Genomic DNA, 115343 nt, shown 5'->3' on the forward strand with positions numbered 1-115343 from the left:
TCAGATTCAATGAGTAATTCAGAATCAGGTAGCGAATCAACGTCGGATTCGAACAATGGCTCGAATAACTTGCCACATAATAATTCATTGCCAGATACCGGCATGGCAGATGGCGAATTACTACAGATCTTTGGCGAATTAATTATGTTGTTAGCAATATTAGGAATTAAGCGGAGAAAGTGATTTTTTAGTTTGTGACACTATTTGATTTTTCTTACATTAGTAACTAATACGTAAAATATAGTATAAAAAGGCTGCTTAACTTTGAACCATACTATGGTCTAAGGTTGAGCAGCCCTTTAGTTAGTAATTGTCAGACAGTTATTTACCTAATAGATTTATGTCATTGAGAGGTAAAGAGGGTAAAACATCAAAAGCGTATTTTACGATAAATAGAAAATATCTATAAGGGTAGTAAGTAGTTATGGAAATTAGTGTTAAGAATTTAAGAGATTTAATTAAGCGTGGTGAATATCTTGAAGACTATGGAATTAGTGGGAGAAATAGGAATAAAAGTCAGAAGCAAACTTACAATTTTTGGAAAACAGATGTTGTAAGCTTTTCACAATCATTAGACGACAGTAGGCAATATTATGACTTCAAAAACAAGGTAAGTATCTTGAATTTCTATAATACATTTAAAGATATTCTAAGTGTAACTGCTGCAATGAAGAGCCTTTACAGAAAATTGGTATTTGCTAAATTCGTTAAAGTTGGGAAGTTTGATCAATATTCACGAAATGTTTTTATTATTCATGGTCATGATGCTGAGTTTGTAAGTAAAGTAGAAAAAGTTATAACAGGGCTTAATTTTAAGCCGTTTGATTTAGCTGAGCCGCAAGACAATGAATCAAGACTTATCGAGGAATTAGACCGACATTTAGAAACTTGTAAAGGGTGCAGTTGTTTTATATATCTTTGATAGTTTAGAGAGTGGTAAAGAAGGAGAGTTGGAAGATGCGTAAGAGAAAATTTCGTTTTTGAACACAGTTAAACCAAGATAATGGGTTATAAAAGGTGTTGAATCTAAATTCAACACCTTTTATTTATTGAGTAAAAATAATTATGAAAGAATATGTAAGTTCAACTCAATGTGAATAATTTTTATAGCTTTAGTGATTCGCCTTATGGAAATAATTAATCAGGATAAAAAGGAGAATGATCTTGAACTCGAGACCAGTGATGAGCTATTAGGACGCAATTTATAATCTTTGGAGATACAAGATGGAACATATTAAAGCATTTGGAGCTTTTTTGATTAATCATATTGTAGCTATCATTCTTACGGTCAGTGTACTAATAACGGTGGCGTTTCTGGGTAAAAAGATAGCAACTTATTTTGAAACTACAGGCTTAGCCAGTACAGCCATAGGTAATTTATTTAGCATAAATATACTATTAATTATAATAATAATCATACTTATTGTTATAATTACCCTTCTTAAGAAGAGTAGATAAGTAAAATTGCTAGGGGCAGTACAAAAAGCAACTGATTAGGTGGTAAACCTAATTAGTTGCTTTTTTGTTTTGCAAATTTAGATGTACTCTTAACATGATTATTATTGTAAACGGCTGATTTTTAATATTAAAAATACCAAGAAATCAATGAGCTAGCATATTGTTTCAAAAATCAAAGTATGTTAAACTTATCACAATTTTTAAAAATATGTTCGTTCATAATTGTTAGAAAACTATGCAGTCATTTAGAATGAAAAAATTGGAAACTGAAGGGGATTACCCACTTAACAAAAGAGAGGAAAATTGGTTATGGGTTTAAGGTACCTTAGTTCAGATTCAGCAGGTATGAAGCACAACTTGAAAAGAAGCTTACAACAAGGGCGTGAGGTTATTCAAGAATTAAATAATGGTAGTGATCGCCTAGTCAATGCAGTTGATGGGCATACATTATCAGGTGCGGCTTATACAGCTGGTCAAGAGTTATTTAGGGATTTGATAATACCAACAATTACTAGGGTTTCAAATGCACTTGATAATGTTGAAAGCGACCTACGACAATATGAATCACAGGAACATATTGTTAGCAGTGAGGCTATACTAGATGAAGATACTTTGATGCAGGAACGGCAAATTAAACGTTCATTAGCCGACTCAGCTCACTCAATGTCTAATATGTATGCTGATTTTGCTAAATCAATCGAGCATCTACCTGTCTTGGATATGGGGGCAGGTATGTTTAAAAGCCATGCTAAACAGATGCAAAATGTTGCAGAAAGCTACCAAGATGAAGTTAAGAAGATTGAGAAAAAGCTTAAAAAGTTGCACCAATTTTCAGACGCAACACGTGGATTATTTGAACACAGCCTCAAGGAATTAGCATCAGCTATGCATGCTGTAACAACTTTGAATAGCGTAGTTGTAAATAGTGGGACAGGAACGTATAGTATCCCAAAAAAGAGGGAAAGCTATTCTTTTGATTTTAAAAATGGCGCTCTAGATACTAGTGGTAAAAGAGGCAAGTATAACGCTAATGCACAATTATTTATAGCTGATTTTAGTAATAAATTTGGCTTTGGCAAAAAATTTGTAGGAATTAAAAGCGAGAATAGTACTACTTTAGGCTCTGTCAGTGCAGGATATGCTTCTAGTAAAAATAGAATTTACGCAAAGTTTCTTGCAGATGTTCAGAGCGTCGTAATAAATTTAGATGCTTATTCAAATGACGAAGAAATCAAATATGGACTAAATGCCAAGGTTATTGGATATGCTGGTAAACTTCGATTTGGTGGAGATATAAATAAATATTGGGGAATAGGGTTTGAATTTTTAGCTGGTGAACAGGCATCAATAGGAGAAACCTATACATTAATAAAGGGTGACTCAATAAATAAATATTTTAACTTATACACTGCTGAAAAATCGTATGAAATAAGTGACATTCTTGGTATAAAAACTAAAGTAAAATATCCCGTAATAGTTTGGAAATAACAATGAAAAAAATAAGTATATTAGTATTTTTAGCAATATTAGCTCAAACAGTGACAATAATTATTTCAGGAATTTTAAATAAAATCTCTTCTAGCGGGATAATCGATTTATTAATGTATCCAGGATTTCTATTAATTAGTTTTAGTATGATGTATTTTTTATATCTAAGTGGTGCAAAGTATGGATTTGATTTGGAAAAAATTGCTAAGTATAAAAAATCAGGAATCGCTGCACCAGAATTTTTGGAAAGTGATGAAGCTAATAATTTAGTGACTGCTTTTTTCAAAATTGGTTATAATGGTGGGCTTTTGGCGATTAATATTCTTCCTATTGGCATGTTCTCAGATATTAAAGAGAGTATAAATAATTTTGTAATTATTATTGCCATGGGCTATATTTTATCGCTAGCTCTACTTCTCTGGGCGTCATATTTAGTATATTTATACGGTAAAAAATTAGAACTAAATATTATAAAAAAGGCGGATAAGAAACATGAATAACTTACCCAATGGAGCCATTGTAAAATTAAAAGGAGTTGAAAATAATCTTTTAATTGTTGCTAGACTACCTTTAGTTGAGCAAAATGGTGAAACTGTATACTTCGATTACCAAGCAGCAGTGTTACCGCAAGGTATATCAACAGAAAAAGGGATTTTTTTCAACAGTGACGATATTAATTATGTTATTTTTCCCGGTTTAGCTGGTAATGATACAGTCGAATACAATCAAGGTGTACAAGACTGGTTGAAAAATAACACTGAGTTCAAGAGAGGGATTATTGGTGAGGATACCAATTCTGATGATCTAGACGATGATAAGGCAGAAACTAATAACGAAGTTGAAACGGGACCATTTGGTTTTTAATAAATTTTGAAAATTAATAAGTTAAAAATTGTTGATTAATTATTTAATATTGTGATAGCAACGCTAACAAATTTGTTAGCGTTTTTTATTCTATCAGTATCTCCTAAGTGGTAAAGGATTTATTCCAAGATCTAACATGCTTAACATATTTTTTTCAAAATGTAAGCCTTGAATTAATGTTTTAATTTGATTTATAATTGATTTATTAATTTAAAACTAATTAAGGCGGTGACATTATGCACGTTTCGGATGTAGTACAAAATGAAAAAAGACGTAAAATAATGCTAATTGATTCGAAAAGCTTTTACGCTAGCGTTGAAAGTGTGTCATTGGGGCTTAATCCTTTAAAGTCATTCCTAGTTGTTATGAGTCGGCAAGAAAATACGAACGGCGGCCTTGTCCTCGCAGCTTCACCTAGGGCTAAAAAGGAACTAGGCGTTAAGAACGTAATGCGGCAACGCGACGTACCAAAGGATCCACGTTTGATTATTGTGAATCCACGTATGAATTTATACATTGCGATGAATAAGAAAGTTAACGATATTTTCCGGCAATATGTGGCAGAAGATGATTTGCAACTGTATTCAATCGACGAGTCAATCTTAGATTTAACGCCAAGTTGGACCTACCTAAAATCTAAATTTGGTAATGACTTAACCATGCACAAATTGGCTCGGATTATTCAACTTCATGTTAAAGGAGAGCTGGGTCTCTATCTTACGGTTGGGATTGGTGACAGCGTTGCGATGGCTAAGATGGCCCTGGATATTGAGTCTAAACACAATCATTCTTTAATTGGTGAATGGTCGTTTGAAGATTTACCAACAAAGCTGTGGCCAATTAAAGAATTAGATGAAGTATGGAGTATTGGTGGGCGTACAGCTAAGACGTTGAATAAACTCGGTGTCTTCAGTATGGGAGATTTAGCTCGAATGAATCCATACTACTTAAAAAAAGAACTTGGGGTTCGTGGTGAAGAGTTATTTGCGCTTGCTTGGGGTGTCGATCGTAGTATTGTAGCAAAAAAGTACCATGTTAAAGACGGTAATATTTCTAACAGTCAAGTGTTACCTCGTGATTACGTTAAGCGTTCAGAAATCGAAAACGTTATCCGCGAGATTGGTGAACAAGTGGCCTCAAGATTACGAGCCAAACACAAAAATACTAGTGTCGTGTCACTCTATGTGGGCTTTTCTTATGCAGCAAGCCAGGATAGTAACCGTTCAGGTTTCAGTGCGCAAATGAAAATAGAAAGCACTAATCGTTCTCAACCAATCGTGCAGGCTCTTTGGCAAATATTTGATGCACATTACGATAATGAAGTGGTTAGAAACCTGGGGGGGGGTCGGCTGGAAAATTATCACCTGATGGGCACGAGCAGATGGATTTATTTGTCGCACCGAAAAAACAGGTTGAAGCTAGTTTATTAGAGAAGACTATTGATGAAATCAGAGCTAAGTATGGGGTTACCTCTTTAGTCAAACTATCTTCTTTAGGCCAGGGTGGTACAATGATTAACCGCACTGGATTAGTTGGTGGTCATAATGGCGGTAATGCTTATGGATGATGAGGAACAGTTTACCTTTGAACGTGCTAAGTACTATTTTGAACATGACTACCAGGATCGCGGCATGGTCAAATGGCAGGGCTATTATTTGTCTGATCATACTGAAGACGTTAGTAAGTATTCAGCTAAACGAGCTGCACAGATGCAACAAAAAGCCATGCCTGAAATGTCACTTGAGGAGATTAGCAAAATTTTGTTTGAAGCTTACGCGAAACATAGACAGGTTCGAATTCAAGAACGAGCGCAAACGATTGCTGGACTAAAGCCACCAATTATTGAAGGCCTGGTGTTAGGTTTCGATGAAGAAAGTGTGTATATTGGAGATAATGCAGTTAACTTTGAAAGGTTAATGTGGGCTAGTTTTAAATAATGGTCTAGATTGTGAAAGTGATCAAAAAAACAATGGTATACGAAGATTGTGAAAAGGCGGAGATCAGTTTGTGAATCGACTGAATTTTAGCCCAAGCTACAAACGCCGGTAAATCAACTAGTATTTATAACATGCATTATGTTAACTTCAATTGGTATAGGTTAAAAAATTCTGACTAATCAAGGTTACTATCAAATTAAATGATTATTATTATTTTATTCTTTGATATAATATTCATTGAATAAGACGAAAAAAGCCAGTAAGGGGGGCTACCCTTACCGACCGGTATATTTTTCGGAATACTGGATATTAACGCTGACTACTTGTCAGCGTTTTTCTTTATCCGTTTAGCAGATGCAAAGTGAATAAATAATTTACCCAAAACGTTAAGAATGATGCTTACTATAATTCCAAAGATAATTAAAATTGCTGGCAGATAAGCCATTGATATTCCTCCTTTTGAATCAGTACTACCATAGGCACCACCTTCTTTATTTTATTTAAAGTAAGACGATAAGAAGGAGGTAATATGTGTTTTTTAAATAACATACTAAACGTTTATAGGTAGCGAACCTAGGCGTGTGTACAGACTTCAGTATACTATATATAAATTGCTGATATATAAGTAAATTAGCGAATTTTGAGTGGCAAGGGACATATTATTTAAACTGTGTGTTATAATACACTATGTAATAACATGAAAAAAGCCAGTAAGGGGTGCCACCCTTACCGGCCGGTATATTTTTCGGAATACGGGTTGTTAACGCTGACTAATCGTCAGCGTTTTTCTTTATCAATTTAGCAGTTGCTAAACGGATAAAGAACTTACCCAAAGCATTAAGAATAACGCTTACCATGGTTCCGAAGGCAATTAGAATTGCCGGCAGATCAGCCATGGGTATCCCTCCTTTTGAGGTAGTACTACCATAGGCACCACCTCCCTTATTTTTCTCAATAACATGAAGAGAAGGGTGACTATGTGTATTCCTCAAAATATACCAGACGTTTGTAGGTAGCGAACCTACGCGCGTCCAAACATAAGTATACTATAAATCATTAACATAACTAACTATCATTTAGATTGAGTTGTTACTTAATGAAGCTGAACACAATGGCAAAGATGCCAATCACTGTGATGGGGAACATAATTAGCGCAGCTTCGGAAAAACCGTGGATCAGAATACCAAATATTAGTCCAAGCAAATAGAAGATTCCCTTTAGGATGAATGCGAAAAGTTGAAATCCTAGTCCGAGGATAAAAAAGAGTATGAATAACATAGGCTTGATCCTTTCAAAGTTTGAGTAGGGCTAAGTATGTATCCTGCCAAAAAGGCAGGCCCTACAAGATTATTTTAGTTAGGAGGGCTTCAATATTTAGAGTGGGGAAAGAAATATTGAAGCTAATTTAAAATCACAGGCACGATTGTAAGTTTATCTTGTAGGGGTGATCTTTAAGGCAGCCACATTCCTGAAACAAGCTTAATGAACTAATTCTTTAGTTCGTTCATTTTCAGCTTGAGCTAAAATAGCGTGACGCCGTAAAAAGTGTTTAATGGGTACAATGCTTATTAACTTAGTCTCTTCAAGGTTTGTTGCGGTAATGTTGGTAACTTCCACAATGATTCCACTGGCCAACAATACCTTATCCTTACTGCCAGGGTGAAATGTGTGATCAGTTGCATCGTAGTTCATATAACAATCTAAAACTGAATCAAAGGGATTCAATATTAGTACGTCGCCAACAGAAAAATGCTGATTGTCCAAAACTAAAGCGCGTTGCCTAGCCTCTAAAATGCCATTGTAACTTGAGAAGGGGATTGTAAGTGTATGAATGGTTTCCATGATTTGCCTCTTATCTAATAATGAATTTTCTACCATGCTTACGTAAATGTCGTATGTATAAATCGCGACCAATTAGAATAAACAGATATTTAAAGAGCTTGAAGAGTACATAAAAGCTCAATATTGCTATTGAAAGTAACAATAGAAATAAAAACGCACCATCTTGACCAGATTGGGTTAAAGCTTGAAAAAACGTATTAATCATGGTTTTCCTCCTTAGAAAAGAGCTCCCAATTCTTTAAAATCGTGTGAATCAGGTTGGACAAATTTGTAAGTGTATCTACTTCAGACATTCTTGAGAAAAATTGTGAACCAATGATCCGCAGTAGATAATAATATTGTTCCTCAGCAGTCGCGGCATCAAGTGTTTTTAAAACAAACTCAGCACCAAGATATTTGGAACTAGTGACACTAAAAACGACTTGTGTAGCGTTTAATTCAACTGTTAAGTGATAAGCATTATGATTAGGTGTTTCAATTTTTAGCGTCACCATTATGTAATAAAGCCTCCTTTTTTAAATGCCAGGTAAAAACCTTTCGGACGGTCCTTTTTTAACTCCTTTAAGATTTATTTCATTTTGACAGGAATGCAGTAACCAAATCAGAGATAAATAACAAGGGCGGCTTGCCGTGCATTTACCCTTGTTATTTATCTTAGTTGTACTTGGGGCGTATGCGCCCTTAGTACAACTGATTGGGTTATTGTGTGGATGGCAAAAGGAAATTTTAAAGCAGTAAAAAGGTACCGGAACTTAGATTATTTGAGCCCCGCTGGCGGGGTCTGGGGTGGGTAGGGCAAAGCCCTATTATTTTAGAGTTGGTCTGATGGCTTTGTTCAGTTCAGATAGGCGAGCTGGTGTATCTAGCGCAATTTCATAATGCTTCATAAATGACTTATACCCGACGTACCAATCATTATCAATAAAATTACTAAAGCTGTTGTGCCATTCTTGTAATGAGATGGCTAAACCAGCTTTTTTATTTCCCGTTGCTTGGCAAATTCCACGGAAAAAGTGTGTTTCACCATTGATTAAACGAAAGTCGCCACACTCACACTCAAATACAACGTTTAAAATGGCGGTTTGGTAGCCTTGTTCATTGTTGCTGAATTTATCAGGGTTAAATATTAACCTTTGCCTTTCATTCATTGCGATATTGTTTTTTTGGAACAGCTCGCCAAAATTGGCGTCATCTTGATAGCCTATAAATTGAACGGCGGGTGTGAGCAGTTGAGTAGCTTGGGCTATTGTATTATTGCTATATCCAGAGTTAGTAGTGACAACGCCTTTTGCAAAACTCATTACTATGTCTAAGAAGTGCATAGGCATTACACGACCCCAGCCCCAGCTATAATGAAAGGCTTGGTAAATGGTGTCGTAAGGCTTGTCACCTTTGTTGAATGAATCCATATTTTCAAATATATTGATTGCGATAAGTAATTGTGTGCGTTCTCCCATGATGAAGCCTCCTAATGACTAAGTGTTCTAGTGACCCAAATACATATTCTCTTGACTTTGCTTTGCAATTTCCTGATTGGTGTAAGGGCTTAACCAACTTGTCGACCGTAAACGTTGATTGTCTAAATAGGTATGAGGCTCGCGATTACGATATTTATTTTTAGAAATTGCGTAAACGGTATGCTGATTAAATGCGATAACCGTGTTTTTATATGACCCAACTACTTTGATATTTTCATAATTAGTCTGTTCGTAACCCCATGGGTTAAGCCTATAAAATTCTGGATTATCAAAAAAAGTAATGGAATTAAAAAGTGTTTCCGCAATTTTATAAGCTGCTTCACGACTTTTAACAAATGCTGTCGAGTCCCGTTTAGACGCTGCTAAACGATAGTCACTAAGTAAAGCTGCAACTCCAATAATTTGCTGCTTAGTTTTACCAGCACAGAGTTCGATAAAATATTTTGCTTCATCGTTTGTTAATTTAGTTACCATGATTAAGCCCTCCTAAAGGTCAAAAATAAACTATTGAGTAGTAGATTTCACTGCCTGGTGGAATTTACAAGGATTGATGGCACATGGTTGTAGTAACACAAGGGGCGGTACGCCCGAAGGCTTGCCCTTGTGTTACGTTCCGCTCTTGTGTGCTTTGCACACTTAGTGCGGCACCATGTGCCATAATGACGCAGGAAATGGAACAGGGCAGTGAGAGGTACTAAATTATGTATTTTTGATGCCTTTGGGAGTGAATTTATTTGAACCCCGCTTGGCGGGGACTGGGGTGGGTAGGGCAAAGCCCTAATCCTAGTTAGTTAGGATAAAGTGTTTGCCAATCATACACTTCTAAAGTGTTCTGCTCGCTTTCTGCCATTACTGAAGCAACTTGTAAATCGTCACTGTCTAACACGATTTTTTCAGCGTTATAATACTTTTTCGCAAACTCATAAAAATCAGTGTTTTCAGGTAACTCAACGGTTACAGCTTTGGTGAGTATTTCTTCAAAAGTAAAGGTAACTGGTATCTTTTTAACCATAATTACTTATTCCTATTCCTATTCCTTTTCCTATTCGTATACTTATCCTTACGATTACGCTAAGCCATGCTTCATAGTATCGTTAAACCAACTCAAAATATCACGGTCTAAAACTTTAGGAAGCTTATTGGCTTCATACATATCAGAAGTAACTGTTAGTGCTTGGTACTGTTCAGCCGTCAGACTGTTAGGTTTAATACCTAAATCAAGTAGAAGTAAGGCCTGAAAGAAAAGGCGGGGGCTCTCTTTCTTTAAACTAGTTAATGTGTTGTATATAACTTCAACTAATTTAACACTTGTGGCGGTTTCCATTACTTCTTCAATCTGTTTACCCAACATTGCTTTATAATGCTTAGCTGGGACTTTAGTTTCGTTATAAGCAAAGGTCATATCTGAAATTGATTTAGACATTTTCTCTTGTGTTAAATTTTTAAAGTCATCATAAAAAATTCTAGGCATTTTTTTACCACCATTCTGTATAAGTTAGTTTGTCATCTTCTGCCATATTGGTTACTATAGGTTTCAAATTTTTCAACGTGTCCGCAAGCTCTGCAAAGTAATAGTTATCGTAATCAGTTGACCCAAAGAAGAAACCATTTTGTGTTGGTAATAATCTTGAAGCCATTGAGTTATCATCTAAAACGCTCTTAATATCAATTAAAAGGGCGTTTAGTTCTACCTTTGAAAGTTCACAGGTAACATTGGTATCTTTATCAGCGTTTGCCTGTGTTACTATCCAGTTACGAATTTGGTTAGCCTTACGCCAGTACATTAGCTCTTTAGCCTTTTTATCATTTCCTGACATTAACCACATATCTAAGCCCATGTTTTAATTCTCCTATTCTTTGTTATTCAATTTCGAACGTAAATGAGTCAGTATCATTAAAAAGACGGAAAGAATCTTCTTGGCAATAAAACCAATACTCAACTTCATGAATTTTTTTCGTCAACTCGGCTTTATCGTTAGTACGCCAAAGAGAAATTTTTACTTTATAAGGGTTATTACGGTCTAATTTGGCTTTTAAAGCTAACCCAAACGGTAAATAGAATGGCTCTTCGTCCAAACCTCCAATCATTCCTAAAATGTACATAAAAAACGGCTCGTTATTTTTCATAAGAAGCTCCTAACTAAAATATTTTTTGCCACAAAAACCTTTCGGACGGCTGTCGCCTGTTACAGCTGTTTTTTTGTCGTCGTGACATAAAATTAATTGCAGTTGGCAGCTGAAACACAAGGGCGGCTTTGCCGTTCATTTACCCTTGTGTTTTAGCTAGAGTGGTTTACAAGCTTGCTTGTTAGCCACTCTGCTTACTGCTATAAATTGGTTGGCACAGAGACAAAATAGCTGTGACTGGTGGCAGAACGTACGCTAGTAGTTTGACCCCCCGCTTGCGGGGACTGGGGCTGGTTAGGCTATGAAAAAACAAAATAATAGGTTCACTCTTTTTTTTTGACGCAAAATTTTTTTTGGGTCTTTTTTATTGTGTATTATGACTGCGTAATAAGAAAAAAGGAGAATTTACTATGGCAGCGATGAACGCAAAGAGCAGGTTTCAGAAGAAATTAGAACAGTTTGATATGGCTAAAAATAGAGTTGATGAATTAGCAGAGGCAATGAAAGAGGCTAAAGAAGAATACTTACTTGAGTTAATGGCTCGTTTACAAAAGAAGCTTAATACTGATGATTTGAACGAACTAGAGCGCTTTATCAATAACGTTAAACCGCTAGAGCAAACGCCAAACGCTTCTTTCTTGGCAAAGCAGGAGGTTGAACATGGCAATTAATCGAGCTGCAATGAAGGCACTTCCGATTGAGGCTTACTTAGGCTACAAAGGCATTCCCTTCGAAAAGCATGGTCGAAACTCAATTCATCTGGTGGAGAAAAAAGGCTTAGTTATTGATCTAAGAAAAAATACTTTTGAGTGGTATTCAAGTCCGGCGGGTAACGTCTATGGCGACTTAGGTGATTTTATTGAAAATTGGCTTGGCATGGATAAGAAGGCAGCCTGGAAAGAATGGACCGCCTTTGGACGTGCTTATAACAATTATGATGACGCCAAAAAAGCTGAATATACCGCACCGCGACTAGAAGAAAAACAGAATTTTAATTTTGATCGGTGGCGTACGTCGCAATCGACTGAAAACACTAAAAATTATCTGACTAACGTGCGTGGCTTTCATCCAAAGTTTGTTGAGCCGTTGTTACAAAGTGGGATTATCAAGCAAGGAACTGCCAGAAAGGATAAGAAAACTGGTGAATGGATGAAACCAGCAGTCTTGTTCCCTTGGGTAGATGAAAATTCTAAAGTTGTGGGCTTAGACGTTCAAGGAACAGATATTGATTTTGAAAAGTTTGGTAAACGTGGAACTGAAAAAAGGATTGGTTTTGCTTCAGATACAAATTATGGATTTAATTTGAAGTTTGGTAACGGTGCCGATAATCTAATTGTCTTTGAAGCTCCAATTGATGCTTTGTCATATACCCAGCAAAATCTTGGTTCATTAAGAAACCAAAATACGACAATCCTATCTCTTTCAGGCCTGAATACAAATAAAGTGCTCGCCCAAATGATGCGTAGCAATGAAACCACCGGTAAATGGTATGACAAGATAATCATTGCCACTGACAACGATTTAGCAGGCTTTAACTTTGCAAACCAGATCCATGAAGGCTTTCAGTGGGACGAGAATATGCAAGTTGTACGGCAAATTCCTGTTCAAGGTAAAGATTGGAACGATCAGTTAAAAGCTGGTGTTAAGGGGATTGAAGAGTTTTCACTTGAAGAAAACCAAAAGCGCTATAAAGCTTTATATGAAATGCGGGACATGAAGTCTGCCTTTATTCCAAGCAAGGGTAACAACGTGAACGATAGTTCAGCGCAATCAAAAGCCGTTAAAGATGTTAATCATGTTGGGTCAAATATTAGTTCAACCAGTAAGTCGATAAATCGCGATGATCGTACACAAAATAACCGTCAGAAAAATGAAGCTATTATCAATAAGGCGTTAAATAGCGTTAAGCGAGCACAAAATAATCCAGCTGAATTACGTAATTATTTTGATTTTATAGCTAAGAGCCAAAAATTCTCAGTTCGTAACCAAATGCTGATATATGGTCAAAGGCCCGATGCCAGTATTGTGATGGGATATGATCAATTTCAACAACAAGGCCTACAAGTTTATGACGCTAAGGGTCAAGGCATGAAAGTGTTTGGTACACCCAAGGAGATTAAAACAATTATTTCACCAGACGGTGAGATTATTAAATGGCCTTCAGCGACCAATCAACAAAAGCAAGATGCTGAAGCAGGTAATTTAAAAACCCAAATTAAGAAGTTTTATCCAATCGAAACGGTTTTTGATATTCGCCAAACTAATGCGACGGTTGAGGATTACGCGCGCTTGTTGCCTAAGCCACCAATTCATTTGGGGAAAGATAATTCACCCGAACATTTGGAGAATGCTTATAAAGTGCTCAAAGAGTATGCACAAAAGCAAAACTATCGGGTTGTAGATCAGGATGAACAAGCTTTTAAGTTCTTAGAAAATGTGCAAAAAGGCAAAGCTGTTAACTATGATGGTGATTTTGCCAAGCAAGGCTTTGTTTACACGGATCCAAAGCAACCGGCCAATAACACAATTGTGCTAAGACCTGACATGAATAGAGCACAAAAGGTTCAAGCACTAGCTTATGAAGTTGGCCACGCTTCCCTTTATAACAGCTCGGCTACTCCACAATCTAATCAACAGTTAAAAGCCTTAGAGGCAAGCCTGACTAGCTATGTTGTGATGAAAAATCTAGGGATCAATCCGGATGAATTGGCTCAAAATGACAGTCAAAACGTCAATCATTGGGACAAAGTCTTTGAAGATTTTGCCAAGCTAAATGGTGATAAGGAAAAACAAATTGGTGAGATCACCAGGGCTAGTGATAATGTAAACCGTTTTTTATCCGATCGCCTTTCTAACGGTGAGGCACTTGAATATAAAACAGTAAGTAATAAGTCAGTCAAGAACAATTCCACACAAAAGTTGCAGGAGCAACAGTTAGTGCAGGATCAGTCACAAGAACAGGTAAGGTCTCGTTAAATATGAATAAAAAAATTATTGGCATGTTGTTAGAGGTTGCTTACGGTAAGGGGTATTACGTTTTGTCCGTTCAGGTAAGTAAGGACGATGCAATTATGTTAGTGGTTGATGGGCAAAATTATGTAAATATTTTTCCAACTGGTCAGCCAGCGCTACGAGAGATATATGAGTTTGAAATTCAAATGGTTAAGACCAAACCAGTGGTGGTTTCCGCCTTCAGAGTTAATGCCGAACTGGTTGTTGCAGACGAAATTCCAAGTTATGAAGCACTTCAAGATTTAGATACCACAGGGAGAGAAGCCATGGAACTAAGTAAATTACGTGAAGAACATGAAAAGCAGTTAGCCGCAATTGAAGCCGACCCTGAGCTACTTGCCGAGTTAGATAAGGCCCAAAAAGAGGAAACTGAATGGCGACAAATTAGTATTAATCGTCGGTTACAGGCCGCAGGGATTGAACAAATATTCTCAGATGATGATGTAGCTGCCATCGAGAATGAATCTAAGAAGCCAACCTTAACAGAACTTGCGCGCGCAAGCCGTGAGGAACGCACTGATGGATAAAAGTTACATTGAAAGGTTTACGGTTAATTTTTCTGAATTAGTGGCAAGGGATCCCGACAAACACGGGGCTTATGAACGGGGGAGTGAGCTGCGCCAAATAGTGCGGACCTTAAACCAAGAACGCAAAAACAGTGTGGCAATTGTTGGTGAAGCGGGGGTCGGTAAAACAGCCCTTGTCGAGGAGTTGGCCAAACGAATCAAATTTCACCCTGAAGACGTTCCAACCAATCTGCGCAATAAGCAAATTCTAGGCTTAGAGTTATCTGCATTAATGGAGTATCAGGATGGCGCAACTTTTGCGTCTAATTTGTATAACTTAATTGATGAAATCAAAGCTAATAAAGATTTAATTCTGTTTATTGATGAAATGCACGAATTAATTGGGACGGGAGCTGATGGAAAATCAAGTATGGACGCGGCTAATATTTTAAAGCCAGCAATCGGACGTGGTGAAATTCAGGTGATTGGAGCGACAACCCTTGAAGAGTATCACGAATATATTGAATCAGATAAAGCAATTAGACGTCGCTTTAGCCGCGTCCACTTAAGTGAACTGACTACACAACAGACACTCGATGTTCTGAAAAAGATTAAGCCGGATTTTGAGCGGCGAATAGGTATTGAAATAGCTGATGGTGAAGACTTATTAGAAGCCGTTGTGTCATTTGCGGATCGGTTTATTACCACTGAATATTTTCCCGATAAAGCCGTTACATTACTTGATAGCGCTCTATCTGAAGCTAAACTAAATAAACGTTCATTTTTAAAATTTGATGATATTGCGGAGATTATTCATGAACAATATTTCGTTCCGATGTCTGTATTAACTGAAAGCGACAATGCGAGGTTATATAAACTTTTTAACCGTATGCAAGCTGATGTGATTGGCCAAGATGCAGCTTTATTAAAGATCACAAATAGTATTCGAGTCCGTGCTGCGGGTCTGGGTGATATGTCTAAACCAATCTCATTCTTATTAGCTGGGACTCCTGGTGTAGGTAAAACTGAAACCGCTAAATCATTGGCGAGACATTACTTTGGTGGTGAAGACCAAATCATTCGGTTTGATATGTCAGAATTTAAGTTTGCGAAAGTCTCGATGGAACTATTCATTGAGCGGGCAGCTGAAGCGGTGAAGTATCACCCGTATTCAGTTTTTCTACTTGATGAAATTGAGAAGGCAGATCCTATGGTCTGGGACTTGTTACTACAAATCCTAGACGATGGTCGGTTAACTGATCGCTATGGTCAATTAATCAATTTCAAAGACCTAATTGTCGTTATGACAACTAACATTGGGCATTCATTAATTCTTGACCGGTCTGAACGTAGTGAAGCTTATAAACAGAATGAAACAAATGTCAAAACCTTCCGTCAGGACTTCGAGAGCGCACTGCGAGGCGCTGGTATGCGGCAGGAACTAATTTCTCGAATTGGTTCTGTAATTATCTATAATCCACTAGAAAATGATGACGTCTTGCGAATTATTGATCTAAAAATGGATAAGTTGGCCCAACAAGCGGCTAAACAACATTATCAGATTGTGTATAAGCCTGATGCAGTTACCAAATTAATTCCAACATTTGCGGAACACTATGAAGAGCTTGGTGAACAGCGGCAAGGTTCTTATCCGCTAACAGATTATTTATTGGAACGGGGCTATAAACGGAGTCTTGGGGTTCGACCGCTTGATGATGTGATCCTTGAAAATGTGGAGGCCTTGGTCGCTGAAGGGATTTTGAAGGAACGGCGAACTGGTCAATCTGACGGTCATACCTTTGTCTTTAGAACTTGGGGAAATCCACCCGATGCCAAACACCCCCGTGGTCGTTGGGAGACTGTGGTAACCCAGTTTGAACTTACTGAGGAGGCTGTGGATGTTTAATAAACGTAAGTATGAACAGGAACGAGATTTCGAGCGACAAAGTCAAATTAGATTACGTGGTCGTTTGTGGTTTCGGTTACTAATCTTTGCTCTCTATGTTGTTATGGGCGCTTTTATAGCTTTGGTGGTTGGAACTTTTGCCCGTGTCCTCTGGTATTGTATTGCCAATGGACTCGGTAATTTACTGCTGAATCGATTAGGCTACTATATTGATCCAGCTTTCAGTATCGACTACTTACAACAATACCTGGTCTTTTCATTATCTGGTGGAACCCTTCTTGATCATTCTTGGATTACTTGGACCCTTATGGTCATTGTTTTCTTATTAATATTGCGTCTTGGGTTTAAAAACAATTATGATTGGGGGCAAAAGTTTGCGGACAGGACAACTAATCAAAACCGCTGGGCAACTTTGAAAGAAATTGACGCAGTGTATAAACTCATTCCTGATCGTAATAAGTTTTACAAGGGCTTAGCTGGTGAACCAATTACCCATATTTCTGGTTATTCGGTGGCTTTTCTAAAGCTACACCCTGTGCTTTGGTTAATCCAAATTATCAAAGCGCCATTTGGGCTTAATCGACAAGAATTTCCCAAATCCTATCAAACTTTACGGACTAAACTTTTAAAAACACCAGGTATCAAGTCATTCTTTAAAGGCCAAGCCAGTGTAACCGGTGGTTTTGAAGGCTTCTTTTGGATTGATACAACTCCCACGCACACGAGTATTACGGCACCAACCCGAATTGGTAAGGATCAACGGATTGGTTATCCGACTATTGACGTGTTCCGAAGGGCTGAAATTCAACCCAATATTATTGATACTGATGCTAAAAATGAAGATGGCAAGATGTCGTTTGTACCTTTGTTAAAGGCAGGCTATGACGTTAGTTTTGTTAACATAATTGATCCTAACTGGTCAGAGCTTTGGAACCCATTACAAGCCGCTTTGGACTATGCAAAAGATGGTGAACTTGATGCGGCGCGTGATGAAGCGAGTGTAATTGTTCAAATTATCGGGAGCACAGGTGCTGAAAATACTGAAAATGATACCTGGGATAAGTCGGCTGAAGATACGCAATTGGCGATTATTCTAGTGCTTTTATGGCTAGCCATTGAACACGATGATGATTCTTTAGCAACGCCTGCCAGCGTTCCGCAACTGATAAATTCACTTGGCCAATTTAGTGATCCAAAGGATAAAAACAAAGATGGACTTGCACAGTATTTCAATATGTTAAGGCAACTTGATCCGCTGCCACCGATACTGAATGAAGCCATTTTAAAAGCTGGCTCATATCTGCAAGCAACTGGAGATACAAGGACCTCGGTTATGTTTACTTTGCAGCGACATTCAAGTTTATTTGCCAGTGAAACGGTCGCCAAATTAACCTCACGGTCAACAATTCATATCTCTGATTATGGTTTTCCTCGCATGTTGAAAGTTATGTTGCCTGAAGAATATGCCGGTTTAACGGCTTACGTTGAGCTGTATGATGCCAAACATGTGGAAACTAAAATCAAAGACTATTTTGTCAATGCAATGCGTATTTTGCGCCATCCAATTAAAGGCTGGCGACGTGGTGCCAAACCTTTCTTAGAACAAGACTCAATGAAGGTCAGCAGTTCAGGGGTAATTCATTATCCGTTTAAGAATTACTTTCCTGAGGATTGGTTAATTCGGGTTCATTTTGAAAATAAAGACAATCCGCACCATTTAAGAAAAGATTGGGTCGAGCTGCCAGGGGAGCGCCGTTTGAAATACTCCTTGGGTGGTAAACAAATGTTTGATCCATATACGGGTAAACCTGAGTTCAAAATTGTGCCTAAAGCTTTGAAATACAAGTTATTTGAGGGGCGGAAAGCCAAGTATGATTTACGGTATTCAGAAAAGCCCAAAGCAACCTTTATTGTTGCATCGCAAAACAATGACAATTATTCGGCGCTGGCGTCACTCTTTATCGGACAAGTCTTCTCTGTTAATACGCAAATTGCTTCCGAAATTACACGGCGAAAAATGGATCGCTGGATTGTTTATAAGTTAAATGAGTTTGGCATGTGGCCTCAGATTCCAGGCTTTGAAAATTTCTTAACTCGTGGGCTTACTTACGGTCATATTGTTAATATTTATCTTCAAGATGATATTCAAATCGGCAAGAATTACAGCGACAAAGATGCTAGAGAAATTAAAAGTAATATGGCTACGCAATATTATTTGCAGACTAAGGATAAAGACACTAAAAAAGAATTATCTGAACGGCTTGGTGAAATAGAAGTTCAAAAGGAAATGGTTAATTCACAAATGGGTGAGCAGCAACAGGATCGTAGTAATCGGGTCGTATCGATTGAAACCAAACCTTTAATGCCTGAAAAAGACATTGAAGAATTGCTCGACGGTGAAGTTATCGTAATGCGAACAGCTAAACGTAACGATAAACGGTGGCGCAGAGTTCGAGCATTACCAATCTTTGATACTAAAGCTACGATTATGCCAAATTCACGTGATCTACTGGGTGCTACATATTCGCTCGACTATTACACCACAGACTTACCAATTGAAAATCACGTTAAGCATTTGGCTTATAACGATTTGTTTCAAGACTTCAGTCCGTATTTCTACGAGCTGCAAGATCGACTTTCTATGACAGCCACCAGCCAGGTGAATGTTGGACCGTTAATGAAAGACGTCAATGAAAAAGACTTACAGGACGCGCTCAACATTGCATACGAGCGCGACAATCCACAACTATCACCTAAACAAGTTTCAGAACAGGATCTTTATACGCAGTGGCAAGAAAACTTTAGTAGCGACTTAGATGCGCCCTTTATGTCTGACAAGCAACTAGCCAATATCCCGCTAGTCATGGAGGTAGAGGAGCTAATTAAGGGCCTTCTAAAGAGAAAACATAATACAAAACGAACTGATACGCAGATAAATGCTTTACAGCTTGCGGAACGCGGCGTGTTGTTTGAAACCTTGCCTGAAATAAATACCAATCGTAACTTATTAAACCTGATGGATCGTGATTTAAAGGCGGTGTTTGAAATACAGAAGCGTTTGGATGGTCGCTCACCTGCAAGTGATTTAGTAGCCGCTGAAGGTGAGCCGCTTGAAGAAAAAACAGAAACTGCGGGTCTAAATGATGATGAGCTCGCAGCTCTAGACGCAGCACAAGCTACTTATGAAGAAGAGTGAAAGGAAAGATAATGCAAAATTTATTTTATTTAGCATTAATGAAATTACCTGACACTGGGCCAACAACCCAGTTTTACGATGCTTGGTCGAGCTATCTAAAGGCTATGCCAAGACTTTTATTTATCATAATCGAATTTTTATCTCAAGGACTAGCTGACTTAATATTTGATTTAGGGAACGCAGTCTTAACTGCTTGGGCTAAAGTATGGGATTTAGCCGATTTTAGCGGTATCTTTGCGGTCAAACACGCGGGTGATATGACCGGCTATAATCTAGAACAATATGTAACGCTTTTTGCCAGCATTGGTATGATTGTTTTTGCGATTGTAATGTACGTTCAACTCTTTATGTTCACACTGACCAGTGGACAGAAAGGAAAAGATTGGCCCCGTGGCTTAGCGATTATCTTCACCATTATTGGTATGTTGCCTTTGATTATCAGTGGTGGAACTGCAATAGCTAAGAGTGCTAACAGTACTTTTTTACCAAAAGACAATAACGTGCTGGTACAAGTTTGGCGTAACAACAGTGTTGATATGGAAAAGGTCGCCGATGATAACTTTGATGTGTCATTGGATAAGTTAAAAGATTATAGTCCTATTAAGGAGAAAGATGATCCAGCTGTTGTTAAAGCTAGTTTCTTTTCTAATGTGATGGATGACAATGAGATAAATAAAATTACTGGTTCAAATAAAGATGCAGCAAAGAAAGTATTTAAACAGAAGCGAGGGTTAGATGCTGAAAGCAAACCAGAGGAACTTGATAAAGGCTCGTGGTTTACAGGCGGGATCTTTAACGAGGTTTACCCAAGAATTAAAGTGAATTGGCTGGGTATTATTGGTGCGGAGATAACCTTCGCTATTGTTGGCTTCCTAGCGATAATTGAAGTCACTGTTCGGATCTACCGGATTGCCTATTATTCGATTACCTTATTAATTTTTGCGTTTAGAGACCTTAAAGGTGAAAAAGCAATGCAAATTTTGCATTTAATTGAAGGCTCATTTATAGGTATGGCGTTGATGCCATTGAATGTGCTGATGTTCTTTGCCTTTATTCAATGGGCCATGACCAAAACTGAATCAATGGGCCTCAGTGCAATGCCCTACACCATCTTATCAATTGGATTAATGATTGGTGGTGCTAAAGGCTTACTTGGCGGTTTCTCATTAATTGATGATTGGACCGGTGTTCCAACAGGTCATGGTAATACCGCGCAGTCATTGATTGCGGCAGGTATGGCCGCCAAGACAGTTGATGATGTCGCAAAAGGGCTTGGAAAAACAGCTAAGGCTGGATTTGGTGGCACTAAAGCTTTGGTCGAAAATGCCGGTAACGCAGCCGCCAAGATTTCTGATAAAGTACATTCTAAGATGAATGATTTTGCTTTGCAGCGAGCCGCAAATGGTATGAAAGTACCGTTAAATCCGCAAGGTAAGAATGATTCAGATGGTAATGGGACAGATAGTGCTCCTAATCCTTCAGCAGGTGACAGCGACAGCAAGTTGGACAAGAACAAAGATAGTAATTCAGGTCAAGACACAGGTTCAGCCAATAAACCTGAAAGTGACCATAAAGATGACAGTGATAGTGGTATGCCAACTCCACCACCTAATCCAGCTGGACCAAATGCTCAACCGGCTAGGGGTGATGAAAATAGTACCGCTAACAAAGCTGGCAGTGCTCAAAATCGAACTAGTTCTAAAAATACACCTACTCAAGGTGGAACAGGTGGGCCAATGCGTGTACCTATGAACGGCGGTAATACGACGGGTCAACGGGCAGTAACCTCACCAAGTAGTAGCACTGGCAAAGTAAGTACACCCAACCAGGCACCAACTGTACCGACAAGCAGCAGTCTTGATCAGATGCCAGCAGACGCTCCAAATGTAAATTTGGATAATTCGGCTCCAATGCCAGATATGAGTAGCTTTGATAGCGTTAGTCAACCGTCAGATTATTCGGAGGACGAGATGCCACCACTACCAACTCAGGCGGAACTTGATGAAATGATGCCACCAATTGAAATACCTAAATAATCACTAAAAGGGTAAAACATATCGCTTAAATATGGGTTTACCCTTTTTTTATGTGATTAATTAAGGTAACATTAAGGTATTGAATAAAACAAATGGAGTTAGATAGATGACTAAAAAATTATGGTGGGTAATTGGGATTCTTTGTGCAGTCGTGGTGATTGGCGCTGGAACTTTTACTTATATTAAAAACAATCCAACCAAAGCAATGGCCGCAAAAATGTCAGATAAAGAGTGGAAAGATTTAGGCATTGAGAAACAATTTAAAGTGGCTCCAGCTGGGCATTATGTGCATTTAACTAAGTCTAGCCCATATCTTTATAAGACTAGTTGGTCAGAAAAACAGTTTCATGAATGGTATAATGCTGGTGGCCATAGTGGAAAAGAAAAAATAACTTTTGGAACAAGTAAAACTTTTGACGATAAGAAAATCGTAGACTCGGAAAACGATAACGGCGAAGTTGCTGATGTATGGAGTAAGCTTTTTGATAATACAAAATTTACAGGTCAAAAAGGTGGTGAGCCTGAAGACATGTATCAGGTGTACTTCAATTCAGCAGCCGATGCTAAGAAGGATCCTGACGTAGGCCGAACCGTTTCGCAAATTGTACGATAAAATAAAAAGCTTGAGGAAATTGCTCCTCAAGCTTTTTTATTTGTTGTAATCTAAGATTTTTTGGAAAACGTCAACTGCAAATTCAGATAAGCTCTTGTAACCATTTTGCTTTGCCAGGTCAGTAAGTTCATTCTTCATGGTCGGCGTCATTGTCAAAGACACTGATTGTTTACGCTCTTTGTTAGTTTTTTGCTCAAATGCTAGGTTAGATGCGAACTCATCAGCGTCAAAGTTACGGTTATTTTTTAACGGATTTTCTTGCAAGGCTTGAGCCATAGCATTCTTACTATTATCGTCAGTAAATGACTGACCTTGTTTTGAATTAAGTGACATAATTTATTCTCCAATTATATGTTATCAATCGTTTGAGTGAGTTTTGTAAATTCTTCAACCAAGTGGTCTTTATAGCCTTTATATGAGCGTAGTTTGTCTGCGGTCATATTAGTTACAGCAACCTTTGTAAACGTTGAGGTTGGCATAATTTCACTAAATTTAATGACACCAATGTTGTTAGGGATACTTTCTAATTCTTCTTTAAAAAGGCGGCTAGAAGTAGTCGTTGAACGCGCCTTACTACCGATAAAGTAAACCTTGGCATCAATGTCACTCGCATTGGTCCGTGGGTCAATACTTGCTTCTCGGAACTCAGCCATGCGTAACTCGAATTGATTCTTAAGTTGCGTAAAGCCGTATTCACTTGGTTCAAGAGGTACGATGACCGCGTCACTAACTGCGATTGTATTCTTAGTTAACATGCTAAATTCTGGGTGAGTATCAATAAGTACGTAATCATATGAATAAATAACATCTTTGTTTTTGTTCATCCAGTTAAGCAAAACATACTCGCGAAACATTTTACCTTGAATTAAAGTCTCAACTTGATCAAGGTTTGGTGACGCAGGTATTAAATCAATGTTCTCTGCTACTTGACGGACTTCAGGTTGGCTGCCTATAAAAACGTCAAGCAATGTATTTTGATTGGTAATAACATTAAAGGTCGAACTTAAACTAGCTTGAAAATCAGCATCAATTAAAAGAACTTTTTTGTTTTGTGATGCTAACCATGATGCAAAGTTGAATAGAATGGTGGTCTTACCAACACCACCTTTTGAACCAGTAAATGTAACAATCTTTGTTGTAGTCATAATAGAATCCTCATTGTTTAAATTAGTTGTCAAAATGAAATAAACGTGAGTTAATCAAGGATCGTAACTATTACAACATTAATTATACTACTAGTATAACAATAAGTATACGGTTAAGTATGTTAATGGGTATACGTAAGAGTATACGGTTAAGTATGTTAATGGGTATACGTAAGAGTATACGGTTAAGTATGTTAATGGGTATACGTAAGAGTATACGGTTAAGTATGTTAATGGGTATACGTAAGAGTATACGGTTAAGTATGTTAATGGGTATACGTAAGAGTATACGGTTAAGTATGTTATTAGGTATATGTATGAGTATACGATTAAGTATGTTTAAGCGTATAACGCAAGTTATACTTAAAAGTATAACTAGAAGGATATGATACAATTGTGCTAATAAAAACTTTTGAGGTGTTAAATATGAAATTTGGATTTATTGGCTTTGGGAACATGGCAACCGCAATCATTAAAGGTGCGATTAAATCTAATAAATTGGCTGCAAATGATATTTTTGTGTACAGTAAAGATAAAGAGAAAACTAAAACAGATGCCACGAACTTATCAATTCGAGCATGCGATACTTTAACTGAACTAGTTGATAATGTGGACTATATTGTTTTAAGTGTTAAACCACAAGTGATGCCTTCAATTTTGAAAGAGATTCGTGAGCTGATTAAAAATAAAAACAAGGTTCTAGTGTCAATTGCAGCAGGTTTAACTTTAGATGCGCTGAAACAAGGGCTTGAATTTAACGATATTGACCAAGCAATTGTACGTGTAATGCCTAATCTTAATGTTTCGATTGGTGAAGGTTCTTCAGCTGTTGCGGGTAATGACTATGCAACAGACGAGCAGGTTGAGTATGTAAGAAATATTTTTGGTGCGATTGGTAAAGCTTGGATCCTTGATGAGAAGCATTTTTCAATCTTTACGGCTATGGCCGGTAGTATGCCGGCCTATGTATTTTTGTTCATTGATGCAATTGCACGAGCAGGAGTTAAATATGGTTTACCAAAGTCGTTGGCAGATGAGATTGCAATCCAATCAGTTCTAGGTAGTTCAAGTCTATTACAACAATCAGGTGACTCAGCATGGACAATGGTTGATAAAGTATCTTCGCCAGGTGGAACAACTGTTGCAGGAGTTTTGAAATTACTTGATAATGGCTTACAGTCTAAAATTATTGAAGGTATTGAGGCCACAGTTTTGAAGGATCAGGAGCTTAATTCAAAGTGAAATATTAATATCGAGGACAAACAAAAAGGACTTGCCAAAGTAGCAAGTCCTTTTTGTATACCTAAAGAAAATGATTTAGTAAAAGGTTTAATAATCACGTAAATTATAGTAGCACAACTAGTTAATTAATCAATTAAATTGATTACAAAATGAAAAGGACCTGCTTTATCGGCAAGTCTTTCTCGACACAATAATTAATAAAAAGGTAGTGTAAATTACATTTACATAACTTATGTTAGCAGATTTGATTGATTAATCAAGCTTCAAATTAACTATTGGCTTGAGCTAACAAACAAGTATACGCATGAGTATGTTGATAGTTATACGTAACAATATCCGCATAAGTATGTTAATGGTTATACGTAACGGTATACGCATAGGTATGTTAATGGTTATACGTAATAGTATACGTATGAGTATGTTGATACTTATACGTAACAGTATACGTATGAGTATGTTGATACTTATACGTAACAGTATACGTATAAGTATGTTGATAGTTATACGTAATAGTATACGCATAAGTATGTTGATAGTTATACGTAATAGTATACTCATAAGTATATTAATAATTATATGTACACTTGGGAGAGCACTTTAAAACTCAATTATGTACAGCCAAATTATTTACGAGAAAGTCCAACTAAAAAAGTTGGTCTTTTTTTTTGACGCAAAAATGATTTTGCCTCTGAACTATTTATTATCATGGTGGCGTAGTTAATCAAGGACAAAAAAGGAGATTATAAATTGGCAGATTATACAACGTTTTCACCAGGTAATAATATTTGGAAAAAAGCCGCCAGGTTCTTAGGCTTAAGTTTTGCAAGAATTGGTATTTTAGGCGGTCACTTTGGCTTTACTTATTTAGTAATGAACGTCGCGTTCTCTTATGAATTTTCATTCTTACAGTTGGGGTTTGTCATTTCAATGATTTGTGCGGGCGTTTATGCAATTTTCCCCGCCCCAAGTAATCCACATGCGACCGTACTTTCTGAAATTAGTGTACGGGTGGCTAAAGCAATGTTTAACCCTGAGTTAAGAGACTCAGTCAAAGTTATGCCATTAGAAAGAGAGGATTAAAGATGGCCTTTAAGAAAAAAGAAAGTCGAACTTTGAATGTGAAGGACGTTGTGGCTTTTCGGCAGTCATTGCCACTAGTTTCCTTGTTACCATGGCAAAGCTTTGAAGGTACAGATAACTTACTGCGTTTAGCTAATAGTGAAGGTGAGTCTGAAGGTTATATGGAGATGCTTTCGATTGAAGGTAAGGACTTAGACTTTGTTTATGGCAAGGGTACTGATGGTGCTAGCAGAATTATTCAAGACTATCACACTTTATTGAACACCTATGTCAATGACTTTGACATTGTGATTACGCGTATGGCGGCTTCTACCACGAAACAGCAACGGAGTTGGATTAACACACGCGATCGAATTTTACAGGATTTGCAAACGGTACATAACGATAAAGCCCGTGAACGACTACAAAAGCGTTATCTGGGAGTGCAAAAAATTCTTAGGCAACTTGAAATAGTAGAAGATGTCGTTGTGCATCAAGCATACACAGTGTTCATTTACGGTGAAACTATGGCAGAGACACGGGAACGTCGCGAATTATTTACTCGCCTCGGTAATCAAGCCGTTAAGACCGGCAAAATGTCTTTAAAACAAAAGAAAGATATTTTAGCAATGCTACAAGATCCAACACAACAGTTAAATAAGTAGAGGTTATAAATATGAAACATGGAGAAGCTTCTAAATTACGTGCTAAAGGTTATGACTTGGATTTAATCCACGAGGTTAAAAACCCAAGCCCAACCATCTATCACAGCGACTATATTCAATATGGTGAAGGGGTCGCAACGATTATTAACGTTTGGGATTACCCCAAGGACGCACAATCACAAATGTGGTTCAATACCTTGCTAGGTACTCCAAATACCATTACGCAGCTTAAAATTGGTACCGAAAATCGGGCCAAAGTGCAAAAGGCTTTGCAAGATGCGCTAAATGCAAATGAAAGTATTGTTTCAGATAAGCTTCAAACAAAAGAACGCCAAATTGTGGCCCTAGATGAATACGGCGAAGACCGCGAGGCCTTACGTAAGATTGCTAATAATTTAGACGTGTATAAGCGTTTGTACACCAGAATTATGTTGATTGCGCGAACTCCTGAAGAGTTGCATAAGAAAGAAGAAGAGTTTCGACAAAATATCAGTAACTTTAAAACGCAGATTTATCTGGGTGAAATGTTAAATCATAGTCGGCAATTCTTTATACCAGCATCAAAAGTTGAAAATTTAGCATTACGTGACCGTGGTTTTCCAATGAATGCCAAAGCTTTAGCAGGTACGTATGCTTTTAACCAAACGTTTATTTCAGACCCACGGGGGACCTGGTTAGGAGTGACCTTTCAGAATGGTGAAGTAGCCTTTGACCCAAGTCATTCGGACGGTCAACACCGTAATACAGCCTATAACCTAGTAATTGGTGGTGCTGGTACTGGTAAAACAACTTGGATGCACCAAAATTTAGACCCACTTGTTGCACGTGGTGATACAGTCTGGGTATTTGATCGTACAAGGCGCTATGTTGATCACATTAAGAATTTAGGTGGGCTTATTTTAACCATGGATGGTAGTCAAAATATGGTCAATATCTTCCATGTGTTCGCAACCGTGTTAGATGACAACGGTAATATCGATGTTATTGGCTCATTTTTAAACCATTTGGAAAAGGTTGAAAATTATTATCGCTCAATCAACCCTGAAGCGAGTGAGGCAGAAGTTGGACTACTTTCTACTGAGCTACAAAATTTCTATGAAGAACTTGGCATGTGGTCAAGTTCACCTGAAGACCACCCAGAAAAGTTAAAAGTGATTGGTTTGGCAAATGATGCTTACCCAACATTAGAAGAATTTGTCAGTTACTTAAGGTCTAAGAGTATGGAGCCTCAAAGTATGAGTCCCAATGACTATACACGCCTAGATTCAATTCTGACGACTTTTAATGCGCTAAAACGAAAGTATAGTTCAAAAGTAAACGGGCATACGAACGTGCCAGACTTATCAAAAGAAGACTTGATTTTATTTGATACTGCTGGCATGTCTGAATGGGGTGCTAATGTGTATAGTGCTCAATATTACAGCATATTATCTTTGATGAATGCTTATGTCGTAATGAATGGATTTACCCAGTTGCAACGTGAAAAGCGGGGTGAGATTTCACGACAAAGCGTTCAAGACGGCGCTGCAGCACCTAAGTATTTTTGGTGGGTTCAAGATGAAGCTGACGATATTATTAATGAAAAAATCCCACAAGGCGTGATTTTTGCGGATAAGATGATGCGCCAAATGCGTAAAAATTACTTTGGTTTATTTATGATTTTTCCAGGGTTAAAAGAAATCGTGGCAGATAATAACCAACAAGAAAATGAGGTAACTAAAGCTATTCGAGATTTCTTTAATCGTTTTCAAAATCACCAAGTTGGTCAACTTTCATCAGAGGAAATACAACGTTACGCCAGTATCACAAGTCGAATTGATGTTACACAGGGTCAATTAAACGCATTGTCAAACTTACGCCAGGGACAATTCTTGATGGTTATTCGTGGGGTACAAGCTACATTCTTTACGGCTATTGCCCCAACAGACGATGAAATTGTGATGTATGGAGGAGGTATGTAATGACAAAGCAAGAAAAGCAAAGTTTGAAAACAAAAATATTAGAAAGCCAACGGATTAAGCCTTATCGGCCGAGTCAAATTAGGCAAGACGCGCAACGGGACTATTTACGCCTTAAACAACGTATAGACCAGGGAGAAAATCCGTCAACTTTGACTAAGGATTTTGGCAAAAAGATTGGGATTACCCTTTTATGGATCTTCGTGGCCATTTTAGCTATGGTATTGATTTCATTTGTCTTGTAAGGAGTTAATGTTATGGCAGAAGAAAATAACAAGGCTAAAGGTACGGGCGGTAGCAATGTCATTGGGGCAGTCAAAGCTGGAAAGAAATTCAAAATTGCAATTAGCTTAATTAGTACCTTAGCCCCAATTGCTTTGGGCGTATTCTTTGTGATTGTAGTGATTGTGGCCGTTACTGGGGCGACACCTTCGAGTTGTTTTGATACGAATACGGCATCTGGTGGTGGCGGGGCTGCCATTGGTGGTGATTGGAAAAATGCCAACTCTGATAAGCATAAAGCTATGCAATACGCGGCTGACGAGTTCAAAAATAAATTACACATGAGTGGAACAAACATTGCAGCTGCATTGGCAATTGGTTTACGAGAAAGTAATTTTGACCCAGCGGCCGTAAATCCTGCTGGACATGTAATTGGGCTTTGGCAATGGGGTAATGGTGGGGCTAATGGTAACCGTTATGGAAATACACAAACCACCGTTGAAGGACAGGTTGCGCTAGCCATTAAAGAATTAACCTCAACGCATGTAAAGGCGCTAAGTAGTATGAAAGATGCTAATTTAGCTGATTCATTAGATGCCTGGGATATGTATTTTGAGGGCCTTCAAAAAAGTGACCCCCAACGAAAAGTTGAAAAAATCACGGCAACTGCGCAAGAAGTTCAAAAAGTTTTTAATTTGAACTTTGACGGACATATTGATGCGGGTGATAGCCAAATTGATAATGGCGGCAATACCGCAAATTCTGGTTCAAATAGTGATATGGCAATTTGTGATACGGGAGTCAGTGGTACAACTAGTGGCTTACCAGTTAAGGGTAAGTACCGGATTACTGGTGGTTATCCAAATTATAACGGTGAAACGGGCGCCGCACATTATGGGGTTGATTTTCAAACCATCAAGCACACTGAAGATGGTGAGGAAAGTGACGTTTATTCTGTTTCTGACGGAACGGTGGTCGTTAAAACGCCTTCCGTTGTTGGTGGTAATTATGTAGTAATTAAAAATACGGACGGCACCTATGCCTATTATGGACACGCTCCGTCGCTGGACTCGATTGTCGTAAAGGTTGGTGACCAGGTTAAAAAGGGTCAACATATCAGTCATGAAGGTCAAACTGGTGAAGCCACCGGTATCCACGTACACTTTGGCCTAAATATCAAAGACCAAAATGGCTGGGGTATTGCTTCAAAGGGCTTAGTGAGTCCCGCAACCTATCTAAAGAACTTCCCCAAGCAATTAGTACCGAAAGACGGGGTTGTTAATTCAGATATGTCAACGGTCTTTGATGCATCAGAACAGAAAGATGATAAGTAATATGACGGCAAAAAATAAGATATTTGTGGCAATTGCCGGCATTATTTTGGGCTTAGCTTGTGCCGCTTTCTTCTTTAAGGTGACTAGTTATCCAGACACTAACAATGGCCGACAGGTTGTCAAGGCGGCAATCAAACAAAAAGATGATGTGGTAATCGTGTTTCATAAAACGGGGTGTTCAGACTGCGAACTGATCAAGCGGACCGTTAAGGAAACCATGCAGGCTAACCGCAACCATGTGAAATACGTTGTGATTGATTTAAAGCAAGTTCAAAACCGCTATCTGATAAAAAAATTCCGATTGGTATCAACACCAACCATTTTGGAACTGAAAGATGGCCGTGAAGTTAGCCGGTATGCAGGTACAAATGAGCACTTAGTAAGAGCAATTTTGGCGGAAAGATAGGAAAAAATTATGGGTAAAAAAAGTATGTCAATTTTACTGATTGCCATTAGTGTTCTGTCTTTGGCAATTAGTTTTATGGCAATGTCGAGAGTTGATAAAGCGCAAAAAGATAGCGCTCATGCAGAACAAACGCAGCGGCAAACTGAGGTGAGTTTAAAGCAGATCGAAGCAAAACCTGTTGATGAAACGCCAAATATGAACAAGCAGTACCAAGTTTTAGAAAGTTTTGTTGGGGCAGTGGTCAGCGATATACAAAGTAAGTCAGATCAAGATGGCACTTCCTATAAAAGCTATGGTAACGAGGCGTCGTTTGAAGCTTTAAAGGGAGTCTTAGACGCTGAAGGTGACGTGAAAGCTAATGTTAAGCTGGCTAATATCCTAATTACGAGTAACCCCGAAAATAATGAATTAAGTAACTGTTTTGGCGATTTAATTGTGACACAAAACGGGCAGCTTGAAATCAAGTATAAGGTGCTCGTTGGGCTTACAAATAACAAGGTAACCAGTTTACAGCTATTTAGCAGTCAAGGAGCGAACAATGAAAAAACAAACTAAGACCCCTTGGGTCAATATTGTTCTAGCCATGATAGCATTCTTATCGATTGGATTCATGATTGGCAGTATGTTGTATTTTACTATTCAGAAGACCACGTATGAAGCACAAATACGTACAAGCAAACAACAAACCAAGGCTTTAGAAAATCAAATACTGGACGCAAAAAAAGACACCCAGCCTGGTGTCAGTAGTGCTACTGAGGTGTTAAACACATTCTTTAATGGTTATTACACTTACAACACGCAAAGTGAATATGACTCACGCACTAAGCGGCTCAAGACAGTCGCAACTGATGATGTTTTAAAGGATGAAAAGGTATTTCAAGCTGATCCATACAAAAAAGTGAAGCAATTAGACCTACAAAGTACATTCAAAGAATTAAATTTTTTTCCAACTAATGTTAGTGCTAGTGAGGTGACGGGGTATGTCTACGTGGCATACTCGGCTAACTACGCTAATAAGAATGCGGGCAATAGCCAGGCGTTATTTTTAATCACTTATGATCGCACAACTAAACAATTATCTAAGGTACAAGGACAGGGGGAACTGTCGTTAAATTCAGACAGTAAATTATATGAATAATGTAAAACAAGTTTTCGCAAGTAACCGAATTAAAGTAATGGTAGATATTTTTGTAATCATTCTTCGCGCCTGGTTTTATGCCACTGGGTTAGCAGCGTCCATCTTATTATTTAGCGGACTTAGTATGGCTAAAGAACTTGATGCTAATCTTCAGAAACATGGTGGGATTACGAATATTTCGAACAAGATACCACCCCATTTTTATACCAGCATGCTTCAGGGTATTTTACTTAGTATGTTGGCCCTGACAAGTGTGATTGCCTTGTTTATGATTTTTGATAAGTACAAGAATACGAAATTAAATAACTGTAATAATTGATGGTAGTAACCTAAATCTATAAAAATAAAAGTAGAGATTTCTTATTTTTTAGGGTAACATAATAACGAATTATATTTTAGTAAGGGGGAAAGAATGTGGCTGAAAATAGACGTTCAACATTAGAATTATTGAGTTATTTTTTTTCAAGACAACGAGCTGATGATCGATATATCCTTGCTAAGCAAACGTATGAAAAGTTAAAGATTGATAGTCTGGAAAATGAGTTTAATAGGGTTAAAATCCAATATGGATGGCATCAAGATATTTATAAGATACTTTCAAAAGTTTTAGTATGGATAGGTGCAGCTGCTACATTTGGATTGGTAGCCAAAGTTGGCATGTTTTTCTTACATACCAACAAAAAGATGGCTGGATATAGTCCGGATCAAATACAATTTGCAATGTTAGTTACTAGTTTATTTCTCTTAACTCTTGTAATAATTTTAATTATTGGATTAATTAGTTATAGAAAATATATTAATATACTGAAAAATAGAGTTGATATGATAAAAAAAATCCTGAAGGATAGAGGAGATATTTTTGACTAATGACTGATGAACAGCGAATTAATATTTGGATGAAAAGCCTCGTAGAAACCGGGTTTGCCATTTTTACGGTGATATTTCTTATTAAGTTAAATATGATGAACACAACGTTGAATAATATAGTTGATACATCGGATGCTTTTAAAGTAATTATGTTCAATAATGGACAACCCGCTTTATTTGCATTAGGAGCATTTTTACTTGTATTGTTGGCAGTGGTTATTTCTTTTTGGTGTTGGCACAGACCCAATTATGAAAGGTATGCTGACAGTGAAATACTCTTAGCCATTATTTCAACAATATTAAACATCATTTTCGTAATTTTAATTTTAATTTTTATCAACAATCCAATTTTAAGATCAATAATTGTAGTTGGTGGGATTGGTTTAATTGCATTATATGTTGTTGGATCTCAATGAGAACAAGACCATCTATCTGGATTTTCAGTAAATTTAAATTAAGTTAGTAATTAAAATACAAAAATAAATAAACAATCTTTAGAGCTTAGATTTATCTTTGCTCTTTTTTTTTGACGCAAAATTTTTTTTGGCATAAATAAACCTGTTAGATTATGGGTGCACGTTGGTGCAAATAAAAAATTTTAGGAGGAACAACATTATGAATGTTGATTCAAAAGACGTTAGTCTACGCCAAAAAGGTGCTCTGTTAATGTCTAGTTTAGTTGCTGGCCTAGCAATCAACTCGCCAGCTTTTGCAGCTGATTTAGCAACCAGTACCAAGGACTTCGGTTCGACGGTCATAACTTATTTGATTATCGCCACGATTGTGGTCGGTTCGTCGTTTGGTCTAGTTGCTATTTTATCAATGACCACAGGTATTTCTTGGTTGTCACAACAGGGACAAAAAAAGTTATTAGTTGCGTTAGGTGGGATTGCTGGAGTGCTTCTCTTTAGTACGCTTGTTTCTTTCATTATCAAGACAGCCACTAGTACTGGTGGCGGCTTTGCTTGGTCATGGGGCTTCTAAAATAGCCCAATACGCAGAAGGAGTGTGAGTAGTTAGTTATGAAGTGGAAAACATTTAAAAGACACCCTACAAATGAGTTGGGGTATTATTTTGCGGAAATTCAAGATGGCGTCCTTGATTTTGATAATCCAATAATTACTGAAATTGTTGAGAGCACAGGTTTGATTGCGGATACTTGGCCCAAAGTATCACTTGCAGATTTGAAGAATCTGACTGAAAAGCTGAGACAGAAGATTGCTATCTCAAGTGGCGTGACAGTACCTTTAGGTACTGTCACCTATCTTCACCAAGGAGCCAATGAAAAGCGTCCGAGTGAGACAGGATTAACTTGGGATAATGCCGAAATCTCACCGCAATCAAACAATTTTGTGATTGAAACGGTTGCAGCCACAATCAATGATGAGGAAACACGTCTTGCGGATAAGAATAATTATGTGATTTTAAAAGCTGCGTTCCAAGAATTGATGGACGCAGCTGAAGATTTAGCGGGTTTTGATGCTGGTGATCTTCCAGCTTTACCAAGTGAAGATGAATATGTTGATGCACTTGAGAATAATAAAACTTTAGCTATCTTACCCGCAAGGGCAGTAGTACCTTTTACTAAAGCAAAGTCTGAAAATAAAGCTACTGAAACGTCTGTTACTTTACAGAACTTTCCGTTGCCAAGCCAAGGTGGCAATTCAGCACCAGTTAATCAGCCTGAAGCAACAAATAACGTCGAGCCAAGCACAGGTGGAGAGACTTCTAATTCAACAACTCCGCCAGTGGTTACTAAAACAGCTCCAAAGGCGGCTAAACCAATTGAAAACCAGCCTGGTGAATCATTTAAGAGTAATGCGCAAGATACGATGACTCGGTTGGTTAAAAGCTTTACGGTCAGTGCACCACAATTTCCAGTTAGCAGTACGTCCGATGAGAAGGACTTGGCACCGGAAAACCAGGATTATCCCAAGGCAATGCTCGATTTAGAGGCCAAAGAAGCTAATGAGTTCTTAAAGTTGTCAGCTGATCAACTTACAAATGCGATTCAAGCCAAGTTAATTGGCATTGTTTCAACCGTAAAGTTACAACGGACGGCCACAGAGCTTATCAGTGGTGATTGGCAAGGCAAGCTGAAGCAAGGGGTCACCCAAAGATTAACGGCTGATTTTTCTGAGCAGGAGCTCAAAGAGTTACACGCTTTTGAGCAGACCTATCAAGAAGACGTAACAGCTGAAAATGAACGGCACGAACGGCAATTAAAAGAGCTTGAAGGTAATCTGAATACTAAAAAAGCTGCCACAATTAAGCAGAATAAAATTGCCTTACATGACAGTATCGCGACGGAAACAGCTTCATTAATTGCTGAACAGGAACTTTATATTGAGACTGAGATTAAACAGTTAAATGAGGACTTGGTTCGCAAGACTGAACAACAAGTAGCAATCCAAGCAACTTCTTACCTGAAGCATGCCAACGAGCAACTAAGTTCAGCCTTCAAGCAATTAAAAGCGCAGCTTGAAGCTAAAAGTAAAGAGTTTACTGAAGCTCATCAAAAAGCCAAACTCGATGCGGCTGAAGCTGAAGCAAAACATCGTGAAACTATAAAGATGGAGCTTGAGCATGATGGTTTAGTCGACTTACGCGAGCAGAATAATCAATTAACGCAGAAAAATATTGTTTTGAGTAAAGCGGCTGATGAAAAAGAAACTCAATTGAGTGAACTTCGCAGCCAAGTTGAAGATTTGAACAACCGTTATTCAGTTTCACGGAGTGAGGCTGAACGCCTGGCCCGTGAGTTAAGTAGTCAAACTACTCAGCAGACACAAGCAGCCTTAATGACGCGTTTGTTGGGGCCAGAAAATAAACAGCCAGAAGAAGTTACAACAAAAGCTAACAAGCCTAAAGGTAGTTTTGCTAAAGGCATGTTAACCAGTGCCGGTATTATCTTAGCGCTTGGTGGGATTGGTTTCGGGGCATATCAAGTACAGACTGTTGAAGCTAAAGCAGACACAGCCGCCTCTGAAGCTAAAGCCGCTAAGGAAAGCTATGCCAAGAAGGAACAACAATTGGTCTTACAGAGTTCTAAAAAGGACAGCGCAAAGGCTCAAAATCAGAGTTCAACGGCTACTACTGCAACTTCGAATGCAACCGATGCTACTAGTTATACAGCTTTAGACCAAGACGTGGCTAATAATTCCTTAAAGGTCTATTACCAAAGCTTTGATAACAAAGACCTTGGTACAAACGCCCGCGTACTAGCAGTTGGTAAGTTATTAATTGCTTCAGGTAATGTGACTGGTGCCAAACAGTTAGCCACAGCTAACCCAAACCATAGTTCTGACTTATGGATGGCAATTGGCCAAGCTCAAGTAGGAAAGTAGGCAAGGTATGGCATTTCATGTAGTAGATAATAACACGCCTAAACCAAAGAACAAGAAACCCCAAAAGCACCGCAATCCACTCAAAAAACGTAAAAATTGGTTCAAGAGATTAGCGATTGCTGCGGGCGTTTTGTTTGTTGGCTTTCTTGTAGTGCTTGGTGCCTATAAAGGGTATGAAACCTGGAACGTCCATCAAATTGAGGCACAGGTGTCCGCAAACCAAAAAAAAGATGCCAAACAAAGGCCAAAAGTTGCGACCGCAGCTACAAAGTTTGCGAATAAAGACATTTCTTTTGACCAAAATGCGGATATTCCAGACGCCCAGACCTTGCAAAAGTATCGCAGTTTACCAGAAAAGCTAAGCTTTGATGGCTATATTAGCGTACCTAGGCAAGCCGGTGTCTCGACACCAATTCAGACCCTGCAAATTAATGAAGGGGTAAGTAATAAGGTTCTAGCTTATGGGGCTGGCACACTGAAACCAAACCAAGTTATGGGTGCCAAAGACCATAACTACGCAATTGCAGCTCACAACGTCGGCTACGGTGGCGGTAAGTTAATGTTTTCCCCAATGCAAAATGGCATTAACGTCAACGCCCAACCGAAAGCTTATCTAACCGATGGTCGTAATATCTATGTTTACCAATTCAATAAGGAATCAGATAGCTTATCTGGTCGTAAGGTGATTTCTTATCGTAATGGTGGTGGCGTAGCGAGTGATGACGTTGCTAAAAACCAATCAGTAGTAACGTTGGTGACATGTAATGAAGATGGGACTTGGACTAATAATCCAGAAAAGCGGATTGTAATGACGGCCCATTTAATTGAGCAAGTGAACAAGTACGATGCAAGTGATTTTGAAAAGTCACTGTTCCCACAAATATTTTAAGAGGGTAAGGATTGAGTAATGAATAAAGATAGTAAAGCGATGCAAGTTATTAATGCCTTGCAAGTTGGGTCACAAAAAACGGTAGTTTTATTTTCAACCGCGCTAATCTTAGCTGGAACTGGTTTAAGCGCTAGCCGTATCTTCGCTGAGGACACTACTAATAAAGATACTGATACAACCGCCAAAAAGGGTGATAACGGTATCAGTATCAACGTTGGTAACGATGACTTAAAGGCCGCTGCGAAAGAGGCCCAAGACGCTGGTTTGAAAGTTACAGAAAAGGCAACTAAGTATCAAACCGTCACGGAAAAAGACGCTGACGAAACGCAGAAAAAGGTTGCAGCTGATAATGCAGCCCAGGCTAAAAGTATTCGTGAAAAAGTAGCTAAGTATAAGGCTGATAAAGCCCAATATGACAAAGATAAGGCTGCCTATGACAAAGGTAATAGCGCAATTCCTAATCAGGATAACGCCAATGATTCAGGTTTAAATACAGAGGGCGGCGTATCTAAGAATGGTGACTGGCGTTACATGCTAACTGGTAGTCGTGATGACGTACGTAATTCTAAGCTAACGATTGTCGCTAGTAAGAATTTGTCCGCAGCGGTTGCTGAACACCAGTACCTCAAGAAGGGTACAATTTTACGCTGGAACGACAACACACAGATGACCCAAGAACAAGGTAAAACGAGTTCAATGTTTGACGGGTCAGTTTATGATAAGGGCGGTTCAGTCGTACTGACCAACGTAGGGACATTACAAGACGGAACTAACGTTAATATGAAGTTGAGCAGTGATCAGTCCTTCTTGGTAGCACCACATGAGCCTAACCAGGATAATAATGGACGTTCGGGTAAGATTATCGCGGATTCACTTGATGACGCATATATCACTTATCAGTTTATTGATGACAAAGGCAACCCACTTAAGATTTGGCACGGCCTATTTTTGAGCGATATTGATGAGCCGGTGAGTGGCTACATTCAAAACGTTGACCTTTCAAAGGCTCAACAAAACGGTATCGCTGTTGTTGACAATGGTTTGAACGTTGACAAGTATGATTTAGTTCGTAAGCAAAGTGGTGATAACACCGATTCAAATAAGGATTCGGTTATGGCGGTTGAGTACGGATCGCATAATACCATTCACGTTTATAATTCAGGCTCAACTAAGTCAAATGGTTACGGTGACAAACAACGTCACATGATTACGCCATTGTTTGGGCAAGAATTAGATGTGACGGTGTTAAATCCGCCAGCAGAAATTACTAAGCCAGATATTGAGTATCAAACAACCGAGTTAGTTGAAGTGCCAGAGGTTACTAAAGACGTTGAAGCCGGCGAAGTTAATGGTGATACAGACGCAAGTATTAACGGTAAGCAAGTGAAGAAGGGTGACGAGCTTAGTTACCCCTTAGCGGTTAAAACTGCCCTACCAGCAAACCGTGAAGATATTACGAGCTTGATTTGGAAAGACAAACTACCAGACGGCTTTGAGTACAAGTCTGCTAAAGCCTTTGATGAGAACAGTAAGGACGTATCAAACTACCTTAAGATTGAATACAAGGACGGCGAATTTACTGCAACGGCAACTGATGAATATCTAAAGCTAATTAATGCTGACAAAACTAAGGCATTTAAGGTCTTAACGGTTGATATCTATGGTACCGCGAATAAGGACGGGGTCACGTTCAATAATACGTATGGACTTTCCGTCAATGATAAAACCTTTGATTCCAATGAGGTTTCTAATTCAACACCAGCAGCCGAACAACCGGCACCAGCAAAGGATTTGCCTACAACAGGAACCACAAACCCAATTGCTAAGTTCTTTCAGAAGCTTTTCGCTAGCTTCTAAGCCAGCCAAATAAAAAAGGTGACCAAAGAGGTCACCATACATAACATGCCCCAAGCAAGGCTTAAAAAGGCGAAGATCACAAATTAAAGCTAATGAGGTATTGGGAAATGAATATCAAGAAAGAAGCCACGATTAAGAAGTTTAAAAGCCAGGCAACTCTAGCATGTGTCATATTTACGCCGGCTACTATCTTAGGAGCATACGCAATATATAATAACTGGTCATTGACTGTTGTTTTTGCGCTTGCGTATTTAATTACATTTATGTTTGCAGGTCTTTTGATAGAATATAGACAATATTTGAATTAAAGGAGTATGAGAACAAAAATTATCTTTGTCTCTCTGGTGAAACGTGTTAGCTGTTTAAAATGAAACTAATTTATTATATAATTAAACCGTTTGAATGAGATAACTCACGTGTTCCTAGCTCGTCAAAGTAAGGGACAGCACGTGGGTTTTTCTTTTTATTTTAACTTATTATGTGCACCTTGTCACATTCGTTCTAATTTGTAACAGATTCAAAATATTAATTACCTGAAGGTCAGTATATAATGAATTTATCTTATGAGTTTAGGTGGGTGGACATGGAAAAGAACATGGTCAAAGTTAAAGATTTACAACTTCAGGATGGTACTCATTTCTCGAATACAGTTGAACAGAACAAAGAAACAGTAAGGAGTGTTGTGATTACAACGACTGATCAACGCGCTAAAAAACTAATGATAGAATGGCCTAATGATAAAAATCGAGAAGTTATAATACTACCGTTTGATAAAGAAGTCGAGCTGTCAACGAATGTTGCGACTGAAGAAAAAGTCGGCTTTGTTTTCGATCATGGTGATAAAAGAATAATCATTTATTTTATGGGATAAATCCTATGCCAGTTGCTTTTAAGTAACTGGCTTTTTAATACCCAAACCAATTAGAATTTTGATAAAATAGTCTAGTTTTGTGAAAAAATTACTTTTAGGAGGGATTAAAACCATGAGAAGCTACCGCCGGCTATCCACAAGGGAACGTTATTTGATTTGGACCTGGCGATATGATCGAAAACCGGCTTTATCGTATGCTGAAATTGCCAAGAGACTGGGACGAGCAAAATCGACGATTTTTAATGAAGTTCATTATAACCGGATGCGTCCCGATATATCGTTGCAGAAGTTCCCGTATGATCCTGAATTTGCAGATTATAACGCAGAACAGAAACGGGTTCTACGTAAACGTGGTAGCGTGAAGGTCAAAAGTAGGCAATTAAAGCGGATTAAAAAACTTTGGTATGAGGAGAACTATACGATACCTATGATTGCGCATGACGTGAAAATAAATTTATCAACGGGAACCTTATATAAATATCTTCACCAAGGTTTCAATGCCTTAGTGGGTTATAAATTACGTAAACATAGAAAGAAGACAAAGCGTTTTAAGCCAGTGGCTAAACAACAAAAGGCGGACGAAAAAAGAAGTATTAATACACGTCCAAAACATGTTGCAAGTCGGCGACAATTTGGCCATTGGGAAATGGATTGTGTGGATTCAAGAAATGGTGTTAAAGCTGCTTTATTAGTTTTAACGGAAAGAAAGACTAGGTTTACGGTTGTTTATAAAGTCCATAATAAAAGTGTGGAACAGATTGTTGGAGCCCTTAAACAGTTTAAGAAGCAATATACAGGATCAATTAGAAGTATTACTACTGACCGAGGTAGTGAGTTTACTAATTTGAGTGTAATGTACTATTTAGAGTCAAACCATATCAGCGTGTATTATGCTCACCCTTATAGCCCAGAGGAAAAGGGGACAATTGAGCGTATTAATCGTGACATAAGGCGCTTTTTCCCGAAAGGTACATCTTTTGCCAGCATTTTACCAAGTGAGATAAAAGAGGTGGTTAAGACGCTAAATAACTTCCCACGAGAAGTGCTTAAATGGGAACGACCTAGAGTACTATTCCGAGAAGCAAAACATCAAGCAGATGTGCGCCTGAAGATGAAAAAAGCAAAAAGGCTTACACAGACTTACAAGTTAGCCTAAAACATATTGAAAGTATACATAGAATATTGAGCACCTAAAAAAAGCAAATTTAGAGGTGCTTTTTTGTGTCACGGTGAAAATTAGGTCGCGATAAAAAAGCTTGGGAAATTTCGTTTAGAAAAAGCAGTTTTGTAATCAAATTGTAAAATATGCCGTAAAGACTATTAAATCAACCTTTAAGTGAACTAATTAACAGAGAATTTGAATTAACGTACTCGTTAGGTATTGACATTTACCCTGATTATTTTAGTTTACATAATACCAATTTAAAAAATATAAACCCCTATTAAATCAAGCTTTAAGAAGAACACAAAGGGTTGACAAAGATTGAAAATCAGCTTATTATAATATAGCTAATTAAATTGGGGGTGGTGACCATGGCTAGTCGAATACCAGCAGAATTAGTTGATGAAATTCGACAAAAGGTAAATATTGTTGATGTAATTACCCCATACGTTCAATTACGAAAGCGGGGAGGTAATTTGTTTGGCTTTTGTCCCTGGCATGAAGAGCGAACAGGTTCTTTTACAGTCAATGAAGAAAAACAAATCTTCCATTGCTTTTCTTGTGGCCGTGGTGGAAATGTCTTTAATTTTGTTATGGAGATGGAGAATTTATCCTTTCCACAAGCTGTTGCAAAGGTGGCTCCAATTGCCGGTCTAAACGTCGATGATAGCATGGTCAACAATGATAGTGCCGAACAAGTTTCTAATGAAGTTCGTGAACTTCGTGAGCTTTATGCTGAGGCTACAAAGTTGTATCATCACTTGCTTGTAAATACTACGGCAGGTGAAGCTGCTTTAGATTATTTGCATGGTCGTGGTTTGGATGATGGAACGATTGATGCATTTATGTTAGGTTTCGCACCTGAAGGTAATGTATTACTAGATTTTTTTACCGAACAAGGCAAGGATTATCAGTTATTACGACGATCAGAGCTTTTTGTTGAAAGAGACGACGGTAGTTTAGTTGATCGCTTTAGTAATCGCGTATTATTTACAATTCGTGATCGCAATGGACATCCAATTGCCTATTCTGGCCGTAAATTGACACAAAATGACGATCAGCCAAAATATATTAATAGTCCAGAAAGCCCTTTGTTTAATAAATCACGTGAGCTTTTCAACTTTGATTTGGCGCGTAATGCAATCCGACAAAATAAAGAAGTTATCCTCTTAGAAGGGTATATGGATGTTATTGCAGCATTTCAAGCCGGAATAACTAATGCAGTGGCTTCCATGGGAACGAGTTTAACTCTTGATCAGGTTCAAATTATCGCCCGGCAAAGTGAAAAGATTTTTATTAGTTACGATGCTGACCATGCTGGTCAAGCCGCAACTAAACGAGCATTAGATATGATACAAAATGATGGTCGAATGCAGCCATTAATTGTACATATTCCAGGTACACAAGATCCAGATGAATTTTTTCGAAGCGAAGGCGCTGAGGCTTTTAAGCAGCTATTACAAAAGAATATTGAAACACCAATTGCTTTTGGTTTGCGCTATTTACGAGATGGTCGAGATTTATCTAACTCTCAAGAACAACTTAATTATGTTAATGATGCAGTTAAATTAATTGCTAAAGAACGTGAACCAGTAGTTCGTGATCGTTTTTTACGTCAATTGGCTGATGAATTTAGTATTAGTTTAACCGCATTGAATGAGCAAGTTCGTCCCTTATTAATGCAAGTAGCAGCTAGCCGACCAATTGGGAGGACAAAAAAACAAAGCCTAAGTACTGAATACTCAGAAAATAATTCAAAAAGTTTTACGTCATCTGAAATGAGTTTTAGTGCAACTCCTAAAGAGCGAATTTCCGGTATCGAAATGGCTCAGTCAATTTTATTGGCTTGGATGCTAAAAGAACATGAAGTATGGTTACAAGTAACTGCAAATCCAAACTTCCATTTTTCAGATGCAAATTATGAAACTTTGGTGATGTTAGCAAGTGCTTATAAAGCTGAACATCCTAGTTCAGTTATTGATTTAGCAAGTTTTATGGACTTTGTTAAGCGACCAGAGTTGACTAGAATCCTAGCTAGTTTCGAAGGTATTGAGGACGCCCTTTTTGAGGATCGAAGTAAAGTGGCAGATTATATTGAAGTAATAATGAATAAAATGCCGTTATCTGATAAAATAAGAACATTGCGGCGCGAATATTTAGAAGCAAAGCAAACTGGCGATTCGGCTCGTATTAGACAAAAAGGGGCTGAATTGATGAGTGCTTTGAAAGAAAAAGAAGCAAGCCGCTACGAATAAATAGGGAGACTGAAATGGCAAATACAAAAGTAAGTGCAAAAGCAATTGCCTTTGATCAAAAGACTTTTGATAGTACAATTAAAAAAATCATTAAAGAATTTAAAGCTGATAAGCAAGTTAAGGAAGACGCACTACAAGATGTTCTTGTAAAGCCAATGAATTTAAATGCTGATCAGATTGATGAATTATATGAAAAAATCGAAGCTGCCGGAATCTCAATTGTAGACCAAGCCGGCGAACCAACTGCACGAGCTTTGGAAAATAAGAAGACCAAGCTTTCAGACAAAGAGCTCAAGCAAGCCGCTGATGCACCAACTGGTCTAAAAATTAATGATCCCGTGCGGATGTACTTAAAAGAAATTGGGCGTGTTTCTTTGTTGACTGGGGAAGAAGAAGTTTCCCTTGCTGAACGAATCGAACAAGGTGATGAATTAGCTAAACAAGAACTAGCAGAAGCTAATTTGCGGCTAGTTGTTTCAATTGCCAAGCGTTACGTTGGTCGTGGTATGCAATTCTTGGATTTGATTCAAGAGGGTAACATGGGCTTGATGAAGGCTGTTGAAAAGTTTGATTACCGAAAGGGATTCAAGTTCTCAACGTATGCAACTTGGTGGATTCGACAAGCGATTACACGTGCCATTGCTGATCAAGCGCGAACAATCCGGATTCCAGTTCACATGGTTGAAACAATCAATAAGTTGATTCGTATTCAACGGCAATTGTTGCAAGACCTTGGTCGCGAACCAACGCCTGAAGAAATTGGCGCTGAGATGGATATCGTAACTGATAAGGTTCGCGATATTTTGAAGATTGCACAAGAGCCAGTTTCTTTGGAAACACCAATTGGTGAAGAGGATGATTCTCACCTAGGTGATTTTATTGAAGATAATGAAGCCGTATCACCAGCTGATTCAGCCGCATATCAAATGTTGAAGGAACAACTAGAAGGCGTGCTTGATACTTTGACTGATCGTGAAGAAAATGTTTTGCGACTACGTTTTGGACTTGAAGATGGTCGTACTCGTACTTTGGAAGAAGTTGGTAAGGTCTTTGGCGTTACCCGTGAGCGGATTCGTCAGATTGAGGCTAAGGCGTTACGTAAGTTGCGCCACCCATCACGTTCAAAGCAATTGCGTGATTTCTTAGACTAAGCGAAATAGCAAAAGAACCAGTAGGTGTAAACTTACTGGTTCTTTTATTATGACCATAGATATCTTGGCGGGTAACTTTTAATTTTAAAAGTTAACATGGTAAAATGTTAAGAGAAATCCACTGCGAGGAAATGAAATGACAAAGGTTTTAATTGTTGACGACGAACCAGCTCTAGTAACATTAATGTCTTATAATTTGCAGAAAAATGAATTTGATGTGCTTACTGCTATTAATGGAATTGATGCGGAACAATTAATTGAAAATGTGTCAGATATTGATATTGTTCTTTTGGATGTAATGTTACCAGGTAAATCAGGTATTGAACTGACCAAGGAATTGCGTGGTCGGGGAAACCATATTCCGATTATTTTGGTTACCGCTTTAGATGAAGAAATTGATAAAATTTTAGGTTTAGAAATTGGGGCCGATGACTATATCACAAAACCTTTCAGCCCACGGGAAGTGATTGCCCGAATTCGGGCGGTGCTACGCCGCTTTGAACTTGAGCCGGTCAAGAATAGCAATCAAAGTAATCCACAAATGAAGCACATAAAACAGATTGGTCATATTACGATTGATTATGATAAGTTGGCTGTTCAACGGGATGGTGCTTTAGTTAAATTAACGCCTAAAGAGTATGAGCTATTAGTTTATTTGATTGAACGTGCTGATCGAGTTTTGGCTCGTGAAAACATTTTAGATGGCGTTTGGGACTTCAAGGAAACAGGTCCTGATACCCGAATGGTTGATATGCACATTTCGCATTTACGTGAAAAATTAGAACTAGATCCTAAACATCCGATGATGCTCCAGACAGTTCGCGGTTTTGGCTATCGCTTCAATACTAAGGTGGATGAATAAGATGCGGACCTTTATTAAACGCTTTAGTCAAATTTTTGTATCTTTTTTGCTAGCAACTTTTTTACTACTAGAATTATTAGCCAACAGTAGTCCAGCTGTAAAAAGTATTAATTGGTCAGAAATAACCTTAATTGTTTTACTTTTTGCGACTGTAGGAGCAGCTGTAATGACTTATCGTGAAAAACGACGGATTAGTCAGCTTGCGTTAATTATGGATAAACTAGCGCTCTTACAGGATGCTAAACTAAATGATGGTTTAATTTTGTTAAAGCCAGGTGATGATTATTATGCTTTAGCTCAATCAATTAATGCAGTCCAGGCAGTCAATACGCAACACTTAAAACAGCTACAACAACAAGATGCAATTTTGCAGACTTTGATGACTAATCTACCAATCGGGGTTCTACAAATCGAATCAGATCGACGTTTGAGTTTGATGAATCAACAAGCTAGTAATATTTTAGCTTTAGATTTGAATAAGGTTGATCAGGCTTACGATGATGTTTTACAACAACATCAATTGTTAAGCATGATTGAGCATGGTTTGGCTAATCACGGCTCTGAACGCGAACAAATTAACCTGCAATTTAATGGACAAACAAAAGTTTTGGATGTAACTGCAGTGTACTATCGAACACGCGCTAGTCATTTTGCTTTGCTGGTATTGTTGTATGACATAACTGATTTAACGCGGTTACAAAATGGTCAAAATGATTTCGTGGCAAATGCCTCGCACGAGTTACGGACGCCATTAACTGCAATTTCAGGTTTTGTTGAAACCTTATTGGCAGGTGCTGCAAATGATTCTGAGGTTCGCCAAGAATTTTTAATGATTATTCAGGATGAAACCAAACGTTTGTTGGCTCTAACCGAGGATATTTTGACTTTGGCTAAAAATAATTTACAGCAGTATCAATATGAAACGATTAATCTAGCTGAAATCAGTCAAGAAATTTTACGTAGTCAAACTAAACAAATTACTGAAGCAAATCTACAGATTGAAAATCACATTAATCAATATGTGAATATTAAATATGCACTTGAGCCAATTTATCAAATTTTAAATAATTTAATCACAAATGCCATTAAATACAACCGAATCAATGGTAAAATTGATATATTTGCTCGAGTATCAAATATGACTTTGACGATTCAAGTTAAGGACACTGGCCTTGGCATTTCAAGTGAAGAACAAGAACGGATATTTGAGCGCTTTTATCGAGTTGATAAATCACGCCAAAAGAAGATTGCCGGTACCGGTTTAGGACTATCAATTGTACAAAATATTGTTGATCAGGCGGACGGCACGGTAGCTGTTGATTCTCAAGTCGGCGTTGGTACAACCATGACGGTTGTGTTACCTTTAAATAAATAGTTTTAATACGGATAGGAAAAAAGAAAATGACAGATGCACGTCCTGTAGTAATTGGTGTTACTGGTGGTTCTGGTTCAGGTAAAACGACGGTAAGTCGTGATATTGTTGAACGGTTGCAAGGCGAATCAGTAGTTATGATTCCCCAAGATGCTTATTACAAAGATCAAAGTGAAAAGGCAATGGCTGACCGCGTTAAGACAAATTATGATCATCCAGATGCTTTTGATCATGAGCTTTTAATTCAGCAAGTTAAACAACTGTTAGCGGGACAAACAATTGAACAACCAATTTATGATTACAGTCAACATACCCGGGCTAGCAATACAGTGACAATTGAGCCGGCAGACGTAATTATTTTGGAAGGAGTTCTATTATTTGTTGATTCAGCAGTAAGAGACCTGCTTGATATTAAAATTTTCGTTGATACTGATGATGATTTGCGTTTTATTCGCCGCTTACAACGTGATATTACCGAGCGTGGCCGAACAGCAGATAGTGTTATTGAACAGTATTTGGAAACAGTTAAGCCTATGTACCACCAGTTTGTTGAGCCTTCAAAGCGTTATGCAGATATTATTTTACCTGAGGGTGGCGAAAACACGGTTGGTATCAATATGCTAGAAGCACAGATTCGAGATATTCTAACCCGAGTTGCAGCTAGCCGTTAGAAAGGGTCGATGAAATGGAAGAGCGAATTTGGCAACGAATTGTTAAATATACTGAGTTACAAGGAACTTCTGGACAAGAACAACTTGTTCGAAAGGCTTTTAGGGCTGACCTTACTCCTTTAGTTGATGAAATTAAACAAAACGGTTTGGGCGGTATTTATGGTGTACGTAAGCACGCCGACCAAGCAGCCCCCAAGATTATGTTTGGTGCACACTTGGATGAAGTTGGTTTTCTTGTTGCGCAAATTACTCCACAAGGTTTGATGGCCGTTAGAGCTGTTGGCGGTTGGAATCCCTATACAATTTCATCGCAACGCTTTACCTTATTTACCCGGGAACATACTTACCCGGTAGTATCATCAGCGGTATCACCACACTTTATGCGAACTGGGAATCAAACGGGTATGCCAGCAGTCGAAGATACTTTATTTGATGCAGGCTTTACTAGTTATGATGAGGCTTATGCTTTTGGTGTGCGACCAGGTGATTTCATTGTGCCGGATGTTAAAACTCAACTATTGGCCAACAAAAAGCGGGTTGTTTCAAAAAGCTGGGATAATCGGTTTGGCTTGGTCACAATTTTGGGAGCCTTAGAGCACCTAAAAGATATTGATTTGCCAAACCAGTTAATTATGGGGGCAAACGTACAAGAAGAAGTCGGTACGCGAGGCGTTGGACCAGCGGTTCATCAGTTAAATCCAGACATCTTTTTTGCCTTGGATTCATCAGCGGCTGATGATATTCATGGTAAAAGCGGACAAGGACAACTTGATCAAGGCACGATTTTACGCGTTTTTGATCCAGGTGTAATTATGCCTTTGCGTTTGAAAGAATTTATCCTAGATATTGCTAGTGATGCGGGGATTCCCTTACAGTATTTCTTAGCGCAAGGTGGCACCGATGCTCGGTCAGCACAATCCGAAAATATGGGTATTCCATCGGTTGCCCTAGGGGTTGTTTCACGCTACATTCATACACATCAAACTGTATGGTCAATTAGTGATTTTGAGGCAGCACAGGCCTTAGTTGAAAAGTTAGCGGTAAGTTTAGATCAAACTACGGTTAATACAATTATTTATGGTGATTAAGAAGATGGAGAAATTTATATGTTAATTGCAAGTTATAACCTTAAAGCTTTAGGGGATGTTTTGCTTATTTTGACGGCACCAGCTAGCCAAGAGCAGATTGTTAAAAAGCAAGGTAATGTCATTCGAATTGAAAATGCTAATGGTGAGCTACTAGGTGTTAACTTCCTAGCAGCTTCAGAAATCATCGACTTAACTGGTCTAAATGGCTCAATTCAACTATCAGCTGAACAAGTTACTAAGCTGAATGCAACCATGGAAGCAGCAGGTTTCCCCGGTGATTTAGTTGCTGATTTAGAGCCTAAGTTTGTCGTTGGTTATGTTGAAAAAACTGAACCCCATCCAGATTCTGACCACTTAAAAATAACTACAACGTTAATTGATAATGATCAACGTTTACAAATTGTTTCTGGTTCACCTAACATGCAAGCTGATATTAAAGTTGTAGTTGCTAAAGTAGGTGCCATGATGCCATCAGGTTTAATCATTTGGCCAGGTGAATTAAGGGGAGTAGCCTCAAACGGGATGATTGTGTCAGGCCGTGAGTTGATGTTACCAAATGCACCACAAGTACCTGGTGCATTAATTTTGCCCAATGATTTTGCTCCAGTAGGTAGTGTTTTTGATCGAACAACAAGTGCAGCTCAAGCAATTTTTGAATAAGAAAGGTCGGTAACTTATGGTGGAACCACGACCAATTGTTTACTATGAAAATCTAGCCAATTCACATATGCACTATGTAGACCAATTGATGGCACAAAAAGTCTCTTATATTTTATTAGTCAACTCAAATACTTTAGAACCTGTTATTAACTTAGACCAAGCAGCGGTTCAGGTGGTTACCTTAACGCCACAAAAAGTAGTTGCACCAGCTAAGACGACTAAAGAAGCGATTAATACAAAAGTTAATCATAAAAGACTACCTAAGGTTTCAACAGGATTGGGGCTTAAATTAGATGACATTATTGCTGAGGAAGCCCAGGTTGCTGCTAAAAAAACGGATGACAATTACTTTACTCATTAATAAATGAATAAAGTAATTGCTGTGCGATTAAAAGACAAGGATAAAAAAATGGATAAAGATGTATCTTATTACTTTATTGGAATCAAGGGCTCAGGTATGAGCGCACTAGCCTTAATCTTGCATGATCAAGGCTATCAGGTTTCAGGCTCAGATATTGATGAATATACATTTACTCAAAAGCCACTTAAGGCAGCGGGAATTACAATGTATTCATTTTCAGCGGATAACATCAAGCCAGGAATGACAATTATTCGTGGAAATGCGTTTACCGATGACCAAGTTGAAGTTGCAGCTGCTTTGGACTTAGGCAACCAAGTAACTTTGTTGACCTATCCAGAAATGGTTGAAAAGCTAATTCAGCAATATACAGCAATTGGAGTTGCGGGGGCGCATGGTAAGACTTCCACAACAGGTTTGTTGGCCCACGTACTCTCTGGTATTGCACCAACATCTTATTTAATTGGTGATGGTACTGGTAAAGGAATCCCAGATGCCCGCTTCTTTATTTTTGAAGCAGATGAATACCGACGCCATTTCGCCGACTATACGCCTGATTACGCTATTATGACGAATATTGACTTTGACCACCCGGATTATTTCAGTGGTCTAGATGATGTGCGACTGGCCTTTGAAGAATTTGGTAGTAAAGTTAAAAAGGGTATTTTAGCTTGGGGAGATGATGCTGAATTACGCTTGTTAGCTAAGGATATTGATGTACCAGTTTACTTTTACGGCGTAAATCCGGATACGGATGATTTCTATGTTAAAGATGTTAAACGGACAACTGCTGGGTCGAGTTTTACAGTTTACTATCATGATGAAGAATTAGGACGCTTTACCGTACCTTTGTTTGGCCGCCATGGAATTTTAAACTCTTTGGCAACGATTGCAATTGCTTATATGGAAGAAGTCGATATGGACTTAGTTCGTAAAGAATTACTTTCATTTAAAGGCGTAAAACGCCGCTTTACTGAGAAGCAAATTGGACCGGTTACAATTATTGATGATTATGCACATCATCCATCAGAAATTACTGCAACGATTGATGCTGCTAGACAAAAGTACCCAGATCGTGAGCTAGTTGCTGTTTTCCAACCACATACCTTTTCACGTACGATTGCTTACTTAGAGGATTTTGCTAAGGCATTAAACTTAGCAGACCGGGTTTATCTAACTGACATTTTTGCGTCAGCCCGTGAAAAAGCTGGTAATATTTCATCAGCTGACTTAGGGTCTAAAATCGCCAAGTTCGATGGGATTGTTTCACCAACTGACGTAGCACCATTACTTGATCATGAAGACGGTGTCTTTATTTTCATGGGGGCTGGTGATTTACAAAATACAGAATTTGCTTACGAAAAATTATTAGCAAATACACAAAGTAATTTGCAGTAAAGATATCAGCCTGCTACAATATCTTGCATAGGGATAACGGCACCTAAGTTACAAGCGCTCAAGCTTTATGTATAAATAGGTAGAAAAGAGGGAATGATGATGGATAATTTCAAACCTAAAATGCGCGTTGTTAATCCTGATAGTGCGGGGTTGAACAGCTTTTTCAAAAGAGTATATAGTTATATGACGATGGCCTTGTTAGTTACAGCAGGGACGGCATACCTTGGAGCAACAATTTTCCGAGCACAGATTATTGCGATTTTTAGTTCAGGCATTTCTCAATTAGCTTTAATTGCAGTTATGTTTGGAATCGTGTGGATGTTTTCACGTCGGGTCTTACAAAATCCGGCACAAGCCTTTGGAATGTTGATGGGTTACGCTGTTATTAACGGTGTTTTCTTCTCAACCATTGGTTTGATGTTTAATTTGTCAACAATTGCAGCAGCTTTGCTTACAACTGCATTGCTTTTCGCTGGAATGGCAGTTTATGGCTTTACAACAAAGCGTTCAATGGCTTCAATGGGGGCAATCCTCTTTGGTGGGGTAATTGCCTTGATTATTGGCGGTATTATTAATATCTTTTTCTTTAATAGTATTGTCTTCTTATTCTTATCAGTTGTTGGAGTGATTGTCTTTGCGCTATTGACAGCTTATGATATGAATCGTCTCAAGACCATGTACAATGAATATGGTGGTCAGGGTCAGGCAACTGTTGAACAAGGCTTAGCTGTTTCTGGAGCACTTAGTTTATATATGGATTTCATTAATTTGTTTATCTATATTTTACGTTTGTTCTCAGTCTTTGGCGGAAGCCGCAACTAAAAAATAAAAAAGGTTCATGGGTCGACATGAACCTTTGAGGTGTACCTCGAAAGTTAAACTAACTTTTTGGGGTACACCTTATTTTTATATTTTTAACTTACGATATTTTAGCCGCGACCACCTTGAAATTCGTTATATAAGGTAATCCCACCATCAATGTACAGGGTAGTACCCGTAATATAGCTTGCTTCAGATGAAATTAACCAAACTGCAGCATTAGCAACATCCAAGGGGTCGCCGATGCGCTTCATTGGAATCATATCAGTTGTATCTTTACGTACTGCTGGATCCGCAAAACGCTCAGCGTTGATGGGAGTTTCAAGGGCGCCGGGAGAAATTGCATTGATGCGGATACCTTTGTCGGCATACTCAAGGGCTGAAGTTTTGGTAAACATTAACACACCAGCTTTAGCAGTTGCGTAGGAAGCATAAGTTGGCCAAGGAATTTTATCATGAATTGAAGATGTATTTAAAATTTGTCCAACCTTGTTATGGGTTAAAAAGTGGTTAATCGCAATTTTTGTGCCCAAGAACACACCATCTAAATCAACATGAATTACTCGTTGCCAATCACGATAATCAGTCAAATGCGTAGCGGATTGAATCTCAAAACCAGCATTATTTACCCATACGTCAAGATCACCAAAAGCTTCGATTGCCTTATCGTAAATTGCTTGAACACCGGCTTCTGTACCAACATCGGCCTTAATTGCTACTGCATGTCCACCAGATTGCTCAATCAAATAAATAATACCGTCAATTGCTTTATCATCTGGTGAAAAGTAATTAATCACCACATTCATACCTTCAGCACCCATGTGACGTGCAATTGCTTCACCAATTCCTGAAGAAGAACCTGTTACAACAGCAGTTTTACCAGCTAAATCAGGATAACGAGTATTGTAGTTTTGCCCTTTCATCTTCCTATCTCCATATTACATTTTTAATACCATTTTAATTATAAACCAAGATTTAATTTATAAAAAGCTTCTAGACGAATTAAAATGGTCTTTGATTTTTAGTCTGTGAGGACTTAAGTAAATGTAATTATGCGAAAATTGGTAGGAATGATTGTTCTTTGGTAGAATTAAATTAGTGATTAAAAGATAAAGACGAGGTCAAAAAATGGCAAAACCAACATTACTGCTAATTGATGGAAATTCGTTAGCCTTTCGGTCCTTTTACGCGTTAATAAATCAAGTTGACCGATTTTTGAGTCATGAAGGTTTACATACTAATGCTTTAGTTGGCTTTAATAACTTACTTGATGGGATTGTCGATCCTTTCCAGCCTGATTTAGCTTTAGTAGCTTGGGATGCCGGTAAAACTACTTTTAGAACTGAAAAGTTTGATAACTATAAAGGTCAGCGGGATAAAACGCCGCAAGAATTAGTCGAACAATTTGAGCCACTTCGTGAAATGGTGGCCTTACATGGAATTAAAAATTATGAGCTGCCTGGGTATGAAGCAGATGATATTATTGGGACCTTAGCAACCAAAGGGGCAACGGCTGGCTATGCAGTTACGATTGTGACTGGTGACCGTGATATGACACAATTAGTTTCGGATGATATTACCGTTTGGGTTACTAAAAAAGGTATATCAGAAGTTGATCATTATACACCAGCTATGGTGGCTGATGTATATGATGGGCTCAATCCTAAACAAATTATTGAGCTCAAAGGTTTACAAGGTGATACAGCGGATAATTATCCGGGAGTCGCCGGAATTGGACCGAAGACTGCTATTAAATTAATGAAAGAATATCATTCGATTCCTGAACTATATGCGCGAATTGATGAAATGAAGCCATCAAAGCAAAAGGAAAAGTTGATTGCTGGTGAAGCTGATGCACGACTATCACGTGAGCTAGCAACAATTGATGTAGACGCTCCCTTAGCAATTAATTTAGATGATTTAAAGTATCAAGGCATCAAGTATGAAGAATTGGTCCCTTTTTATCAACACCTCGATTTTAAAGCGCAATTGGTAAAATTAGCGAATATGGGTTATGTCATTAGTACGTCCGATGAAGATACGACCAATAGTAATATGACAACCGTGGAATTAGACGTTCGTGAATTATCAGCAACAAATTTAACGGCAATTGAGAATCTAGGTTCAGAGGTTGATTTTTATTTGGAGCTAGATGGTGAAAACTACCACACTGCAGCACCAGTAGCGTTTGTAATCGGTAATCAAACTAATGGATATTTTGCTTCTCGTGATGTTGAATTGTTGATAGAAGATACACCATTGAAGCGTATTCTAACTGATGAGCAAGTCAAAAAAAATGTCTTTAATACTAAAGCATTAGTTGTTGCTCTATCACGTTTGGAAATTAACTTAGTTAATGTTAATTTTGATTTGCTCTTAGCCTCTTACCTTTTGGATACGAATGATAATCAAAATGACTTAGGCGCTTTGGCTCATGAAAACAACTTTTTTGCTGTACAAACTGATGAAGAAGTTTATGGTAAGGGCGCAAAGTTCCAAATTCCGGCAATGGATGCTGATTTATTTGAACATCTTGGTCGCAAGGCTTTAGCAATTGGTTCTTTAGCAAAGCCACTCTTTGCTAAACTAGCCGAACATGCTCAATTAGATCTTTATCAAACGATTGAATTACCCTTATCATTTGTACTGGCAAGCATGGAAATCGCTGGAATTAAGGTTGATGCTGAACGATTACTACAAATGCGCAGTAAGATGACTGAGCGACTGGCAGAATTAGAGCAACGAATTTATCAACAGGCGGGACATGAATTTAATATTCAATCACCTAAACAATTAGGTGTGATTTTATTTGAAGAAATGGGCTTAACTCCACTTAAAAAGACAAAAACCGGGTACTCAACCAGTGTTGAAGTTTTGGAACAAATGGCGGATGTGCCAATTGTAGAGTCAATTTTAATGTATCGCCAACTTGCTAAAATTCAGTCGACTTATATTGAAGGGCTACTCAGGGTTATTCACGGTAGTGATTCAAAAGTGCATACTCGTTATTTGCAGACATTAACGCAAACCGGACGGTTATCGTCAGTTGATCCTAATCTACAAAATATTCCAGTGCGGGTTGAAGAAGGCCGGCGAATCCGACAAGCCTTTGTACCTAGCAAGCCAGACTGGGTTTTAATTAGTGCTGATTACTCTCAAATTGAATTGCGTGTCTTAGCTCATATCACTGGTGATGCGGCAATGCAGGCTGCCTTTCGCCAAGATGAAGATATTCACGCGGCAACTGCCCGACGTATTTTTGGTCTAGCTGAGGATGCTCCGGTAGATGCTGAGATGCGACGCCAAGCCAAGGCAGTCAACTTCGGAATTGTGTATGGTATTTCTGATTTTGGGTTGGCTAAAAATATTGGTGTAACTCGTAAGGAAGCTAAAGCAATTATCGAAACTTACTTAAATGAGTATTCTGGTGTAAGAGCCTGGACTGAAGAAATTATTGAATTTGCTCGTGAACATGGGTATGTTGAAACGATTGCTCATCGGCGCCGCTATTTGCCCGATATTAAGGCCAAGAATTTCAATCAGCGTTCATTTGCTGAACGGACTGCGATGAATTCACCAATTCAAGGCTCAGCTGCTGATATTATTAAGATTGCAATGATAAACATGCAGGCTGCTCTTGAAGAACAAGGTCTTGAAGCTAAAATGCTATTACAAGTCCATGATGAATTGATTTTTGAAGCGCCAGCTAAGGAATTGACCCAATTGGAAGAATTGATTCCGCGGGTAATGGACTCAGCTGTTAAACTAGCAGTACCACTAAAAGTGGCGACGCATGCCGGTAAAACATGGTATGAAGCTAAATAAGATTAATAATTAACTTAGACACCTCCAATAAGCGAATGCTTTTGGGAGGTGTTTTTACTTTAAATAAGCTAATTACTTTTTTAAGCGCTTTAAAACTGATAGAATTAAATATAATAATTACTGTATATTACAAGCTTAGATTAATTATGCTAATCATTAGTTGAATGTATGAGGTGAACAATGAACGAACAATTTAAACTGATCGGTCAAAATTGGCAAGGAAATTACGCTCTAATGGTTTATGACTTTACTGATAGTAACCAAGCTAAACCGTTGACTTACGGTAGCTTAGAAAAATTACTACCTTTGGAATTATTAGCACAAGTTAATGCAAATGGAACGGTAAAAAATGAACTAGTAGGGGGAAAAATTACAGACTACCTTAATCATAATTTTCGTGGAATATTATTAAATAATACGGGTACAACTTAGAAAGTTGGTGTAGATGACAAGTGTGGTGTGGTTTCGAAAGGATCTAAGATTGGCTGATAATAAAGCCTTAATTAATGCAAGTCAAACAACTGAACGGCTCCTGTTTGTCTTTCATATTAATCCAAAACAACTGCTTGATAAAAACAGTTTAAATCAGGCAGCCTTTTTTAAAGCTGTCAGCAATTTTAGAGAAGAACTGATTAAACAAGGTATTACGCTAAATATTCTTTATGGCGATTTAGAAACGAGCTTTAAAAAGTTAAAAGCTAAAGTGGCGTTTACAGATATATACTTTAATGTTGCAGAACAAGGATTTGGTAAAGAGCGTGATGATACAATGCGTCAATTCTTTATCAAAGAGCTGGATGTTCGGGTACACCTGACCCAGGACGGTTATTTACATGGTGCTCAAGATATTTTAAAAAAAGATGGACATCCTTATCAAAAGTTCACACCATATTTTTCGCGCTGGCAAGGTAAGGTGCCACAACCAGTCATAACCTATAAATTATCACAGCAACAACTTATTAAAACCGATTACTTTCCAATGAATTTACCTTATTTAGAAGCATTAACTAAGACAAAGAATTCGGCGATTGAGCAGCTAGCCTTTGGTCATACCCAGGCCCTGGTAAGGCTGACTGATTTTATTCAAAATCAATTAGCAGATTATGTAAAAAACCGAGAGATACCATATTTAGATGCTAGCAGCCATCTATCAAGGTTTTTGCGCACTGGTGAAATATCAATTCGTGAAGTATATCAAAAAATTGCAGAACTACCTGCTAGCGAGTCAAAAGATGCCTTTATTCGGCAATTGGCTTGGCGAGATTTTTATAATATGGTAGCAGCAAATCATCCGCAGGCTAAAACGGTTAGTATCAAAGCACGTTTTGATCAACTTGCTTGGGAAAACGATGCGGACGCTTTTTCAAGGTGGAAAAATGGAACAACTGGTTTCCCACTAATTGATGCGGCAATGCGTGAACTAAAAACAACTGGTTTTATGCACAATCGATTACGTATGGTGGTGGCTTCATTTTTAACTAAGGATTTACTAATTGATTGGCGCTTTGGGGAACAATATTTTCAAGAACAATTGATCGACTATGATTCGGCTAATAATATTGGTAATTGGCAATGGGTAGCGTCTACAGGCGTAGACAGTATGCCTTATTTTAGAATATTTAATCCACTTAGTCAGAGTAAAAAATATGATGCTCAAGGAATTTATATAAAGCGCTATGTGAGAGAATTAAATGAGCTACCGGTTGAATTTATTCACTGGCCGGCTGGGATGACTACAGCTGAGCAGAAAAAATATAATTTTGATCTAAAAAATGATTATTTTTTGCCAATTATTGACCATAACTTTGCACGAAAAAGGGCGCTAGATGTCTATAAAAAAGTTTAAGTGGGGGGAATACCATGAAAAAATATTTAGTAGTTTTTAATGATAAGGCTGGTAAAAGCGCTGGTAAGAAAATTGCCCAGCATTTTAAAGAGGTAGCTGATAACGCCACAGTAACACTTTTGGGCACTGAGAGTCGAAAAGCAGCGCTTGAGGAAATCGCCAAACAGGCTCCAACAAGTGATTGTCTTGTTGTGATTGGGGGCGACGGGTCAATTAATACTGTTTTCTCGGCCTTAGCAGCGGCAAAAATAAACATCCCGGTTGGAATTATTCCTGCTGGAACGGTAAATAACTTCGCTAAAGCTTTAAATTTGCCATTAGAGGTTGATGCAGCGATTCAAGTTATTTTAGGTGGGTATAAACGGTCAGTTGATTTGGCAACTGATGGTCAGCGAGCAATTGTAAGTAGCGCCTTAATTGGTGACTTTGCTGATATTGCCAATAATGTCAAGCAGTCAGAAAAGAAACGGTTGGGCCTACTTGCTTTTCTTTGGCATGGTTTAAAGCACAGTTTTCATCGACCCGATAAGTACCGTTTGATACTCGATGATGGTAAGGAATTAATATTAGCAACAACGTTAATTAATATTACCCTAACTAATTCTGTGGGTGGTTATACAAATTTTAATCCCCAAGCTAATTCTGATGATGGCTATTTGCATATTCTGGTTTTGAAGCGTTTTAGCCTGTTACGCTTACCAAGTTATATTGCTTATTTATTGCGGGGTCAAATTATTCAAGGGCGGGATTTATTATATTTTAAAAGTCAGCAAGTTGAAATTTCTAAAATTTCTGGACAGGCGGCTAAGGTTCGAATTGACGGTGATGAAGCTGAAAAACTACCACTTAAAATTATGCTTCACCCAAGGCAAATGAGCATTTTAGTACCTATTAAGGAAAGCGGTCATGTTGCAAATAGCAAGTAAGAGGGGGATGACATGTATCTAGCATTTAAAGAGTTGGTCTTTTCAAAGTGGAAATATGCATTAATTGTTAGTTTTATTAGTTTAATTGCATTTTTAATTTATTTTTTAAGTGGTTTGGCTTTTGGATTGGCAAATAATAACCGGAGTGCGGTTGATCATTGGCAGGCTCAAAGTGTTTATGTAACAAAATATGCAAATAAGAATTTAGCCTTGTCACAAATTTTTCCACAAGGGACGTCTGCACCAAAAGATAGCACTGCATTACGGCTCAGCAATGTAGTGGCTGAAAGTGATTATGGTAAAGATGATGGCGTTGTTTTCTCTATTGATTCAGATAATTTCTTAAAACCAAAATTAGATAAGGGAACTTGGTTAAGTAAAGCGGGTGAAGTTGTAGTAGACCAAGGATTAGCAGACGGTAAGGTTCAGCTAGGTCAAAAAATCGCTCTAAATGGCTATTCAGATAAATTTACTGTTGTTGGGCTAACCAATGATAATCGCTATAATACTTTACCGGTAATCTATTTAAATCAAGCGGATTATCAACAAGTCTTTAAAACTCAGGCAATTAATGGCTATATCAGTAAAACGACTGATAAAAATATTGACGCAAATTTGGAGCGATTATCCATTCCTGATTTGATTAAAAGTATTCCAGGTTATCAACCACAAGTACAAACATTTACTTTGATGATTGCGGCTTTGTTTATTATTGTTGCCTTTATCATTACGATTTTTATGTACATCTTAACGATTGAAAAGCAGGCTGTATACGGTATCATGCGAGCACAAGGAATTTCAACTAAACAAATCATTATTAGTTTAATTGATCAGGCTTTACTACTTGGCGTAGTTGGCGTTGGTCTAGCGTTGGTTGCAAATTTGTTAGTTGCAGCGGTGATACCAGCAGCAGTTCCTTATAATAATAATCCTTGGCTAATAACTGGCTTTTCATTTGGAATGATATTCGCCATTGTCTTGGGAACAATTTTTTCAATTATTAAAGTAATTAAAATTGACCCCTTAGATGCTTTGGGAGGTAGATAAGATGGCTTTAATTAAATTAGCAGCTTTAACAAAATCGTTTACTAATGGACATGAAAAGAATGAAGTTATCCATAAAACTGACTTAGAATTGAAAGCTGGCAAATTTTTAGCGCTGACTGGACCATCAGGTTCTGGGAAAACGACGCTACTCACAATTATTGGTGCACTCCAAACTCCTAGTACGGGTAAGATTTGGTTTAATGGGCAAGACATTAGTACCTTGTCAGAGGCTCAACGATCAAAATTACGCTTAAAAGACTTTGGTTTTATTTTACAAGCGTCTAACTTAATTCCGTTTTTGACGGTCCAAGAACAACTTATATTAGTCGATAAATTAAATAAACAATCACCACAAACAAAGTGGCAAAAAGAGCTCTTAGAACGTTTGGGGATTTGGGAGCGCCGTGATAGTGCTGTGAACGATTTATCTGGTGGTGAAAAGCAGCGAGCTGCGATTGCTCGAGCACTATATGGTCGCCCCAAAATTATTTTTGCTGATGAACCAACTGCCAGTTTAGATTCAAAACGTGCAGTTGAAGTTGTTAAAATGTTTGCTGACTTAGCGCACCAAGAAGGTGTGCTAATAATTATGATTACCCATGATGAGCGACTACTACAGTATTGTGATGAAACTCTATATATGATTGATGGAAATTTACAGCGTGCGACTAATGAAAGTAAAAACAATAATAATTGATGATTTTCAATTATTATTGTTTTGCGGTAAAATGGCTAAAAGAGTGTGTAACCTATTAGTAAAATTGCACCTAACTAGGTGCTTTTTTGTTGGTTTTGATTAGTTTTGCAAAGGAGTAGTGAATATTATATGGCAACAGCCTTTCATGAACAGCAATCTGTGGGCCTTGTGCTGAGTTTAGTTGGAGGTGGCCTCGATGGGTACACTTATATCCATTATGGAACTTTCGCCTCGGCACAAACAGGTAATTTAGTGTTGGCAATTATTCAAGGTGCTGATGGTGATTGGTTGAACGTAGGTAAGAAATTATTATCAACTTTAGCTTTTCTTGTGGGTATTATGGTTGCGAAATACTTAATCAATTATTTTGCAGATAGTAAACTTTATTTTTGGCGTTTATATATTTTATATTTTGAAGCCCTGGTATTTTTCCTACTGAGTCTATCAGTATTTAACCATTTTCAAGTCTTAGTTACCACCGCAATTGCTTTTACGGCGGCAATCCAGTGGGTCAGTTTTGATAAGATTGAAGGGATTCCTTATACGAATCTATTTACAACGGGTAATTTGAAAAATTTAACCATTAATTTCTATGATGCAATTAGTACCAAAAGTCCTGATGCGTATTCGCGCTTTATTCACTATGTACTAGTAGTGTTGACTTTTATCAGTGGAGTAATTATCGCTGTTGGCGCTTTTCATCTCGTTGGTGTGAGAGCCATTAGATTAATTGCAGTAATAACGCTACTATTGGCCTTAACCCAGACATATAAACTATGGCGTTTCCAACGATTAAATGGTCATATGTTAAAATAGGATAAATAAAAAGACGTGTAATCAGTAAAAACTGATTACACGTCTTTTTTATTGATTATTATTCGTGTCATTAGTTGACGCGCTGCTACTAGAAGAGCTACTCGTATTACTTGAACTTATTGCACTACTACTTGACGTGCTACTTGATGAACTAATTGATGTTGTTGAGACCGCAGGAGTACTGAAACTTGAACTGCTTGATGAGCTTGAAGAACTCGAGCTTGAGCTGGTAATAGTTTTAGCTGTAATTCCCGGATCGGTAAACTTAGCACCTTTGACCTCATACTCGGTATTACCATACTTTTGTACCTTCGTAACCGTTGATGGCATCTTCCAATTAGAACCATCACGCTTTGAATCAGACATAATATAGTGCATCAGATTCTTGTAGAACAATAGTGATAAGTATTGAGGAGAGTTTGCTGAGTAGCCATCAGCTGGTAGGTAGCTATTTGGTGAATTTGGACTATCGTAACCCGTCCAAACCGAGATTGCCATTGCCTTAGTGAAGCCGGTAAACCATGAATCAGAAACCGCATCGTTTGGCACGTTGACATTTGAGTCATAATTAACTGTTCCAGTCTTACCACCTTGATAATAAGCAGAAGTGTTGACCATTTTGGCATAGGAATTTGTTACATATGATTGGAGCATACTAGTCATCATAAAGGCCGTTGAGGACTTCATTGCGACAGTGCCTGCATCACTGAATTTTTTAGTTTCACCACTACGTTCTTCAATTGAAGTAATATACTGTGGTTGATAATAAGTACCACCATTGTCAAAAGCAGAGTAGGCGGCAGCTTCTTGCTCAGTTGACACATTGATTCCAATCGCATCAGCTGGCTTAAGTGCACCATCGAGTTTGATGCCCATCTTTGCTAAGAACTTACTTGCATTAGTGTTACCAACGGCTTGCAGTGTCCGAATGGCTGGAATATTTCGTGATTCAACCAAGGCTTCACGCATTGTAATGAAGCCCTTATTCAAATGGTCGGCATCATATACTTGAATATTTGTACCTGCATAGGTGTAAGGGGAATCATCAAGCCCACGATAAGTTGGCCAATTTAAGTGTTCGATGGCTGGACCATAATCAACAATTGGCTTAGCAGTTGAACCCGATGAACGATTCTTTTGTGTTGCTCGGTTTAAGCCAAGCGCTGTGTCTTGTTTACGGCCACCAATTTGTGCAACGACTTGACCATTGTTAGGATCAATGACGGTTGCCCCAATTTGGACCTTATCATTTGGCCAAACTAAAGGTGAATCATCTGAATTGGCAAGTTCATAAGCTTTCTTTTGAATATTAATATCCAAATTAGTATGAACAATAAGGCCATCAGTATCAATATTAAAACCTTTTTTCGTTAGGGCAGCGAAAGTTGATGTTAGATAAGAGTCAGATACCTTGGCGAGTTCTGCCGTCTTAGCTGCTGCTGGGTGTTCTGTCAATAGACCATCTGAGACCGAAGTAGCAGCATATTTTTTTGCATCTGCCTTGGAGATAACGCCGTTTTCGGCCATTGCGTCAAGCACGGTGTTACGTCGTTCAGTTGCACCAGTTGGATTAACATAAGGGTCATATCCACTAGGTGATTGAGGCAAACCGGCTAAGAGTGCAGTTTGTGGGACAGTCAACTCATTCATTGGCTTACCATAGTAATATTGGGCAGCTGTTTTCATTCCATAAACGCCATTACCCATATAAACCTTGTTAATATACATAGTTAGAATCTGGTTTTTAGAGTATTTCTTTTCCAAATTGATTGCTAACCAAGCTTCTTGGGCCTTACGACGAATCGTTTGGTCACTTGCTGCAGTTGAGAAAACTGTTAATTTGATCAGTTGTTGGGTTAAGGTTGAACCACCACGCATACCCAGACTAGAACCAGTTAAATCACCAAGGGCCGCTCCCACAATTCCTTGTAAGTCGATACCACCATGATCATAGAAACGCCGATCTTCAACTGAAACAACTGATTTTTTAAGTAAATCAGGGATTTCAGCCTGTTGGGCAATTTTTCGATCTTGCGTTCCGGAAGTCCAAATAACATCGCCTTCGCGGTCCAAGATTTCAGATTGTTGGGTGCCAACAAGGGCGGCATTTGTGACGGTGGGGGCTGAAGATGCGTAATAGGCAAAGAGGGCAGCGCCCGCAATGGCGATTACAGCACCAATTGAAAGTAATGAAAGAATAGTTAGCTTGGCATAATGACCAAAGCCCTTCTTTTTATTCCCGCGGGGAACCTTGCGCTTATTTTGCTTGCGCTGGGGTGCGTTGCGACTAGAACGCGACATTTCCTCACTCATAAGTTAGGACTCCTTTTTTGTTTGCATTAACAAGTCAACCGCCTCAAGGTAGGGGGTCGTAGGTTGTAGTTTATCAGGAACTAAAGCCCCAAATTTGACAATTGTACTGTAAGGAATTGATTTACGCCCAGTAAGTTGATTTTGCCAAAATTCTAATAATAAGTCAGCCCAGATTACATAGGTTTCATGTCGTCGAGTAAAGCGAATTATCATAAAAGCAAGGCCAGCTTGCTCGGTAATTGCTTTTAAATGCTTAACCTGGTGGTCATGCACATTTTTCAATGGAAAGGATTCAAGATTATTAGTTTCCTTTGCATCAAAGTCGATGTAATGCCCTTGATAAACGCCATTGTAATCAGTAGTTGATGGTTGTCGGAAAAATGCTTTTGTAATCCGTGCGGCTGCGCGTACTGGATAATCAACATCGACAATTTGAACTGGGGTTGGCTTTTTGTAAATAACAGCAATTTTTTGTGTCCGGTAATATTCATTGGCAGCATTAATATCCGCTTCAAGTGACATACCACGCCTACTCTGTGAAGACACATGTAGCTTTCTTTGCGCCAACATTTGTGGTCGATACTCTTGACCATTTGGATAATTAAACGTCATGAATGACCTCCACTCCATACTATCTAAGGTATTATCCCACTGCTTAGCGCTAATAAGCAAGTAATTGTGCCTAATTTGCGCTAAAAAAATTCATAAAATCGGCCGATTTTTCACGAATTTATCCAATCTTTAAGCCTTTCAGTTATAATGAAATTATAACGAAAGGGGAAGGGTATGAATCGAGTTTGGATTACCGGCTTTCGTAGCTTTGAGTTAGGGATTATGGGCAGTCATGATCCAAAAAAACAGGTGATTGATTTTGCCTTAAAGAAGGTTTTGGAGGATTCGCTGGGTGATTCTGATGATTGGCTAATTACTGGCGGCCAGTTAGGAATCGAACAGTGGGCCATTGAAGCCGCCTTACAGTTAGAGGATCAAGATGAAAAAATCAAGGTTGCCTTGATGACTCCCTTTACGACTTTTGGTGAACAGTGGAATGAAGCCAATCAGGCTAAGTTAGCAGAACTCAAGGGTTTAGTTGATTTCACAGCAGCAGTTAACCAAGGTGGCTATCGTGATGCAAGTCAATTAAAAAAATATCAACGCTTTATGCTAGAACATACAGATGAAGCAATTATCTTTTTTGATGAGAGTGCTACTGAATCAAAGGTACGTTTTGACTATCAGGCCGCGAAGCAATTTGCACAAGATCATGATTATTCAGTTCGTTTAATCGATTTTGATCGCTTGCAGGACTGGGCGAATGAATTAGAATTTAAGTGATTTTTATTTGCTAGCTCAGTAAAGAATGTTACAATTACATGTATAATCAGAGAACGAAGGAGTTCCGTCATGGAAAATGTTTTACATACTCGCGAAGAGATTTTAAGTAAGGAATTCAAGAAAACCCGCATTGGGACTGGCTATGACATGGCTGATGTCGATGCTTTTCTTGATGAAATCATTGCCGATTATCAAGCATATCAAAATAACCTTACTGAACTACAAACTAAAGCTGACCAACTAGAAGCACAAGTTGCTGATTTGACGAAGCAAGTTTCTGCAGCAAACCTCACACAAGCTAAGCCAGCGGCGACATCAAGTATCAATACTAATATGGATATTTTGAAGCGCCTTTCAAATTTGGAGCGGCGAGTATTTGGTAGTCAGACTGACGCATTTTCGACTAATGGCCAAGAAAGTTCTACACAAAACGTATAATTAGTGTATAATAAATCTAGTTTGATGTATTAGTGGGTAATTGCGTATCGTTTTTTCGATATGAGGAAAGTCCATGCTCGCACTGGCTGCGATGCCAGTAGTGTTCGTGCTAGGTGAAAAAATAAGCCTAGGCAGCTACGATGTAGTTGACGGCCAACGAAAGGCCTAAGGGAAACTATGGCTGATTAGTTGTTAAGGTGCCACAGTGACGAACCACCAAAGAAATGCGGTGGGTGGAACGCGGTAAACCCCTCGAGCGGGCAACCCAAACTTTGGTAGGGGCGCTTGACCTAGTAAACTGAAATGATGGTCGGGGAGGCAGTAATGCCTGAGATAGATGATTGCCACCAAAGTTGAATCGCCAATTCAGCTTTGGAACAAAACATGGCTTATAGCTAATACATCTGGCAGAGCCGGCGTCCTCGTGGCGTCGGCTTTCTTTTTGCAATTTTACGTATGAATCAAAAGGTGAGAATCTAATGAAAACATTTAATTTAATGGCAACAATGGGCTCTGGTATGGAGGCATTGGTAGCTAAAGAACTCAAAGAAATGGGTTATGCAACCCAGACGGAAAATGGTCGTGTACGATTTTCTGGCGATATGACGGACATTTATCGGACAAATCTATGGTTACGGGTTGCTGATCGAATCAAGATTGTGATTGCAGAGTTTGATGCGAAAACTTTTGATCAACTATTTGAACAAACTAAGGCCTTACCTTGGGATGAGTACCTACCTTATGATGCAGAATTTCCGGTTAATGGTCGTTCAAAAAATTCAATTTTGCACTCAGTTCCAACTGTCCAAGCGATTACTAAGAAAGCGGTCGCAACTAAATTAGCTGATGTCTACCATGTACGTGGTGCCTTACCTGAGACTGGTAACTTATTTACCTTAGAAACAGCAATTGACAAGGACCACGTAATGATTACGCTGGATACAACCGGTGCGTCTTTGTTTAAGCGTGGGTACCGAACTGAAAAGGGTGGTGCACCCTTGAAAGAAACTATGGCCGCAGCCTTAGTAAAGCTTGCACACTGGTTTACTGATAATCCGTTTGTAGACCCAACAGCTGGTTCTGGAACTATTCCGATTGAAGCCGCAATGATTGGTCGCAATATGGCGCCAGGCTTAAATCGTGAGTTTGATATTTCTAATTGGGATTGGTTTGATCCAGAAATTGGTCGTCAGTTGAAGCGTGAAGCACGGGCAATGATTGATTTTGATGTTGAATTAGACATTGCTGGTTATGATATTGATCCAGAAATGGTTGAAATCGCTAAAGCCAACGCCGAAGCAGCCGGGGTGGCTGAGGATATTCATTTCGAATGCCTACCTGCTAAGGACTGGCGTACTGACAAAATTAATGGTGTCTTGGTCGCTAACCCACCTTATGGTGAACGATTAGACGATGAGGCAACCGTTCGTAAACTTTATGCTGAGATGGGCTATGTCTACCGGCAAATGCCAACCTGGTCAAAGTATATTTTGACTTCTGATGAGGGCTTTGAAGATGCTTATGGTCAGCGTGCAACTAAGAAACGTAAGTTATATAATGGAGCTTTAAAAGTTGATTTGTACCAATATTGGGGTAAAAAGATTCGTTAAAACGGAGGTGTGAATGTGGCAACGTTAATTGATGGAATGAATGAACGCCAAGCTGAGGCGGTAATGACAACCGAAGGGCCGTTGTTAATCATGGCCGGAGCAGGTTCAGGTAAGACCCGGGTATTGACGCATCGTGTTGCCCATTTAATTGATGATTTAGATGTACGCCCTTGGCGGATTCTAGCAATTACTTTTACAAACAAAGCGGCACGTGAGATGAAAGAACGAATCGCCCAACTTGTTGGCGATGAAACAGCCGATGCTGTTTGGGTTTCGACCTTTCATGCCTTAGCTGTGCGCATTTTGCGCCGTGATATTGATCGCTTAGGTTATAAAAAGGACTTCACGATTTTAGATGGTGGAACCCAACGGACCTTGGTTAAGCGAATCATGCGTGACCAAAATATTGATATTGAAAAATTTCAACCACGGTCAGTGCAGGCTGCAATCTCTAACGCCAAAAATGCGATGGAAAAGCCTGCCGAGTATGCGCAACATGCTGATAGTGTTTTTGATAAATTAGTTGCACAAGTTTACACCGAATATCAAAATCAACTAGCCCTTAGTCAGAGTGTTGATTTTGATGATTTGATTATGCTGACGATTGAGCTTTTAGAGGCTGCACCAGATGTTTTAGCCTACTATCAAGAGAAGTTTAGCTATATTCACGTTGATGAATATCAAGATACCAATGATGCACAGTATCGTTTAGTATCATTGTTAGCTGAAAAACATCAAAATTTAGCTGTCGTTGGTGATTCCGACCAATCAATCTATGGTTGGCGTGGTGCGAATATCCAGATTATCTTGAACTTTGAAAAAGATTATCCCAAGGCCAAAACAGTTATGTTGGAGCAAAATTATCGATCAACGCAGACGATTCTTGATGCGGCCAATGCGGTAATTGCTAATAATAGTGAACGAATTGCTAAAAACCTTTGGACGGCTAATGGCGATGGTGAAAAAATCACCTATTATCGGGGCCAATCTGAACGCGATGAAGCCCTCTTTGTAGTTGGACAGATTAGTCAAGCCTATGCTGAAAACCGCCGTAAATATGCTGACTTCGCAATTCTTTACCGCACAAATGCGCAATCTCGTGGAATTGAAGAAGCCTTAGTTAAGGCTAATATTCCTTATACAATGGTTGGTGGTTCTAAGTTCTATGAGCGTAAGGAAATCCGTGACGTGCTAGCTTACTTGTCATTAGCAACGAATCCAGCTGATAATGAGAGCTTTTTGCGAGTGGTCAATGAGCCTAAACGTGGCTTGGGAACGACTTCATTGGAAAAGCTCCGGGCTTTTGCAGGTCAAAATAATTGGACGCTATTAGAAGCCGCCCAAAATGCTAACTTAATCAATGGTCTACAGAGTCGAGCCGTCAATAAGTTAGCTGAATTTGCTGATTTAATTAATAATTTCCAGCAACAAGAGACTTTTGAGTTGAGTGTGACTGAGTTGACAAATCAAATTTTGGACCGTTCTGGTTATCGTCAGATTCTTTTGGACCAACCGACACCAGAAAATCAAAATCGACTTGAAAATTTGGATGAATTCCTAACGGTTACGCAGCAGTTTGATGACCATTATCAACCAAATGACGAATCGGTATCTAAGTACGTTGATTTCATGGGTGAGTTAGCCTTGGTTTCTGATTTAGACAACTTAGATGAAGAAACAACTGATACCGTTACTTTGATGACCTTACACGCTGCGAAGGGCCTTGAGTTCCCAGTGGTGTTCTTGGTCGGCTTGGAAGAGGGGATTTTCCCCTTAGCGCGTGCAAACGAAGATGAAAGTCAAATGCAGGAAGAACGGCGCTTAGCCTATGTGGGAATTACGCGTGCCAAGGAAAATCTTTATGTGACGAATGCTTATTCACGTCAGCTATATGGTCGGACGTCGTCTAATCCACCATCACGCTTTATTCAAGAAATTGATCAGAGCCTAATTACACAGCCTTATGGTCAAACGCTGTCAAGCCGGGATAATCTTGATGAAGCATTACCCTTTGCACGGCGCACACAGCAAGCAATGTCAACAACTTTCAAGGGACGTACAGTTCAACATAGTACTTCTTCAGCCAGCCCTAATGTACAGTCAACGGGCGCTGAAAAAGCAAGTTGGCAAATTGGCGATGCTGTATCCCATAAGAAATGGGGCGTGGGGCGGATTGTTAAAACAAGTGGGGCCGGTGAGGATCAAGAATTAGATATTGCCTTTCCAAATCAAGGTATTAAGCGCCTTTTGGCCGCCTTTGCCCCAATTCAGCGGGTTGAATCAGAATAAGTGAGGGAGTTATGGCAGATTCTAACATGGAAAAAGTGCAGGCTAAAATAGCCCAATTAGAGCAGCAATTAAAGACTTGGGCTCGTGAGTATTACGAAAATGATGCGCCAAGTGTTGAAGATGCAGTTTATGATCAAACTTATGCCGAGTTAACTCAACTTGCAGCGACATATCCTGAACTAATTGGCGCTGATTCAGTGACCAAACAAGTTGGGGGTAAGCTACTAAAGCCAGATTTACCCGAAGTAGAACATCCAGTGCCCATGCTTTCATTGGGCGACGTCTTCTCAATTGAGGCTTTGGCAGATTGGCTAAAACAAACGCAGGCTAATTTTGACGAGCAACTAGCTTACAATGCGGAGCTAAAGATTGATGGTTTAGCGATTAGTCTAGAATATGAAGCTGGTCAACTAAAACGGGCTTCAACGAGAGGTGACGGCCGAACGGGTGAAGATGTCACGGCCAACGTTCGTGAAATCAAAGCAATTCCCCGGCAATTGAATGAAGCGATTGATGTGGAAGTTCGGGGTGAAATTTATATGCCTAAAGCATCCTTCGTTAAATTAAATGAACAGCGTGAGAAAGAAGGTTTAACAACTTTTGCTAACCCACGGAATGCTGCAGCTGGATCACTTCGTCAATTAGACGTTAAGATTACCAAGGAACGTCAATTAGCGGCCTTTCTGTACCACGCGGTTGATGCAGAGCGGACCTTAGGTGTTGAAACCCAAGCTGACTTATTGCAACGATTAACTGCGTTAGGTTTGCCGACTAATCCGTCAAATGCTGTTTTACAGACAATTGATGAAATTCAAGCCTACATTAGTGAACAAGTTGTGCAACGGGAACAGTTAACCTATGGAATTGACGGTATTGTGATTAAGGTCAATGACTTAGCGGCACATGACGAATTAGGTAATACGGTCAAAGTCCCTCGTTGGGCCATTGCCTATAAATTTCCACCTGAAGAAGCTGAAACGGTTGTTAAAGCAATTGAGTGGACGGTTGGCCGGACTGGTGCAGTTACGCCAACTGCCGTTATGGAGCCAGTTTTGCTAGCAGGTACAATAGTTGGTCGGGCGTCTTTGCATAATCCGGACTACTTAATCGGTAAAGATATTCGACTCGGTGATACGGTTACCTTACATAAGGCCGGAGATATAATTCCGGAAGTTGGGATGGTCCTTTTAAATAAGCGGCCTGAAACAAGTGAACCTTACCCAATACCAACCCTTTGCCCAGTCTGTCAGTCCGAATTAGTCCATGTTGACGGTGAGGTTGCGCTACGTTGCATCAATCCTTTCTGCCCGACACAAATTCAAGAGTCAATTACGCATTTCGCCTCACGCAATGCAATGGATATTGATGGCTTAGGGCCCAAAATTGTACAACAGCTTTTAGATAAGCATTTGATTGAAAAAGTTTCCGATCTATATCGCTTAACAGCTGAAGAGCTTATTACCCTAGACAAGTTTAAAGAAACTGCCGTCAATAATCTTTTGAATGCAATCACTGCCTCAAAGGACAATTCGGTTGAGCGTCTACTATTTGGTCTGGGGATTAGGAATGTTGGTGCACGGGCTGCAACCTTATTGGCGAAAAATTTTCATGATTTGCCGACTTTAGCCAAAGCCAATGCTGAGGAGATTGCCAATATTAATGGTATCGGTTTAACGATTGGTGATAGTGTTGAACAGTACTTCAAATCAGATCATGTGCAATCGCTTTTAGCTGATTTTATGGTCTTAGGGGTAAATATTAGTTATACGGCTGAAGATGGGCTTATCAAATCTGAAACCATCCTGACTGATAAAAAGGTTGTTTTGACGGGAAAATTGGAAGCAATGTCCCGGACCGAGGCAACTAAATGGTTAGAACAACAAGGTGCAACTGTCAGCAGCTCGGTTTCTAAAAAAACCGACTTACTGATTGCGGGGGCTGATGCGGGTTCTAAACTAACCAAGGCGCAAGAACTTGGGATTGAAATTTGGTCAGAAAGTCAATTGCGTGATAATATGGATACAATGAAATAAGCGATTTCCCAGCGACCGCCATTTGGGAATAAAGGAGAAGCACATGCGGGCATTAAAGTGGATTGGCTCAATCCTTGCGATTATCGCATTGGGTACAGCATTGGTTTTTTTTGGAAACTTTTTTTCAAAACATTCATCAACTAGTACCCAGGTGACTGAAAGCAATAAAAAGAGCAGCAAAGGTGTTGCAGTGACAGCAAACAGTGATAATTCGTCATATAAGACGGTTATCAAAGATGGTAGTTACTTGGTTTCAAAAGCACGTGGGATTACAGTTACCAATAATACTAATACTTTTAGTACCCAGAGTTTTGAAAGTGGTTTGCTAAACTTCTCGAAAGAACACTTTTCAACGAGTAAGTATGTTTTTCAAGAGGGCCAGTATTTAACAACTTCAGATGCAACTAGTTGGTTAGCACGTAAGTCAAATGACAATCCAAATGGTTTAAATCCAGAAGACAATGGTAAAACCGATAGTAGCCGGCGACCAATGTATCTACAATCGATTGAAGAACAAGACTTTATGACCCAGTCAGGTAATGATCTAAAATTGAGTGGGATTGTGCTTGGCTTGGCAATGAATACCCAAGATTCGTACCAAAAAGAGCAGTATGGTGCAACCTTTACCCAAGATATTTCTAACGCTGATCGAATTGCACAAGGCAAGCAGATTGCTGCCGAAGTGGTGGCACGTTATCGGAAGATGAATGGGATTAGTGCTGATACGCCAATTTATGTGGCGTTGTTTGCACAATCACCAGCAGATAGCCTAGTTGGTGGAAACTTCTATCAATGGACCCGTTCAACTAATGGCAATAGTTTGGGTGCCTTTACCAATTTGAGCCAAGCTACGGTTGTACTACCAATGCAAGAAGGTACGCCAAACAGTAATAGCGTTGCCAATTCGCTAAACACCAGTTTTAATAATTTCCAAACGAAGGTTGAAAATTTCTTCCCGAATGTGGCATCAATGACTGGTCAGGCTCGGTTTAATAATTCAACTGCAACTGGCTTAAATGTGACGATTACAACGCAATTCTATTCAGAGAGCGAAATACAAAGCTTCGCTGACTACATTGCAACACAAGCACCGTCATATCTACCAAATGATGCGGCAATTCAAATTCGAATTCAAACGACTGATGGATTACAAGCGCTCTTGGTTAAACAAGCTAACAGTTCAAAATATGAAGTAAATATAATTACATCATACTAATTAAAAGTCGGAAAGTTACAGTAGCTTTCCGACTTTTTTGTCCACAAAAAATCTGACGTTCTGCTGGTTAATTTCAAGGATAATAAACAAAATGCGCACAAAATTCCTCGATAATTAAAGCTGTCAAATACTCGAGAGAAAATAGGTGTAATTATGAAAATAAAAAGGAGTACTGTCAATGATGTAATGTTACTTTTGCTGGGCACAGCATTAATCACCTTATCAATTCAAGTCTTCGTAATTCCTAATAATTTAGCTAGTAATGGGGTGTCGGGACTTTCTGTGGTTTTATATCATGCGTTTCAATTAGACCCAGCTCTAACCTTCTTATTATTTAATATCCCTTTGTTGTTCTTTGGTTTTCGCTTAGTTGGGAAAAAACTGTTTTTTATGACCATTTTAGGGTCACTATCGTTAAGCGGTTGGCTCTTTATTTGGGAGCAAATCCCGGCTTTACAATTGGCTATGCCTGGTTGGTTAGTTTTAGCGGGGATTTGTGATGGCCTTGTCTCCGGGGTTGGGATTGGTTTAGCGTTGCGTAGTGGTGGCTCTTCCGGTGGTAGTGCCATCTTATCTTTGATTTTCCATAGTATTTGGGCAACCCCAGTTAATCGAACGCTTTTTGTCTTTGACGCCTTTGTTATGGGAATGGCTTTATTTGTTTACTTAGGCTGGTTCAATTTTATTGTGACACTGGGTTCTTGTTTAATCGCAAGTCAGGTCGTGAAATTAGTGGCCGGTAAAGATGCTAAGGCCAAAATAGCTTAAACAGGCAACTAATTTGGAATGAAGCCATCGGTTAAACAAACAATAAAAAATTTTTTTAAGAAAAAAATATAAAAAGCTGAGTTTGCCTTGGATAAAATCTGCATAAAAAATATTATCTCTATGAAATAGAATAAGGTATGCCTGTGGAATACCCAACTAACACTCGGCATTTAGTATAAAAAGGTGTAAACTGCTTCTATAACCTTTATTATTTTATTTTGGGAAGAAGTGTGAATTAAATGTTAGAGAAGATTGTTTTTAGCAAGCTCTTAGCCAATGCTTTTGATATTACAACCGAAGTTACTTACTGGGATGGTAGTGTTGAAAAGTACGGGGATGGTGAAGTAGTTGTTCGCTTAAAACTCAATGAAAAAATTCGTTTGCGTGATTTGGCTGGTATGCCAACCTTGGTTTTGGGTGAAGCTTATATGAATGGAGACATTGAAATTGAAGGCAGTATCCAAGAGTTGATTGCATCAGCTTACCGCCAAGCAGGTTCATTTTTGATGGACCAAAGTGGTTTTGGCAGTTCTTTAACTAAGATGTTAAGTGGCCATGATAAAAAGCAGTCAGTTAAAGATGTCCAAAGTCATTACGATATCGGTAATGATTTTTATAAAGAGTGGCTTGATCCATCAATGACCTATTCAAGTGCCTATTGGTATCGTGATGATATTACTCTTGAAGAGGCGCAACTAGCTAAGGTCCACCATATCTTGGATAAACTCAATATCCAACCTGGTAAGAAGCTATTAGATATCGGTTCTGGTTGGGGAACGTTAATCATTATCGCGGCCCAAGAATATGGGGTCGAATCTTATGGCGTAACCCTGTCAGAAGAGCAATATGAATTTGTGACCAAGCGGGTTCAAGCATTAGGTCTTGAAGATAAGGTGCACGTTGTCTTACGGGATTATCGTGATATTAAGCAAAAGTACGACTATATTACCTCAGTTGGCATGTTTGAACATGTCGGTAAGGATAATCTAGCTAGTTATTTCAAAAAGATAGATGATTTGCTAGTACCAAATGGACGAGCTTTAATTCATGGAATTACAGGTCAACACTATGGTAAGGGCGTTGATCCTTTCATTCAAAAGTATGTCTTCCCTGGTGGATATATTCCTAATATTGCTGAGAATATCACGCATATTATGGACGCCGGCTTACAATTAGATGATGTTGAACCATTACGCCGGCACTACCAAAAGACTTTGGAAGCTTGGACTGAAAATTATCATCAAGTTTACGATAAAACAGCAACTGAGATGGGCCTACCATTTGCGCGCATGTGGGATCTCTACCTACAAGCAAGTGCCGCTTCATTTGAAGCTGGTAATATTGATGTAATTCAATTTTTGATGACTAAGGGGGCCTCTGGTCAAGCCTTGCCAATGACGCGGCAGTATATGACCCAACGTGAAGCTAAATAATAATTAAAGCGGTTGACTATCGTTTGGCTTAATGCCAATGGTCAGCCGCTTTAATTTTTAGCCAGCAATATTTGCATGGGTTCGGCAAGTTTGCTATATTAGATAGAATATATTTAGCGGAGGCAGGAAAAATGGGAATGCATCAATACATTTCTGGTTTAAATGAATTAGAAATGATTTCACGCGCACCGGGTTACTTTAAGTATCAACCACACTCAGTTGCGGCTCATTCATGGAAAGTAACCCAGGTTGCACAATTTCTAGGTGATATTGAAGAAGAAGCTGGTAATCCCGTGGACTGGCGGATGTTATACGAAAAAGCGCTAAACCATGATATTACTGAGCGCTTTATTGGTGATATCCGGACACCAGTTAAGTATGCCTCAGCTCCGTTACGTAAGCTTTTGGCTGAAGTTGATGATTCATTATCTGAAAACTTTATTAAGGCGGAAATTCCAGAAAACTTACAAGACGTTTATCGCCGTCGGCTCGGTGAAGGTAAAGATGAAACCTTGGAAGGTCGTATTTTATCAGTTGCTGATAAAGTCGATCTTTTATATGAGGCTTTTGGCGAGTTACAAAAGGGTAATCCCGAGCCAGTCTTTATGGATATTTATCGAGAAAGTTTGGTTACTATTTATTCCTTCCGTGATATGCCTTCATCAGCCTACTTTATTCATAAAGTGCTTCCTGAGCTATTAGCAGAAGAGTTCCCTGGCTCAGAGCGCCTACAACGGATTTATATTGGCATTTTTAATAAGTAAAAGAGAGGTGACTTAAATGATTGATCGCCATAATGATCAACACTATGAAGTCCATTCAAAATATGAGCCAACGGGGGATCAGCCCGAAGCAATCCGTCAATTAGTTCAAGGACTGAACGACGGTGAAAAAGAACAAATCTTATTAGGCGCAACTGGAACTGGTAAGACCTTTACAATTTCTAATGTAATTGCACAGGCCAATAAACCAGTGTTAGTTCTATCACATAATAAAACTTTGGCTGGCCAGCTCTATGGTGAATTTAAAGAGTTTTTCCCTGACAATGCTGTGGAATACTTTGTCTCCTACTATGACTATTATCAGCCAGAAGCCTATGTACCATCATCTGACACGTACATTGAAAAGGATTCATCAATCAATGATGAAATTGATAAGTTACGTAATTCAGCAACTGCTTCACTTTTGGCACGTAATGATGTAATCGTTGTTGCGTCCGTATCGTCAATCTTTGGATTGGGTGACCCAAACCAATATAATGACCATGTCATTAACATTCGGCTTGGTGACACCTTAGAGCGGAATGATTTGATGCGCCGGTTGGTTGATATTCAATTCCAAAGGAATGATATTGATTTTCAACGTGGGCGTTTTCGCGTCCGTGGGGACATTTTAGAAGTGTTCCCAGCTTCATCTGATGCAAAAGCGATTCGGATTGAATTTTTTGGTGATGAGGTTGACCGAATTCGTGAGGTTGATTCGCTAACTGGTGAAATTACGGCGGAACTGGACCTAGCAACAATTTTCCCTGCAACCCATTTTATGACTAATGATAAAATTCGTGAACGTGCTTTAAAGACCATTCAGGCTGAGTTAGATACGCAGTTAAAGGTCTTTGAAGATGAAGGGAAATTATTGGAAGCCCAGCGCCTAAAGCAGCGGACCGAATATGACATCGAGATGATTCGCGAGATGGGCTTTACTTCCGGAATTGAAAACTATTCTCGGCACATGGATGGCCGGCAACCCGGTGAACCACCATTTACCTTACTAGACTTCTTCCCTGATGATTTCTTGATTGTTGTCGATGAGTCCCACGTAACCATGCCACAAGTCCGGGGGATGTATAATGGTGATAAGGCGCGTAAGGAAACACTAATTGACTATGGCTTCCGTTTGCCATCGGCTTTAGATAATCGACCATTAAGGCTAGAGGAGTTTGAAGAGCATGTTAATCAAGTCATCTATATGTCTGCCACACCAGGGGATTATGAAACGGCCCGTGTGCCAGACAAAGATGTTGCCCAGCAAATCATACGGCCGACCGGACTATTAGATCCCGAAGTGGAAGTACGACCAGTTATGGGGCAGATTGATGACTTGTTAGGTGAGATTAATGAACGGGTTGCTCGTGAAGAACGGGTCTTTGTCACAACGCTGACTAAGAAAATGGCTGAAGATTTAACAGATTATCTAGAAGATGTCGGTGTTAAGGTTAAATATCTACATTCTGACATTAAAACTCTTGAACGAACTGAGATAATTCGTGACTTACGTTTAGGTAAATTCGATGTTTTGGTCGGAATTAATTTGTTACGTGAGGGAATTGATGTACCAGAAGTTTCCCTAGTAGCTATCTTGGATGCGGATAAGGAAGGTTTCTTGCGTAACACCCGTTCCTTAATTCAAACAATTGGGCGGGCTGCGCGTAATGAAAATGGGCATGTTATCATGTATGCAGACCGGCAGACTGATTCAATGCAACGAGCAATGGATGAAACGGCTCGTCGGCGGGCAATCCAAATTGCTTACAATGAAGAACATGGCATTACGCCACATACAATTAAAAAAGATATTCGTGAGTTGATTTCGGTTAGTCATGCCGTTGATAGCAGCGACAAGGACCTTAGCTTTACTGAAACGGCCTTTAAGGATATGGCTCGTGACGATCAAAATGCCATGATTGCTAACCTTGAAGATCAAATGCGGGCCGCTGCTAAGCGCCTTGACTTTGAGGAAGCCGCTAGCTTACGTGATACGGTTTTGGAGCTTAAATTACAACTTGGTGAATAAGTAAATTAATGGTTCAGAATTGTTAAAATTCTGGACCATTTTTAATTACCTGAAAAAACGCCTTCTTATCAAACAAATTTTATGCTACACTTGAAAGCATTGTCACAATAACGAGGTTCATCTACCATCCCTCGGAAAAAAACTAGGAGTACTACCATGGAAAAACAAAATATCCAACACACCTCAAAAACCCGTCAGCTAGCTTTGATTGCAGTTGTTGCAGCCTTTTATGTTGTTGTTACAACGCTAATCAAGCCACTTTCTTACGGGGCAATTCAGTTTCGCGTTTCGGAAGCTTTAAATCATCTGGTAGTTTTCAATAAGCGCTATATCTGGGCCCTTACGATTGGGGTCTTTATTGCTAATATGTCATCGAGCTTAGGCCCAATTGATATGGTTGTGGGAACACTGGGCACATTAGTGATGACCACTATGACCTATTTTGCGACTAAGCATGTTAAGTCAGTGAAGGTTAAACTACTAATTTCGGTTCTAATTGATACGGCGATGATGTGGGTTGTAGCTGCTGAATTATACTATGTCTTGAAGGCACCATTTTGGATAACCTTTGGCACAGTCGCAATTGGCGAATTTGTAGCACTTGTATTGGGAGCAATTCTCCTTTATTACGTAAATAAGTATATTGACTTAACAGCATAATATGATTACACAAAATTATCAAAATCAAACAATTTTAATTACTGGTGCCGCCTCAGGCATCGGGGCGGCACAGCTAAATAGTTATCTAGCTTTAGGAGCTAAGGTAATTGCTTTAGATAAAGCGCCAATTGAAACGATAAATGAACGTTTATTTAGTTATGAAATTAATTTAGCGAATGAAGAACAGTTAAGTCAATGGTTACTTGATCATCAGGCTTTGTTGTCTGACGTTGACATCTTCTTAAGCACAGCCGGTGTTCTGGATGCTTTTAAACCAGCCTTGGCAACCAACTATCAAGCAATTAAAGCGAATTTACAAATCAATTTATTAGCACCGATTCAAATTAGTGAATACCTGCTACCAATTTTGCAGCAGCGTCACGGGCAAATTGTCTTTATGGCTTCAATCGCCGGCCAAATTGCTGGCGGTGGTGGTGCTGCCTATACAACAGCTAAACACGGTTTGATTGGCTGGATGCGCCAATTAGCTTTAGACTATGCAAAATCAGTGCGAATTAATGCCATTGCACCGGGTGCTATTGATACCCCGATGAATGCGGCTGATTTTGCCGGTGATGGTGCAATGGCCAAAGCGGTTGCAGCAGAGACCCCTGTTGGCCGTTGGGCTCAAGCGAGTGAAGTTGCGAATTTAACCCTTTATCTAACTAGTCCTGAAGCTAGTTATATGCAAGGGCAGGTCATCAACTTAGATGGTGGTTGGACCATTAAATAAGCTAAAACAGTTAGTCAGTCTATATTCAAGTAGGCTGGCTTTTTCTTGCGATAAAAAGCCGGGTTCTTTCATAAAAAGTTCGTTTAATGCCTCTAAAATATTAACTACAGATTGAATAAATGATTCTTAGGCATAGTATATTGAGAGGCTGGTAAAATAATGAAGCAATCCCAAAGTAGACTTAGAATTATCTTGATTAGATCATATAAAGCATTATGGCTAGGCATTGCTGCTAGCCTAATTGTCGCTTTTTTAACCTTAGTGACTAGTAAAATACATGCGGCCAATGTTGAGCAACTGGCCGAGCATCATGGTATGTTAACTATCCAGACTCAAGTTGGCGGGAACCCACTCTTGAATTTATTGGTTTTAGCTACGATGCTAATTGCTGGTTGGTTGATTTATCGTAACCGACGCCTTAAAAAGGTGCGCGTAAAGGTAGATAAAAATCACCAGGCATCAAATCGCGACCAAGTTAAGAAGTATTAATGGCTCCGTTAGCAGACTCTTACTAACTTATTTGTAGTTTTAATGTTTAAAAAAGTTATCAGGTAAAAATTATGACCGTACTAAGTATTAGCTGAACTGGCCATAATTTTTACCTGATTTTTTTATGTTTTTACAATACTTTGCAATCATTTTTGGGAAATAATAATATTTAAGTATTTAATAGATATTTTTATTTTCGAAATATCCTTGGTTTAATATCTAGAAAAATATATAATTATCATAGTTAAAACCAATTTTGTTGGTATAACAGCTCAAGGTTAGGGCGGTTAGTCAATTCAAGCTAATGCTTGTGGCAGCGAAATGGATGTTTTAGGAATAGGGAGCAAATTGCTAATGGGACAAATTAATCAAAAGAGCCGGAACTACCGGATGTACAAAGATGGCAAACATTGGACTTATGCTTATGGCTTGCTACCATTTTTAGTCGGTGGTGCGGTAGCATTGTTGACGCAAGTTGGCCCTGTGTCAGCCGATTCAACTGTGAATGTAAAAGCAAATAGTTCAGCCACTACCAGCACTGGCGCAATTAGCCTTGATTCAGCGAGCCAAGTTCTGCTGTCATCAGCAAGTGCTAGTCCGTCAGATAGTTCAAACCAGGCCACTAGTAGTAGTGATGTGGCAGCCAGTTCACTTGCAGCAGATAGCACGGCTGCACTTTCAAGTAGCGATACGGCAACTAGTGTCAGCGCTACCGATAGTTCTATGGCTAGTTCAAACAGTAGCGCTAGCAGTGATAGTAGTGTTAGCAACAGTGTAGCTACAAGTTTGACCAGTGCTAGCTCCATTAAACATATGGCAATGTTAGCCGCAACGCCAGTCAATCAGACGGTTTCGGTTAACAGTTGGGATGAAATGAAGGCGGCTATAGCCGCTGCGCCAACTGACGGTAGCTTGTACACAATTGAAGTTGATGGGGTCATTGACAGTTTTGATGGTTCCAATTGGGTGACTTTCTTTGATGTTCCAGCGGGCTCTAACATCTTATTGACCGCGGGAACCCCCGATGCGGAACTTGCCGATGGTTCGCGGATGGGCTTTGTATTGTATGATAACGCAACCCTGACCATTAATGATTTGACGATTGATCAGACTGGTGGGCAGAGTGGCTTATATTACGGTACGTTTTCCGCTGTTGGTGATACAAACAACACAACGGTTAATTTAACTGGCTCAACCAAAATTATTGGTAATGGTAATCTACCATTATTTGGTCAAGGACAAGCTTATGATATGACAACCGGATTGCCTATTACCGTGTCAACAATTAATACGGTTAATATGTCCGGTGATGCCACTATCACTAATTTCGGCTACGCATATCTAGATAATGAAAGTGGCACAAGCACTGATACTTTGAATATGGCCGATAACGCTCAAATTATTAATAGCACTTATGCTGCGGTTTATGCTTATGGTGGCGGCGGCAAGACGATGGATATTAACATGACAGGCAATGCCGCCATGAATAATAATGCCAGCGCGATTGCGGGTATCTCAAATATTAATCTTAATGGTGGGTATTTCTCTGGCAACAAACAAAGTGTTATTGAAGCCGACGGTTCAGCTAATTTAACAGTGACCGGAGCAACCTTTGAAAACAATCAAAATACAAGTAGTGCGCCAATTCTCTTACAAATAAGTGGTGGGTCAGCAAGTATTACAAACTCAACCTTTATCAACAATTCAGGTAACTCAGCTGGAGCAATTATTATGCAGGGAAGCCCTGCAACTCCCTTAAACATAAGTAACTCAACTTTCACGGGTAATACATCGACTGCCGGTGTTGGTGCTGTGGCCATCAACGTCGGGACTAATGCGGTCTTTGACAATGATACTTTTACTGGCAATGTTGGTGGTAATAGCGGAAATAGCGCCGGTGCCATTTATGCTACTTTAGGCAGTTTACAGGTAAGCAATTCAACTTTCACCAATAATAGTGATAGCCAAAATGGTGGCGCAATCAATATTAATTATCAAGTTTATACTGATACCAGCCTTATCCCTGTTACATTTACAAATGACACTTTTGACGGTAATACCGCCAGTGGCAATGGTGGTGCCGTGGCGATTAGTACAGCAGTCACTGCGGCAACCCCAGGGGTTACACCCGTAGTATTTCAAGCTGATAGCTTTACTAACAACGTGGCGGGCCAAAATGGTGGTGCTATTGGCTTTACCAACATGGGTACAACGATTGCCAATACCGTTGATGATAATGCGAACGCCTACTTAACAAATGTTTTGTTCCCAGCAACCTTAGTGAAGACAAGTGGCACAACCTTCACTAACAACACTGCCAGCACCCTAACCCAATTTGCCAGTGCTGACCAAGATCTCCTTAGTAACTTAGCGGGTGTAACTGCTAATACAGTTACGCCGGTTGCCTACAATAATTATGCTATTCAGTATTATGGTGATCAGTTGACGGCTATCCCAGTTACTTTTAATAGTAATGGTGGTTCAACCATTGATGGGGTAACTTCTTACCTAGGTGGTCTAATTCAGCAAACAGTCGTACCGACCAAGGCGGGCTATACTTTCGTTGGTTGGTATAGCGATTCAGCCCTAACGCAACCTTGGAGCTTAGCAACTAGCACGATTCCAAGTGACTTTGCTGGTGCAAGTTTTGCTCTATACGCAAAGTGGGCGCCAGTTTCAACTGGGGGTAGCGAAGAAAATCCTACGATAACAAGTCCTGCGCAAGGTGGCGGTTCAAACGCCAACAATGTAGCTGGCACTTCGATGACTAATCATTTGCCTGCATTGAGTCAAACCAGTGGACTAGCAAATAATAAAATACAGGGTGCTTTGCCTGAAACCGCTGAACAAGCGGGAATCACTGAAATATTAGGTCTAATCAGCCTAATGTCAGCCATAACTTTGTATCGGCGTAAATAAGCTTAAACTAAGTAAGGTAGTAACAAAAAGTTACTACCTTTTTTTGTTACAGCCTAAATTAAGCGTAGAAAATTCACTCTCCTAGGCGCCCATAATCAAAGAGATAGTAAAAGCTAAATACTATAAAGTTAATTTTAATAGCACAAGTAATTATTAATTGGTATACCTTGAAGAATATTGGTTAATCTTTGCTTAGTGCTTATATATAAATAAATACCTGACCTAATTTTAATTTGGTCTAGTTAGACATTTAGATCGAAAACCAATTCTGAAAAAAATTAATGTAAAATATTTTGTATAGTGGTATAACAAATATATCTAGGAGGGGCTATTGTTTTTTATATAGATATTTAGAGTTTAGTATTTATGCTCATTAGAAAACGTGGTTTAAACAGGTCTGCAAATGAAAAAAGGAATTTTAATTTCAGTATTATTAGTTATTTTATTTCTACTGAGCGGGATAATTTTTTTCTATTTTAGTCGACCAAAGGTTAATAAAGAGGTGGTGATTTATCCGACGGTTTTTGTTACTGGTTCTGGCGGATCAATTACGGATATGCAACCAATAATGAACGCATTCACAAACAGTAAGCAAGCAAATCTTAAAGAGAATCTAGATTTTACCTTAAAAGAAGATGGTACTTTGGCAGTTAAGGGTTCATTTAAATCAACTAATCACCATCCTGTCGTTGGTTTTGGTATGACAAAGGGTACCGAAAATAGTCAAACCTATCAAAAAGGGTTAGTCCAAGTTATGGCGTATTTAAAACAACATTACCAGGTGGGGTATGTAAATTTTGTTGGCTTTTCATCAGGTGGGGCTGGTGTATTACGTTACTTAATTACCGATAGCAAAAATCATAATTACCCACCCGTTAATAAATTTGTTTCTTTATCGGGACAATATAACAAAGGTACTGCTCAGATAAATCAAGATTATTTAGCTGTTTTAAACAACGGACCACAACTAAAAACGACAGAGTATCAATATTGGCAAAATAATTATCAAAAGATTGATTCAGGAGTCAAAGTTGCTTTTCTAACATCAAATTATGATGCTAAAAAAGAAACAGATGGGGCGGTTCCCTGGACTGACACCTTTTCGCCATATAACCTATTAAAGAAAAACGGTAATTCTGTAGATTATTATATCTTTAAAGGCGCTAATTTATCTCATGGTAATGTGCCAAAAAATACGGCGGCGATTAAATATATAAAGGATTTTATTTATGAGAAATAAAGAAGCAATGCGCTTCATCGCATTAACAATTTTTTACACAGTTATTCTGTTATTACTAATATATTTTTATTCTTACGATATTGCTGGGCCTGCCCACTTTATCTATAATGAATTTTAAAATCTGAGAGGGAATTGAAAAAGATGTTGATTGAAGAGATTTTAAATAAAGCAGCGCAAAATGCAAATAAAGCTGCTTTTACTGAGGCGAATGTTAGTTATACCTACCAAGATTTGGCTGATGCTATTAAACAAATTGCAGATAAGTTTAATGAACACACTTTAGTAAATCGACCAATTTTAGTTTTTGGTAAGAATAATTTTCTGAGCTTAGCTAGTATGTTGGCTGCAAATCTAGTTGGTCATGCCTACGTACCAGTTGATGAGCACACGCCATTAGATCGTTTGACTGCGATTGTTTCGGCAGCTAAGCCAGCGTTAGTTATTACAACTAGCGATTTAAACGGTGAACAAGCCGCAATTTTGGGGGATTACATTACTTTTACCCAATTTACGGCAAATTCAAACTTCACATTTGAGAGTCTAAACACTCAAAAGGCAGTTAAGGGGAGCCAAACAGCCTATATTATTTACACTTCTGGGACGACCGGGTTACCAAAGGGCGTTGAAGTTAGTCATGATAATTTGTATTCATTCACACAATGGATGATTAATGACTTTAAGCAAATTACAGATAATAAGTACCTTGAACAACCTTTGTTTAGTTTTGATCTTTCAATTTTCAGTCTTTATCCGAGCCTTATGACTGGTAGCGAGTTAATTGCTTTATCACGAGCTGAAATTGGTAATTTCAAAGCGCTCTTCCAACGACTTGATGCAGTTACGATTAAAACTTGGGTATCAACACCATCATTCGTAGATATGCTACTAGTTGATCCATCATTTACAGCTCAAAATCATCCGGCAATTGAACAATTTATCTTTTGTGGGGAAGAATTAACGGTTAAAACCGCCCGTAAGCTATGTCAAAACTTCCCAGATGCTAGAATCTATAATACTTATGGCCCAACTGAAGCAACTGGAGCGGTTTCTAGCGTGCTAATTACTGATGAAATTATTGCCAGTTATGATCGTCTGCCTGTTGGTAAGGCTAAGCCAGGTGTACACTTTGCCATTGAAAATGGAGAAATTATAATCATTGGTGATTCAGTCGGTAATGGCTACTACGAGAATCCTGAAAAGACGGCGCAATCCTTTGTCACAGTGGATGGGGAAGCAGCCTTTAAAACTGGGGATGCCGGTCATATGGATGCAGATGGAACTTTGTTCTTCCAAGGACGTTTAGATTTCCAAGTTAAATTTAATGGTTATCGCATTGAGCTTCAAGATATTGAAGCCAACCTTATTATGAATGACCAAGTTGAACAAGCAATTATGTTACCACGCTACAATGAAGAGCATAAGGTGACCGCTTTGATTGCTGTAATTAAGCCCAAGGAATATTCAACGGACCGAGCAGTTATGCGTACAGTAACTAAAGCAATTAAAAATGACTTGTTAACTAGGATTATGGATTACATGCTGCCAACAAAGTTTGTCTATGTAACTGAAATGCCTCTAAATCAAAATGGTAAGATTGATCGTAAGGCATTAACAGCAAAGGTGGTGGGTTAGACCGATGCAACCGTACTCAACACCGTATTATTTTATTATTCTCGGACTAGCGTTAATACCATTAATAATAGCTTTGCTAAACGGCAAAAAGCTAATGTGGTACCAAGTCCTAATTTCAATTGGCTTTCTAGCCTGGTCATTTGCTGGGTCAATCACTGTTTGGGCTTTACTCGGTTATGGCGTTTATCAAACGATTCTGGTTAAGGGATATGAATATTATCGGGTTCAACAGCAGAAAAATAACACACTAATTTTCTACTTGGCTGTTTTATTGGCAATTCTGCCTTTAACGGTTGTCAAAGTTACACCGGTGATTAATCCCACTCAACCCAGTTCAATAATTGGCTTTCTAGGAATTTCATATCTAACTTTTAAGGTCGTTAATGTCGTCATTGAACTACGTGATGACTTAATTCATAAAGTGCCCTTACGTCAGTTTGTCTACTTTCTCTATTTTTTCCCAACAATTTCTTCTGGCCCAATTGATCGCTTCCGTCGCTTTGAAAAGGAGTATCAAAAGCCAACGGTTGATAATTATGAAGACTTGCTTAGCAAAGGGATTTTACGAATTTTCTTAGGCTTCTTGTATAAGTTTATTATTGGTCATCTGATTGTGACTTATTTCTTACACCAAGTAGCAATTGACGCAACGGTTAATCCCAGCTTTATAAATATGTTAGGGGCCATGTATGGCTATGGCTTGTATTTGTTCTTTGACTTTGCCGGATACTCATTCTTTGCCATTGGGTTATCTAACTTAATGGGTTACGATATGCCAATCAACTTTAATAAGCCCTTTATATCGAAAAATATTAAGGACTTCTGGAATCGCTGGCATATGACTCTAAGTTTTTGGTTCCGTGATTTCGTCTATATGCGCTTAGTTAAGACAATTATGGTTCACCGTTGGTCAAAGAACCGGGTATTCATTTCTAACGTTTCTTATGTTGCGTTATTTGGTTTGATGGGACTCTGGCATGGCTTAACTTGGTATTATATTGCTTATGGTTTGTACCATGCAGGGTTAATGATTGGTTATGATGCCTGGATTCGCTTTAAAAAGCGGCACCATATTAAGATTCCAAGCAATATTTGGACCAATAGTTTGAGTATCTTTATTACTTTTAATGCCGTCTTTATTGGGTTCTTACTGTTCTCAGGTATCCCAAACGACGCCATAATGCATTACTTTGATGGACATAGTCCACTACCTAATTTTTAAAATCAAATTTTGAGGGAGAATAACAATGAAAGATGAAGTTTTAGATATTTTAGAAGAAGTTGCCGAAACGGATGAATTTCGTGATGATTTAGACATGGATTTATTCGAGGAATCAATTCTTGATTCATTATCAGCGATTGCTTTAATTGTTGAATTGGAAGATCGCTTTAAGGTATCATTACCACCTTCTGAGATGGAGCGACAAGATTGGAACACAGCAAATAAGATTGCTGAGCGAATTCAGGAAAAGGTAAATGAAAAAGCATAAGATTCTATTAGCAGTAGGGCCACTCTTTGTGGCGCTTCTCTTAGTCGGCGTTATTTTATTTGCCCCCTTTAATTTTGGTAAACTTTACTCAACGCGGCAGCTGAAAGAATTTGCGATGAATCCATTAGATAAAACACAGTACAATGGATATGCTATTCGTTCGCAGGTGCTAGCTGATAAGCAGTTCTTACCAATTATTGGATCGTCTGAATTAGAGAAGATTAGTCCATATCATCCGTCGGCGTTTTCAATGAAGTATAAAAGTGCGATGAAAGGGCAGACACCATACTTGATTGGTGCGCCTGGAACTCAATCTTTGCCTCAATATTTATATATTTCTTCAGTTGCTGAGCAAATGAAAAATCGTAAGGTTATTTTTATTATTAGTCCCCAATGGTTTGGTTCTCAAGGGCTACAGTTAGGGCAACTACAGTCATTTACATCTAACGGTACTTTGTATCGTTGGATTGGACAGGCCGACCCTAAAACAAAGCTAACCCAAAGTGTTGCTAAACGACTACAAGGCCTTAATATTGCCGGTGATAATAGCACCATTCGAACGGCCTTAGCATCTTTGGCTCAGGGAAAGCCGGTTTCTGATTGGAACTTGGCTAAGATTAAAGTGCTGTCAGCTTTGTGGGTACGTGAAGATTATCTATTTTCTTGGGTTGCGCAGATGAAGTCGGCACAGACTGGTATGTATGATAAGATTGACAACTATAGTAAAAAGTTGCCGGGTCAACTCGACTATCAAGCGTTAGATAAATCAGCTTACAAGTATAGTGCCCAACGATCAAATAATAATCGATTCCACATTGTCAATGATGTCTGGAATATGAGTTTTAAACACCGTTGGCGTAATATGCATGGCTATCAAAAGCATCACCGCTACGATGCCAGCCCTGAATTCGCAGATTTCCAGTATGTTTTGAATCAATTTGCTAAGAATCATGACCAAGTTGAATTTGTAATACCATCAGTTAATAACCGCTGGTATAAGTATTCAGGCCTTCCAATGAGCTCAATGCAAGGCTTCTCTAAAAAGATTAAGTATCAACTTCAATCGCAAGGCTTTAATGATATTGTTGACTTCACTGACAAGTATAATGAACCATACTTCATGCAAGATACAATTCATTTTGGCCCTCGTGGTTGGGTTGCCTTTGATAAACAAATGGTTAAGTTTGTCAATTCGCCAAAAGAAGAGCCTAATTATAAGATTAACAACGATAAATTCTTGTCAAAGCAATGGCAAGATCGTCGAGTTAATGATTAGGTAACAAAAAAGCTCTGCCAATCGTGTGGCCTACCGTAAAAGTTTTAACTTTAAGGTTCACACAGTTGGTGGAGCTTTTTTAGTGGTGACTTTACATAACTGTATAGTTAATTAAGTCTTCAAAATAAATTAATTCTGCGGTCAAATCAATCATTAGGTTATCTTTCTTATATAAGAGTAACCGCCAATCACTGATATGATTATCATTCTTCTCATCGATAAAGGCGTTTAGACTGCCATCATGATTTAATAACAAATACCCAGCAAAACGTTTAAAAATCATATCTAGGTCGGTTAAACGCTCTTCAATAATTGGCTGATTTTGTTGATACAAAGTTAATGAGAATTCACCTAGTTCTGGTCGTGTATTATTGAAATACCATTGCATGGCCAATAAATCATTCATGGTTAAGCCAATGTTCATTAGATAATCAACTGACAATCGAAAGTGCACTGGTTCATCATTATCAGGCAAACCAGGAACATGGAATTGATTTGCATAGAATTCAGCTAAGCTTTGCCAAGTAGCAATGGAAGGAGTAGCTTGGCCATTTTCAAAAGCTAGAAGCTCTTCATGCGTTAAGTTAGTTTCCTTAGTAACGTCATCAAGATTTAACATAAAGAAATTTCGCAGAGTATTTAAGTTATTCATTTTATCCGCCTTTTTATCATGATTTATAGCAACATTATAGCAAATTTCAGTCTAATTCCGCAGAATATTCAAAGGAAATTGAGTATTTCTTGTATTTAGTTATATAATGTAAGTAGTTTTATGGTGAAAATTATATCTTTGAACCTAACAATTCAAAAACGGAGGCTTTTATTATGGTAGCAAGCGTAAAAATTGGTCACTCAAATGTTGAAACAACTAAATTAGGTCTTGGCACAAATAAGGTCGGTGGACATAACCTATTTAGCAATTTAAAAGATGCGGATGGTTACGAATTAGTTAGAGCTGCACTAGATGCAGGAATTACTATGTTAGATACCGCCTTTGTCTATGGGTTGGGTCGTTCTGAGGAAATAATTGGTGATGTCATTCAAGATTACGATCGTAGCAAGTTGGTTATTGCTACAAAGGCTGCTCAGGATCCACATAACAATTTGGCTTTAAATAATTCACCTGCCTTTCTAAAATCAGCAGTTGAAGATGCTTTAACGCGATTAAAGACCAACTACATTGATATTTTTTATATTCACTTCCCAGATTCCACAACAGATAAGCGGGAAGCTGTAGCGGCCTTACACGAGTTAAAAGAGGCTGGTAAGATTCGGGCAATCGGGGTGTCTAACTTTTCGTTAGATCAAATTAAAGCCGCCAATGCCGATGGCTATATTGACGTGGTTGAGGATGAGTATAGCTTGGTTGCACGAGAAGCTGAAAAAGCTGCTTTCCCTTATTTTGCAGAGCATAACATCGCTTTTGTACCTTATTTTCCACTAGCTTCGGGATTATTAACAGGTAAGTATCAGGCTAACCAAACCTTTGGGCCAGATGATTGGCAAAGTCAACGAGCCGACTTCCAGGGGGAGCGGTTCCAAAAGATTATTACAGCGGTTGAAACACTAAAGTCGATTGCACAAGTACATCATGCAGAACCAGCGCAAGTTGCTTTGGCATGGTACATTAAAAACCCAGCGATTGCAGTTGTAATCCCTGGTGCGCGCGTGGCAAGTCAAGTAACAAGCAATGCAGCTGCCTTAAAAATCGAGTTGAGCGCTGCAGAATATCAAGCAATTGATGATGCTTTTAATTTTTAGGGAGTTATTTTAATGGTTGATACTTTTGCCTAGTGCTTTAAACAAAATACTTAATCTATTATTAGAAAGTTATTGATATTTATGAAAATTATCTAAGCCAAACTATAAGGAGCTTCTAACCCCATTCATAGCAAGGATAGCTTATAATCATAGGTGAAATAAAAACAAAGGATTTTGGTTAAGAACATGATTAAGAAAGTTATCTTTACATTGAATCACCTATTGCCAGCGGACGACACGATCCTAAACAAGTGGTACTAATATACTGCTAGTTAATTAATAAACTCAGCTAGCTGCTTCCATCTTTTGATGGGAACAGCTAGTTTTTTATTATGCTACATGTGGAAAGTCCACCTAACTTTACCCGTCAAAAGTATTATTATTGTTTTAGTATCGTATTCTTCAATGTAAGCGTGCCTACAGTTAGTTTATCTTTTAAGCTTTGCTAACCTATTAATCGAAATAGATTAGGACCTGATGATAGGTGTCAAATTTTAATCAGAGAGAGAAAATTATTATTATTTACCGTTTGTTGAAAATTTAGTAGAACTAAATGCTTTTGTAAACAAATAAAAGACTTAACCAAAAAACAAAAAAGTTACTGCTTGTACTTGCTCGAGCTGTAGAGGGCCTAAATTTTTAACACATTATTGCCTGCAATTCATATAGTTATTGAACTACTATGAACCATTTAGCACAATTTTATTTACTAATTTTAACGTTAAATTATTTTCCATGTTAAATAAGAAGGGAACTTCTTTACACTAAGCCATACGAATACCTAGCTAAGTCTGGAACTTCCCTTGAAAAATAAATGTAAGCGCTTTATACTCTATAAGGACGGCTTTTATTTGTGAAACTTAATTAGGATAAACAAATGTCTTAATTTTTAAAGTACATATTAAGCTAATTGCAATGCATAGAAAGAGGATAAACAGATGACAACCCTAAACAATGAATTAAAGACTTCCTTACAAGAGTCTTTTAAGGAACGTTTTGCTATTTCCGCAGAATATTTATTCTTTTCACCCGGTCGAATTAATTTAATTGGTGAACATACAGATTATAATGGCGGGCATGTTTTCCCAGCAGCGATTAGCATTGGAACGTACGGTGCTCTAGCTTTGCGTGATGATGACGAAATTCATTTGTTCTCAGCTAACTTCCCAGATGTTGGTATATCAGTCTTTAAGCTCGATGACATTGCAGCTCGTAAATATGATAGTTGGGTGAAGTATGTTCGTGGTGTGCTATCAGAATTAAAAAGAGCTGGTTATAATATCAATCGTGGCTTTAATATTGGGATTGTTGGTGATATGCCAAATGCATCAGGGTTGTCATCATCAGCTTCCTTAGAGCTTTTGCTTGGTGAAATGTTTAACACTGCCTTTGATCTAAAGATATCACGGTTAGACCTTGTTAAATTAGGACAACAAGTGGAAAATAACTACCTTGGTCTTCGAACAGGGATTATGGACCAATTTGCAATTGGTTTTGGTGAGAAAGAACAAGCCATCTTCCTTGACGTTAATACCATGGAGTATGAACTAATTCCAGCCGAATTTGATCAGTATGAACTAATTATTATGACCACAAATAAGCGGCGTGAATTAGTTGATTCAAAGTATAATGAGCGGCGGGATGAAACTGAGTTAGCCTTAAAGGAACTTCAGACAGTTTTGCCAACAATCAAAAGTTTAGGTGAATTGGATATGGCAACCTTTGAAGCAAATAAGGCAGCCATTAAAGAAGAGGTTATCTACCGGCGTGCCCGTCACGCTGTCTCTGAAAATGAGCGCACGATTTTAGCAACTAAAGCCCTCCGTGCCCATGACTTAGTTGAATTTGGAAAGCTGCTACAACAATCACACATTTCATTACGCGATGACTATGAAGTTACTGGTGAAGAACTTGATACCTTGTTTGATGCTGCAATGGCACAACCAGGAGTCTTGGGCGCCAGAATGACAGGAGCTGGTTTTGGTGGTAGTGCGATTGCGCTAATTCCACGCGATTCAGCTGCAGCCTTCATCGAAAATGTGGGTAAGCTTTATGCTGAAAAGATTGGCTATGCTGCATCGTTCTACACAGCTGAAATTGTAAAGGGTACTGCACAACTTTAAGCTTCATAATTAAAAACAAAAGGTAGTTAAGTAACGGGAAATAAAGTGAATCCTTAGGGTCAGAGTATCCTCTCCAACTGTAGGGTTCACGTTGAAATTCCAAGCTTAGCTACTTTTTTTGCTAGGGGAAAATTTACTTTATAGCTGTAAGCCGATATGATTAAGTAAAATAATAAATAATCATTGTGAGAAGTAAATCTTGTTAAAATATATAAAAAATGAAAAACAGCTACATATCAGCCTGTTGTTAATGTTCATTATTGGTTTAGGCTTATTTGGCTATTATTACCATGACATTGTTTTTGAAATTATTCGACATGGCTTTGATCAACATACACTGGAAATATTTTTACGGCAGCACGCTGACATTGGTGCTGTAATCTTATTAGGTTTAATTAGTCTTTCTTTGATTGTCCCAGGTCTTCCAACTGCAATTTTATTGCTAGTTAGTGGGGTAATTTATGGTACCCAGCTTGCCTTAGTAATCAATGTGGTTGGCTCTTTTTTAGGTAATTTATTAGCGGTTCTTGTATTTACACGCTTAGAAGATAGGACCCACTACCATCAATCAAAGCATTTTGGGCGCTTTATTGCGCTATTTAAAAAAGTTAAAAATCCATACTTGGCCTTAATGTTGGGTTACATTGTGCCAATTATTCCAACAAGCCTGGTCAATTTTTATGTGAGTGAATTACCATATTCCCTTAAGTATAAGATTCGTTTACTTGCTGTAGCTGTACTTCCAGCTGCTTTCTTTTATAGTTTTGGTGGTGCCGACCTTGTTAAGGGGCAGTGGATGACGCCATTATCCTTGGGTGGCTTGTTACTTTTAATTATATTTATAACCTATCGTCTGATTATGAAGACTAAGGACCATGGTAACAAAACAGATCATATCAGTTAAAAACGGACATTTAAATCAAAAGGCTTTACTTTGTTCGGCAAAAAGTTAAAATTAGGAACAAAGTAAGCATATTATTTCAAATAAGGAGTTAATAACATGGCCAAGTTTAATTTTCCAGTAACCCCAATTGATCAGCTAGCTGATAATTACGATTTAGTTGTCATCGGCTCAGGGGCGACTGGAATGACCGCAGCAATCCAGGCTCATGAACTGGGCCTACGAGTGGCAATTTTTGAAAAGTTAGCCGCTCTTGGTGGCAATTCGCGCCGGGCATCATCCGGTTTGAATGCCGTTGAGACCTTTGTACAACTTGACCAAGGCGTAATTGACGCCCAGAGTTCCTTTTATGCAGATACACTTAAAGGTGGCGGTGGTACAAATAATCCACTGCTATTAAATTACTTTGTCACCCATGCGGAATCGGCTTTTGATTGGTTATATCGCCATGACATTATTTTGACTGACCTAACTGCAATGGGTGGGATGTCACAAAAGCGTGCCCATCGCCCTGCAAATAAATCAGCTGTCGGTAATTATCTAGTCGAGGGCCTACAGAAGCAGTTATTAGCACAAGGAATTCCCTTATTTACAGAAACTAAAGTCCTAAAGCTAATTAAGGATGTACAGACTGAACAAATTAGCGCTGTCAAAATTGAGCACCCACAATTAGGTCAAAAAGATATTACGGCCAAAGCCGTTTTAATTGCGACGGGTGGCTTCGCTCAAAATCAAACCTTATTGGCCAAATATGCACCACAAGTCTTGGGTCGGAAAACGACTAACCATCCCGGGGCAACTGGTGATGGAATGGCACTTGCTACCGCAGTTGGGTCAAGCTTAGTCGATATGAATAAGGTACAGATTCACCCAACGGTGCAACAAGATGGCGACCACGTCTATTTAATTGGCGAGGGTGTTCGCGGTGAAGGAGCAATTTTGGTCAACCAAGCGGGGCAACGCTTTGTCAATGAAATGACGACCCGTGATAAAGTTACCGCTGCAATTGATGCTTTAGATGAAAATGGGGCAACCTTAATTTTTGACCAAGCTGTACGCGAAGCATTTCCAGCAATTAACTTCTATCTTGCGATTGGTTTGGTCTGGGAGGGGGCAACTTTAGCTGATTTGGCACAAAAGGCTGGTCTAGATGTAGCGGGCTTAACTGAAACATTGCATACTTGGAATACTAGCCAAGCGCAAGGGACAGATGTGGCCTTTCAACGGGCAACCGGTATCGAACGTGGCCTTAATCATGCGCCTTACTACGCCATTCATATCAAACCAGCTATTCATTACACCATGGGTGGCGTTAAGATTAATGCTTTAACCGAGGTCCTAACCGACCAAGAAAAGCCAATTCTAGGTCTTTATGCTGCTGGTGAAGTTACTGGTGGTTTACATGGTGATAATCGCATGGGTGGAAACTCATTAGCAGAAACCGTCGTTTTTGGTCGGCAAGCAGGCAAAGAAATCACTAAATATGTTCGAACACATTGATAATTAACTTAAAGCGTTCAAGCTGATTCTTCGGCAACTTGAACGCTTTTTTTGTGCAATTAACTTTTGACAAAATAATTTAAAATTCAATAAAACGTTTTATTCCGACTAATAGGACTAAAAGCGAACTATATTAGAATTTATTTCGATAATGTTAGTAAAAGCTACTTCACAATTGCGCTATTAGGTTGTATAGTATGACTATAAACGAACATTTGGAGGCTGATTGTGGTAGAAGGTACGTTAATTTACGAAGGTAAAGCAAAGCAATTATATACAACTACAGATGACGATGTATTAAGGGTTGTGTATTTAAATCAAGCAACTGCCTTTAATGGTCAGAAAAAGGACCAAATTACTGGTAAAGGGGCGTTAAACAACGCTATTTCAACCCGAGTATTTGAATATCTGGCAGCAGCCGGTATCAAGACACACTTTATCAAAAAAGTATCAGAAACCGAACAATTAAATCAACGCGTCTCAATTATTCCAATCGAAGTGGTTGTCCGCAATGTAATTGCAGGTTCATTTGCAAAAAAGTTTGGCCTTGAAGAAGGTGGTGTCCTAACTACACCAGTAGTCGAATTTTATTATAAGTCGGATGAATTGGCAGACCCATTTATCAACGATGATCAGGTTTTTGCACTAGACATCGCTAGTCCAGCTGAAATTGCTTTTATTAAGGCCGAGAGTTTAAAAATTAATACCCTCCTACAAAAGTTCTGGGCGGCAATTGATTTAAAGCTGGTTGATTTCAAAATTGAATTTGGCCGGACGAATCAAGGCACAATCATTTTAGCTGATGAAATTTCACCCGACTCAACCCGCTTGTGGGATGCACAAGGTAATCACATGGATAAAGATGTTTATCGCCGTAATTTAGGGGACCTAACCGAAACCTACACTAAGATATTAGACGCCTTGGAAGCCAAGTAAAGGAAAGAAACATGACAAAGGTTAAAGTTTACGTTACCTATAAAGAATCAATTTTGGACCCACAAGGGCAAGCCGTTACTGCTGCCGTTCATAAAATGGGCTATAACTCCGTAGAAGACATTCGCATCGGTAAATATTTTGAAATTACTTTAACTGACAGTGATGCTAGTGCTGAACAAACAGTCGCCGAAATTGCTGAGAAATTATTGGCAAATCCTAATATGGAATCATATCGAGTTGAGGTGGTTGGCTAATGAAATTTGCCATTATTCAATTTCCGGGATCAAATTGTGATACCGATTTACTCTGGGCGATTAAAGATATCATGGGAGCTGAAGGTGAATTTGTCTGGCATACAGCTGACTCGCTAGCCGGCTTTGATGGGGTTTTAATTCCGGGTGGCTTCTCATATGGTGACTATTTACGCTGTGGTGCAATTGCCGCCTTCGCCAATATTATGCCTGAAATAAAACGGTTTGCTGCTGAAGGTAAGCCGGTCTTTGGGACTTGCAATGGCTTCCAGATTTTAATTGAGGCCGGCTTATTGCCTGGCTCATTAATTCAAAATAAAAGCCTAAAATTCGTTTCGAAGTGGCAAGGTCTAAAAGTTAACAATCAATCTAAATTTTCATCAAACTATGATTCAAATGAATACATCGAACTACCAATTGCCCACGGTGACGGACAATATATTGCTGATGATGCAACATTAGAGCAATTGGTCGCGAACAATCAGATTGTATTCACTTATGAAAATGGTAACCCCAATGGTTCAACCCAAGCAATTGCAGGTATTACTAATGCAACCGGTAATGTTTTAGGTATGATGCCACACCCTGAACGGGCAATGGAAGGATTGCTTGGCAGCGATAAGGGTAAAAAAATGTTTCAAAGCATCTTAGACAATTTTGGAGAGTAGGTAATACCGTGGTTGAAATGACAGCAGAGCAAGTACGTGACTCTAAAATCTATTTGGATTGGGGCTTATCTGAGGCCGAATATTCTAAAATTAATGAAATTTTAGGCCGCCTACCTAACTATACCGAGACGGGCATGTTTGCCGGTATGTGGTCAGAACACTGTTGCTATAAAAATTCTAAACCAGTTCTACGTCGCTTCCCTTCAAAAGGGGAACAAGTTCTTATGGGACCAGGTGAGGGTGCTGGAATCGTTAATATTGGTGATGGCTTAGCAATTGCTTTTAAAGCTGAGTCCCATAATCATCCCTCTTTTGTTGAACCTTATGAGGGGGCGGCAACTGGTTCTGGTGGTATTATTCGCGATATTTTCTCAATGGGCGCACGGCCAATTGCGATTCTGGATTCATTACGCTTTGGCCAAATTGATAATGACGAAACTAAGCATTTAATTGAGCAAATTGTGGCTGGTGTCGCTGGTTATGGTAACTGTATCGGGATTCCAACCGTCGGTGGTGAAACTAAATTTGATGAATCTTATGCACAAAATCCCTTAGTTAATGTGATGTGCCTTGGCCTGATTGAGCATTCACAAATCCAAAAGGGCGCTGCAGCTGGTGTTGGCAATTCAATTCTCTACGTTGGCGCTAAAACAGGCCGCGATGGGATTAACGGCGCTTCTTTTGCATCAAAGGAGTTTGGTGACGGTTCTGAAAAGCAACGTTCAGCCGTACAAGTTGGTGACCCATTCTTAGAGAAGCTCTTAATGGAAGCTTGTTTAGAGTTAATCCATGACCACACTGATATTGTCATTGGTATTCAGGATATGGGCGCTTGTGGTTTGTTGTCGTCTTCTGCTGAAATGGCTTCAAAAGCTGGCTTTGGCGTTACCTTAAACCTTGATTTACTCCCACAACGGGAAAGTGGCATGACACCTTATGAAATGATGCTATCTGAATCGCAAGAACGGATGCTCCTTTGCATTAAGAAAGGGGCCGAAGCTGAGGCCTTAGCCGTTTTTGCTAAGTATGATCTTGAAGCAGTTATCATGGGTGAAGTGACCGGTGACGGACAGTATACCTTAACCCATGCTGGAGCAGTTGTTGCTAACATCCCAGCTGATGCTTTGGCCGAAGATGCACCGGTTTATTATCGCGAAATGCAAGCACCAGCCCGGCTAGCTGAATTCAAAGCAATGCAAAAATTCATTCCTGAAATTGATGATTTGACTGCAACCTTTAAAGCAATTTTGGCGCAACCAACAATCGCTTCAAAGCGTTCAATCTATGAAACTTATGACTCACGGGTAATGACTAATACCGTCGTAGCACCAGGTTCGGATGCCGCCGTCGTGCGGGTTCGTGGCACGAAAAAGGCGATTGCCATGACGACTGATGTTAATTCACGCTTTACCTACCTTGATCCAAAGGTCGGGGGTCAAATTGCCGTTGCTGAGGCAGCGCGCAATATCGTAGCCGCTGGTGGACAACCGCTAGCCATTACGGATTGCTTAAACTTTGGTAACCCTGAAAAGCCCGAACAATTCTACGAATTTTCCGAAGCTTGTGATGGTATTTCAGAGGCCTGTGTTTTGTTTAATACGCCAGTAATTTCGGGAAATGTATCACTTTACAATGAAACTTCTGGTCAAGCCATCTTACCAACCCCAATGGTTGGTATGGCTGGCCTAATTGAAGATGTTGCCCAGATTACCACGCTTGCTTTTAAGGACGCTGGTGACGCAATTTATTTGCTTGGTGCAACTGCTGATGATTTTGCTGGTTCCGAGATTCAAAAAATGCAAACCGGTACTATTAACGGCGCACTGAACTTTGATTTACAGGCTGAATTAGCGAATCAAAAAACTGTCTTGACGGCCATTAAAACTGGTTTGATTGCTTCGGCTCATGACCTTTCCGAAGGTGGTCTAGCCGTTGCCTTGGCCAACAGTGCTTTAGCTGGTGACTTAGGAATCGACGTTGATTTTGCTGGTAGTCCCGCCCAACTCTTTGCGGAAAGCCAAGGACGCTTTCTTCTATCAGTTAAGCCTGAAAATGTTGCCGCTTTCGAAAGCCTTGCACCAACTGCGCAGTATTTAGGGGCAGTTACTGCGGATAATCATTTCCAACTTACAGCTGAGGATGCAGCAATTGACTTACCATTGGCTGAAGTTGAGGCAATCTTTGAAGGAGCTATCCCATGCCTTATGAAATAAAGTCGTTAAATGAAGAGTGTGGCTTGTTTGGCGTATGGAATTATCAAGATGCCAGTCAACTAACCTTCTTTGGGCTACACGCCCTCCAACATCGCGGGCAAGAGGGTGCGGGGATTGTTGCTAATAACAACGGACAGTTAAAGCAACATCGTGGTCTTGGTCTAGTTACCGAAGTCTTTAAGCACCAAGCAACACTAGCTGACTTAGCCGGGCAGGCAGCGATTGGCCACGTTCGTTATGCAACGGCTGGTTCAGCCTCGGTTAATAATGTGCAACCATTCTGTTTTAACTTTCAAAATGGTGGCGTTGCCTTAGCCCATAACGGAAATTTAACTAATGCTACGACCTTACGCCAAACATTAGAAAATAACGGAGCGATTTTTTCTTCTGATTCTGATTCAGAAATTTTAATGCACCTAATTCAACGGAGCACTGCTACAACCTTTATCGACCGGTTAAAAGAAGCCTTGAATACCGTTAAAGGGGGCTTTGCCTATCTTTTGATGACTAGTGATGCAATGATTTGTGCTTTGGATCCAAATGGTTTTCGCCCTCTGTCGGTCGGACAAATGGCCAATGGGGCCTATGTTGTCGCTTCTGAAACTTGTGCTTTTGAAGTTGTTGGCGCTAAATACCTCTTTGACGTTCAACCGGGTGAAATTATCATTATTAACAATGATGGGATTCAACGGACCCAATATACTGACGAAACTAACTTAACCATTTGTTCAATGGAATATATTTATTTTGCCCGTCCGGACTCAACCATCGCTGGAGTTAATGTGCACACTGCCCGGAAACGTTCTGGTCAGATTTTAGCCCGTGAGGCAAATATTGATGCGGACATTGTAATCGGTGTACCTAATTCATCACTATCGGCAGCCTCCGGTTATGCCGAAGCATCAGGTTTACCTTATGAGATGGGGTTAATCAAAAATCAGTACGTGGCTCGTTCCTTTATTCAGCCAACCCAAGCTTTAAGAGAACAGGCGGTCCGCATGAAATTATCGGCTGTACGTGGGGTTGTTGCTGGTAAGCGCGTGGTTATGGTTGATGATTCAATTGTGCGTGGTACAACCAGTCGCCGCATTGTTAATATGCTCAAAGAAGCTGGGGCGACTGAGGTGCACGTTGCAATTGCTAGTCCGGCGCTTAAATATCCCTGCTTCTTTGGGATTGATATTCAAGACCGGACCGAATTAATTGCCGCTACTCATAGCGTCGAAGAAATTCGGGAAATGATTGGTGCCGATTCACTAACCTATCTATCACAAGATGGTTTGGTTGAAGCAATTGGGCATAATAACCTTTGCTTATCTTACTTTGATGGGGTTTATAATACACCGCTGTATGACTATGAAGCAGATTACTTAGCCAGCTTAGAAAAGGAAGTAGCGCATGACTGAAAATGCTTATGCCCGCCAGGCCAATGTTGACGTTGAAGCCGGCTATGAAGTCGTGGAACGAATAAAAAAACATGTTGCGCGGACTGAACGTTTGGGCGTGCTCGGTGGCCTTGGCAGTTTTGGTGGCATGTTTGATCTTTCAAAATTTGCCGTGCAAGAGCCGGTCCTAATTTCCGGGGCTGATGGCGTTGGCACAAAGTTATTACTGGCAATCCAAGCCGACCGCCACAACACCATTGGGATTGATGCCGTTGCAATGTGCGTTAATGATATTGTCGCTAACGGGGCTGAACCCCTTTATTTTCTTGATTACATTGCGACGGGGAAAAATAAGCCCGCCCAAATCGAACAAATTGTAGCCGGCGTTGCTCAAGGCTGTGTGCAAGCTGGTGTCGCACTAATTGGTGGTGAAACGGCTGAAATGCCCGATATGTATGCCGAAAATGAGTATGATTTAGCTGGTTTTGCAGTTGGTTTAGCTGAAAAAAAGCAGTTAATTGATGGAAAAAAGACGGTTTTAGCTGGCGATGTCCTACTAGGGCTGCCATCTAGTGGGTTACATTCAAATGGTTATTCACTGGTTCGTAAGATTTTTACTGATTTAGACTTAAATGTTACCTTACCTGACCTAGGACGCCCACTAATTGATGAGCTCTTAGAACCAACTAAGCTCTATGTTAAAGAATTATTACCCTTGATTCATGCGCAAAAATTACACGGCTTGGCGCATATTACTGGTGGCGGTTTTCACGAAAATATTGCGCGAATCTTAAATGATGACCTTACCGCTGAAATTAATGAGGGGACTTGGCCAATTTTGCCAATCTTTAAAGTCCTTGAACAATATGGGGCGATTGCACATCAGGAAATGTATGAAATTTTTAATATGGGAATCGGCATGGTCTTAGTAGTCCCAGCAAGTGAGGCTGCTCAAATCAAAGCGCAACTTGGAGCATTCGAAATTGGAAAGGTAATTACTCGGCAAAACCAGCCGGTAATTGTGAACGAACATGACTAATATTGCAGTATTTGCATCTGGTAACGGTAGTAACTTTGAAGTATTAGCCCAGGCATTGGGGGCTAATATTCGTTTCCTATTTACTGATCATCATGATGCCTATGTCCTAAAGCGGGCAGAGCGGTTAGGGATTCAAGCCTTTGTACCGGAACGCCAAGACTTCCCCAGTAAGACGGCCTTTGAACTAGCCATTGTAGACTTACTAAAGCAGTATGAAATCGACTTAATTTGTCTGGCAGGTTATATGCGCTTTATCGGTAAGACCATTTTTGATCACTATCCTGGTTTAATGGTCAATTTACATCCTTCCTTACTACCGGATTTTGCTGGTTCACCACATGCCATTGATGAATCATGGCAGGCTAAAGCAGGCTTAGGGATTACCGTCCATTTCGTTGATGAAGGCATTGATACTGGCGCAATTATTCAACAAAGACCAGTTGCCTATCATGAACAGTTAGCTGACTATGAAGCAGCAATCCACGCGGCTGAGCATCAGCTTTACCCAGCCGTTGTGCAAGAACTTATTAAACAGATTTCAGATAATGCTTGATTTGAAAACAAGATAGGAGAATTAAAATGTTAAAGCGGGCCTTGATTAGTGTTTCTGATAAAACCGGGATTGTTGATTTTGCAAAAGCATTAGTGGAACAAAATGTCGAAATCATTTCAACGGGCGGCACTAAAAAAGTTTTGGATGCGGCTGGCATTAACACAGTTGCCATTGACGAAGTAACTGGCTTCCCAGAAATGATGGATGGTCGGGTAAAGACTTTGCATCCCTTAATTCATGGCGCACTGTTGGCGCGGCGGGACCTACCTAGTCATGTACAAGCCATGGCTGACCATGGTATTTTACCGATTGATTTAATCGTTGTTAATCTTTATCCCTTTAAAGAAACTTTGATGGCGGGTAAGGACCATGAAACAATTATTGAGAACATTGATATTGGTGGCCCATCAATGCTCCGTTCAGCTGCTAAAAATCACGCCAGTGTTGCTGTGGTCGTTGACCCGGCTGATTATGCACAAGTGCTTGCTGAAGTTACCACAACTGGTGACACCACTTTAGCCTTTCGGCAACAACTAGCGGCTAAGGCTTTCCGGCATACTGCAGCTTATGATGCCTTGATTGCTGAATATTTGACGAATAAGTTTCCGGATACAGATGCACCGGAACAGTTGACCCTTAGCTACAATCTAAAGCAGGGGCTACGTTACGGTGAGAATCCACAACAAGCCGCTAATTTTTATGAACGTGCGATACCAACTAACTATTCGATTGCGGCTTCCAAGCAACTACATGGTAAAGAGCTTTCCTTTAACAATATTCGTGATGCTGACGCTGCTATTACGATTGCCCGTGATTTTACAGATCAACCAACCGTTGTTGCCTTGAAGCATATGAACCCTTGTGGCATTGGCCAAGCAACTGATATTGAAACCGCCTGGGATTATGCCTTTGAAGCCGACCCAGTATCTATCTTTGGTGGCATCATCGTCTTAAATCGGACGGTGGATGCCGCCACGGCGACAAAGATGAAAGCCATTTTCCTTGAAATCATCATTGCGCCAGCCTTTTCAACGGAAGCCTTGGAAATTTTGACTAAGAAGAAGAATTTACGGTTGTTGACCGTCGATTTCTCAGCCATTTCTGCTTCTAAACAGGAAATGGCCTATACCGGTGTTTTGGGCGGTATCTTAGCACAGGACCAAGACGTAGTCAGTGAGGATGCAAGTAGCTGGACCGTCACATCAAAGGCTCAACCAACGGCCGAACAAATGAACGCCCTGAACTTTGCTTGGCGTGCCGTTAAGTTTGTTAAATCAAACGGAATTATCGTGACGAATGAACACCAAACCCTAGGTGTTGGGGCTGGTCAAACAAATCGGGTGGGTTCAGTTAAGATTGCCCTCAATCAAGCAGCTGGGAAACTAGCCGATGCAGTCTTAGCATCAGATGCATTCTTCCCCTTTGCCGATAATATTGAAGAGATTGCCAAAGCTGGCGTGAAAGCAATCATTCAGCCAGGAGGTTCAATTCGTGATGATGAGGTGATTGAAGCCTGTGACCGTTTTGGAATCGCGATGGTGCTAACTGGGGTGCGCCACTTCCGTCACTAATATATAGGCTTAGGAGAATGCAAGATGAAATTTTTAGTTATCGGGTCAGGCGGGCGTGAACACGCCATTGCTAAAAAATTATTAGCAAGCCCACAAGTTAGAACGGTTTACGCTGCCCCTGGTAACCCTGGTATGCAACTTGATGGTATCGAATTAGTGCCAATTTCTGAGTTAGCCAATACTGAATTGGTGGCCTTTGCAAAAGAAGCGGCAGTTGACTTCACTTTTGTCGGACCAGAAAACGCTTTAGCCAATGGGGTTACGGATGCCTTTTTAGCTGCCAATTTGGCAATTTTTGCACCAACTAAGGCTGCAGCCGAAATTGAAAGTTCTAAGGAATTTGCGAAACAATTTATGGCTAAGTACGCAATCCCAACAGCCCACTACGCCAGTTTTACCGACTATCAAGCGGCTAAGGATTATTTAGCAGTCGTAGGCGCACCCATTGTGATTAAAGCTGATGGTCTGGCTGCCGGTAAAGGGGTTACGGTTGCTTTAGACTTAGCGACCGCCCAGCAAGCGTTAGAAAATGTCTTTACTGACGCTGATGCCCGAGTTGTGATTGAGGAATACTTAGTTGGTGAAGAATTTTCACTGTTTTCCTTTGTCCATGGTAATAAGTTCTATCCAATGCCAATCGCGCAAGACCACAAACGAGCGCTTGATGGTGACCAGGGCGCAAACACTGGCGGAATGGGAGCCTATTCACCAGTAAATCACATTGCGCCAGCCATGGTGCAAACGACCCTTGATACAATTGTAAAACCAGCCGTTGCTGGCTTAGTTAAAGAAGGACGTTCTTTTACAGGCATTCTCTATACCGGGGTCATTCTAACTGCGAATGGGCCAAAGGTAATCGAGTTTAATGCCCGTTTTGGCGATCCAGAGACCCAAGTGGTCTTACCACGGTTAAAGACCGACTTAGCTCAGGTAATTATTGATTTATTAGCTGACCGTCAACTTAAACTTGCTTGGCAAGAAACCGGGGTTTCCCTAGGAGTTGTCGTTGCTAGTAAGGGTTACCCTGGTAAATATGCAACCAATATTGCCTTGCCAGTGTTCCCAGCTGATTGGGACGTTTATTATGCCGGCGTTAAAGCTGGTGCCGACGGGAAGTTGCTTAGTGCTGGTGGTCGGGTTTATTTGCTAGCAGCTGACGGGGCTGACCTTAAAGCAGCCCAAGCAGATGTATATGCCAAACTAGCGCAATTAGAACAACCTGACATGTTTTACCGCCATGATATTGGTGCGAAGGGAGTTAAATAATGGCTGATATTGCAATTATTATGGGTTCTATCTCAGATTGGGCAACTATGGAAAAAGCTGCCACAATCCTGACTGAATTTGGCCTTGATTTTGATAAAAAAATTGTTTCCGCACACCGCACACCGGACTTGATGTTTGATTTTGCTAGCACCGCCTATGCTAATGGTTATAAATTAATCATCGCTGGTGCAGGTGGTGCTGCGCATCTACCCGGGATGGTTGCTGCCATTGCGACAGTGCCAGTTATTGGTGTCCCCATTGAATCCCATGCTTTATCTGGTGTTGACTCACTGTATTCAATTGTACAAATGCCTGCCGGTGTACCGGTTGCAACCATGGCGATTGGTGAGGCCGGTGCCAAAAATGCGGCATTGTATGCCGTTGAAATGCTGGCCATGAATCAACCAGACCTACATGCTAAATTAATTGCTTACCGGGCAAACGCGGCTGATAAGGTTGCTGCTTCAGAAGCGGGGTTATATTAATCATGCCAAAAACAATTGGAATTATTGGTGGCGGTCAGTTAGGCCAGATGATGGCAATTTCAGCGCAATATATGGGCCATAAAGTCATCACTTTGGATCCTAACCCAACTTGTTCAGCCGCAAAGGTTTCTGATGCAATGATTGTTGCTGACTATGATGATGTGGCTGCGTTAGAACAATTAGCCCAGCAAGCTGATTTACTCACCTACGAATTTGAAAATGTATCGGCGCAAGCTTTAACGACGGTTCAACCAAGCGTCGCAATTCCACAGGGCTTGAAGTTATTAACAATCACGCAAAATCGGCGCTTAGAAAAAGAGTTCCTACAAAGAATCGACATTCCAATCGCTCCATATCAGAACATCACAAGTCCTAGTGATTTACCAACACATGTCGAGAAAGTTCAGTATCTTAAAACTGTGATGTTTGGCTATGATGGGCATGGTGAGGTCGTTTTGCGCTCAGATACTGATTTAACAGCAGCTAAGGCCATGGCCCAAGAAATTAACTGTGTTTTGGAAGACCAAGTTACCTTCGACCGCGAAATTTCCGTGATTGTCGCTGGCAATGGCCAGCAATATGTCACTTTCCCAATCGCTGAAAATGAACATCGTCATTCGATTTTACATCGAACAATTGCTCCAGCTCGCATTGACTCAACGACTGCGCAAACAGCTAAAGCGCTTGCTTTAAAAATTGCCCATGTGCTACAACTGGCAGGAACGATGTGCATTGAGATGTTCTTGCGAGCCGATGGCACAATCTATGTTAATGAATTGGCACCACGCCCCCATAACTCTGGACACTATACAATTGAAGCCTGTGACTTTTCACAGTTTGATTTACACATCAAGGGCATATTAGGGGAGCCATTAAGCGAGCCACTCTTGCTACGTCCAGCGATAATGATAAATGTCTTGGGCCAACATCAAGCGAGCATGGCTGAACTACGCCTAGCGCAACCAAGCTGGCACATTCATGACTATGGCAAGAGTGAAGCCAAAGAAAATCGTAAAATGGGCCACGTAACCATTTTGACTGAAGAAATTGCTACCACTTTAGCCACAATCAAATTAAGCAAAATTTGGGACTAACCTTTAACAGCCTGGAACTATCGGTTAAACCGATGGTTCTGGGCTGTATTTTTGCCGGCCGCTACTATAAAATAAAGGGAACATATTGTTAGAGAGGGTTGGTAGGGCAGATGAATACTTTTATCTATGAAACAATTATTACAATTGTTGAAGAAAAGTCCTTTCAAAAAGCAGCTGAAAAACTGAATGTAACGGCTAGTGCGGTTAGTCATACGGTTAATCAATTAGAAAAAAAGTATGGTTTTCCATTGTTCATCAGAAATCGTAACGAGGTTGTCTTAACAACCAATGGGAAAAAGTTATACCCAAACTTACGGCGCATTTTGGCTGAGGAACGTGAGTTAAATAAAACAGTTGCCGCAATTCAAGGTCTAGAGGCCGGTTTAATCAAAATTGGGGCATTCAGTAGTGTTTGCATTAATTGGTTACCCGACATTCTAAGAACCTACTCAAAAAAATATCCGGAAATTAGTGTTGATTTAACGCAGGGGAATTTTTCAACCATTAGCCAACGGGTTGAATATGAAGAATTAGACTTAGGCTTTACCCTTTTACCGGTAGCTGAAAACGTTGATGCAACTGAGCTATTACAAGATGAAATCAAATGTATTACGCCGGCTGATTTTCAACCGCTAAACGGCCAGTCAATTACCCGTGCTGATCTAGCCGGTGGCCGTTTTATTTTGCAAAAGGATGACTACGACCGTGATACGAAAAAAACGCTCGATTATTATGCAGTTCAACCAAATGCGATTAACTTTTCAATTGATGACCAATCAATTGTTTCTATGGTTGAGGCCGGCTTAGGTTTTGGTATTTTACCCGATTTAGCTTTACGTAAATTGAGTGGGGATGTTAGTATCTACCCCTTTGAAGAGCCATTCTACCGTAAGATTGCGCTTGTGCAGAGTAAAAATACGATTTCATCACCAGCGACTCAAGCGCTCATTAATGAAATTACAACCTATCTAGCGCAATAAAATAAAGGCACCGGAGCTCCGGTGCCTTTATTTTTTAGCATATTTTTTTGAGGAATTGTGCCAAACGCGTAATGCCGACTTCAATGTCGGTCGAACTAGGGTTCGTAAAGTTAAGTCTAAAGTGGTTCTTCACCTGACGGGATGCGTATTGCATTTCTGACGGTACATAGATGATTTTAGCTTCTTTAAGCATTGGGCCAAGTAATAGTTTGGTTGCATCAATTGATTCCGGCAGGGTCACCCAAATGAAAAAGCCACCATCAGGTCGGGTAAAGCTAACACTTTCGGGTAAGTTCTTTTCAAGAATTGTGACCATTAAATCACGTTTTGTTCGGTAAATCGCACTTAGCTTAGCAATATGTTCAGCTAAGTCATTATTTGCCAAAAAGCTATCAATTGCCATCAAATTGAGATGGGGTGGTTGTAAATCTAAAGCCGCTTTAATCTCTAGAAAATGAGCAATTAATTCCGGGCTAGCGGTCAACCAACCCGTTCTTAGTGCTGGCGCCAAGATTTTTGAAAAACTTGAAATTAAAACCACACGCCCGTTTTGATCTAAGGCTGCCAATGATGGGAGCATATCACCACTATAACGTAAGTAACGGTAGGGGCTGTCTTCGATAATATAAAAATCATATTGTTCAGCTAAAGCTAACAGCCTTTGCCGCTTTTCCAAACTCATCGTAATGCCGGTTGGATTTTGAAAATCAGGAATTGTATAAACAAACTTGGTAGCTGGATATTTTTGTAAGGTCAACTCTAGTTGTTCCATATCCATACCGTCAGCCTGTAGGGGGACTTCATGATAATTAGGCTCATAGCCATCCAAAGCCTCTAGCGCACCAACGTAGGTCGGACCTTCAACAATAATATCATCATGCTGATTTAAAAAGGCTCGCCCAACCATATCAATCGCTTGTTGGCCGCCTTGTGTCAAAATAACATCATCTGCTGCAATATCAATACCATAATACCGGTCGGCAAGTTGGGTAATCTTTTCTCTTAATACCTGTGGCCCCTGGGTGCCATGGTATTGGAAAACGCCCATACCCTCATTAATTACGGCCTGATGAAAAGCTTCCTCTAAAGCCTCACTTGGAAAAGCTGCATTGTCAGGTAGACCCATCCCAAAGGAAATATTGTCTGTTTGTGCAGTTTCTGCAAAAATATCATTGATTTTAAGTCCAGCACCGGTTTGGTTGCGACTAGCTAATTTGGAAATTGTCTTCATTTTTCCAGCCCCCTTAATCTTATACATATAATAGTACCGGACAAATAATAACTTTGTGACGAATCTATTTTTAGCATAGTTGAATTTCTTTCATCCTTAATCGTTTAAATTTGATAATGCTCACTTTTATGGACTAGCTTCTTGATACAAACACTAACTTAATAACCATTTCTAAATATTAATCAATATAGTTGAAGATATTTGACCGTATTTTTTTTAGAATATGTGATTTTTATAAGGTCAAAATAAATCAGTTTAGATATTTAGTTTTTTATTTACAAAACTAAATATCTAAACTATAATCAACTTAATTAGTTAATTATTATAAAAACTAAGTAATAAATAATTTTAGAAAAGGCATGCTCATGAGTAAAGATACGATTGCACTAACCGACTTAAATCCAAAGATTCTTGAATTCCAAGATCAATTACGAACTAAATATGCAAACGAAAACCTACAAGCCATAAAAGGGCAAACCGTTTTTGTTGGTTCATCATTAATGGAGATTTTCCCAATTGAGAAGATGCAAGCGGAACAGGACTTAGGTTTGCCGACCCACATTTATAATCGGGGCGTCCGTGCCACAACAACAGCTGATTTATTGGCCAACCTTGACACTTTGATTTTTGCCTTGGAGCCCAGTAAAATTTTCATCAATATCGGCTCTAATGATATTGGCTTTGCCGTAGCAGAAGATGTTTTTTTGGCTAACTATACCGAAATTTTAGCCGCCATTAAAACCCGACTGCCAAAGAGTCAGGTCTATTTAATGGCATATTATCCAATTAATACCGAAGCTGATTTTGCTGGTATGACCCAAAAGGCGCATCTTTATGAACACCGTTCTAATCAATTACTAAATGAAGCTAGTTTAAAAGTTGAAAAATTAGCTAAAAAGTTCAATTACAATTTTATAAATGCTAATGACGGGCTAACCGATGCCAAAGGTAACTTAAAAGCCGAGTATACTTTTGACGGGGCACATATGCTGCCAGTTGCCTATCAAATTGTATTTAATAATCTAAAAAAGTATCTGCTTTGATTAGATAAAAGACAGTGTAAAACCCCAAATTGAACATTTTTAGTCGTTTTGTTAATTTTTAATTAATAAACCAGTTAAAAGTACAAGAAAAGCCGAAATAAGTAACGATTTATAATAAAAATTAACTTTACCATTGTCACATAAGAATAATAGTCACTAAGAAAAGCGCTTACCAAAGATGCAATCCTTATGACTTTATTGAAAAAGATTTCAAAATTGTGTAGCTTAAATTTAACTTAGAGTTGATAATGACGGGCTTAATCCTAATTAACATTACAGCCGAGTTACATAAAAAAGCATTTTGTAGATACTCTCTTTTTTTGTAATATATTTGTATTTTAAAGCTTCAGTCACTTGTTAAACTAATTGATGTCGATAAATGAGCTACGCGCCACCATTCGATATTTGTGAATGGCGACATCGTTTTATAAAGTAGCAAGAGGGAACTAAGTAATTATTTAGTTCGAAATATAAAGGAGCTTATCTCTATAATGAAGAATGCAAACAAAATGATTTTAACAATTGCTGGTATGGCCGCCGTAGGCTTAGCAACACAAGTGAACGCCCATGCTGATAGTTACCAAATTAAGAGTGGTGATACACTATCAAGTATTGCACAAGCACATAATACAACTGTTGCTGCCTTGGCAAACTTAAATGCGATTGACGCTGCAAATGTTATCGTTGCTGGAACAAATATTCAAATCGATGGCCCTGCAAGCAGCACCAGTGCTAGCGTATATACAGTTCAAGCTGGTGATACGCTATCAAAAATTGCTTCAGCCAACAATACAGATGTAAGTAGTTTAGCAAGCCTAAACAACATTAGTGATAGTAACCTTATTTATGTTGGCGAAGAGCTTAAATTACACGCAACAACTACAGTTACACCAACGGTGGCTAGTTCTGTAGCAATCACGCCAGCAAGCACAAATACAACAACAAACGTAAATACTACCAGTGTTGCACCGGTTGCAACCACACAAACTAATACAAACACTAACGTTGCGACGACAACAACAGCGACAACTAGTGCTACTAGTGGTTCTACTTATGCCCAGTTTATGGCTGCTGGCGGAACTCAAGCCCTTTGGGACTCAATTGTTATGCCTGAATCTGGTGGTAATCCAAGTGCAACTAATGGCCAATACCATGGTCTAGGTCAAACTAATCAAAGTTGGGGCTCAGGCTCTGTTGCCAACCAAACTAGTGGATTAGTTAATTATGCAGTTTCACGTTATGGATCAATTGATAACGCAATTTCATTCCGCCAAGCCAATGGTTGGTGGTAAAATTTAATTAGAAATAACAGCTTACAGATTTGTAATTTGTTAAAAAAGCCCTGAAAGTTAGTGTCACTTTCAGGGTTTTTTATTATTTATTCAAAAGATTACTTAGATAGTGTCTTAATTTGAAAGATGCTAAGTTAAAATAACTGTTTTTAAAATTAAACATATATTTTTCACAAACGTTTCTAATATTTAATAGATAGTCCATTTACATCTAGAAGATATATATATAATCTATCCAATGTCGATTAGTAATCTGGTTGATCAACAAACAACTTGTTGAGTAACTTATTTCCAAGCGTTAATTCCCAACTTTATAAGGCCATTGATATACAATATACTTACAAGATTTATAGATGATGCCGGTTACATTTATTTTAAATACCCAACTCTAAATATACAATCTTGACTATTTTGCCACAACAAGCTTTATACGGGGGGTAACGTATGAAAACTAGTAAGCAAAAGCTAACTTATCGGGTTAGTCATATCAATAAAGAACAGGGAACTGTTCGGTCTGCGCAAAAGTCAAAGCTACTTAAGATGAAACACTTAGCTTTGATTGGAAGTTTGGTTTTAGTTGGTGCTAGTATCCCAAATGTGGGGGCAGCATTTATGAATCATAATAATGTTTCAGCTGCTGTTTTGGATATAAATCTGTTAAGCAATATGGCTGTCAATAATGACAGTGGTACAACAACGACTAACCGGCTTCAAGCTGGTGAACAACGCAATGTAAACTTTACGATTTCTGGTACGACACCGATTGGTGTTTCTGCCCTTAATGGAAAACGCTATGCTGCAGTAACTGTCCCAAGTGAATTACGTGGTGCAGTTACTGCAAATGGTAATACCGTAACAACTACTAACATGACGATTGATTTTAATAAAATTTCTAGTCTGAATGAATTAATCTCAGTCAGTGATAGTTTGGCAACGAAAATCACTGAAATTCTTGATGGTAGTCTGGGGGATATTTCAGGCGTAAACTTTGATACGACTGACTTGTATAAAAACTTAAACTTGCTAAAGAACGTTCAAAGTATCGGTGGTGCAAGTTTCAATTCTGCCACGACGGTTAATAGTGACGGTAGCATTGTTTCAGCTGAATTAGATGATGGTTTAGGTAGTATTTTGAGCCAAAACTTAATTACAATTCTAAATTCGCTAGAAACAGCAATTAACAACCTACATGCAACACCAAAGAATTCACTTAATCCAATCCAAGTTACTTTGGCTGAGGCTATTAATGCAGCATTAGTCGTTCCAAAGGGGCTAGTTAATACGGCAATTACTGGTGTTTTGACACCATTAGTCAATGGAACTGGTGACATCACTAATGAATTAGTTGATGCTGCTGTTCTTGGTGATACATCAATCGTCGTGCCTACACAAATTAAAACACCTAGTGATTTAAGTGGTAGTTTAGATGCACGATTCGTTGGTGCTGCCGTACAAACAGATCTACTAAGTATTGATATTCTAAATACATCTGATAGCGATACTTTTGTCTACTTTGGTAAGGAAGCCTTACCAAGTGCGCCAATCGTTGATAATGTAGCTGGTAACTCAACGGATGGTTATACTGTCACTGGTACAGCTGACCCTAATACAACGGTTAAAATCTATGACAAGGATAATAACGAAGTTGGTACTGCCCAAACTGGCGCTGATGGTAAGTACACCATTACATTACCTGCTAGTGTGGGTGAGAAGGCTAACCTTACAGCCACAGCGACTGATGCCGCTGGCAATGTAAGTACGCCAACTGACTTCATGACTCCAGCCGATGATGATAAGGTAGCACCTAGTGCACCTATCGTTGATAATGTAACTGGTAACTCGACAGATGGTTATACTGTCACTGGTACGGCTGAGCCAAACTCAACGGTTAAAATCTATGACAAGGATAATAACGAAGTTGGTACTGCCCAAGCTGGCGCTGATGGTAAGTACACCATTACACTACCAGCTAGCGTCGGTGAGAAGGCTAACCTTACAGCCACAGCGACTGATGCCGCTGGCAATGTAAGTACGCCAACTGACTTCATGACTCCAGCCGATGATGATAAGGTAGCACCTAGTGCACCGATTGTTGATAACGTAACTGGTAACTCGACAGATGGTTATACTGTTACTGGTACAGCTGAGCCAAACTCAACGGTTAAAATCTATGACAAGGATAATAACGAAGTTGGTACTGCCCAAGCTGGCGCTGATGGTAAGTACACCATTACATTACCTGCTAGTGTGGGTGAGAAGGCTAACCTTACAGCCACAGCGACTGATGCCGCTGGTAATGTAAGTACGCCAACTGACTTCATGACTCCAGCCGATGATGATAAGGTAGCGCCTAGTGCACCTATCGTTGATAACGTAACTGGTAACTCGACAGACGGTTATACTGTTACTGGTACAGCTGAGCCAAACTCAACGGTTAAAATCTATGACAAGGATAATAACGAAGTTGGTACTGCCCAAGCTGGCGCTGATGGTAAGTACACCATTACACTACCAGCTAGTGTCGGCGAGAAGGCTAACCTTACAGCTACTGCGACTGACGCCGCTGGTAATGTAAGTACGCCAACTGACTTCATGACTCCGGCCGATGATGATAAGGTAGCGCCTAGTGCACCTATCGTTGATAACGTAACTGGTAACTCAACTGACGGTTATACTGTTACTGGTACGGCCGAGCCTGGTTCAACCGTTAACATCTACGATAAGGACCACAAGGTTGTCGGAACCGCCCAAGCTGGCGCTGATGGTAAGTACACCATTACACTACCAGGTAGTGTCGGCGAGAAGGCTAACCTTACAGCTACTGCGACTGATGCCGCTGGTAATGTAAGTACGCCAACTGATTTCATGACTCCAGCCGATGATGATAAGGTAGCACCTAGTGCACCAATCGTTGATAGCGTAACTGGTAACTCAACTAACGGTTATACTGTTACTGGTACGGCAGAGCCTGGTTCAACCGTTAATATCTACGATAAGGACCACAAGGTTGTCGGAACCGCCCAAGCTGGCGCTGATGGTAAGTACACCATTACATTACCTGCTAGTGTGGGTGAGAAGGCTACCCTTACAGCCACAGCGACTGACGCTGCTGGTAACATGAGTGCCGCAACTAATCTCATGACTCCGGCCGACGAAGACAAGGTGGCACCTAGTGCACCAATCGTTGATAGCGTAACTGGTAACTCAACTGACGGTTATACCGTTACTGGTACAGCTGAGCCTGGTTCAACGGTTAACGTTTACGATAAGGACAATAATGTAGTTGGTACTGCTCAAGCCGGGTCAGACGGTAAGTACACTATTACACTACCTGGTAGTGTTGGTGAAAAGGCAACTTTGACCGTTACGGCAACTGACGCTGCTGGTAATGTAAGTGCAGCTACTAGCTTCACTACACCTGCTAACCCAGACGGTAGTGGTAACGGCGGTAACAATGGTGGTAATGGTAATAACGGTGGTAATGGTGGCAATTCAAATGGTGGCGGAGCAAACACTGGCAATGGCAACAATGCTGGTAACAGTGGCCTATCACCAAATGGTGCTGGTAATACTGCTGGTAACCCAGCCGGAAATTGGGCTGCCAAGAACAATATGATGTCCCTCAATGATAAGGCATCCCTTGGTATGACCGATGGAAATAGCAATAATGCTAACCATGCAATGACAAACTCTGGCGAACTACCATCAACTGGTTATGAGCAACAATCAATTTGGGCACAACTAGGAGCAATCTTGCTTGGAATCTTGACGCTTGGTTTCGTTTCATTGAAGCGTAAGAAGAAGTAACCCCCAATTGTTGTGAGTAATTTCAATCTTTAACTAATAACACAAGTACACTAGAAATTACCTAATTTCTAAAAAAACTTGCAGGTCCTCTAACTAGATGATCTGCAAGTTTTTTGTTATTTTCTAAATAATTGCTTTTAAAATATTTCCATGATAAACTAATAAAAAAATTCCGATAGCGATTTTAATCGTCATGTTACTATGAAGCACTTCTTCTAGGCTGGAAATAGAAGGAGTGCTTTTTATGCGCAAAAAAAATTTAACTTTTCTAATTCTCTTGGCAACTAATTTACGCTTGGCATTTACATCAATTACGCCAATTTTTAGTAACATTCAAAAAAGTTTACAAATTTCTAGTACAACTAGTTCCTTGTTAATAACATTGCCACTAATTATGTTTGCAATTTGCTCAGTCTTCACTGACCAAATTTTCAGAAAATTTGAGTTTAATCAAACAATGACAGGGCTTTTACTGTTATTAATTAGTGCAATTATTTTACGTCCCTACAATCAAATAACTCTTTTAATTGGTACGATTATCATTGGTTTTGTACTGGCGTTACTAAATGTTATTATGCCCAGCTTAGTTCTTAATCAATTTGCCAAGGAAAAACAAAAAATAACGGGGTACTACTCCTTAGCAACCAGCTTAACCGCAGCTGTTGGCTTGCTGTTGATTGTACCGCTAACCAAGTACTGGGGTTGGCAACTAGCGAGCCAGCTTTTTTCATTGCCAGCCATCTTAACATTAGTTGCTTGGTTCACTTTAAAATCAAGTCATCCAGCAGAACCAACTTTTAGGTTGACCTTTAATAAAACTGTAACTAATAAATTTAAAATTGATGCTCATCTGCTGATTTTAATCATATTTATGGGGCTACAAGCCTTTGTTTTTTATGGCTTAAGCACTTGGTTACCAAGTATTTTCGAAAGTTGTGGCGCTACAAATTCGCTGATTGCTATTTTAATGTTTTTATTCCAATTTAGTGGTTTGTTAGCTAATTTTATTTTTATCCAGATAAGACATATCAAGCATATTTTAGTCCTAGCTGCTGCTAGCTTTGTACTAGGTGCTGTCATATTGCTAGCTAATCAAGTGCCAATGCTGTTAATTCTATCAGCGATTCTTTTAGGCCTATCAACTAGTTTAATTTTTACAACGACTTTATTTTTATTGGCCAAGGATAATAAACGGGGGGCTAATTCAGATCCTGCTAAACAAGCAAGCCTGACTATGAGCTTTGGATATGCGTTAGCAGCCTTAGCCCCAATAACATTAAGCTGCCTACATGACATTTTAAATAGTTGGTCATTATTGATTTTGTTATTACTCTTGCTAATGTTGCTAGCAAGTTACTTAGCATATCGTTTGGACAAATAAAAAACACCACTAACAAGCGATGTTTTCTTTGAGATTTTGAGAGCTACTTAGTAACATTTTTTATAAAGTTTTTGAGTGCCTCAAAAGTTTGCTTTGAAGCCTCTTGATTTTCAGGTTGGACAAAATACTGTAAGAAGCCATGTTTTACATTTTTAGCATCGACTAATTGATTATTTTTTTGATTACCAAGTGGGCCATCGATTTTTTTAAAGAGCATCAATCCTTCATCACGCAAAGGGTCTAATTCTTCAACAAGCACAAAGGTCGGTGGAAAATCTGTAAATTCTTCACGATTTAATGGTGATACTAGCGGATCAGCAATGTCACTTAACCCATTTAGATAAAAGTCACGATTTTCCTCTAGCACAGGACGTGAGGGGAAATAGTGGTCGCTTAGTTTTTCGATTGAAGCTGTTTTAAACTCAAAAGAGAGAGCTGCATATAATAGAACCTGTCCAACAATTATCTGCTTCAAGTCTGATTGACTAGTTATAATTTTCTCTAAACTTTCTGCTACAATTGTTCCACCGGCACTGTCTCCTAACAAGATGATTTTTTTGTAAGTGTCTAATTTCTTAATATGTTCAAGCAAGGCAATTAAATCATTAACTTGGCTTGGAAACTTGTATTCTGGTGCTAAAGAATAGCCAAAAGAAACTAAATCTATCTGATTCTCATTAGCTATTTTACGTGCCATAACATCATGCGTGGTAATACTACCGGCAATATAGCCACCACCGTGAACCAATACAACTAATTCATCTGTTGCGGCCATTTTGG

At 39.2% G+C, this 115343-nt stretch carries 108 protein-coding genes, 1 other RNA gene and 1 pseudogene (1 of these 110 running past the window's edge); 92 read left to right on the forward strand and 18 right to left on the reverse strand.

Annotated elements, in window-relative coordinates; all coding sequences use genetic code 11:
• From TT13_RS11180 to TT13_RS05585, 8 genes and pseudogenes are all read left to right on the forward strand, one after another.
• Nucleotides 1–183 (forward strand): LPXTG cell wall anchor domain-containing protein (locus TT13_RS11180; protein ID WP_045476775.1); only part of this gene is annotated, 183 nt, incomplete at its 5' end.
• A 241-nt stretch (nt 184–424) separates the two neighbouring features.
• Nucleotides 425–922 carry a TIR domain-containing protein gene (locus TT13_RS05555; protein ID WP_027699067.1) on the forward strand — a complete coding sequence of 166 codons (498 nt, stop codon included), beginning with the start codon at nt 425–427 and terminating at the stop codon, nt 920–922.
• A 302-nt stretch (nt 923–1224) separates the two neighbouring features.
• A complete protein-coding gene (locus TT13_RS05560; RefSeq protein ID WP_027699068.1) occupies nt 1225–1458 on the forward strand; it encodes a hypothetical protein in 234 nt (77 codons plus the stop codon).
• A 309-nt stretch (nt 1459–1767) separates the two neighbouring features.
• A complete protein-coding gene (locus TT13_RS05565) occupies nt 1768–2946 on the forward strand; it encodes a T7SS effector LXG polymorphic toxin (protein WP_027699069.1) in 1179 nt (392 codons plus the stop codon).
• A gap of 2 nt (nt 2947–2948) precedes the next feature.
• Nucleotides 2949–3446 (forward strand): hypothetical protein, encoded by a 498-nt coding sequence (locus tag TT13_RS05570; protein WP_027699070.1) that lies wholly within the window; start codon nt 2949–2951, stop codon nt 3444–3446.
• On the forward strand, nt 3439–3810 hold the full coding sequence (locus TT13_RS05575; RefSeq protein WP_052348557.1) for a DUF4176 domain-containing protein: 372 nt from the start codon (nt 3439–3441) through the stop codon (nt 3808–3810). The genes TT13_RS05570 and TT13_RS05575 overlap by 8 nt, the downstream gene beginning before the upstream one ends.
• Nucleotides 3811–4046: 236 nt before the next feature.
• A pseudogene (locus TT13_RS05580) lies at nt 4047–5377 on the forward strand (Y-family DNA polymerase).
• Nucleotides 5370–5747, forward strand: a complete 378-nt coding sequence (locus tag TT13_RS05585; protein WP_045476778.1) for a hypothetical protein — start codon at nt 5370–5372, stop codon at nt 5745–5747. Before TT13_RS05580 ends, TT13_RS05585 begins: the two are co-directional and overlap by 8 nt.
• A gap of 319 nt (nt 5748–6066) precedes the next feature.
• Here TT13_RS05585 and TT13_RS11620 read toward each other — a convergent pair whose 3' ends face one another.
• From TT13_RS11620 to TT13_RS05635, 10 genes are all read right to left on the reverse strand, one after another.
• Nucleotides 6067–6192 (reverse strand): hypothetical protein, encoded by a 126-nt coding sequence (locus TT13_RS11620; RefSeq protein ID WP_278279338.1) that lies wholly within the window; start codon nt 6190–6192, stop codon nt 6067–6069.
• A gap of 325 nt (nt 6193–6517) precedes the next feature.
• The gene (locus TT13_RS11625) at nt 6518–6643 is read right to left on the reverse strand and encodes a hypothetical protein (protein WP_278279339.1); all 126 of its coding nucleotides are present in this window, start codon (nt 6641–6643) and stop codon (nt 6518–6520) included.
• Nucleotides 6644–7226: 583 nt separating this feature from the next.
• Nucleotides 7227–7625 (reverse strand): hypothetical protein, encoded by a 399-nt coding sequence (locus tag TT13_RS05595; protein WP_190279630.1) that lies wholly within the window; start codon nt 7623–7625, stop codon nt 7227–7229.
• 161 nt (nt 7626–7786) lie between these two features.
• Nucleotides 7787–8083 (reverse strand): hypothetical protein, encoded by a 297-nt coding sequence (locus tag TT13_RS05605; RefSeq protein ID WP_027699075.1) that lies wholly within the window; start codon nt 8081–8083, stop codon nt 7787–7789.
• Between the two features lie 312 nt (nt 8084–8395).
• Nucleotides 8396–9046 carry a hypothetical protein gene (locus TT13_RS05610; protein ID WP_027699076.1) on the reverse strand — a complete coding sequence of 217 codons (651 nt, stop codon included), beginning with the start codon at nt 9044–9046 and terminating at the stop codon, nt 8396–8398.
• Nucleotides 9047–9073: 27 nt separating this feature from the next.
• The gene (locus TT13_RS05615) at nt 9074–9541 is read right to left on the reverse strand and encodes a hypothetical protein (protein WP_027699077.1); all 468 of its coding nucleotides are present in this window, start codon (nt 9539–9541) and stop codon (nt 9074–9076) included.
• Between the two features lie 313 nt (nt 9542–9854).
• Nucleotides 9855–10079, reverse strand: a complete 225-nt coding sequence (locus TT13_RS05620) for a hypothetical protein (RefSeq protein WP_027699078.1) — start codon at nt 10077–10079, stop codon at nt 9855–9857.
• A gap of 54 nt (nt 10080–10133) precedes the next feature.
• Nucleotides 10134–10538: a hypothetical protein gene (locus tag TT13_RS05625; protein ID WP_027699079.1), complete on the reverse strand. Its 405-nt coding sequence runs from the start codon at nt 10536–10538 to the stop codon at nt 10134–10136.
• A gap of 4 nt (nt 10539–10542) precedes the next feature.
• A complete protein-coding gene (locus TT13_RS05630) occupies nt 10543–10905 on the reverse strand; it encodes a hypothetical protein (RefSeq protein WP_027699080.1) in 363 nt (120 codons plus the stop codon).
• A gap of 22 nt (nt 10906–10927) precedes the next feature.
• The gene (locus tag TT13_RS05635) at nt 10928–11194 is read right to left on the reverse strand and encodes a hypothetical protein (RefSeq protein ID WP_027699081.1); all 267 of its coding nucleotides are present in this window, start codon (nt 11192–11194) and stop codon (nt 10928–10930) included.
• A 410-nt stretch (nt 11195–11604) separates the two neighbouring features.
• On the opposite strand from TT13_RS05635, the gene TT13_RS05640 reads away from it, so the two are divergent.
• The 7 genes from TT13_RS05640 to TT13_RS05670 all read left to right on the forward strand — a co-directional run bounded on the left by TT13_RS05640 (nt 11605) and on the right by TT13_RS05670 (nt 22463).
• Complete coding sequence (locus tag TT13_RS05640; RefSeq protein ID WP_027699082.1) at nt 11605–11865, forward strand: hypothetical protein; 261 nt, start codon at nt 11605–11607, stop codon at nt 11863–11865.
• Nucleotides 11855–14170, forward strand: coding sequence for a toprim domain-containing protein (locus TT13_RS05645; protein WP_027699083.1), 2316 nt, complete (start codon nt 11855–11857; stop codon nt 14168–14170). The genes TT13_RS05640 and TT13_RS05645 overlap by 11 nt, the downstream gene beginning before the upstream one ends.
• A 2-nt stretch (nt 14171–14172) precedes the next feature.
• Entirely contained in the window at nt 14173–14733 is a 561-nt protein-coding gene (locus TT13_RS05650; protein ID WP_027699084.1) for a hypothetical protein, read from the forward strand.
• Complete coding sequence (locus TT13_RS05655) at nt 14726–16618, forward strand: AAA family ATPase (protein ID WP_045476779.1); 1893 nt, start codon at nt 14726–14728, stop codon at nt 16616–16618. Before TT13_RS05650 ends, TT13_RS05655 begins: the two co-directional genes overlap by 8 nt.
• Complete coding sequence (locus TT13_RS05660) at nt 16611–19814, forward strand: type IV secretory system conjugative DNA transfer family protein (protein WP_027699086.1); 3204 nt, start codon at nt 16611–16613, stop codon at nt 19812–19814. The genes TT13_RS05655 and TT13_RS05660 overlap by 8 nt, the downstream gene beginning before the upstream one ends.
• An 11-nt stretch (nt 19815–19825) precedes the next feature.
• A complete protein-coding gene (locus tag TT13_RS05665; RefSeq protein WP_027699087.1) occupies nt 19826–21850 on the forward strand; it encodes a pLS20_p028 family conjugation system transmembrane protein in 2025 nt (674 codons plus the stop codon).
• 106 nt (nt 21851–21956) lie between these two features.
• Nucleotides 21957–22463 carry a hypothetical protein gene (locus TT13_RS05670; RefSeq protein WP_027699088.1) on the forward strand — a complete coding sequence of 169 codons (507 nt, stop codon included), beginning with the start codon at nt 21957–21959 and terminating at the stop codon, nt 22461–22463.
• Nucleotides 22464–22499: 36 nt separating this feature from the next.
• On the opposite strand, the gene TT13_RS05675 is transcribed toward TT13_RS05670, so the two are convergent.
• Both TT13_RS05675 and TT13_RS05680 read right to left on the reverse strand, forming a co-directional pair.
• Complete coding sequence (locus TT13_RS05675; RefSeq protein WP_027699089.1) at nt 22500–22796, reverse strand: tunnelling fold family protein; 297 nt, start codon at nt 22794–22796, stop codon at nt 22500–22502.
• A gap of 14 nt (nt 22797–22810) precedes the next feature.
• Nucleotides 22811–23608, reverse strand: a complete 798-nt coding sequence (locus TT13_RS05680; RefSeq protein ID WP_045476782.1) for a ParA family protein — start codon at nt 23606–23608, stop codon at nt 22811–22813.
• Nucleotides 23609–24034: 426 nt separating this feature from the next.
• On the opposite strand from TT13_RS05680, the gene proC reads away from it, so the two are divergent.
• The 29 genes from proC to TT13_RS05825 all read left to right on the forward strand — a co-directional run bounded on the left by proC (nt 24035) and on the right by TT13_RS05825 (nt 51262).
• Nucleotides 24035–24850, forward strand: a complete 816-nt coding sequence (gene proC / locus TT13_RS05685) for a pyrroline-5-carboxylate reductase (protein ID WP_027699091.1) — start codon at nt 24035–24037, stop codon at nt 24848–24850.
• Between the two features lie 747 nt (nt 24851–25597).
• The gene (locus tag TT13_RS05690; protein ID WP_027699092.1) at nt 25598–25930 is read left to right on the forward strand and encodes a hypothetical protein; all 333 of its coding nucleotides are present in this window, start codon (nt 25598–25600) and stop codon (nt 25928–25930) included.
• Nucleotides 25931–25932: 2 nt separating this feature from the next.
• On the forward strand, nt 25933–26574 hold the full coding sequence (locus tag TT13_RS05695; protein WP_027699093.1) for a hypothetical protein: 642 nt from the start codon (nt 25933–25935) through the stop codon (nt 26572–26574).
• 11 nt (nt 26575–26585) lie between these two features.
• The gene (locus TT13_RS05700) at nt 26586–28535 is read left to right on the forward strand and encodes a hypothetical protein (RefSeq protein WP_045476783.1); all 1950 of its coding nucleotides are present in this window, start codon (nt 26586–26588) and stop codon (nt 28533–28535) included.
• Nucleotides 28535–28777, forward strand: coding sequence for a hypothetical protein (locus TT13_RS05705; RefSeq protein ID WP_027699095.1), 243 nt, complete (start codon nt 28535–28537; stop codon nt 28775–28777). The genes TT13_RS05700 and TT13_RS05705 overlap by 1 nt, the downstream gene beginning before the upstream one ends.
• Nucleotides 28778–28789: 12 nt before the next feature.
• Nucleotides 28790–30088, forward strand: a complete 1299-nt coding sequence (locus TT13_RS11530; RefSeq protein WP_082816187.1) for a phage tail tip lysozyme — start codon at nt 28790–28792, stop codon at nt 30086–30088.
• 1 nt (nt 30089) lies between these two features.
• Complete coding sequence (locus tag TT13_RS05715; protein WP_027699096.1) at nt 30090–30494, forward strand: thioredoxin family protein; 405 nt, start codon at nt 30090–30092, stop codon at nt 30492–30494.
• Between the two features lie 9 nt (nt 30495–30503).
• Nucleotides 30504–31049 carry a hypothetical protein gene (locus TT13_RS05720; protein WP_027699097.1) on the forward strand — a complete coding sequence of 182 codons (546 nt, stop codon included), beginning with the start codon at nt 30504–30506 and terminating at the stop codon, nt 31047–31049.
• On the forward strand, nt 31033–31632 hold the full coding sequence (locus TT13_RS05725) for a hypothetical protein (protein WP_027699098.1): 600 nt from the start codon (nt 31033–31035) through the stop codon (nt 31630–31632). Before TT13_RS05720 ends, TT13_RS05725 begins: the two co-directional genes overlap by 17 nt.
• Nucleotides 31625–31951, forward strand: coding sequence for a hypothetical protein (locus TT13_RS05730; RefSeq protein ID WP_027699099.1), 327 nt, complete (start codon nt 31625–31627; stop codon nt 31949–31951). The genes TT13_RS05725 and TT13_RS05730 overlap by 8 nt, the downstream gene beginning before the upstream one ends.
• A 95-nt stretch (nt 31952–32046) precedes the next feature.
• Nucleotides 32047–32499, forward strand: a complete 453-nt coding sequence (locus TT13_RS05735; RefSeq protein ID WP_027699100.1) for a hypothetical protein — start codon at nt 32047–32049, stop codon at nt 32497–32499.
• Nucleotides 32499–32915: a hypothetical protein gene (locus tag TT13_RS05740; protein WP_027699101.1), complete on the forward strand. Its 417-nt coding sequence runs from the start codon at nt 32499–32501 to the stop codon at nt 32913–32915. Before TT13_RS05735 ends, TT13_RS05740 begins: the two co-directional genes overlap by 1 nt.
• A 199-nt stretch (nt 32916–33114) precedes the next feature.
• The gene (locus tag TT13_RS05745) at nt 33115–33483 is read left to right on the forward strand and encodes a hypothetical protein (protein ID WP_027699102.1); all 369 of its coding nucleotides are present in this window, start codon (nt 33115–33117) and stop codon (nt 33481–33483) included.
• Nucleotides 33484–33521: 38 nt separating this feature from the next.
• The gene (locus TT13_RS05750) at nt 33522–35846 is read left to right on the forward strand and encodes a hypothetical protein (protein WP_027699103.1); all 2325 of its coding nucleotides are present in this window, start codon (nt 33522–33524) and stop codon (nt 35844–35846) included.
• A 7-nt stretch (nt 35847–35853) separates the two neighbouring features.
• Nucleotides 35854–36735: a sortase domain-containing protein gene (locus tag TT13_RS05755; protein WP_027699104.1), complete on the forward strand. Its 882-nt coding sequence runs from the start codon at nt 35854–35856 to the stop codon at nt 36733–36735.
• Between the two features lie 18 nt (nt 36736–36753).
• Nucleotides 36754–38592 carry an isopeptide-forming domain-containing fimbrial protein gene (locus tag TT13_RS05760; protein WP_027699105.1) on the forward strand — a complete coding sequence of 613 codons (1839 nt, stop codon included), beginning with the start codon at nt 36754–36756 and terminating at the stop codon, nt 38590–38592.
• Between the two features lie 92 nt (nt 38593–38684).
• Complete coding sequence (locus TT13_RS05765) at nt 38685–38900, forward strand: hypothetical protein (protein ID WP_190279631.1); 216 nt, start codon at nt 38685–38687, stop codon at nt 38898–38900.
• Between the two features lie 275 nt (nt 38901–39175).
• Complete coding sequence (locus TT13_RS05770) at nt 39176–39463, forward strand: hypothetical protein (protein ID WP_027699107.1); 288 nt, start codon at nt 39176–39178, stop codon at nt 39461–39463.
• 112 nt (nt 39464–39575) lie between these two features.
• A complete protein-coding gene (locus TT13_RS05775) occupies nt 39576–40619 on the forward strand; it encodes an IS30 family transposase (RefSeq protein ID WP_027699108.1) in 1044 nt (347 codons plus the stop codon).
• Nucleotides 40620–40996: 377 nt separating this feature from the next.
• Nucleotides 40997–42880 carry a DNA primase gene (gene dnaG, locus TT13_RS05780; RefSeq protein ID WP_027699109.1) on the forward strand — a complete coding sequence of 628 codons (1884 nt, stop codon included), beginning with the start codon at nt 40997–40999 and terminating at the stop codon, nt 42878–42880.
• Nucleotides 42881–42894: 14 nt separating this feature from the next.
• Nucleotides 42895–44031, forward strand: coding sequence for an RNA polymerase sigma factor RpoD (rpoD, locus tag TT13_RS05785; RefSeq protein WP_027699110.1), 1137 nt, complete (start codon nt 42895–42897; stop codon nt 44029–44031).
• Nucleotides 44032–44167: 136 nt separating this feature from the next.
• On the forward strand, nt 44168–44893 hold the full coding sequence (locus TT13_RS05790) for a response regulator transcription factor (RefSeq protein ID WP_027699111.1): 726 nt from the start codon (nt 44168–44170) through the stop codon (nt 44891–44893).
• A gap of 1 nt (nt 44894) precedes the next feature.
• A complete protein-coding gene (locus tag TT13_RS05795) occupies nt 44895–46268 on the forward strand; it encodes a sensor histidine kinase (RefSeq protein WP_027699112.1) in 1374 nt (457 codons plus the stop codon).
• Between the two features lie 26 nt (nt 46269–46294).
• On the forward strand, nt 46295–46936 hold the full coding sequence (udk, locus tag TT13_RS05800; RefSeq protein ID WP_027699113.1) for a uridine kinase: 642 nt from the start codon (nt 46295–46297) through the stop codon (nt 46934–46936).
• A 14-nt stretch (nt 46937–46950) separates the two neighbouring features.
• Nucleotides 46951–48024: a glutamyl aminopeptidase gene (pepA, locus tag TT13_RS05805; RefSeq protein ID WP_027699114.1), complete on the forward strand. Its 1074-nt coding sequence runs from the start codon at nt 46951–46953 to the stop codon at nt 48022–48024.
• Between the two features lie 18 nt (nt 48025–48042).
• Nucleotides 48043–48684, forward strand: a complete 642-nt coding sequence (ytpR, locus tag TT13_RS05810) for a YtpR family tRNA-binding protein (protein WP_027699115.1) — start codon at nt 48043–48045, stop codon at nt 48682–48684.
• A gap of 16 nt (nt 48685–48700) precedes the next feature.
• A complete protein-coding gene (locus TT13_RS05815) occupies nt 48701–49045 on the forward strand; it encodes a hypothetical protein (RefSeq protein ID WP_027699116.1) in 345 nt (114 codons plus the stop codon).
• A 48-nt stretch (nt 49046–49093) separates the two neighbouring features.
• The gene (gene murC / locus TT13_RS05820) at nt 49094–50440 is read left to right on the forward strand and encodes a UDP-N-acetylmuramate--L-alanine ligase (RefSeq protein WP_027699117.1); all 1347 of its coding nucleotides are present in this window, start codon (nt 49094–49096) and stop codon (nt 50438–50440) included.
• A 99-nt stretch (nt 50441–50539) separates the two neighbouring features.
• A complete protein-coding gene (locus TT13_RS05825; RefSeq protein WP_027699118.1) occupies nt 50540–51262 on the forward strand; it encodes a Bax inhibitor-1/YccA family protein in 723 nt (240 codons plus the stop codon).
• Between the two features lie 107 nt (nt 51263–51369).
• Here the strand turns inward: TT13_RS05825 and TT13_RS05830 are convergent, their stop codons facing one another.
• Nucleotides 51370–52182, reverse strand: coding sequence for a glucose 1-dehydrogenase (locus TT13_RS05830; RefSeq protein WP_027699119.1), 813 nt, complete (start codon nt 52180–52182; stop codon nt 51370–51372).
• Between the two features lie 205 nt (nt 52183–52387).
• Here TT13_RS05830 and polA point away from each other — a divergent pair, with 205 nt between their 5' ends.
• The 7 genes from polA to TT13_RS05865 all read left to right on the forward strand — a co-directional run bounded on the left by polA (nt 52388) and on the right by TT13_RS05865 (nt 60416).
• Nucleotides 52388–55084, forward strand: a complete 2697-nt coding sequence (polA, locus tag TT13_RS05835; RefSeq protein ID WP_027699120.1) for a DNA polymerase I — start codon at nt 52388–52390, stop codon at nt 55082–55084.
• Between the two features lie 180 nt (nt 55085–55264).
• Nucleotides 55265–55516, forward strand: coding sequence for a hypothetical protein (locus TT13_RS05840; protein WP_027699121.1), 252 nt, complete (start codon nt 55265–55267; stop codon nt 55514–55516).
• Between the two features lie 13 nt (nt 55517–55529).
• Nucleotides 55530–56930: a cryptochrome/photolyase family protein gene (locus TT13_RS05845; RefSeq protein ID WP_027699122.1), complete on the forward strand. Its 1401-nt coding sequence runs from the start codon at nt 55530–55532 to the stop codon at nt 56928–56930.
• A gap of 14 nt (nt 56931–56944) precedes the next feature.
• Entirely contained in the window at nt 56945–57856 is a 912-nt protein-coding gene (locus tag TT13_RS05850; protein WP_045476787.1) for a diacylglycerol/lipid kinase family protein, read from the forward strand.
• A 12-nt stretch (nt 57857–57868) separates the two neighbouring features.
• Nucleotides 57869–58903, forward strand: a complete 1035-nt coding sequence (locus TT13_RS05855) for an ABC transporter permease (RefSeq protein WP_027699123.1) — start codon at nt 57869–57871, stop codon at nt 58901–58903.
• Nucleotide 58904: 1 nt separating this feature from the next.
• Nucleotides 58905–59600, forward strand: a complete 696-nt coding sequence (locus TT13_RS05860) for an ABC transporter ATP-binding protein (protein ID WP_027699124.1) — start codon at nt 58905–58907, stop codon at nt 59598–59600.
• Between the two features lie 129 nt (nt 59601–59729).
• Nucleotides 59730–60416, forward strand: a complete 687-nt coding sequence (locus tag TT13_RS05865) for a YoaK family protein (protein WP_027699125.1) — start codon at nt 59730–59732, stop codon at nt 60414–60416.
• Between the two features lie 48 nt (nt 60417–60464).
• Here TT13_RS05865 and TT13_RS05870 read toward each other — a convergent pair whose 3' ends face one another.
• Both TT13_RS05870 and recU read right to left on the reverse strand, forming a co-directional pair.
• Nucleotides 60465–62729, reverse strand: coding sequence for a transglycosylase domain-containing protein (locus TT13_RS05870; RefSeq protein WP_045476790.1), 2265 nt, complete (start codon nt 62727–62729; stop codon nt 60465–60467).
• A 3-nt stretch (nt 62730–62732) separates the two neighbouring features.
• Nucleotides 62733–63341, reverse strand: coding sequence for a Holliday junction resolvase RecU (recU, locus tag TT13_RS05875; protein WP_027699126.1), 609 nt, complete (start codon nt 63339–63341; stop codon nt 62733–62735).
• Nucleotides 63342–63515: 174 nt separating this feature from the next.
• Between recU and TT13_RS05880 the strand changes: the two genes are divergently transcribed.
• The 21 genes from TT13_RS05880 (at nt 63516) to dltD (ending at nt 87083) form a co-directional block, all read left to right on the forward strand.
• Complete coding sequence (locus tag TT13_RS05880; protein ID WP_027699127.1) at nt 63516–64064, forward strand: SLOG family protein; 549 nt, start codon at nt 63516–63518, stop codon at nt 64062–64064.
• Between the two features lie 69 nt (nt 64065–64133).
• Nucleotides 64134–64502 (forward strand): cell division regulator GpsB, encoded by a 369-nt coding sequence (gpsB, locus tag TT13_RS05885; RefSeq protein WP_027699128.1) that lies wholly within the window; start codon nt 64134–64136, stop codon nt 64500–64502.
• 28 nt (nt 64503–64530) lie between these two features.
• Nucleotides 64531–64899: RNase P RNA component class B (gene rnpB, locus TT13_RS05890), an RNA gene on the forward strand.
• An 82-nt stretch (nt 64900–64981) separates the two neighbouring features.
• Nucleotides 64982–66112 (forward strand): THUMP domain-containing class I SAM-dependent RNA methyltransferase, encoded by a 1131-nt coding sequence (locus TT13_RS05895; protein WP_027699129.1) that lies wholly within the window; start codon nt 64982–64984, stop codon nt 66110–66112.
• Nucleotides 66113–66121: 9 nt separating this feature from the next.
• Nucleotides 66122–68401, forward strand: coding sequence for a DNA helicase PcrA (gene pcrA, locus TT13_RS05900; protein ID WP_027699130.1), 2280 nt, complete (start codon nt 66122–66124; stop codon nt 68399–68401).
• Nucleotides 68402–68412: 11 nt separating this feature from the next.
• Nucleotides 68413–70434, forward strand: a complete 2022-nt coding sequence (gene ligA, locus TT13_RS05905) for an NAD-dependent DNA ligase LigA (protein ID WP_027699131.1) — start codon at nt 68413–68415, stop codon at nt 70432–70434.
• A 43-nt stretch (nt 70435–70477) separates the two neighbouring features.
• Nucleotides 70478–71650 (forward strand): CamS family sex pheromone protein, encoded by a 1173-nt coding sequence (locus TT13_RS05910; protein ID WP_027699132.1) that lies wholly within the window; start codon nt 70478–70480, stop codon nt 71648–71650.
• 153 nt (nt 71651–71803) lie between these two features.
• Nucleotides 71804–72418 carry a YitT family protein gene (locus TT13_RS05915; RefSeq protein ID WP_045476793.1) on the forward strand — a complete coding sequence of 205 codons (615 nt, stop codon included), beginning with the start codon at nt 71804–71806 and terminating at the stop codon, nt 72416–72418.
• 239 nt (nt 72419–72657) lie between these two features.
• Nucleotides 72658–73851 carry an SAM-dependent methyltransferase gene (locus TT13_RS05920; RefSeq protein ID WP_027699133.1) on the forward strand — a complete coding sequence of 398 codons (1194 nt, stop codon included), beginning with the start codon at nt 72658–72660 and terminating at the stop codon, nt 73849–73851.
• A 131-nt stretch (nt 73852–73982) separates the two neighbouring features.
• Entirely contained in the window at nt 73983–74615 is a 633-nt protein-coding gene (locus TT13_RS05925; RefSeq protein ID WP_027699134.1) for a YfbR-like 5'-deoxynucleotidase, read from the forward strand.
• A gap of 16 nt (nt 74616–74631) precedes the next feature.
• On the forward strand, nt 74632–76644 hold the full coding sequence (gene uvrB, locus TT13_RS05930) for an excinuclease ABC subunit UvrB (RefSeq protein ID WP_027699135.1): 2013 nt from the start codon (nt 74632–74634) through the stop codon (nt 76642–76644).
• Nucleotides 76645–76800: 156 nt separating this feature from the next.
• Nucleotides 76801–77304, forward strand: a complete 504-nt coding sequence (locus TT13_RS05935) for a QueT transporter family protein (protein WP_045476797.1) — start codon at nt 76801–76803, stop codon at nt 77302–77304.
• A 1-nt stretch (nt 77305) separates the two neighbouring features.
• Entirely contained in the window at nt 77306–78037 is a 732-nt protein-coding gene (locus TT13_RS05940) for a 3-oxoacyl-ACP reductase (RefSeq protein WP_027699137.1), read from the forward strand.
• A 159-nt stretch (nt 78038–78196) separates the two neighbouring features.
• Nucleotides 78197–78526: a hypothetical protein gene (locus tag TT13_RS05945; protein WP_027699138.1), complete on the forward strand. Its 330-nt coding sequence runs from the start codon at nt 78197–78199 to the stop codon at nt 78524–78526.
• A gap of 354 nt (nt 78527–78880) precedes the next feature.
• Nucleotides 78881–81445 carry an InlB B-repeat-containing protein gene (locus TT13_RS05950; RefSeq protein ID WP_027699139.1) on the forward strand — a complete coding sequence of 855 codons (2565 nt, stop codon included), beginning with the start codon at nt 78881–78883 and terminating at the stop codon, nt 81443–81445.
• 403 nt (nt 81446–81848) lie between these two features.
• On the forward strand, nt 81849–82685 hold the full coding sequence (locus tag TT13_RS05955) for an alpha/beta hydrolase (RefSeq protein WP_027699140.1): 837 nt from the start codon (nt 81849–81851) through the stop codon (nt 82683–82685).
• 7 nt (nt 82686–82692) lie between these two features.
• Nucleotides 82693–82803: a teichoic acid D-Ala incorporation-associated protein DltX gene (locus tag TT13_RS11060; protein ID WP_422821962.1), complete on the forward strand. Its 111-nt coding sequence runs from the start codon at nt 82693–82695 to the stop codon at nt 82801–82803.
• 23 nt (nt 82804–82826) lie between these two features.
• On the forward strand, nt 82827–84317 hold the full coding sequence (gene dltA / locus TT13_RS05960; protein ID WP_045476798.1) for a D-alanine--poly(phosphoribitol) ligase subunit DltA: 1491 nt from the start codon (nt 82827–82829) through the stop codon (nt 84315–84317).
• 4 nt (nt 84318–84321) lie between these two features.
• The gene (gene dltB, locus TT13_RS05965; protein WP_027699142.1) at nt 84322–85539 is read left to right on the forward strand and encodes a D-alanyl-lipoteichoic acid biosynthesis protein DltB; all 1218 of its coding nucleotides are present in this window, start codon (nt 84322–84324) and stop codon (nt 85537–85539) included.
• Between the two features lie 25 nt (nt 85540–85564).
• Complete coding sequence (gene dltC, locus TT13_RS05970; protein ID WP_027699143.1) at nt 85565–85807, forward strand: D-alanine--poly(phosphoribitol) ligase subunit DltC; 243 nt, start codon at nt 85565–85567, stop codon at nt 85805–85807.
• Nucleotides 85794–87083, forward strand: coding sequence for a D-alanyl-lipoteichoic acid biosynthesis protein DltD (gene dltD, locus TT13_RS05975; protein ID WP_027699144.1), 1290 nt, complete (start codon nt 85794–85796; stop codon nt 87081–87083). The genes dltC and dltD overlap by 14 nt, the downstream gene beginning before the upstream one ends.
• 91 nt (nt 87084–87174) lie before the next feature.
• On the opposite strand, the gene TT13_RS05980 is transcribed toward dltD, so the two are convergent.
• Nucleotides 87175–87735: a hypothetical protein gene (locus TT13_RS05980; protein WP_027699145.1), complete on the reverse strand. Its 561-nt coding sequence runs from the start codon at nt 87733–87735 to the stop codon at nt 87175–87177.
• 173 nt (nt 87736–87908) lie between these two features.
• Between TT13_RS05980 and TT13_RS05985 the strand changes: the two genes are divergently transcribed.
• The 16 genes from TT13_RS05985 to TT13_RS06060 all read left to right on the forward strand — a co-directional run bounded on the left by TT13_RS05985 (nt 87909) and on the right by TT13_RS06060 (nt 105809).
• Complete coding sequence (locus TT13_RS05985; protein ID WP_027699146.1) at nt 87909–88844, forward strand: aldo/keto reductase; 936 nt, start codon at nt 87909–87911, stop codon at nt 88842–88844.
• Nucleotides 88845–89782: 938 nt separating this feature from the next.
• Entirely contained in the window at nt 89783–90967 is a 1185-nt protein-coding gene (locus TT13_RS05990; protein WP_027699147.1) for a galactokinase, read from the forward strand.
• A 250-nt stretch (nt 90968–91217) separates the two neighbouring features.
• Nucleotides 91218–91871: a VTT domain-containing protein gene (locus tag TT13_RS05995; protein WP_027699148.1), complete on the forward strand. Its 654-nt coding sequence runs from the start codon at nt 91218–91220 to the stop codon at nt 91869–91871.
• A 96-nt stretch (nt 91872–91967) separates the two neighbouring features.
• Entirely contained in the window at nt 91968–93368 is a 1401-nt protein-coding gene (locus tag TT13_RS06000) for a flavocytochrome c (protein WP_027699149.1), read from the forward strand.
• Between the two features lie 228 nt (nt 93369–93596).
• The gene (gene purC / locus TT13_RS06005; protein ID WP_027699150.1) at nt 93597–94304 is read left to right on the forward strand and encodes a phosphoribosylaminoimidazolesuccinocarboxamide synthase; all 708 of its coding nucleotides are present in this window, start codon (nt 93597–93599) and stop codon (nt 94302–94304) included.
• A gap of 11 nt (nt 94305–94315) precedes the next feature.
• Nucleotides 94316–94558, forward strand: coding sequence for a phosphoribosylformylglycinamidine synthase subunit PurS (gene purS, locus TT13_RS06010; RefSeq protein ID WP_027699151.1), 243 nt, complete (start codon nt 94316–94318; stop codon nt 94556–94558).
• Nucleotides 94558–95223: a phosphoribosylformylglycinamidine synthase subunit PurQ gene (purQ, locus tag TT13_RS06015; protein ID WP_027699152.1), complete on the forward strand. Its 666-nt coding sequence runs from the start codon at nt 94558–94560 to the stop codon at nt 95221–95223. The genes purS and purQ overlap by 1 nt, the downstream gene beginning before the upstream one ends.
• Nucleotides 95224–95240: 17 nt before the next feature.
• On the forward strand, nt 95241–97436 hold the full coding sequence (gene purL / locus TT13_RS06020; RefSeq protein WP_045476813.1) for a phosphoribosylformylglycinamidine synthase subunit PurL: 2196 nt from the start codon (nt 95241–95243) through the stop codon (nt 97434–97436).
• Nucleotides 97421–98842: an amidophosphoribosyltransferase gene (purF, locus tag TT13_RS06025; RefSeq protein ID WP_027699154.1), complete on the forward strand. Its 1422-nt coding sequence runs from the start codon at nt 97421–97423 to the stop codon at nt 98840–98842. Before purL ends, purF begins: the two co-directional genes overlap by 16 nt.
• Nucleotides 98835–99860, forward strand: coding sequence for a phosphoribosylformylglycinamidine cyclo-ligase (gene purM / locus TT13_RS06030; RefSeq protein ID WP_027699155.1), 1026 nt, complete (start codon nt 98835–98837; stop codon nt 99858–99860). The genes purF and purM overlap by 8 nt, the downstream gene beginning before the upstream one ends.
• The gene (gene purN, locus TT13_RS06035) at nt 99853–100413 is read left to right on the forward strand and encodes a phosphoribosylglycinamide formyltransferase (protein ID WP_027699156.1); all 561 of its coding nucleotides are present in this window, start codon (nt 99853–99855) and stop codon (nt 100411–100413) included. The genes purM and purN overlap by 8 nt, the downstream gene beginning before the upstream one ends.
• 26 nt (nt 100414–100439) lie before the next feature.
• The gene (gene purH / locus TT13_RS06040; protein ID WP_027699157.1) at nt 100440–101984 is read left to right on the forward strand and encodes a bifunctional phosphoribosylaminoimidazolecarboxamide formyltransferase/IMP cyclohydrolase; all 1545 of its coding nucleotides are present in this window, start codon (nt 100440–100442) and stop codon (nt 101982–101984) included.
• Nucleotides 101985–102008: 24 nt separating this feature from the next.
• Nucleotides 102009–103250, forward strand: coding sequence for a phosphoribosylamine--glycine ligase (purD, locus tag TT13_RS06045; RefSeq protein ID WP_027699158.1), 1242 nt, complete (start codon nt 102009–102011; stop codon nt 103248–103250).
• Nucleotides 103250–103735: a 5-(carboxyamino)imidazole ribonucleotide mutase gene (purE, locus tag TT13_RS06050; protein ID WP_027699159.1), complete on the forward strand. Its 486-nt coding sequence runs from the start codon at nt 103250–103252 to the stop codon at nt 103733–103735. The genes purD and purE overlap by 1 nt, the downstream gene beginning before the upstream one ends.
• Nucleotides 103736–103737: 2 nt before the next feature.
• A complete protein-coding gene (gene purK / locus TT13_RS06055; RefSeq protein WP_027699160.1) occupies nt 103738–104829 on the forward strand; it encodes a 5-(carboxyamino)imidazole ribonucleotide synthase in 1092 nt (363 codons plus the stop codon).
• A gap of 110 nt (nt 104830–104939) precedes the next feature.
• Nucleotides 104940–105809, forward strand: coding sequence for a LysR family transcriptional regulator (locus TT13_RS06060; RefSeq protein ID WP_027699161.1), 870 nt, complete (start codon nt 104940–104942; stop codon nt 105807–105809).
• A gap of 34 nt (nt 105810–105843) precedes the next feature.
• Here the strand turns inward: TT13_RS06060 and TT13_RS06065 are convergent, their stop codons facing one another.
• Nucleotides 105844–107040 (reverse strand): aminotransferase-like domain-containing protein, encoded by a 1197-nt coding sequence (locus tag TT13_RS06065; protein WP_027699162.1) that lies wholly within the window; start codon nt 107038–107040, stop codon nt 105844–105846.
• Between the two features lie 365 nt (nt 107041–107405).
• On the opposite strand from TT13_RS06065, the gene TT13_RS06070 reads away from it, so the two are divergent.
• From TT13_RS06070 to TT13_RS06085, 4 genes are all read left to right on the forward strand, one after another.
• Entirely contained in the window at nt 107406–108083 is a 678-nt protein-coding gene (locus TT13_RS06070; protein ID WP_027699163.1) for a GDSL-type esterase/lipase family protein, read from the forward strand.
• Nucleotides 108084–108574: 491 nt separating this feature from the next.
• Nucleotides 108575–109375, forward strand: coding sequence for a LysM peptidoglycan-binding domain-containing protein (locus tag TT13_RS06075; RefSeq protein ID WP_027699164.1), 801 nt, complete (start codon nt 108575–108577; stop codon nt 109373–109375).
• 444 nt (nt 109376–109819) lie between these two features.
• Nucleotides 109820–113182 carry an Ig-like domain-containing protein gene (locus tag TT13_RS06080; RefSeq protein WP_052348560.1) on the forward strand — a complete coding sequence of 1121 codons (3363 nt, stop codon included), beginning with the start codon at nt 109820–109822 and terminating at the stop codon, nt 113180–113182.
• Between the two features lie 244 nt (nt 113183–113426).
• Nucleotides 113427–114563 (forward strand): MFS transporter, encoded by a 1137-nt coding sequence (locus TT13_RS06085; RefSeq protein ID WP_027699165.1) that lies wholly within the window; start codon nt 113427–113429, stop codon nt 114561–114563.
• Between the two features lie 43 nt (nt 114564–114606).
• On the opposite strand, the gene TT13_RS06090 is transcribed toward TT13_RS06085, so the two are convergent.
• Nucleotides 114607–115343 carry the 3' portion of an alpha/beta hydrolase gene (locus TT13_RS06090; RefSeq protein WP_027699166.1) on the reverse strand. The gene runs 154 nt beyond the window's last position, so the window shows 737 of its 891 coding nt (coding positions 155–891); the start codon falls outside the window, past its right edge; its stop codon occupies nt 114607–114609.

It is taken from the genome of Weissella oryzae SG25, from assembly GCF_000691805.2.
Taxonomy (GTDB): Bacteria; Bacillota; Bacilli; order Lactobacillales; family Lactobacillaceae; genus Weissella; species Weissella oryzae.

What these genes read in the sequence shown, in the direction of transcription:
- TT13_RS05555 (WP_027699067.1), top strand. Translation starts at nt 425, where the DNA reads ATGGAAATTAGTGTTAAGAATTTAAGAGATTTAATTAAGCGTGGTGAA.
- TT13_RS05560 (WP_027699068.1), top strand. Translation starts at nt 1,225, where the DNA reads ATGGAACATATTAAAGCATTTGGAGCTTTTTTGATTAATCATATTGTA.
- TT13_RS05565 (WP_027699069.1), top strand. Translation starts at nt 1,768, where the DNA reads ATGGGTTTAAGGTACCTTAGTTCAGATTCAGCAGGTATGAAGCACAAC.
- TT13_RS05570 (WP_027699070.1), top strand. Translation starts at nt 2,949, where the DNA reads ATGAAAAAAATAAGTATATTAGTATTTTTAGCAATATTAGCTCAAACA.
- TT13_RS05575 (WP_052348557.1), top strand. Translation starts at nt 3,439, where the DNA reads ATGAATAACTTACCCAATGGAGCCATTGTAAAATTAAAAGGAGTTGAA.
- TT13_RS05585 (WP_045476778.1), top strand. Translation starts at nt 5,370, where the DNA reads ATGGATGATGAGGAACAGTTTACCTTTGAACGTGCTAAGTACTATTTT.
- TT13_RS11620 (WP_278279338.1), bottom strand. Translation starts at nt 6,192, where the DNA reads ATGGCTTATCTGCCAGCAATTTTAATTATCTTTGGAATTATAGTAAGC.
- TT13_RS11625 (WP_278279339.1), bottom strand. Translation starts at nt 6,643, where the DNA reads ATGGCTGATCTGCCGGCAATTCTAATTGCCTTCGGAACCATGGTAAGC.
- TT13_RS05595 (WP_190279630.1), bottom strand. Translation starts at nt 7,625, where the DNA reads ATGGTAGAAAATTCATTATTAGATAAGAGGCAAATCATGGAAACCATT.
- TT13_RS05605 (WP_027699075.1), bottom strand. Translation starts at nt 8,083, where the DNA reads ATGGTGACGCTAAAAATTGAAACACCTAATCATAATGCTTATCACTTA.
- TT13_RS05610 (WP_027699076.1), bottom strand. Translation starts at nt 9,046, where the DNA reads ATGGGAGAACGCACACAATTACTTATCGCAATCAATATATTTGAAAAT.
- TT13_RS05615 (WP_027699077.1), bottom strand. Translation starts at nt 9,541, where the DNA reads ATGGTAACTAAATTAACAAACGATGAAGCAAAATATTTTATCGAACTC.
- TT13_RS05620 (WP_027699078.1), bottom strand. Translation starts at nt 10,079, where the DNA reads ATGGTTAAAAAGATACCAGTTACCTTTACTTTTGAAGAAATACTCACC.
- TT13_RS05625 (WP_027699079.1), bottom strand. Translation starts at nt 10,538, where the DNA reads ATGCCTAGAATTTTTTATGATGACTTTAAAAATTTAACACAAGAGAAA.
- TT13_RS05630 (WP_027699080.1), bottom strand. Translation starts at nt 10,905, where the DNA reads ATGGGCTTAGATATGTGGTTAATGTCAGGAAATGATAAAAAGGCTAAA.
- TT13_RS05635 (WP_027699081.1), bottom strand. Translation starts at nt 11,194, where the DNA reads ATGAAAAATAACGAGCCGTTTTTTATGTACATTTTAGGAATGATTGGA.
- TT13_RS05640 (WP_027699082.1), top strand. Translation starts at nt 11,605, where the DNA reads ATGGCAGCGATGAACGCAAAGAGCAGGTTTCAGAAGAAATTAGAACAG.
- TT13_RS05645 (WP_027699083.1), top strand. Translation starts at nt 11,855, where the DNA reads ATGGCAATTAATCGAGCTGCAATGAAGGCACTTCCGATTGAGGCTTAC.
- TT13_RS05650 (WP_027699084.1), top strand. Translation starts at nt 14,173, where the DNA reads ATGAATAAAAAAATTATTGGCATGTTGTTAGAGGTTGCTTACGGTAAG.
- TT13_RS05655 (WP_045476779.1), top strand. Translation starts at nt 14,726, where the DNA reads ATGGATAAAAGTTACATTGAAAGGTTTACGGTTAATTTTTCTGAATTA.
- TT13_RS05660 (WP_027699086.1), top strand. Translation starts at nt 16,611, where the DNA reads ATGTTTAATAAACGTAAGTATGAACAGGAACGAGATTTCGAGCGACAA.
- TT13_RS05665 (WP_027699087.1), top strand. Translation starts at nt 19,826, where the DNA reads ATGCAAAATTTATTTTATTTAGCATTAATGAAATTACCTGACACTGGG.
- TT13_RS05670 (WP_027699088.1), top strand. Translation starts at nt 21,957, where the DNA reads ATGACTAAAAAATTATGGTGGGTAATTGGGATTCTTTGTGCAGTCGTG.
- TT13_RS05675 (WP_027699089.1), bottom strand. Translation starts at nt 22,796, where the DNA reads ATGTCACTTAATTCAAAACAAGGTCAGTCATTTACTGACGATAATAGT.
- TT13_RS05680 (WP_045476782.1), bottom strand. Translation starts at nt 23,608, where the DNA reads ATGACTACAACAAAGATTGTTACATTTACTGGTTCAAAAGGTGGTGTT.
- proC (WP_027699091.1), top strand. Translation starts at nt 24,035, where the DNA reads ATGAAATTTGGATTTATTGGCTTTGGGAACATGGCAACCGCAATCATT.
- TT13_RS05695 (WP_027699093.1), top strand. Translation starts at nt 25,933, where the DNA reads ATGGCCTTTAAGAAAAAAGAAAGTCGAACTTTGAATGTGAAGGACGTT.
- TT13_RS05700 (WP_045476783.1), top strand. Translation starts at nt 26,586, where the DNA reads ATGAAACATGGAGAAGCTTCTAAATTACGTGCTAAAGGTTATGACTTG.
- TT13_RS05705 (WP_027699095.1), top strand. Translation starts at nt 28,535, where the DNA reads ATGACAAAGCAAGAAAAGCAAAGTTTGAAAACAAAAATATTAGAAAGC.
- TT13_RS11530 (WP_082816187.1), top strand. Translation starts at nt 28,790, where the DNA reads ATGGCAGAAGAAAATAACAAGGCTAAAGGTACGGGCGGTAGCAATGTC.
- TT13_RS05715 (WP_027699096.1), top strand. Translation starts at nt 30,090, where the DNA reads ATGACGGCAAAAAATAAGATATTTGTGGCAATTGCCGGCATTATTTTG.
- TT13_RS05720 (WP_027699097.1), top strand. Translation starts at nt 30,504, where the DNA reads ATGGGTAAAAAAAGTATGTCAATTTTACTGATTGCCATTAGTGTTCTG.
- TT13_RS05725 (WP_027699098.1), top strand. Translation starts at nt 31,033, where the DNA reads ATGAAAAAACAAACTAAGACCCCTTGGGTCAATATTGTTCTAGCCATG.
- TT13_RS05730 (WP_027699099.1), top strand. Translation starts at nt 31,625, where the DNA reads ATGAATAATGTAAAACAAGTTTTCGCAAGTAACCGAATTAAAGTAATG.
- TT13_RS05740 (WP_027699101.1), top strand. Translation starts at nt 32,499, where the DNA reads ATGACTGATGAACAGCGAATTAATATTTGGATGAAAAGCCTCGTAGAA.
- TT13_RS05745 (WP_027699102.1), top strand. Translation starts at nt 33,115, where the DNA reads ATGAATGTTGATTCAAAAGACGTTAGTCTACGCCAAAAAGGTGCTCTG.
- TT13_RS05750 (WP_027699103.1), top strand. Translation starts at nt 33,522, where the DNA reads ATGAAGTGGAAAACATTTAAAAGACACCCTACAAATGAGTTGGGGTAT.
- TT13_RS05755 (WP_027699104.1), top strand. Translation starts at nt 35,854, where the DNA reads ATGGCATTTCATGTAGTAGATAATAACACGCCTAAACCAAAGAACAAG.
- TT13_RS05760 (WP_027699105.1), top strand. Translation starts at nt 36,754, where the DNA reads ATGAATAAAGATAGTAAAGCGATGCAAGTTATTAATGCCTTGCAAGTT.
- TT13_RS05765 (WP_190279631.1), top strand. Translation starts at nt 38,685, where the DNA reads ATGAGGTATTGGGAAATGAATATCAAGAAAGAAGCCACGATTAAGAAG.
- TT13_RS05770 (WP_027699107.1), top strand. Translation starts at nt 39,176, where the DNA reads ATGGAAAAGAACATGGTCAAAGTTAAAGATTTACAACTTCAGGATGGT.
- TT13_RS05775 (WP_027699108.1), top strand. Translation starts at nt 39,576, where the DNA reads ATGAGAAGCTACCGCCGGCTATCCACAAGGGAACGTTATTTGATTTGG.
- dnaG (WP_027699109.1), top strand. Translation starts at nt 40,997, where the DNA reads ATGGCTAGTCGAATACCAGCAGAATTAGTTGATGAAATTCGACAAAAG.
- rpoD (WP_027699110.1), top strand. Translation starts at nt 42,895, where the DNA reads ATGGCAAATACAAAAGTAAGTGCAAAAGCAATTGCCTTTGATCAAAAG.
- TT13_RS05790 (WP_027699111.1), top strand. Translation starts at nt 44,168, where the DNA reads ATGACAAAGGTTTTAATTGTTGACGACGAACCAGCTCTAGTAACATTA.
- TT13_RS05795 (WP_027699112.1), top strand. Translation starts at nt 44,895, where the DNA reads ATGCGGACCTTTATTAAACGCTTTAGTCAAATTTTTGTATCTTTTTTG.
- udk (WP_027699113.1), top strand. Translation starts at nt 46,295, where the DNA reads ATGACAGATGCACGTCCTGTAGTAATTGGTGTTACTGGTGGTTCTGGT.
- pepA (WP_027699114.1), top strand. Translation starts at nt 46,951, where the DNA reads ATGGAAGAGCGAATTTGGCAACGAATTGTTAAATATACTGAGTTACAA.
- ytpR (WP_027699115.1), top strand. Translation starts at nt 48,043, where the DNA reads ATGTTAATTGCAAGTTATAACCTTAAAGCTTTAGGGGATGTTTTGCTT.
- TT13_RS05815 (WP_027699116.1), top strand. Translation starts at nt 48,701, where the DNA reads ATGGTGGAACCACGACCAATTGTTTACTATGAAAATCTAGCCAATTCA.
- murC (WP_027699117.1), top strand. Translation starts at nt 49,094, where the DNA reads ATGGATAAAGATGTATCTTATTACTTTATTGGAATCAAGGGCTCAGGT.
- TT13_RS05825 (WP_027699118.1), top strand. Translation starts at nt 50,540, where the DNA reads ATGGATAATTTCAAACCTAAAATGCGCGTTGTTAATCCTGATAGTGCG.
- TT13_RS05830 (WP_027699119.1), bottom strand. Translation starts at nt 52,182, where the DNA reads ATGAAAGGGCAAAACTACAATACTCGTTATCCTGATTTAGCTGGTAAA.
- polA (WP_027699120.1), top strand. Translation starts at nt 52,388, where the DNA reads ATGGCAAAACCAACATTACTGCTAATTGATGGAAATTCGTTAGCCTTT.
- TT13_RS05840 (WP_027699121.1), top strand. Translation starts at nt 55,265, where the DNA reads ATGAACGAACAATTTAAACTGATCGGTCAAAATTGGCAAGGAAATTAC.
- TT13_RS05845 (WP_027699122.1), top strand. Translation starts at nt 55,530, where the DNA reads ATGACAAGTGTGGTGTGGTTTCGAAAGGATCTAAGATTGGCTGATAAT.
- TT13_RS05850 (WP_045476787.1), top strand. Translation starts at nt 56,945, where the DNA reads ATGAAAAAATATTTAGTAGTTTTTAATGATAAGGCTGGTAAAAGCGCT.
- TT13_RS05855 (WP_027699123.1), top strand. Translation starts at nt 57,869, where the DNA reads ATGTATCTAGCATTTAAAGAGTTGGTCTTTTCAAAGTGGAAATATGCA.
- TT13_RS05860 (WP_027699124.1), top strand. Translation starts at nt 58,905, where the DNA reads ATGGCTTTAATTAAATTAGCAGCTTTAACAAAATCGTTTACTAATGGA.
- TT13_RS05865 (WP_027699125.1), top strand. Translation starts at nt 59,730, where the DNA reads ATGGCAACAGCCTTTCATGAACAGCAATCTGTGGGCCTTGTGCTGAGT.
- TT13_RS05870 (WP_045476790.1), bottom strand. Translation starts at nt 62,729, where the DNA reads ATGAGTGAGGAAATGTCGCGTTCTAGTCGCAACGCACCCCAGCGCAAG.
- recU (WP_027699126.1), bottom strand. Translation starts at nt 63,341, where the DNA reads ATGACGTTTAATTATCCAAATGGTCAAGAGTATCGACCACAAATGTTG.
- TT13_RS05880 (WP_027699127.1), top strand. Translation starts at nt 63,516, where the DNA reads ATGAATCGAGTTTGGATTACCGGCTTTCGTAGCTTTGAGTTAGGGATT.
- gpsB (WP_027699128.1), top strand. Translation starts at nt 64,134, where the DNA reads ATGGAAAATGTTTTACATACTCGCGAAGAGATTTTAAGTAAGGAATTC.
- TT13_RS05895 (WP_027699129.1), top strand. Translation starts at nt 64,982, where the DNA reads ATGAAAACATTTAATTTAATGGCAACAATGGGCTCTGGTATGGAGGCA.
- ligA (WP_027699131.1), top strand. Translation starts at nt 68,413, where the DNA reads ATGGCAGATTCTAACATGGAAAAAGTGCAGGCTAAAATAGCCCAATTA.
- TT13_RS05910 (WP_027699132.1), top strand. Translation starts at nt 70,478, where the DNA reads ATGCGGGCATTAAAGTGGATTGGCTCAATCCTTGCGATTATCGCATTG.
- TT13_RS05915 (WP_045476793.1), top strand. Translation starts at nt 71,804, where the DNA reads ATGAAAATAAAAAGGAGTACTGTCAATGATGTAATGTTACTTTTGCTG.
- TT13_RS05920 (WP_027699133.1), top strand. Translation starts at nt 72,658, where the DNA reads ATGTTAGAGAAGATTGTTTTTAGCAAGCTCTTAGCCAATGCTTTTGAT.
- TT13_RS05925 (WP_027699134.1), top strand. Translation starts at nt 73,983, where the DNA reads ATGGGAATGCATCAATACATTTCTGGTTTAAATGAATTAGAAATGATT.
- uvrB (WP_027699135.1), top strand. Translation starts at nt 74,632, where the DNA reads ATGATTGATCGCCATAATGATCAACACTATGAAGTCCATTCAAAATAT.
- TT13_RS05935 (WP_045476797.1), top strand. Translation starts at nt 76,801, where the DNA reads ATGGAAAAACAAAATATCCAACACACCTCAAAAACCCGTCAGCTAGCT.
- TT13_RS05940 (WP_027699137.1), top strand. Translation starts at nt 77,306, where the DNA reads ATGATTACACAAAATTATCAAAATCAAACAATTTTAATTACTGGTGCC.
- TT13_RS05945 (WP_027699138.1), top strand. Translation starts at nt 78,197, where the DNA reads ATGAAGCAATCCCAAAGTAGACTTAGAATTATCTTGATTAGATCATAT.
- TT13_RS05950 (WP_027699139.1), top strand. Translation starts at nt 78,881, where the DNA reads ATGGGACAAATTAATCAAAAGAGCCGGAACTACCGGATGTACAAAGAT.
- TT13_RS05955 (WP_027699140.1), top strand. Translation starts at nt 81,849, where the DNA reads ATGAAAAAAGGAATTTTAATTTCAGTATTATTAGTTATTTTATTTCTA.
- TT13_RS11060 (WP_422821962.1), top strand. Translation starts at nt 82,693, where the DNA reads ATGCGCTTCATCGCATTAACAATTTTTTACACAGTTATTCTGTTATTA.
- dltA (WP_045476798.1), top strand. Translation starts at nt 82,827, where the DNA reads ATGTTGATTGAAGAGATTTTAAATAAAGCAGCGCAAAATGCAAATAAA.
- dltB (WP_027699142.1), top strand. Translation starts at nt 84,322, where the DNA reads ATGCAACCGTACTCAACACCGTATTATTTTATTATTCTCGGACTAGCG.
- dltC (WP_027699143.1), top strand. Translation starts at nt 85,565, where the DNA reads ATGAAAGATGAAGTTTTAGATATTTTAGAAGAAGTTGCCGAAACGGAT.
- dltD (WP_027699144.1), top strand. Translation starts at nt 85,794, where the DNA reads ATGAAAAAGCATAAGATTCTATTAGCAGTAGGGCCACTCTTTGTGGCG.
- TT13_RS05980 (WP_027699145.1), bottom strand. Translation starts at nt 87,735, where the DNA reads ATGAATAACTTAAATACTCTGCGAAATTTCTTTATGTTAAATCTTGAT.
- TT13_RS05985 (WP_027699146.1), top strand. Translation starts at nt 87,909, where the DNA reads ATGGTAGCAAGCGTAAAAATTGGTCACTCAAATGTTGAAACAACTAAA.
- TT13_RS05990 (WP_027699147.1), top strand. Translation starts at nt 89,783, where the DNA reads ATGACAACCCTAAACAATGAATTAAAGACTTCCTTACAAGAGTCTTTT.
- TT13_RS05995 (WP_027699148.1), top strand. Translation starts at nt 91,218, where the DNA reads ATGTTCATTATTGGTTTAGGCTTATTTGGCTATTATTACCATGACATT.
- TT13_RS06000 (WP_027699149.1), top strand. Translation starts at nt 91,968, where the DNA reads ATGGCCAAGTTTAATTTTCCAGTAACCCCAATTGATCAGCTAGCTGAT.
- purS (WP_027699151.1), top strand. Translation starts at nt 94,316, where the DNA reads ATGACAAAGGTTAAAGTTTACGTTACCTATAAAGAATCAATTTTGGAC.
- purQ (WP_027699152.1), top strand. Translation starts at nt 94,558, where the DNA reads ATGAAATTTGCCATTATTCAATTTCCGGGATCAAATTGTGATACCGAT.
- purL (WP_045476813.1), top strand. Translation starts at nt 95,241, where the DNA reads ATGACAGCAGAGCAAGTACGTGACTCTAAAATCTATTTGGATTGGGGC.
- purF (WP_027699154.1), top strand. Translation starts at nt 97,421, where the DNA reads ATGCCTTATGAAATAAAGTCGTTAAATGAAGAGTGTGGCTTGTTTGGC.
- purM (WP_027699155.1), top strand. Translation starts at nt 98,835, where the DNA reads ATGACTGAAAATGCTTATGCCCGCCAGGCCAATGTTGACGTTGAAGCC.
- purN (WP_027699156.1), top strand. Translation starts at nt 99,853, where the DNA reads ATGACTAATATTGCAGTATTTGCATCTGGTAACGGTAGTAACTTTGAA.
- purH (WP_027699157.1), top strand. Translation starts at nt 100,440, where the DNA reads ATGTTAAAGCGGGCCTTGATTAGTGTTTCTGATAAAACCGGGATTGTT.
- purD (WP_027699158.1), top strand. Translation starts at nt 102,009, where the DNA reads ATGAAATTTTTAGTTATCGGGTCAGGCGGGCGTGAACACGCCATTGCT.
- purE (WP_027699159.1), top strand. Translation starts at nt 103,250, where the DNA reads ATGGCTGATATTGCAATTATTATGGGTTCTATCTCAGATTGGGCAACT.
- purK (WP_027699160.1), top strand. Translation starts at nt 103,738, where the DNA reads ATGCCAAAAACAATTGGAATTATTGGTGGCGGTCAGTTAGGCCAGATG.
- TT13_RS06060 (WP_027699161.1), top strand. Translation starts at nt 104,940, where the DNA reads ATGAATACTTTTATCTATGAAACAATTATTACAATTGTTGAAGAAAAG.
- TT13_RS06065 (WP_027699162.1), bottom strand. Translation starts at nt 107,040, where the DNA reads ATGAAGACAATTTCCAAATTAGCTAGTCGCAACCAAACCGGTGCTGGA.
- TT13_RS06070 (WP_027699163.1), top strand. Translation starts at nt 107,406, where the DNA reads ATGAGTAAAGATACGATTGCACTAACCGACTTAAATCCAAAGATTCTT.
- TT13_RS06075 (WP_027699164.1), top strand. Translation starts at nt 108,575, where the DNA reads ATGAAGAATGCAAACAAAATGATTTTAACAATTGCTGGTATGGCCGCC.
- TT13_RS06080 (WP_052348560.1), top strand. Translation starts at nt 109,820, where the DNA reads ATGAAAACTAGTAAGCAAAAGCTAACTTATCGGGTTAGTCATATCAAT.
- TT13_RS06085 (WP_027699165.1), top strand. Translation starts at nt 113,427, where the DNA reads ATGCGCAAAAAAAATTTAACTTTTCTAATTCTCTTGGCAACTAATTTA.